Consider the following 99,182-nt stretch of genomic DNA (forward strand, 5'->3'; position numbering starts at 1 on the left):
TGACGCCAGCTCTAGCCGCATCCTGCTCTATGCGCATGACACTCAGGTAACTGTAATTGCTGCCAAACTCAAACCAGAAATCAATGACAGGCATGGTGGTGATAGGCGTATCCATCATGATCTCCTTTCTAAAAAACCACCAGGCAGCGCAACTCTATGCTTTCTCTTGGCGGAGCATCAGTTGGTGCATGTGGATGATCAAATGCTGCATGTGGTGTAAAGCGCGAGACACCGCTGAACTGGCTGTCATATTGTTTAAAAATCAGCGCTTCATTTGGCTGCATTTCAGAAAAGTAAGACCAGCGATGTCTGGGCGAAAATCTGGACAGATAAATTTCACCGGTGCGGTTAGGATACTTGACATCGCAAGCCAGCAAATGCGATTGCCGGACAGTACGCGCATCACAAACCGCCAGCGGCGTATCCAGCACGGTATGATGGGTAGGACGCCAGATATTGATGATGCAATAGCGCCGTATCTGTGCCATTATTTCCAAATCCCTGACGACTAGCGCCAGGCGTTTCTGTCCTGATTGCTCGGTATAGTCATTATGTATGCGGCCATTAGCCGCCGCCAAACCATTCTCTGCACGTTTGCCGAAGGATAAAGAGCTTGTCCTGGGTTCACGTCGCCTGACCAGGTGATCAAAGACATAAGCCTGACTGCCACCCGTGACAGCCAGTGCCAGTTCACGCGCTTCCTGATAATAGTCAGACCTGACTTCTTCATGATCCAGGAAATTCTTGACAGACGTAGGCGCATCCCATAACTCAAAACCCTCACGCTCAAGCTGAGGTTCCTGTTCTGCCTGACGGGCATCATGTATCGCAACTTCACGCACATCGTAAGTGGCGTTCTCCCAGGGGATGCCAGCAGGAGGTTCAAAGGTATAACTCACGGGTCTCCGTTCGCCAGGCAGAACATAGCTCATGGGAGCCAGCACATAGCTGCTGCCTTGCATTGAAATTGGCACTGAAAAATCGCGTTGACTCTCAGTAAGGACATCCATATAGCCTCCGGCCCAAATGCGACGAAACCGGGCTTCCGGTTGGTAAGTTTAGGGTGTTCGTCTATGGCTATTTAAACGGATGCGAGGCTAGTATTCAAACGACATTTTTGCGCAATTCGAATGCGTGGGTAGCATGTCAAATGCAGGATTGATAAATGGATTCGCTAGGTATCAGCAATTGTTCGTGCTGATCAGCATGTGGAAACTGCTCCAATATAAACGGTGTGACATCGATGATTTCCAGTATTTCTTCTTTGCCGTAGCGAGCCAGCATTTTGCCACGCAAACCTAGTTGTAAGGCGCGTCGCGGCAAGCAGTTACCCACAGGGTCGTGATCAGGGTCCCATTGCAAACGGACTTCAGAGGTTTCTATCGCCTGCTTCCATGCTTCTTGTGTGGCAAATCCTGAGGCAATAAAGGATGACGGTATAGCCTGCGTTAAAATTTCATCAAAAAAACTACGCTTGATGCGTATTGCCAGCACACGCTCCTGCCCAGATTTCTGCGCCCAACCTGAGCGGAACATCATCCATAAAAAATTTGGTTTGATCCAGCTCATGCGCGTATAACTGAATGCGCCACCAAAGTATTGGTGCGCGACTGCAAAATCGGCGATGGCATCAGAATATGCCTGATAGACGATAATGGTCTCTTCATCAAATTGCGCCATGATGTGCTTGCCATCATCTGGCCATTGTTCTGTCTGTTTTTTATAAGCTTCAAACTTCATTTTCTATTGATCTTTACATAATACATGACAGTACCCTCGTGTTGGTTCTTATAGGAGAATCAGCACGCGATGTGTTGTCATCATTTAGGAAAACCTCAATAATTCATTTGTTCCACGAGTAATTTATGCCTGACTTCCATTAAGGCAAAACCCAGCAGATTCAATCCCTGCCAAAGATGGGGGCTATTACTATCCGGGTGATCTTGTGCCAGACCTGTTCCCCAGATTTTGTCCAGCGGGCTGGCTTCGACGATGATCCTGTCTGCGGTACTGAGCAGATACTTTGCCAGTTTCGGATTTTGCGAAAATTTCGCATAATTGCCGTCGACCACAATCTGTGAGCGATGTTCTACCCATGTCGATTCATCATAATTTTTCACTTTTCTGCCCAGGCGCTTCACAATGTCAGGATCGTTGGTTGTTAGTATTTCCTTGAGCACGACCTGGTCATCAAACAGCCTGGCCTTGCCAGCCATCATATAGTGTTCAGCCGTGGGGTAAGTGATGTCATCGATCTTAAACGGCGCGACAAACCATTGGCTGAGGCAGGCTTTGTCTACTTCCAAGCTACGTTGTTTATGTCCCCAGAAATGCAGATAGGTAAACTGCTTTCCTTCATCTATCTGCTTTAATAATTCTTCCAGCGCATTCATGTTTTTCCTAGGCTATCTGCAGACCAGGCCATCACCCAGGCGTGCTGCTCTGCAGTTTGTGGCGTATCTGGCCAGTAATTTCTCTTTTCCATCTGTTGCCACAAATGCGCCAGTTCTTTCAAACCTGCCTCAGCATCCTGATGCTCTTCATTCAAATAGCAGCCTATGACAGTGCCGGTGCGGCCTATGCCGCCGAAACAATGTACATACACGGTGTGCTGCTTCGCCAATGCTTCACGCAATGCATGCAAAATATCTTGCATCAGCTTCGTCGAAGACGGAATATTGCGGTCAGGTATGGCAAAACGATGATGCTGGACTTGCACGCCGCGCTCAGCAGCCAACTTCATTAACAGCGGTGCGTAAGGATGCAATTCATCTTCTTCTGTCAGGTCAATGAAGTAATCGACGCCACAGTCAAGAAATTGCTCCAACCGGATCGCTGCAGATTGATCATCTATTGCTCCAGGATATTCACCTGCCAGTAACTGAACTGGCCTTACCCAGTAAGTATTATGATTTGGTCGTTTACTTGTCATCACTCATCCTGATCAAATATTTTGACGGCACACTATCACATAGCCATACACCATTCGGAGATACCAGAAACTGGAAACCATCTTCCTGCATTTGTTCTGCCATGACTTTCAATATGACTGGCGCACCATGCCTTGCACCTACCGTGCGCGCAGTTGTTATGGTCGTCGACAAATGCACGTGGTGCCGTGAGCCAGGACGTAGCCCTTCTTTCATGATGGATGCGATGAAACGGCTGGCAGTACCGTGATACAAAACATCCGGCGGTACCGTCACGGGCAATGCCAGATCGACCTTGACTGAATGCCCCTGGTTTGCTCGGATACGCAATCCATCTTCGCTAACGGCGAAGCGCTGTTTGTCTGAAGTACGCACGGCCTCGTGCAAGTCTTCCAGTTTGAAGCGCTTGCCATGCCTTGCAGCCTGGTTTATTAAGGCCGCTATTTCTGTCCAGCCCTGCTCATCCAGTTTGATGTCTATGGAATCAGGCTGGTGACGCAATACATAGCTGAGGAATTTGCTTAGACTTTTATCTTTATTTTTCATTATATTTTTTTACGATTTGTTTTTATTATTTTTAAATGTTGCTTCGAAAGCCTGGAAGCTTCCAGTGTTTTTTTTGTCCAGTACGGCAAATACTATTTTCTTGAATGCGCCGTGGAAAATTGATCCGGGTAACAATGCTTGCAAGAAATAGTTAGCGACATCCCTGGGCTCATTGCCGAATACTCCACAGCCCCAGGCACCAAGTACCAAGTGCTGATGTCCATGCTTAAGTGCTAGAGCCAAGACAAAATTGACCCTGTTTAACATGACACTGGCTGCTTCGCCAATTTGGTCCGGTTCATTTTTTTTCAATGCGCCGAGATTGACCGCTGGAGCCGTGATGAAGGATGCACTATAGAAATTATCGAGCAAGGCATATTCATCATCTCTGAAGACAGGCACGTCTGGCGAATAGATCATGTCATCGCTATAGAGACAGGATTGCAAAGCACGGTTCTTTTCATACATGGCAGCCATCTGCGCAATGCAAGGATGCAAGCCTGAAGATTTCGCCAGATTTTCTTCCTGTGCTTCTGAACCACCCAGGAAGCCGCCGCCTGGATTTTTCGCCGACGCAAAATTCAGACAAAGTGGGCGCGCACCATCTTCTGATGCCATGCGCCTGGCTACTGTCAGGCAGCCTTCATTGCTGACGCTGATTGCGGTGTCAAATCGTTCGTCAACTGAAAGCGCAAGCAAGATTTGCTGTAATTCTTCCGGCAAATAGTGGACAGATGCATTTTTCGCTGCCGTCAAACTGCCCTGTATGCTGACTTCATCGCCATACTGATTCATGTAGTTGCCACGTGCCAGTATTGCCAAAGTTTCCTGGGCAATATCAGCTCTTTGTTTTCTATTGATGACTGTAGTTTGCATTGTTTTTCTCTATCTTATTATTGTTAGCAAGCATAAGAATATCTCGCATAAGCGAACTATAAGCTATCTTAGTGAGGTAAAGCAACTAAGATAGTTTCATAAATTAACTAAGATCATTTCATTTGTTGTTTTCTTGCAAGGACAAGTAACAGTAATTGCTGGCAAATGTCAGACAAATAATGCTGGAAAGTAAATTGAAAGTGTAATTTATTGCAGAGACAGGTTTTACAGGCGCTGAATTTGCAAGACTTTGTAAGCATGGCTATGGAAGAACGGCGCAAGGGGATAAGGATCTTTTATGCTAAGTTACTGAAAATAAATAGTTTATTCGGAATTTTTTGAAACTTTTGCATAGTGACGCAGGATATATGACTGCTTAGTTGCAATTAATAACTAAGTATCCTAGAATAGAATCAGCTTCAAAAGAAAAGGAAATATCATGAAACGTAATTTGCAAGTCCTCATCATTGATCCGCAAAATGATTTCTGTGATTTGCCACCTGCTTATCTGGCACGAGATGTACATAATGCAGAAGCATTATCGCCAGCCCTGCCTGTGCCAGGTGCCCATGCCGATATGTTGCGCGTGGCTGAACTGATTAATAAAGGTGCAGATGGCATCACAGGCATCAGCATCACTCTGGATGCTCACCATCGTTATGATATCGCTCATCCTACATTCTGGAAGACAGTGCAGGGTGCAACAGTGACGCCCTTCACGGCTATATCCGCGGCGGCAGTGCGCGCTGGCGAATATCAGCCGCGTCGGCCTGAGGCTTTGGCACGTGTCCTGGCGTATCTGGATGCACTGGAAGCAGAAGGCCGTTATCAACTGATGATATGGCCGGTGCACTGCGAAATTGGCTCATGGGGGCAAAATGTGCATGCTGATGTGCGTGCAGCCTATAATGCCTGGGAAGAAAAACAACTGGCTGTGGTCAACAAGATCAACAAGGGCTCCAATCCCTGGACTGAGCATTATTCAGCAGTCAAGGCAGAAGTCCCAGATGCCAGCGACCCGGATACGCAACTGAACCAGCAATTGATTACAGAACTGAGCAAGGCTGACCGTGTGTATATTACTGGCGAAGCAGGCAGTCATTGCGTGAAAGCGACTACTGAGCATCTGGTGGAAAATTTCGCCGCAGCCGATTTACACAAACTGGTGCTGGTAACTGATTGTATGAGTGCAGTCACGGGCTTTGATGCACAGTTTGAAGACTTTGTACGCGATATGGCTGCCAAAGGTGTGCAGATTGCGAAGATGGCAGATGTATTGCCTGAATTGCTGGTGAATGCCTGATACTTTTCAGGTGATAATTGTCAGGTAATACTGGAAAAGAAAAATATGAAACCCGTAGTTCAAAGTTTGCTGGAAACTGATTTATACAAATTCACCATGTGGCAGGCATTGCTGCATAGTCACCCAAATACCCAGACTGAATATGCTTTCGTTTGCCGCAATTCCACCGCCTATCCACTGGCAGAATTAAAGGCTGATGTCGAACGTGAAATTGATCACTTGTGTGCACTGAATTTTACTGAAGATGAACTCGACTATCTGCGCTCATTACGTTTCATTAAAAGCGATTTCATAGATTTTTTAACGGTTTTTCATTTTCAGCGCAAATTCATCAAGATCAGTACGGATGGCGATCACCTGCAGATCGTGGCCACTGGCCCGCAAGTGCATGTCATGGGTTTTGAAATCTTTGTGCTGCATATCGTCAATGAATTATATTTCCGTCGCTTGCAAACTCAAGACACGCTGCCTGAAGGCAGGCGCAGGCTGGCGGATAAGATAGAGCAAATCCGTGAATTTGGAAAAGAAGCACCAAGAACTCACCCTTTTGAATTCTTTGATTTTGGTTTACGTAGGCGTTTTTCTGGAAACTGGCATGATGAAGTCGTCGCTACCCTGGCACGTGAAGTGCCGCAGTTTTTCAAGGGTACATCGAATGTCTACCTGGCCAGGAAATACAAGCTGGTGCCTATCGGCACCATGGCCCATGAATACCTGCAGTCTTATCAATCCTTTGGTGTGCGCCTGCGTGATTTCCAGAAAGCGGCACTGGAAGACTGGGTACAGGAATATCGTGGTGACCTCGGTACTGCCCTGACAGATGTGGTTGGCATGGATGCCTTCTTGTCTGACTTTGACCTGTACTTCGCCAAATTGTTTGATGGCTTGCGGCATGATTCTGGTGACCCGGTAGTCTGGGGTGAGAAAGCCCTGGCGCACTATGCCAAGTTGCGTATAGACGCCCATACCAAACGCCTGGTGTTTTCAGATGGGCTGGACCTGGCAACTGCATTCAGCCTGTATCGCCATTTTGCTGACCGCACCATGACGGGCTTTGGTATAGGCACCAATCTGACGAATGACACTGGTATCAAGGCCTTGAATATCGTCATGAAACTCAAATCCTGCAATGGCCAGCCAGTTGCCAAATTGTCTGATTCTGCAGGCAAGACCTTGTGTACGGATGAAACCTTCCTCGCTTATATGCGCCAGGTTTTTAATCATCCCCTCATGTAAATCAAGCTCAATTCAGGAGTTTCATCATGTTGAAACTGGCAGTCGCACAATTAAATTATATGGTGGGTGATTTCGCTGGCAATACTGACGCCATCATCAGCCACATGCAAAAAGCCGCAGCGGGAAAGGCGGATGTGGCAGTGTTTTCTGAACTCTGTATCTGCGGTTATTACCCTGGTGATTTGCTGGAGGACAGTGCTTTCCTGGCCAAGGCAGAGCAGGCGCTGGCCAATATTATGCAGGCTTCAACGGATCATCCTAATCTCGTCTGCGTGATAGGCACAGTACGTCTAAACAAAGGACAAGGCAAGGCCTTGCATAATGCCTTGCTGGCGATACGCAATGGCGAAATTGTTGCAGAATACTATAAGCAATTGCTGCCCACTTATGGCATCTTCGATGAGCGCCGTCATTTTGAACCCGGCAAGGAAATTGCCAGCACACTGGATGTAGCCGGACACAAGCTTGGCTTCATGGTCTGTGAAGATGGCTGGAATGATGAAGAACATGATTATCAGGTCAATCCTTTCAATGCCCTGACTGCTGCGAAGGTAGACCTGATCATCAGCATCAATGCCAGCCCGTCAGATATAGGCAAGCGCCAGCAAAGACATGCCATGTTTGCCAAGGCTGTAGCCCACCATCAACTGCCCTTGCTGTATGTGAATCAGGTAGGCGGACAAGATCAACTGGTGTTCGACGGTGCTTCATTTGCAGTCACACCTGATCGTGGTGTGACTTTTGAAGCAGCACGTTTTGAAGAAGATTTTCAATTGCTGGGATTTGCAGAAAAGCAGTTCTCTGCTATTGATGGTGCAGCATTAGTCAAGCCGGATAGCACAGGTTTATCCGTGCCAGAATTTACCCGTCGTCAGATCGTGCTTGGCCTGCAAGACTATGCGCGCCGTTGCGGTTTCAAACAGGTGGTGGTTGGTTCTTCAGGCGGTATTGATTCGGCATTGACGATTGCTTTGGCAGTACAGGCACTTGGCGCCGAGAACGTTATCGCCATCACCATGCCATCCTCCTATTCAAGCACAGGTTCAGTATCTGACTCGGTCAAATTATGTGACAACCTGCAAGTCAAACTGCATACACATCCAATACTGAATTTGGTAGAGCAGTATGCAAAAGGCTTTGAAGAAGCATTTTCCTCTCCCTTGCGCGGTCTGACACAGGAGAATTTGCAGGCACGCATACGTGGCACTATCTTGATGGAATACTCTAATGCCTTTGGCGCACTTTTACTGACGACTGGTAACAAGAGTGAAATATCTGTCGGTTACTGTACTCTGTATGGCGACACAAATGGGGGCCTGGGTTTGATTGGCGACTTGTACAAGACAGAAGTCTATGCCTTGTCTCGACATGTCAACAGCGCAGCCGGACGTGAAATTATCCCGCGAGATGTGCTGACCAAACCACCATCAGCCGAGCTTGCACCAGACCAGCTTGATACCGATAGCCTGCCACCTTATGATGAGCTCGATGAAATGCTGAAATGGCATATAGAAGGCAGGCGCTTGCCTGCACACGAGTTTGCCAGGGCGCAGGCTTTTGTAGAACAATTGCAAAAGACCGAGGCTGGTCAGAAAAGCATGGCCCGTATCATGGGCATGGTGGCGCGCAATGAATATAAACGCCGCCAGGCCCCGCCCATCATCCGCGTGCGCGCCCGTGCATTTGGTAGTGGACGTCAGATGCCGATTGCGGCAAAGTATTGAAATCCAGAAGATCAAGTCCAACCTTTACCATTATTTAGAAGTCATCCATGCAAATCGACGTTGCAGTATTAATAGGACGCTTTCAACCTTTTCATAACGGCCATGCCACGCTCCTGCAACTGGCACTGGAAACTGCGGAAGAAGTAGTCGTGATATTGGGTTCATCTTTCCACGCGCGCAGTACCAAGAACCCCTTCAGCTGGCAAGAACGGGCAGACATGATCAATGCCACCCTGTCACCCGCAGATCGGGACAGGGTATCGTACATCGCCGTGCGTGATTACTACGATGATGCACGCTGGTCGGCCGCCATACGCGGCAAGGTTGAGAGACATTTTCCCTATGCAAAGCGAATCGCCCTGATAGGCCATTTTAAGGATGCCTCCAGTTATTACCTGAACCGTTTCCCACAATGGCAGTTGGTCGCGGCTGAACAATTATTGGCGATAGATGCCACTGTCATACGCCGGGTCTTGTTTGAAGCCGAAGACATGCGCGTCTCACTCGATGTGATCGCCCATTATCTGCCACTGAGCATACGGCAATACCTGAAGGCCTGGAGCATCTTGCCGCATTACGCCGTGCTGGTGAAAGAGCATGCGGAGTTGCTGGCCTACCATGAATCCTGGAAGCCAGCTCCCTATGCGCCCATGTTTGTGACCCTGGATGCTGTCGTCAAGGCAGCAGGACATGTCTTGCTGGTACAGCGCGGTGGCTTCCCAGGCAAAGGTTTGTGGGCATTGCCCGGAGGTTTCCTGGATCAGAATGAAAGACTGTTCCAGGGCGCTATACGTGAATTGTTTGAAGAAACCAATCTGGCCGTGCTGGCATCTACCCTTGAGCATTCACTGGTAGACGTAAAGGTGTTTGATCACCCAGGCCGCAGCTTGCGTGGCCGCACCATTACCCATGCCCACTTCTTTGATTTGCAGACCGAGCACTTGCCCGATATTCGTGCAGCAGATGATGCGGCACAGGCGGCCTGGGTCAGTATAGAAAAGCTGGAAGGCATGGAGGAAGTGTTCTTTGATGACCATTTCCACATCCTCGATCAATTTCTCAATCTGACTGCCAGCGAGAACTGAGACAACTGTTGACAGCCTGCGATGGGATTCATTGCGGGCTGATTTGGTCATCACTGCTTTATCTTTACGATGTTCTGTCGTATCAGTTTAGCGTTGCTGGGATCAAAATATGCTTCGACCAGATCACCGTCACGGTTGCTGCCATAAATTTCGTAGCAACTTTCATAGGATATTTTCACTTTTTCAAACTGGTATCCACGATGCCTGGCCAGTAAAGCCATTTCTTCCTGGCTTAGCCATTCTGACTTTTTCAGTGTCGTGCATCCCTTGTCATTTGCCAAAATTTTGGGAATAGTGACCACTTGTTTTGAATTACTGCCTACAGATTTTTGTACTTGTGGAATCGATGTTTCTGCTTTGTTTTGTGCATGCAAACTGATGGAGCAGGCACATGTTGCGAGAAAAAGAAATTGACGTGCGTAATTCATCGCGCTCTCCAGGTTGTTGATGCGGAAGTAAGATTCAGTTTGGAGCAGGTATGCTCAATGTTACTTTTAGTCCCCCCAATTTTTCTGAACGTTCAGCTTGCAAGTCCATGTGGTGAGCCTTAGCAATTCTTTTTGCAATTGACCAGCCCAAGCCGCTGCCACTTTCTGCATTGCTTTGAATACGAAAAAAACGTTCACCCAACCTGGCGATATCTTGGTCTGACAGTCCATTTCCACTATCTTCAATCGTCAAGATATATAAGCTATTGATGTAGCTCAAGTGAATCAATATTTGTGCTGCCTCTGGACTGTAGCGGACGGCATTGTCGATCAAGTTCCGAATAAGTACGCTCATCAAGATTTCATTGCCATTAATGGAACAATGGCAGTCCATATCCAGTTCCATTTTCTGATTCCTGCTAATGGCTTTGGGGGCAATATCTGCTAATTGCTTGCGTATCGTGGCTGACATGTCGAAGAGTAAGAATTCGGCCTCAGCGTTGTTTTCCAGGCGGGATAAAGTCAGTAATTGCTCAATCAATCTGGATGTCCTGTCACAGGCTTCCAAAGTGTTTTTCAATGCGCGCTGGCGTTTGATTTCATCATGTTCTGCCATTGCTACCTGCGCTTGGGTACGCAGGGCTGCAAGTGGGGTGCGCAGTTCGTGGGCTGCGTCTGCAGTGAATCTTCTTTCTGATTCCATCAGGCCTGCGATACGCTCCAGCAAGCCATTTAGTGCTTGAATAACAGTTTGAGTTTCTTTACTTGTTCCATCCATCTCAATTGGGTTAACTGCTGCAGGCTGGCGCTGTTCAAGCACTCGGCCTAATCTGGTGATGGGGCTCATACCTTGCCGCACGGCAAACCATAGTGCCAGTCCAAGTATTGGAAGCGCAATGATGAAAGGTAAAATCATGCTACGTAAAACGGCATACAGGATGGCAGTGCGCGCCTGAACCTCTTCTGCTACATAAACCTGTACGTCTGATTCAACGCCGATCGTTGAAAAAACGCGCCACTCGCGGTTCTTTATTTGAATGCTTGTAAATCCCGCTTTTAATTCCTTGCCATCGTCCAGAATCGGCGTGTCCGGTGCATTTGCCGAGCGCAAGCCAAGCCGCCCCCCATGAAAAACCTGATACATGACTTTAGGTGCATACTTGTGCAAAGTGCGTGGTTCCCTGGACTCTCCTTTTTCTATAATCTCGTGTACTTGATGTGTTGTGAGCAAGCTCGCAGCTTGTGCCAAATGTCCATCAAGCACTTCGTCCAGCTCATGCCTGGCATCGAACCAGGTCATGGCGGTCGCCAGCAACCAGATGGATGCGACCGCTGTCAACGTCAGCACGAGTAGTCGATTTTGCAGGGAAGGGCGTGTATTCATGATGTCCTACCCTCCTTTGGGAGCATGTAACCAACGCCACGCACGGTCAATATTGATGTCGCCCCCAGTTTCTTTCGCAGGTTGTGAATATGGACCTCAATGGCATTGCTATCCACCTCTTGCCCCCAACTATACAAATGCTGCTCGATTTGCTCACGTGAAAGAACGCGGTCGGGATTTAGCATGAAGGTCTGTAAGAGGTCGAATTCTCGCGTCGACACTTCCACAATGCTGCCTGCTTGCTTTACCGAGCGAGCTCCAGGATCGAGCAAAATATCTTGTGCTTCCAGGTTTTCATTTGGTTGCCCATGGGCACGCCGGATCAGCGCACGTAACCTTGCTGCAAGTTCATTCAGATCAACCGGTTTAATGACATAATCATCGGCACCTTGATCCAACCCCCGAATTCTGTCGGCAACGGCGTCCCGTGCAGTCAATATCAATACCGGGCAACTTACTTCCGCTTTGCGTATGCTGGCAAGTACGTCCAGCCCATTCTTGCGCGGCATTCCAAGATCAAGTACTGCAGCGGCATACACCAGACTACGTAATTCATATTCCGCTGCTTCACCGTCTCTGACCCAATCGACCTGAAAACCGAGTTGGCGCAAGCCTGCCTGCAAGCCATCGCCAAGCAGTGGGTCATCTTCTGCCAATAATATGCGCATACCAGTTCTCTATGGTCATAAGAATTCTGCCGGATTTAATCACCATCATGATCTTTATCCTTGTCTGTTCGTTCTTTGCTTGACTGCGTCATTTCAAGGTTTTGCGCAGAAGTCGCGGTACTCCACTGATAAATCCAGAAACCGAGTACGGTCAATAACAATATTGCTGCGACTGAACGCCAGGTAGTGGGTATGGCTTGCTTTTGCTCACCCTGCTTGCGTCCGCCGATCATGCTGCGAACCAGATTTTCCCGATGTAAATAACTTGCGAGTAGAACACCAGCGATATGTATCCCAACCACTACCAGCATCATGCTGGCAGCTATTTCATGCGCCTCTTCCAGCCACTCACCACCTAATTCATTGTAGTGGGCATAGCCTGACATTGTGACGATCAAGCCCAGGCACAGCATCGCGATAATCGCCATGGCCCCTGCGGGGTTGTGTCCCGTGAAATGAGCAGGATGCCCCGAAATCATGCTACGCAAATAACGAATGACAGCTGCAGGAGAGCGTATAAATTCAGAGAAGCGGGCATACCTGCTACCGATGAAGCCCCACACCAGACGAAAGCAGATCAAGAATAACATGGTGTACCCCATGCTGATGTGGAGCAAGCGCAAGGAATCTACTTCGGCTGTCACATATGCAACGGTAAAGCATATCGCCATCAGCCAGTGAGACAGTCGCACAGGTGCATCCCATATCTGGATCTTTTTTGTGGAACTCTCAGTGCGCTCAGTATCGCTCTGCGATGTGGATAAATCACTCATGTCAACCTCCTCGACGAAACCAGGGAATTTTCAAACTTGTAAGTCATGCATTTACCAGCGAGCCACGAAGAAACTGTATCGCTGGTCTGCGTGAGGCCGAATTGCCAGACCTACATCCAGGAAACCATGATGGGCTTCAATTCTTAAGATGGTCTTAAGCCACTACTGTCCGTAGAGTGAGAGATAAGAAAGGGAATATTTGTTGCCGGCTTGGCGGAGGCTTGCTGGAGATGAGGGGGAGTTCGATAGTGCAGGTAAGGTTAAACCAGTTGCGCTGCACTATCGCGTCTATACATTAAACTTATTTGTACTGTGGACCGGTCAGCAAGAAGCCACCGCCCTGATAGATGGTCGTGATGTCGTCTTTTTCAGGATATTCACTGCTGTCAGGGAATAGATGAGTAAAGGCAGTAGAGCTATCTTTCGCTTGAAAACCCAGATGGGCAGCTTTTTTATTGTCCCACCATTTTCCCGGATTGTCAGATACACCAAAACTGATGGTGTGGCCAACACGCTGGGCAAAGACTGCGCAGCGCAACAATTCGAATAAATCGTCATAACTGAAATAGGTCACCATCATGCGGCGCGTCGTCGGCACCGGGAAGGAGGAGCCTATGCGTATGCATACGGTTTCTATGCCAAAGCGGTCATAGTAGTAACGTGACAGTGACTCACCAAAGCATTTGCTGATACCGTACATGCCGTCAGGTCGGGCAGGCATGTCGGCATCAATATAATCGGTAGTGCGGTAATAACCAACTGCATGGTTCGAGCTGGCAAAGATGACGCGCTTTACATTGTGCTTGTGCACGGCTTCATAGATATTGTATGTGCCCTGGATGTTTGCATGCATGATGGCTTCGAAATTGGCTTCGGTCGAAATGCCGCCAAAATGCAGTACAACATCCACACCTTCCATCATTGCCAGCACAGCAGCTTTATCAGCCAGATCACATTGCACGATTTCTTCACCTTCGCCTGCAGTTCCAAGATCGGTGATGTCGCTGAGGCGAACGATGTTGGCCCATGCCTTGATACGTTCGCGCAAGACTTTGCCCAGGCCACCGGCGGCGCCGGTCAGCAAGATGCGATTAAATGGCTTTTCAGTGATAGTGGTATTCATGGGGCGCTTTCTCTTTAAATGAATTCTTGATCTGCATTTTTCTGGTTTAAGCTATCAGGTAATCGGTGCCGGGTTAAATAAGACCAGGGCATTGTGCAGTTTCCAGTGCTCGGCCCAGGTTTCCTTGCCACTGGCAACATCCAGCAGCATCTGGAATAATTCCCATCCTACATCGGCTATCGTGGCTTCGCCGCTGGCGATCTTGCCAGCATTGATATCCATCAGATCATGCCAGCGTCTTGCCAGGTCATTTCTGGTGGCGACCTTGATGACAGGAACTGCGGCCAGGCCATATGGCGTGCCTCGCCCGGTAGTAAATACATGCAGGTTCATGCCCGCTGCCATTTGCAAAGTGCCGCAGACAAAATCGCTGGCGGGTGTGGCAGCATAGATCAAGCCTTTTTGCGTGAGTTTGTCGCCGGGTGGCAAGACACCAGAAATAGTGGAACTGCCTGATTTGACGATGGAACCCATGGCCTTCTCAACGATATTCGATAGTCCACCTTTTTTATTGCCGGGTGTAGTATTTGCGCTACGGTCAACTCCGCCACGTTTCAGATAATCGTCATACCATGCCATTTCCCTGATCATGGCCGCTGCCACTTCAGCATTGGCGGCACGTGAGGTCAACTGGTCTATACCGTCGCGCACTTCAGTCACTTCAGAAAACATCACCGTAGCACCAGCACGCACCAATAGATCTGTGGCAAAGCCAACTGCAGGATTGGCAGTCACGCCCGAGAATGCATCACTACCGCCGCACTGCACACCCACCACCAGTTCTGATGCGGGACAGGGCACGCGGCGGCGTTTATTCAACTCTGTTAATTGCTTCTCCGCAGTATGCATGATGGATGCAATCATGGAATTGAAGCCCACATGTGCCTGATCCTGCAAGCACACCAGCGCTGGTTCTCCACTACCCTCATCCCCATTTTTTATCGGGATACTGCCTTTGGGGAATAGACGTGAAGGTTGTAGTTTTTCACAACCCAGACTGACCACCATGGCTTGCCCGCCAAAATTTGGGTTCAGGCTGATATTGCGCACTGTTCGTATGGGGATGTTGGCATTTGGCGCATCGATAGCAACCCCACAACCATAAGTATGCTCAAGCCCAACCACATTATCGACATGTGGAAACCTGGGCAAGAGTTCTTCCTTGATGCGTTGCACCGCATGTTCGACCACGCCAGATACGCATTGTACGGTTGTTGTGATCGCCAGAATATTGCGCGTGCCTACACTGCCATCGGCATTCTTGTAGCCCATGAACGTATACCCTTCTAGCGGGGTGGTGTCGGACGCTGACACAGTGGCGATCGGCAAGTCCAGCAACTCGCGGGCGGCGGGCATGCTTATCAGAGATTCTTCCACCCAGCTCCCTTGTGGGATGGAACGCACTGCATAGCCTATCGTGACGTTGTAGCGGGTAATCGCTGCGCCTTCGGCGAGATCTTGCAATGCCAGCTTGTGCCCTTGCGGGACGTGCTCCAGCAACGTCAGGCCGCAGGGAAAGCGAGTCGCCGCAGGCAGGCCGCCATCATTGGCAACTATCGCCACATTGTCATTGGCATGCATGCGTATATAGAGCGGCAAGCTGGTGCTGGATATTGTCATTTTATTTTTTCCCTTCTCCGCTAGATGTGGCTGTCAGTGCAAAAAACAGACAAATCAGCCAATTATTTTTGTCGAAAAATCTGATTTTCGTGAAATTGGTCTTACCAAAATACAACTGGCATGAACATTTATGAGCATGTCAAGGGGAGATGGATTTCGGGCTGGCGCACGGCAGTGTTACCACGAAAAAACCAATATTCCCTATGAAAATCATTTATTTTTACCTTCAGATTTTTCTTCTTTTACCGGTGGGGAGCGCATAGTCCGCTATAATCCCTCAGGTATCATTTGTGGCGAGTATGCCACCAAAAAAAATATCTGGCTAGTCCACATTGCATATTTGGTCTGACCACATTAGAATGGCCTGACCGAATTGCTTTTATTAAGCTTTTCTTAAAGTTGCAAATCATGATGAAAAAAAATATTGCGCAGAACGAAGCTTTGCCTCATGAGCCCAGGCTGTACCGGGTAGTGGCTGACAGGATTCAGGCGCTGATTGCTGAAGAGAATATTGCTGCTGGAGAGCGTTTGCCATCTGAGCGCGATCTGGCAACCAAGCTCAGTGTCAGCCGCGCGTCCTTGCGTGAAGCACTGATTGCGCTGGAATTGGGCGGTGTGATTGAAGTGCGCGGTGGCTCTGGTGTCTATGTTAGTGGCTTGCCGGAAGGCCCGGCAGATGTGCCAGAAGCAGGGCCGGGACCGTTTGAAGTATTGTCTGCGCGACGCTTGATTGAATCTGAGGTGGCGGCGATTGCAGCCAGGGTAGCAACCGATTCTGCCATTGATGAAATTTTGAAGGCCGTGCTGGAAATGGAAAAGCATCATGCCAATTATTCCAGCAATGAAAACGCCGATCGGAATTTTCATCTATCCATTGCCAGAGCCACGGGCAATAGTGCACTGGTAGGTACGGTGGAATACTTGTGGAACCAGCGGGGCCGCCTGTGGCATAAATTGAAGGAGCATTTTCAGACTGAAGAATTACGCCAGCAAACATTGACGGATCACCGCAACATACTGGAAGCAATTGCTTCCCATGATCCAGCTGCAGCGAGAAAGGCCATGCGGGCACATCTTGAAAGAGTGACCAGGACTTTCTCACGCGGATAGGCGAATAAGCGGATAAATGGATTAGTCAGAAAGCAAAGAGTACATTTGCGACTATATCCCTGGGGCGTGACAGCAAGCCCCTTAATCGAATTTCTATCTTGACCGGCTGTGACCCCGGTGGGGCTTCTTGCGCTCATCTTCGTCGCAGTGGCACAGAGTACGCGAGGTGCTCCAACTAGTGACTTATGCACAACAGCATAGGCACGAGAATTCCATGAAAAACAGGAGGAGACTGAATAATGAAAGACGATAAAAAATTCCAAAGGCCAGTATTTGTATTGTCATCCATCGCGCTGGCAGTACTGGCGGTAGTGAATCATGCGCAAGCGCAAGAAGTACAAAGGGTGGAAGTCACTGGTTCATCCATCAAGCGCCTGGCGACTGAAGCATCTTTGCCAGTGACCATGGTCAGCGGTGAAGAACTGGAAAAACGTGGCATGACCACACTGGCAGATCTGATGATGGCCTTGCCTGAATCAGCCTCGCTGGCACCTTCGAATGCTGGATCAGGCACCAATATCAATCTGCGCGGCCTGGGTGTGAATCGTACGCTGGTGTTATTGAATGGCCGTCGCCTTGCCAACGAAGCGATTGCTGATGGTTATGCCAATCTGGATGTAATACCCATGAGTGCCATCGCCAGGGTAGAAATCCTGCGCGATGGTGCATCTTCGATATATGGTTCTGATGCTATCGGTGGTGTGGTCAACTTCATCACCAAGCGCACCGTGGTTGGTAACTCTGTTTCAGCCCAGTTCGTCAAACCGCAAAAGACAGGTGGTGGTGATGAACAAAGGGTTACTGCTACCGTAGGTGTCGGTGATCTGGAAAAAGATGGCTGGAATCTTTACGGTACGATTGATGCCCATCGCCGTAGCCGCTTGCTGGCATCCGACCGTGCCGAATTAAGCACAACCGAAATGCTGACCAGCATAGGTCGTGCGCCTACTCTGGGCAGCGGTGGCTATGCCATGCCTGCCAACTTTACGACGGCCACCAACAAAACGGCTGCAAATCCTTACTATGCCAGCAACTGCCAGGCTCCTTACAGCATACAGGGTGCAAAAAATACCTGCATACTGAATGCAGCATATTACGGCACTGCCCTGTATGGGAATGAGCAAGTGACTTTCTACGCAAAGGCAACAAAGAAATTCAATGACGAGCATATCCTTAGCATTGATTACATGCGTGGACAAGAGCATATACTGGGCACAAAAAATCCGACCACCAGCCTGGCAGCAAATGGTGTAAGTGCCTTGCTGCCGTCGACCAGTAAATGGTACCCCGGCGGTACAGGTGGCGTGCCAGCCGTGGCAGGCTTGAAAGGTGAGCCCCTAACCGTGACCTGGAGTGTTGCTGATCTGGCCGAGGCCGTCACCAAGGATGTGCAAATCAATCAACGCATTGCCATCAATGATGAAGGCCGTATCGGTAACTGGGATTACAAGGCTGGTTTTGTTTATGGACATAGCCAGCGCGACAATTACTATGAGGCAGGCTATGTCGATGGTCCTGCGTTGTTGAAGGGTATCGCTAACGGTACCTTGAATCCTTTTGGCTTGCAGGATGCAGCAGGCAAGGCTTACCTGGCCAGCATAGGCGTCGATGGTGCGCAAAATCGCCATTCTGTCAGTACCTTCACAGGTATTGATTTTACTGCCTCCACAGAACTCACCAAGCTGGCAGGCGGGCCACTGACGCTGGCACTGGGTGCAGACTTGCACAGGGATACTACAGAGGATACCAAGACAGCGATCACATCGATTGTGACTTATGCTGCATCAGGCCCTTCACGTGGCCAGGGTGCGCGAAATGTCGCAGCACTCTATGCTGAAATGGAAATTCCTGTGACCAAGGAATTAAATTTTAACGTGGCCGTACGTGACGATCATTTCAGTGATTTTGGCAATACCATCAACCCCAAGGCCAGCTTTCGCTATCAACCGATGAAGGCCTTGATGTTCCGTGGCTCAGCCAATACCGGTTTCCGCGCACCGACTTTGTTCGATCGCTACGGTTACCGTGTCCCAGGCGCAAATACCACAACGTCATCGAAATGGGATGACCCAGTGCAATGCCCTGGCGGTACGCCCGGCATAGCAGGTACGGGTAAGGCTTTGCCAGGCCTGGTGGCTTCGGCGGTATGTAATGTTTCCCTGCCACGTCAGACAGGTAGTAACCCTGATCTGGTGCCAGAAACTTCACGCGGCTTCACACTGGGGGCAGTGGTAGAGCCTCTGCAAAACCTGACTTTGTCTGCAGATTACTGGCATATAGAAATGAAGGACATGCTGGCAAACTTGCCTGAGCAAGTCTACTTCCTGAATCCGACCAAATACGCAGACCTGTTCGTGCGCAATGCTGATGGCTCTCTGGCTTACATCAAAAATATCACGATGAATCTGGGTGGGCAAAAAGCTTCTGGTATTGATGTGACAGTTGCTTACGATATTCCCCGCACTTCCATAGGTAATTTCAAGTTTCAGTTGAATGGCACATACCTGACGCAATTTGATAATCAATTGGAAAAAGACAGTGCCTACGTGTCCAATGTAGGTCGTTTCGGTGTGGCCAGCAATGGCACTACCAGCAGCTTGCCCATCATTACCTTCCGCTGGAAACACACGCTGACCATGTCCTGGACCAAGGGTGACTGGAGTTCGCAACTGACACAAAACTACAATACTGGCTACCACGATCAAAATCTGATTGCCGCCCAATATTTCAGGGATATCGAGCCGTACCAGGTATGGAATTTGACCGCAAGCTATCGCGGCTTTAAAAACCTGACCTTGTCCGCCGGTATCACCAATCTGTTGGATGCCAAACCACCGATTACCAATCACAGTGGCTACACCTATGGCTATCTGAGCAGTGCTGCCAGCCCCATAGGCCGCGCATTCAATGCACGTTTGTCTTACAACTTCTGAAGAAAAGTCCCCCATGCGTACATGGGGGACGTGGAGCCATGATGCAAAACAGTAATCTGAAAAACAGTTTGAATTTGAAACGCCGCAGTTTCTTGCAGGCCGCATCTGCCAGTGGTCTCTTGTTGGGCAGTGGCATCCCAGCAAGTGCTTTTGCCGCCGCAGGAAAACAAGATCCCTGGAAGCAGGCACAGGACATCATCAATCGTTTTTCCAAGCCCATTCAGTTCCGCAAGGAAGATTTTCCCATCACCAGTTTTGGTGCGGAAACCTGTCAGGTCGTGCCGACAGTTGCCTGGATTTCCTTTGTTGAAAAAGCCAATCTATCGACTCCGGCGAAAGGCTCCAAGGATTGCTACCCAGCAATTGCCGAAGCCATCGCCACATGTCATAAAGCAGGTGGTGGACGAGTCGTTATCCCGGCGGGTAACTGGTATTGCGCTGGGCCTATCGTATTGTTATCGAATGTCAATGTGCACTTGCAGGCTGGCGCGCATGTTTACTTCAGCAATAATCCGGCTGACTATGCAAAATACGGCAAATTCAATTGCGGCAAGAATGGCAATTTATCCATGACGCGCTGGGAAGGCAATGACTGCCTGAACTTCTCGTCTATGGTTTATGCTTTTGGACAAAACAATATCGCTCTTACTGGCGATGACTGGACTGCCATACTCGATGGTCAGGCTGGTGTCGATTTCCCGGATAGTCCTTATTGCTGGTGGTCCTGGAAGGGTAGGGAAAAGCCAAATACCAGCGGCGATATCGCAGCGGGCAACAGCGGAAACTATGTCAAGCATGTCAAAGGTGAGACTGAAGTTTCTCTGAATCCGCTGAATCCCACTTCATTGCAGGAAGCCGCACCGCATCTGAGTGCACAAGAAGCCAGTTTCATCCAGGGTGAAGGAGACAAATGGCGTCGCGATTCCAATTATCTGCGTGCGCTGGCAGAAGCCAGAGTACCTGCAGAAAAACGTGTGTTCGGAATGGGGCACTTCTTGCGCCCGCATATGGTGCAATTCATCAGTTGCACGAATGTGCTGTTCCAGGGCTATCAAGTTACCAATACTCCATTCTGGCAACATAACCCTGTCAATTGCCGCAATGTGCATGTGAAGAATATCTATGCCAATAGCATAGGTCCGAACAGCGATGGTTTTGATCCTGAATCCTGTGATCACGTTTTGATAGAAGATTCAACCTTTGATACTGGCGACGATTGCATCGCAGTTGATTCTGGCAAGGGGCCGGACATACAGTATGGTCCTTCACAGAATATCGTGATCCAGAATTGCAAGATGCATAGTGGTCATGGTGCCATGACTTTTGGCAGCATAATGTCTGGTGGTATACAGAATGTATTTGCGCAAAACCTGGTATTTGAAAACAGCCATTGGAAAACTGATCCGCTGAATATCGCAATCAGGTTGAAGTCCAATATGAGCCGAGGCGGTTTCCTGCGCAATTTGCATATACGCAATATTACGGTGCCGAATGGCATACGTACCACACCAGCGTTCTATTCCAGCTTACCTGGTTCTGCCATTCCTACCAAGTCAGTGGCGACCTCAGCTGGCGGCATTATCACCATCGATTGTGGTTACGACCCAATCAATGACAACGTGCGTACACGTCCGCCGGTGGTTTCCGATATTCATATCTCGAACGTCAAAGTGGCGAATGTCGATACCAAAGATGGCAAGTTCTCTTGCTATCAGGCGATAGTCATTCTGGGGCCAGTGGCCAGCGACTATAACGGCCCGGCAAAACCGGCACCGCATATTGTTCCCGTCACGAATGTCACTATCACTGATTGTGATCTCGGTACACCAGCCAATGCTGCCAATCCGCTGTATCTATACAACGTCAAGGGCTTGACCTTGAAGAATGTCAGGATAGGTAACACCGTGCATAACAAGACATTGTCTGCCTAGACTTGAGACGAACTTCGGGGTCTGCTTGCAGACCCCGTTTTTATCGAAAAGATCAAGAGTATCCTATGAAATTATTTCTTCGCTCTGTCGCCTTGATGGTGATCAGTGCCATGCTGGTCTGCGCTTGCAGCCAGCCAAAACAAGTTGAGTCTGATGTTGGCAAACCTGTCCGCATCATCCTTGTGGGGGACTCCACGATGGCCACAAGAAGTGGCTATGGTGATGCCTTGTGCCAGCGTTTCAAACCTGACGTGACTTGTCTGAATCTTGCCAAAGGCGGGCGTAGCTCCGGCAGTTATCGCGCAGAAGGTTCGTGGGAAGTAGTACAGAAACTCATAGCAAGCAATGCGCAATTCAGCCAGACCTTGGTCCTGATACAGTTCGGCCACAATGACCAGCCCGGCAAGCCCGGACGCTCGACTGACCTGGCGACAGAGTTCCCTGTCAATATGGCTGGTTATGTTGAGGAATTGCAGGCAGCCGGGGCACATGCCGTATTGCTGACTCCTTTGACCAGGCGCAGTTTCAAAGGCGCGCAATTACAAAATGATTTGCGTCCCTGGGCAGAAGCCAGCATCAAGGTGGCGACGAGCAAGCATGTGACTTTGATCGATTTAAATGCGATCAGTTATAAGGCTGTGCAAGCCATGGGCGAAGCTGAGGCTGATACCCTGGCAATGGCACCTCCGCCTGCTGTACTGCCGGTAGCAACTACAGACTTGTCCAAGATAGAAAAAGCAGGGGCTGCGAAGTCGGCTTTTGACCGTACCCACCTTGGTGGTAAGGGGGCAGCCTATTTTTCTTCTATGGTATTGAAAGAATTGCTGATAGTCGCCCCAGTTTTGCAATCGCATGTGAATGCAGAGACTAGATGATGAGTCAGCAAAAGATAATCTCCGCAACTTGGCTCACTCCAACAATCACGGCTTTGCTGCTTGCCAGCTCTGCATATGCTCAGGATAGCCGTCTCGTGAAGGAGCCGCAGACGCCAGCCGTCTGCAGTGTGCTGGCGGCACAACTGGAGAGTGGCAAGCAGGATACAACAAACCCGGCAAGCCGCGCACCAGATACCCAGCTTCTGCAAACGGCAATAGATGCCTGCCGCCCGGGACAGGCAGTACGCTTACGCAGCCGTAATGACAAGGTCGCATTCGTATCCGGCGCTTTGCAATTGCGCAGCGGCGTTTCGCTTTTGATCGATGCTGGTGTTACGCTGTATGCATCTACTCACTCACTGGACTATGACCGTGGTGCTGGCACTTGTGGCACGAATGATGACAAGGGCAAAGGCTGTAAGCCTTTCATCACGATTGATCGCGCTAAAGGCAGTGGCATCTATGGTGAAGGAGTCATTGATGGCCAGGGCGGTGAGCGCATCAGTGGCAAGGAAGAAAGCTGGTGGCAAATTGCCCGCCGGGCGCAAAAAGAGAACAATCGCCAGAACGTACCCAGGCTGATAGAAGTCACGCAGTCGTATAACATTACTTTGCATAATATTACGCTGCGCAATTCGCCGAATTTCCATGTCACTCTCAACCAGGTTGATGGCTTTACGGCCTGGGGTGTGCACATCGATACCCCAGCTAACGCCAGGAATACTGATGGCATAGACCCGATTTCTTCTCGCAATATCACGATCTCCAATAGCTATATTCGTACCGGTGATGATAATGTCGCTATCAAGGCAGGTAACAACGGGCCAACAGAAAATATCACCATACGGAATAGCCATTTCTACTCTGGTCATGGCATGTCCATAGGCAGTGAAACCAATGGTGGAGTAAACAATATCCTGATAGAAAATCTCAGTATGGATGGCACGACTTCAGGCTTGCGCATCAAGAGTGATATCTCACGTGGCGGGCTTGTGCAAAACATTAGCTATCGCAATGTCTGCATACGCAATGTCAAGGCACCTATTGATTTTGATACGCATTATGGAAAAATTGCGGCTGGCGATCTGATACCTCAGTACCGCAATATCAAGCTTGAGCATGTGCAATCACTGACGCCAGGCAAGATCATATTGCGTGGCTACGATGCTGCTCGTCCCATAGAGTTTGCATTGCAAGACGTCAGTGTGGCAGATAAAAGCAGTAGCCAGTTTGAATATGTACGATTGGCCGGTAGTGAGAAAGTCGTCTTTGACAGTATTCCGGCCAATCCTCAGCAATGTGAGCAGGCCTTTGCAGCCTATCCGGAATTGCTGCACCTTAGTAAGCGTCCGCAACTCGATGCACAGACAGCCAAGTACTTTGCCTATGCCGAAGTATTGAAGTATGCTGGCTTGCCCGGCAATGAGCGTATATCACCCTGGGATCCCAAATCTGAACCCATCGCTGCTGACCCGCAATTGACACCTGACTATATCGTCGATGCTAATGCTGTACCAGACGGTGTCAGGACATTCAGACAAGTACAGGCCGCTGTCAATCAGGCTGTTACCGATATGGATAAAGGCAAGACTGGCAGGCAGCGCATCCATATTTTCATCAAGCCCGGCACTTATCGTGAGCTGGTATATGTACCTGATACAGCCATCCCCATTACCCTGTATGGCAACGATGCAGCCACTACCCGCATTACTGCCAATCTGGATGCTGCGACCACTGGCAGCAACTACACTGCGCAGTTTTCTGCGCAGTTTTCTGGTATGCATCACAGGATCAATGCCATGCACGAGGGTTTGAAGGATAAGCCTACGCTAGGTACTTTTGGCACCGCAGTATTATGGGTCAAAAGCCCCGGTTTTCAGGCAAAGAATCTGACTATAGAAAATTCCTATAATAAGGATAAGGGTAATGCGCTGGCAGATTGCCAGCCCGGTAATTGTCCCGATGAAAATGGTATCTATGCGCGCAGCAAAATGGTGCATCATCAGGCTTTGGCAGTCATGCTGGATGGCGCTGATAAATCGCATTTCGACAGTGTGCGCATGCTGGGTTTCCAGGATACCTTGTATATGAAGTCGGGCAAGGATGGCCAGACCGCGAGGCAATTTTTCCAGCGCTCTTACATTGAAGGCGATGTGGATTTTATTTTTGGTGATGCTACTGCTTATTTTTTCGAAACCGAAATCAAGACTCTCGGTGACCGCAACTCTGCTTATGTCGGTGCTCCCAATACCAATGTGAAATCACGCTATGGTTTTGTGTTCGATCATTGCCGCTTTACCCATGATGGCAGCAGCAATGCCTTGGCGGGAAAATTCAGTTTGGCCCGACAATGGTTTTCGAACGAACGCTGTACACCATACGCACCTGTGCCTGTCCCTGGCTATGACTGCCAGATAGGCGAAGTGGATCAATTCAATTCGCCAACAGGCACGATCAGAAAGCAGACACTGGAGTCGGTAGGCAAGATGGTAGTCATGAACTCCGTGATTGGCGCTCATATCAATAAAAAACAGCCTTGGTCAGACTGGAACAAGAAAGGTACTTTGCCTTACCGCCCGGCTCAATTTTCCAGCGATGATTACTGGGCAAATCTGCTTGCTGCAAAAATCGACCCCGTAAAACAAATGGGCTACGTCGGACCAATTTCTCCGGTACGCGTATTTCTTGCTGAATTCAATAATACAGACGAGTGAGCTGGTAGCAGGATTAAAAGTGCGATCGAAAAAAACACAAGAGAGATAATATGAAACAGGAAAAACGAATTCAATCAAGCCAACCTGCACGTCGCAGTTTTATGAAAAAAGTGTCGCTAACGGGATTGTCCGTCACGACTGGCAGTGCGTTGCCAGTGAGCCAGGCACTTGCTGCGATCACGATAGACGATCCCTGGAAAAAAGCGCAGGATATCGTGGACCGCCTTTCCAGCCCTTTGAAATTTCGCAAGGCGGACTACCGCATCACGGATTTTGGCGCAGTCACTTGTGAATTGAAAAGTGTCAAAGCCTGGATATCGTATGAAGAGCAGGCTGCTGTGCAAACGCCGGTAGCAAATTCCATAGATATTTATCCAGCCATAACTCAAGCGATCAAGACTTGCCATGAAGCAGGTGGTGGCCGTGTGCTGGTTCCTGCCGGGAACTGGTATTGTGCCGGGCCTATCGTTTTATTATCGAACGTGAATGTGCATTTGCTCAAAGGCGCACACGTCTATTTCAGTAATGACCCGGAAGACTATGCAAAATATGGCAGCTTTGATTGCGGGCCAAACGGCAAGTTGGTGATTTCGCGCTGGCAAAGCAATGACTGCCTGAACTTTTCACCCATGGTGTATGCCTATGGTCAGGATAATATTGCCCTGACCGGTGACGACTGGACCAGCATACTCGACGGCCAGGGTGGTGTTCCGTTTGATGAAAATGGTGATTGCTGGTGGACCTGGAAGGGCAAGCAAAAAACCATCAATTCAGTAGGCCAAAATACCAGCCCCAATTACAAGCATGGCAAGCGTTCGGAAAATACACCGAATGACTTGAATGCCATCAGCCTGGAAAAAATCGCACCTCAAGTCGATGAAAAGCACAGGCTGCGCATACAAGGTGACAATGATAAGTGGCGAGCCGATGCGAATTACCTGCCATCGCTTTCTGAGGCTGGTGTTCCTTTGGGTAAGCGCATCTTCGGCTTGGGACATAATCTGCGCCCACCGATGATACAGTTCATCAGTTGTACGAATGTGCTGATGCAAGGCTACCAGGTCAACCACACGCCGTTCTGGCAGCATCATCCTGTACATTGCCGCAATGTCGTGATACGCAATGTGCTGGCAAAAAGCCATGGCCCCAACAGCGATGGCTTTGATCCTGAAGCTTGTGACCATGTGCTGGTGGAATCATGCACCTTTGATTCTGGCGATGACTGTATCGCCATCAAGGCGGGCAAGAATCTCGATACGCATTTTGGTCCTTCGCAAAATATTGTTATCCAGAATTGCACCATGCAAAGTGGCCATGGTGCGGTGACACTGGGGAGTGAAATGGCGGGCGGTATACAGAATGTCTATGCGCAGAATCTCTTGTTTGAAAATATACACTGGGCCACTGATCCATTGAATACGGCGATACGTCTGAAGACGAATATGAATCGGGGTGGTTACCTGAAAAATTTCTATGTACGTAATATCTCGATACCGAATGGGGTACAGACCAGTCCGTCTTTTTATACATCACTCCCTGGCTCACCCATCCAGTCAAAGACGGTGGCCACCGCTGCCGGTGCCGTGATCACTTTTGATTGTGATTACGCACCTGTCAGTGACAATGTCAGGACCAGACCACCAGTGGTGACGAATGTGCATATCTCGAATGTCAAAGTGGGTAATGTCACGACCAAAAATGGCAAGTTCTCGTGCTTCCAGGCCATCGTCATTCTAGGACCAGTAGCGTCTGACTATAATGGGGACGATAAGAACCCAATGATCTTCCCGGTTACTAATGTCAGTATCAGTGATTGCCAGTTTGGGACGCCAGTGAATTCAGCCAGCCCTATGTATTTGTATAACGTACAGGGTCTGGAATTGAAGAATGTACAGATAGGTGACAAACTGCATAGTTCTGTATTGTCAGCATAAGTTCAAAATTAGTGAAAAAAAAGCGCATAAGAGAAAATCTCTTATGCGCCCAAGTACCACTGCGCTTTCTACAAAATTAATTTGCAAATCTTGTTTCTGCTACGCCTTCCACTCCTGGTCGGACGAGTACCAGGCTACCTGCCCACTGATCATGTTCTGCCTTGCCAGCTCCTATGGAGCTAACGAGCAGGGTGCTCATATCCGGGCCGCCAAAGGTACACATGGCGGGTTTGTTCATGGGCAGTGCAATAGTTCTGTCGAGTTTGCCGGCTGGTGTAAAGCGTAACAGACAGGCGCCATCATTACCGCATATCCAGTAGCAGCCATCGACGTCCATGGCAGCACCATCAGGACGTCCAGCCATGGGTTTCATGTCAACGAAGACGCGCCTGTGATGCGGCATGCCTTCCGCCACGTCATAGTCAAACGCCCAGATAGTCTGGCTGGCAGGGTGAGAGTCTGATAAATACATGGTCTTGCCATCGGGCGACCATGCCAGGCCATTCTGGGTCAATAGGTTGTTGATCACAGGTGCAGACAAGCCCAGATCCGGGGTATAGCGATAAAGATTGCCAATCGCTTTGGCTGCAGCCATGTCCATAAACATGGTGCCGCTCCAGAAACGCCCTTGGCGGTCGCAACGACCGTCATTAAAGCGCATGCCAGTTCCCGATTCTGCCAGTTCGGCGGGTGTAGCCAAGCGGCTTTGCAATGCACGTGGACCTTCGCCCAGATGCAGGTTGAAAATGCCACTTTCCATTCCTGCGATAAAATCACCATCCTGTTTCAGGGCAATGCATGCCACCATTTCTGTCGTTAGCCAGGATGTCAAGTGACCATTCCTGGCGTTCAGTTTCCATATGGTTTTTGCCGGTATATCGACCCAATACCAGGCAGACTGTTCAGCATGCCATAAGGGACTTTCACCCACGATGCAATTCACAGCCGGTATTGATTCTATGTGAGAAAATTGAGTCATGTTGCGATTAAATAAGCTTTAATAAATTTACAGATCAGTAATTTCTTTATGGGTGGGTACCAGGGTTTTCATCATGCCCCAGGCCAGTAAATAAGCCACTGCACAGAAAGTAAACATGATGGTATATCCAGTCTGGATCTGACCAAGCTGACCGTAGTAATCAAACAACCAGCCACCTACTTTGGACACCAGGACTCCACCCAGTCCACCGGCCATGCCGCCTATGCCCACGATGGATGCGACCGATTTTTTCGGGAACATATCCGAAACAGTTGTGAACAGATTCGCTGACCAGGCCTGGTGAGCAGAAGTGCCTACACCGATCAGCAATACTGGTACCCAAAAACCGAGGTAGCCAAATGGCTGCGCCAGCAAAACGACAAGCGGAAACAGAGCAATGACCAGCATGGCCTTCATGCGGCCATTGTAAGCACTGTCTCCTTTACGCATGAAGTAGCTTGGGAACCAGCCACCGCCGATGCTGCCTATCATGGTCATGCTGTACAAGATAGCCAGTGGCAGTACGATGTCGGTCTTTTGCATCTTATATTGCGCTTCCAGATATTTTGGCAACCAGAACAGGAAAAACCACCATACTCCATCGGTCATGAATTTTCCAGCGACAAAGGCCCATGTTTGCTTGTAAGACAGCAGTTTAAACCAGGATATTTTTTGTGCAGGCTGAGTACTATTTTCTTCAATGACTTGGGTGTCGCCGCTATTGATATAAGCGAGCTCTGCAGCAGACAGGTATTTTTGCTTTTCTGGCTTTTCATAAAATAACTGCCAGAATATCATCCATAAAAAGCCTATTGCGCCGATGATGATGAACGCTGCCTGCCAGCCCCATAACTCAGCGATCAGCGGTACTGTCAACGGTGCCAGAATTGCACCTATATTGGCCCCGGAATTGAATATGCCGGTAGCTAAAGAGCGTTCATGTTTAGGGAAATATTCAGCAGTCGCCTTGATCGCTGCGGGGAAATTACCTGCCTCACCGAAAGCCAGCACAGCCCTGGATATCATGAAACCCGCCACGGATACGGGGATGACGGCCAGGCCGAGAGCGGTGAACAATGATGCCAGTCCTTCTCCCCAAAGTATGGAGTAGGCATGCATGATGGCACCGAAAGACCAGACGGCAATCGCCAGAAAATAGGCTTGCTTGGTGCCTATCTTGTCGATAAGACGACCTGCAAACAGCATGGAGATCGCATACACGAATTGAAAGGCTGCGGTGATATTGGCGTAGTCGGTATTGGTCCAGCCAAATTCTTTGGACAGATCGGGAGCCAGCAGGCTTAGTACCTGTCTGTCGAGGTAGTTAACGGTGGTTGCGAAAAATAGCAGTGCACAAATCGTCCACCGGTATTTTCCTATAGATTGTTGGCTCATACGAGCGTCTCCATTTTTGTAATTTGTTTGGTCATGCGACACATCTATGTGTGTTTTTTGCATGAGTTTGGCTTGTATCACAAGCGGGTCATTCAGATGCTTACGATGCCAGCGTCAATTTGCCATCCATCATACGTGCGACTTGCAGTGGATTGTTATCTTGCAGCGCTGCTGGCAACAATTCTGCCGGAAAACCTTGGTAACAAACTGGCCGCAAGAAGCGCTCTATGGCTGCTGCGCCAACTGAAGTGCTGCGGCTATCTGAGGTCGCCGGGAATGGGCCGCCATGTACCATGGCATGGGCCACTTCCACTCCGGTCGGAAAGCCATTGAATAAGATGCGCCCGGCTTTCTTTTCCAGCACTGGCAACAACTTCCTGGCATGTGCATGATCATCGGTTGTGGCATGCACGGTTGCTGTTAACTGACCTTCCAGCGACGAAGCAACTGCGACGACTTCTTCAAAATCCTTGCACAAAATAGCGATCGAAGAGGGACCAAAAATTTCTTCCTGCAATGCTGGCGTGCTCAGGAAAGTAGCGCCAGAACAAACCGACAATACCGCCTGTGCCGCACATGCTGATTCTGCTTGCTGGCCTTTGGCGACCAGTTGCAACTGACTGATGTCGGCCAGGTGAGCCGTGCCTTTGACATAGGCTTGATGTATGCCCGGTGTCAGCATGGTCGCCGCATGTTTATCCTCAAGCGCCCTGGCTGCATCAGATAAAAACTGTCGCGCTGCTTCACTTTCTATGGCAATGACCAAGCCTGGATTGGTGCAGAACTGGCCAGCACCCAGAGTCAATGAATCGACAAAATTTTTCGCCAGTGTCGTAGTCTGTGATGTCAAAGCCTGATTCAATAAAAATACCGGATTGATGCTGCTCATCTCTGCATAGACCGGGATAGGCTCTTTCCTCTGGCCAGAGGCTGTTACCAGGGCCAAGCCACCGGAACGAGAACCTGTGAAACCCACAGCCTTGATTGCTGCGTGGGCAACCAGTTGCTGACCTACTTTGCTGCCTGCACCTACCAGCATGGAGAATACACCTTCATGCAATGCGCAATCTGCCACTGCTCTTTGTATGACCCGGCCTACCAGTTCAGAAGTGCCAAGATGGGCATTATGCGCCTTGACGATGACAGGACAGCCCGCAGCCAGTGCAGAGGCAGTATCACCACCAGCGACCGAAAACGCCAGGGGGAAATTGCTGGCGCCGAATACAGCAACCGGTCCCAAGGCGATTTTTTGCAAACGAAGGTCAGGGCGCGGTGGTGCACGTTCAGGCAATGCGCTATCTATGGTCGCATCCAGCCAGTGACCATCGCGCACTACATTGGCAAACAGGCGTAATTGATTGACGGTGCGGCCACGTTCGCCTTCGAGGCGGGCGACGGGCAAGCCGGTTTCCTGCGCCGCGCGTTCTATCAGAACAGGTCCCAAGTCCATGATGCCGGTGGCGATGGTTTCCAGAAAGCGTGCTCTTTGCTCCAGACCGGTGGTGCGATAACTATCGAAAGCTTGTTCTGCCAGCAGGCAAGCCTGCTCAACTTCATCTGTGGTGGCGAAGCCAAAAACAGGTTCGATTTCTTGATTGGTGGATGGGTCTATGGCTTTGGCATTGCCCGCCAGACCAAATACGACTTTTTTACCGATCAGCATTTGCCCGGTGATTTGCATACAGTACTCCTTCTACTTCTGAATTTATTGTGGGCCTTGTGCCAGGATTAGTTTTTGCAGCATGGCATCTTCTTCCTCCGTCAGGTCAGTCAGTGGTGCTCGCACTGGGCCTGCGCTATGGCCAACCAGGCGCGCGCCCGCTTTGACGATGCTGACGGCATAACCAGCTTTGCGGTTGCGGATTTCCAGATAAGGCAGGAAGAACTGATCGAGCAGGCGATTTGTTGTAGCATGGTCATCAGCAGCAATGGCATGGTAAAAATCCATCGCCAGTTTGGGCATGAAATTGAACACGGCAGAAGAATACACTGGTGTGCCCAAAGCCTTGTAGGCAGCGGCGTACACTTCAGCGGTAGGCAAGCCACCCAGATAACTGAAGCGATCTCCCATACGGCGCCAAATCGATACCATCAATTCGATATCGCCTATGCCGTCCTTGAATCCGATGAGGTTGGGGCAGCGTGCGGCCAGTTTTTCCAGTGAGTCAGCGGTAAGTCGACAATTGCCTCGGTTATACACAACCACACCAAATTTTACCGAAGCGCAGACTTCTTCGACATGACGGATCAGGCCATCCTGGCTGGCTTCAGTCAGGTAATGTGGCAATAACAAGATACCATGTGCGCCCAGACGTTCTGCTTCCTGTGCATAGGCTATCGCCTGACGAGTAGGGCCACCGGCACCAGCCAGGATAGGTACTTTGCCACGGCAAGTGTCTACCGCAGTCTTGATGATGTCGGAATATTCATTGCCTGTCAGCGAGAAAAATTCACCCGTGCCACCCGCCGCAAACAGGGCACTTGCACCGTAGGGCGCTAGCCACTCAAGGCGCTCAGCATACGTCCTGGCATTGAAGTCACCAGCCGCATCAAAGTCAGTCAAGGGAAAGGACAGCAAGCCAGAGGACAGGATTTGTTTCAGTTCTTGAGGATGCATGGTGGCTCCGGAAATGGCAACCTGGACAAGTTCATGGCCAGGTTTGATGGTTTTAAAAAGTGAGTGTTTGCGTCAACGCTAAATCAAGTCATACGTCATCGTACAACTTAAAATAAGAGATCGCAAGAAAACTTTCCCAAAATGTGAAAATGCTGTGCTTTGGCAGGGGGGGGCGATCCAGGTATGACCCAGGCTTGGCCCTGTTCACTTCGGTTCGGGCTGGAGTATGTATGGAATCAGTCTGTCCTCTCTCATGGAACGGGTCTGATCTCAGCCCGGGACAGTTTTGCGGCAGGTGTGGCTAGTTTGAGACGGGCTAGAAACAAGCTAGAAACAAGCTTGAGGGAACTGCTTGAACCATGCCAGGATCATTCTGGTGTTGCCTCTATACGTTGTTGCGCCTGGCGCAATCTTTCGCGGCTGTTGCTAAGGTGGGTACGCATGGCGGCCCGGGCTGCTTCCTGGTCTTTGCGCAGGATGGCGAGGTAGATATCTTCATGCTCACGGTTGACTCTCTCCAGGTAATTGGTATTGCTGCTGCCATCCAGGGCCAGCATGGCAGACTTCAATCTGGCGCGCGGGATGATGGTCGTACCTAGATTGCTAAGAATATCCACAAAATAACGGTTGCCGGTAGACTGCGCGATCAGGAGATGGAAGCGCACGTCGGCATTCACCGAGGCATTTTCTTCCGTTTTGTTGCTGAGGATATCCTCCAGTGCCTTGCCCAGCGCTGCCGCCTGCTCTTCGGTTCGGCGCGAAGCTGCCAGCCAGGCAGCTTCGGTTTCCAGGCTGATCCTGAGTTCCAGTATATCGAGTACATCCCTGACGGTGACGATGGCTTCGCGCAACATGCCAGTTGGGGTCTGGCTCGGTTCGAGTATGAAAGTACCTATGCCATGGCGGGTTTGAACAAGCCCGGCAGCTTGCAGATGCGAGATAGCCTCCCGCACCACGGTGCGGCTGACATCATACAAGGCCATGATGGCCGATTCGGTAGGGAGCTTGTCACCTGGCTTCAGCGCACCACTCTTGACATTATTACTAATATTTTCAACGACCTCTTGGGACAGGCTTTTATGCCGTCTTTTGGTGGGGGGGGTGTTGGCGTAGTCTGGAATGTCCATGTTGTGGCTGTTTGCATGAGGGATTGGGGGAATTTTAACTCAAAACAAGTTAAATAGATGTATGACAACCTATGACATATTCTGGAAATTTATAAAAATTACCCGCCCTAACTTTATTGCGCAATCACATCGGCCACCAGTTCGCTTTTCAGGATCAGGCTGGATTGCCTGCCGTTCCCTAGCAAGAAGACACCACGGCCATTTGAGTAAATGATGCTGCCATCAGTACGCATGTCATAGGCGACTACATTGGTGGCCAGGACAGTTTCAAGGCCCTGACGGTTGCGGCTTACCAATTGCCATGAGGCTGGCACCAGCGACGGCACACCATTGACCATGTTCTCTTTTCGCAAGGCTTTTTCTGCATCGATACGTTTGCCTTTCAATATGATTTCCTTGAGGTCGGCATTCAAGGTCGGCCCAGACGCACTGGTCAAAGGCTTGCGGCTATACATCATGGAGAAAAAATTCAGGTAGTGAAACAGCGCACGCAATAAACGAAATGGGAAGAGCAGGACATCCAGCAGGGCATTACTGGTTTCATACTTGGGTGCTTCATACGGGCGACGTATGAAATGCAGGTTGCCTTGTTGGCATACCCTTGGATGCAGGTAATCATAAGCCGGGTCATCCAGTACAGGCGAAACCGAGCCAGTCTTCATATCCAGCATTTGTATGCTGGCATTCCCAAAGGCCAGGGCGACACCGCTTTGATTGCGGGCGATACCTGTGGATTGATACAGCACCTGTTTCTCTGCATCGGGTATCCAGCAGGGGCTGGTATCGAGAGTATCTCCACCGGTCAGTTCACGGTAATCATCACCTTCACGATTAAGCATGACGAGGTTGGCGATGCCGGTTTTGTTCATGGACGATGCCAGCAATTTGCCGCTAGCCTGATCGAGGTTCATGTCTGTCAATGCTAGGTTTTGTCTGTGCAGTATGCGCCTCTCTACACCCGTTTCCAGCTCATAAGAAAACAGTCCACCCATGCCTGCATCCTGCAAAAAATACAGTATCCTTCCCTGCTCATCAAATTGCATGGCGGTCGCATTGATATGCGCGCCATCGCCATCAAACTGACGCATCGCACCGGAAGCTGAGACGCCAAAACTGGTATTTTGTTTCCAGGCATTTCGCTCCCTATGCTTCTCCATTTTATCCAGCATCTCTTGCACATAAGGGCTGTGCAACTGTTTGACTTCACCATGGGCAGCGCGATAAAACAATTTGCCTTCTGAAATAAAAGCCACGGCCATGCCTGGCGCTTCATTATCCAGCCTGCTTTGCTGGGCGGGGTCATGCGGCGCATTTGGTAGGGCAGGGGCGGATGGCCCGGACTTGTCCTTTTGCATGGCCTGGTTCACCACATAGGCCAGACCCAGTAAGACGATGATGAGAATGAGTATATGCACAGCCGGTATCTCCTGAATTTTCAAGCTTCGCAGGTCGAAGCAAATCTATAGCAATGCGCCATTATGCATTGAAGCCTGCTGGCGCATGCTAATTGTGCTGTTTCAGGATGTAAATCAGAACGTAAAAACAGCAGGTCATACTGTCGCCAGGTTTGCAGAGTGGAATCAAGGTGTCTTGCTTCGCGGGCTATTTTTCGCCTGGGCCCGTCATTGGCCACTTGGCCATACCCGATTCCAAGCTTAGCGTCAGCATATGGCTACAGTTTGAAATAGACGCTCTAGGAAAGTTGCTGCAGAATTGGAGGCATACAAAAAATACGAAGACATTATGCCAGCCAATTTCCTGCCGCCTGCCCCCGCGCAAATACTGAGCCCTGACGGACAGGTAAGATTTGGCAAATATACCGGTGCGCCCGATGTCATAGACTGGTCGAGCTTGGCATTGCCCTACAGGCGCGGCAAACTGTGGCAAGCCTTGCATCACAAGCACTGGCATTATGTGGCACTGGCTACGGATGAAATATTTTGCGGCATTGCCATTGTCGATGTAGGCTGGACCAATACTGCCTTTGCCTATGTATTTGACAGGCAGGAAGGCAAGCTCATCGCCAGCTATTCCCAGGATGGTTTGTCGGGGCTGACAGCAAAACTGAATCAGCATCCGGCCGTCGGGGCAGCCTCCCGATTCCACTTCCTTGGCAATAAAATTCGCTTTCAGCATTTGCCTGCCAGCGAACAAATGCAAGATCAATTTCAACTGCAACTCCAATGCGGCTCTTTTAGCATTGATACCTTGCTTGATGCCAGCCAGGCTGCACCCTCCTTATTGGCGATAGGTGAAGTGCGGGGCGGTACAGTACATGCCACTGTCAAGTCAGCAGGTATGCCGTTGGCAGGGGCGGTGAGGGTGGGTAGCCGCAGCTTCAAGCTGCAGGCAGGCACAGGCAGCTATGACCATAGCAATGGTTTTCTGGCGCGAGAAACCGGCTGGCGCTGGGCTTCGGCGCATGCGCTGGATGTGGGCTTCAATTTACAGGCAGGCTATTTTGGCAGCAATGAAAACTCCCTGTGGCTGGATGGCAAGTTGATCGGCCTGGGGGCCGCACAGTTTGACTTTGATGCCAGCCAGGCCATGGCTGACTGGCACATCTACACCGATGATGGCTTGCTGGATTTATACTTCCGACCCGAAGGTTTTCGCGCAGAAAACAAAAATCTGATTATTGCCAGCAGCCGCTATCTGCAACCCATAGGCGTATTTAGCGGCTGGGTCAGGGCCAGTTTGGATAGCCCCAGGCGGCAGATAGAAAAAATGGTCGGCGTGACCGAAGACCATTTTTCCAAATGGTAGGTAAAATTCTTATCGTCGGTGGCACACCAAGCGGTCGGCCTTGCCAGCATTGACCACCAGTTTGTTACCAGTAAATTCTTCAACGATGCCAGAAGCTTTACTGCCCATACTGAGTGATAGGGTTTTGCCGTCGAAAAGGTAATTGCCAGAAAACTTCTTGCCATTCATGGTACCGCTCATCCGGGAATCTCTCTCAAACATCACATCCATGCTGTAGCCAGTCAGGACGCCATAGCAATTCCAGGTCCCCAGAATTTTTGTGAGCGCTTGCTGGGCTGTTGAGGTTTGTGCATTGGCATACTGGTTGTTGTCCTTATTACCCTCTCTGTTTCCTTCTATGCTGTTCATGGTCAATGCGCGCAGACTTTCATTGCTAGCACGGCGTGAAGACATGGTGTTGATCCAGTCTGCAGGAACGGCAAAGTTCAGGTTTTGCGCCTGCCTGTGTTGGAGGTTGAAAGTGTTGATGCCTACCAGTTTGCCAGCAGCATCAAACAAGCCACCACCGCTGGAACCAGGTGAAATAGGCGCGGTGGTTTGTATGACCTTGCCTGTAGGCAGGGGGCGCAAAGCGGAAACGATACCATCACTGATCGTCAGGTCCAGGCCTAGTGGAGCACCAATGGCAAACACTTTTTGGCCTATGCGCAGGCCGTCTGTGCTGCCCAGGGCCACTGCAGGCGCATTGGCACCGGGGACGCTGAGGCGACATAGATCATATTCTTCATCCGCCATGATGACCGTGGCTGCCAGTAATTGCTTGCCTATCCTGGCTTTATATTGCACGCCACTGCGCGTTACATGGCAATTCGTGATCAGGACTTCGGGCGCGATCATGACACCACTGCCCATAGACACCGGTGCGCCGGTTGGAGAAAACACCGTGATCAGGGCGATACTGGGAGAACGCAGCGCATAAATTTCTTCAGCAGTTTTACTGCCCTCTACATTATTGTTATTGGTGGCAGCGGGCTCTGCTATCTGGCTTGGTGGTGCTGGCACGACGGCGCGCAATGGCGGCTTTACTGGCGATGCAGGCGTGACTTTGCTATACACTGGCAATTCTTTTTGCCTGTCGCGTTCTTCCTTTTGATTGATAGACCACCACGTTGCTGCCGCTGCCAGCACTACCATTAAGGCAATCAGGCTGAACCAGTTTTTGGGTTTGGCAGGTGCTGTTGGTTGCTGTTCCCTGGCTATGCTGGCTTGAGCCCGCAAGCTTTCCTGTCTGGCCAGGCGTGCATCATAGCTGGCACGTTTTTGTGGAGTGGTAAGTAATTCGTAAGCTTCGCGCAAGATGACTTTTTTATTGGGGTCGTGCTGCGCCGTGCTTTCCAGTTCGGACATGGCATGCTGGTACGCTGCTCGTATCTGTTCCGGAGTTGCGTCCGCTGGGACCGAGAGTATGTCGTAAAGAGTTTGTTTCATTGCATGTCCAGAATGAAGGGCTTGCTTTTTTCCTTTGCGGGAACAAGTTTTTTCTGGAGATTGTAACTGAAGAGATGGCAGCTATACGAATTAGCCGCCATAAGTGATCTTTAGCGCAAGCGACCTATATAAGTCTGGTCCACCATGGCGTTGTGATCCAGCACAGGCATGCCTGCCAGGGGATTTGTTTCTATCCTGCTACTTACCAGCATACCGGATGCTGAACTGGATTTTTTGGAGATCAATCTGTTCAGCAAAGGATCTGCTGGCGGTGGAATGACGAACAAGCCAGCTTCACCAAAATAGATGTCTTCCAGCTTAAGACATATGTCGCGTAAGGCTTCGTTAGGCAATTCCATGGCCAGATCCAGTATGGCACGACAATAGCCAGGATTGATACGCATGTACTCAATATCAGTCACGCGGCCATTTTGGCGTCGCAAAATCACATGCAAACGCGCCATGAGTGAAAAAGCAAGATTATCTGACATCGCGTTTTGGACTAAGCTGCTGGTACTCATAAGATATGCTCCCCGTGAAGTTCAAGATCAAGTCCTTCTCTTTCTTCTTCCTTGTTGACACGCAAACCGATGGAAACCTTGAGTAGCCATAAAATGATGGCAGTCACAGCACCGGAATAAATGACTGTGACGATGACACCAAAGGCCTGGGTAGCCAGGCTGCCATCGACACCGCCTATGCTCTTCAATGCGAAGACTCCGGTCAGTAACGCGCCGACTATGCCTCCTATGGCATGCACACCAAATACATCGAGTGAATCATCATAGCCACCCATGGATTTGAGTGAAGTCGAACCCCAGTAGCAAGCCACGCCAGCCACAGCACCAATGACTAAGGCACCCGTCAGATCGACAAAGCCGGAGGCCGGCGTAATGGCAACCAGTCCGGCGACAGCACCGGAGACTATGCCAAGTACCGAGGGTTTGCCACGGCGCAGCCATTCCACGAACATCCAGGCCAGTGCAGACATCGCCGTTGCCACCTGTGTCACCAGCATCGCCAGCCCTGCACGGCCATCTGCCGCGCCTGCTGAGCCAGCATTGAAACCAAACCAGCCTACCCATAACAATGAGGCACCAATGGCTGTCAGCAAAAGATTGTGCGGTGGCATGGGTTCCTTGCCAAAGCCCAGGCGTGGCCCAACGATCAATGCGGCCACCAGGCCGGATACCCCGGCATTGATATGCACCACAGTCCCACCGGCAAAGTCGAGCACACCACGCGCTGCCAGCCAGCCCGCCGGTTCCCATACCCAGTGCGCAACCGGTACATACACCAGCAGGGACCACAAAGTGATGAACAGCAGCAGTGCAGAAAACTTCATGCGTTCGGCAAATGCACCGGTAATCAGTGCGGGGGTGATGATGGCGAACGTCATCTGGAACATCAGGAATACGCTTTCCGGTATCGTCGGCGCCAGTTGATGCACGCTGAGTTGCCCGGCTTCTTTCAAAAAGCTCACGCCATGCAGCATGAACCTGTCCATGCTACCCAGAAAAGGCGAGCCCGCTGTGAACACGAGGCTGTAACCCAGTACCACCCACAAGACTGTGACGATGCAGGTAGTTGCCAGGCTATGCGCCATCGTGCCCAGGGCATTTTTCTTGCGCACCATGCCAGTGTAGAACAGGGCCAGGCCGGGTATGGTCATCAGTAATACCAGTGCAGTCGATGTCATCATCCAGGCGGTATCACCAGCACTAATCTTGTCTGCCGCGATCATCCCGGACTTGTTCATTGCAGAAGGCGCGGCCTCAGGTATAGCCGACGTGCTGGCTGGGGCTGAAGTGGCAGTTGCACCAGCTAAGACTGGCGACTCTGTCTGCGCACTGCAAGTGCTACTGAACATGGAAAAAATGAAGGTCAGGGACAGCAAGAAGCTGGAAAGCACGCGTATTTTCATCAAGCTAGCCTTTTCAAAAACATCGTCAATGACACACAAGCATGTTTGCGATGCAGCATTTTTCATGCCAAGGTTCAACCAGGCATTCAAGGCTAACTAATGACTATTTCAGGGAGCTAACTTAGAACTGGTGCGTGGGATGGACAATACTTGCACCAAATGTAAGCAATTATTGTTGGATGGCATGGTTTCGCTTACAAGCATAAAAAACGCCGCTTAACTTGAAGGCTAAAGCGGCGTCATGCTTTCAGCTTGCCAGATTACGCTGGCAAAGCAATCTGATGATCAACACTGAATTGATAATCGCGGAATACATGTTCCGCACTCAGCAATTCATAATTACCATCCGGCAATTTGCGGGTCGTGTCTTTCAGGCGATACGTCATTTGTCCACAAGTCCAGCAATTGAAGTTGCGCATATGGGTGCACAGGCAGGTCTTGTCCATGACAGAGACTTTCTTGGCATCGGGATGCGCTGCCACTTCACGGTTATAGGATGTGATGTAGGCGCAATTGCCATTGCCGTCCAGCAGATAGCCATAGGATTCGCAGCCAGGCCGTATGCCATCGCCTATCGCGGGTGTGTTCTTCAGCATGCGCATGGGGTAGCCGGTAGGCGAGATATTATTGACTTCGATATCGCTTTCGCTGGCCTTGAAGTACTCCTGTTTCACGCTGGCTGGCAAGCCGCATTCATTGGTGACGGTGAAGCGGGTTGCTACCTGCACCCCAGCTGCGCCGTTTTCCATGAAAGACACGGCATCGCTGCCTGTGAATATACCACCAGCGGCAATCAGCGGGATATCCAGGTTTTCTGCCTTCAGGTACTGAATGATTTCAGTAATGATGGACTGCAAGTCATATTCAGCCCAGTCCATGCCAAAGCCCAGATGGCCACCAGCCAGTGGGCCTTCGACGATGACGTAATCAGGCAGACGGTTCAGGCGGGAATTCTTGCGCAGGAATAATTGTAATGCGCGTACTGAAGAAACGATGATGCCAAGCTTGGCATCGCGGAAGCGCGGGTGGTCCGCGATCAGGCCAAAAGAACCCAGATGCAGACCGGCACTCATGGTGATGCCATCAATACCAGCATCGAGTGAAGATTCCAGGCGCACCTTCAAGGTTTCGCGTGGACCGTTCATGGTCAGCTTTTCCATGCAGTTGACAAAGATCATGCCGGAACCCTGCTTGGCTTCCATGGTTTTGCCTACATGCAGTCGGGTAGCTTCGGCCAGTTGATCCAGGTTGAACTTGATGTCAGTCTTGTCGGAGTTGTTAATATTGTACTTGTAGAATTTGGTTTTTTCCTTGACAAAGCTGGTGTCGAAACGACGATCAGAGACATCCTGTACCATGGCATCAGAAATATGACCTATACCACCGAGACGTGCAGCAACCAGAGCCAGTTCAGCAGTGGAAATATCGACGCCCATGCCACCGATCATGATAGGAACCAGCTCATCTTTGCCCAGTTTCAGGCGGAAATCATCTACACGTTTCATTGTTATCCTTGACACATTTTGCTCAAAAGTAAATCACGCGACGCTATATTTAGTACTCACTCAATACGCTTAGTACTCTTACTCTACAGATACATATTGCCTACTTCTTGTTTATTCCGGGCTGCAAGCCAGCAGACGAACGAGATTGTAAGCCAGGGCTAGCTGCTATAGCTAAGATTATATTCTGTAAGGGCGGCAAATACCCAGGCGCAGGCTCTATCTCTTGCTATTTAACCAACGCAATTTAGCCCAGCCAGCTTGTTGGCTTGCATTCAGGAAAGTCCAGGCTACCAGACGACTCTCTTTATTGCCCTGGCTCATGATAATGATTTTTTCATCATAGACCTTGACCTGCTTCAATGCCGCACGGATTGCAGGCAAATTGGCGGACTTTGATACCAGAGTGGAAAACCATAAGACTTTTGTAGGTATGGTTGCGCTTTCCCTGATCATTTTATCAATAAATGCCAGTTCACCGCCTTCACACCAAAGCTCGGCGTCCCGGCCGCTGAAGTTCAGCACTGGCTTAGTTAGCCCTGGTTTGCCGGATTTGTTCAGGTTTTCCCATTTACGCGCACTGCCCGCCCTTGCTTCTTCGGCTGAACCATGAAATGGCGGATTGCATAGACTGACATCAAACCATTCATCATCTGCAATTACGCCCTTGAACAAAGTTTGGGCACTAGCTTGAAGGCGCAGTTGTATCTGCTTGCCCAAGCCGGGATTGCGGTCGAGTATGGTTTGGGCATTGGCCAGCGAGGCGTCATTGATATCACTGGCACAGAATGACCAGCCATATTCGCTGGCACCCAGCAAGGGGTAGATGCAACTGGCACCCGTACCTATGTCCAAAGCAAGTAACTGTTTGCCTTTTGGTATACGTCCCTGATTGCTGCCTGCCAGTAGGTCAGCCAGATAATGCAAATAGTCAGCTCGTCCAGGTACTGGTGGGCAAAGATTTTCTGCTGGGATATCCCATTCCAGCACGCCATAGCTGCTTTGCAGCAAAGCCTTGTTGAGCAGCTTGACTGCGATCGGTTCCGCAAAATCAATGGTCGCTTCGCCAGCCGGATTCTCCATCAGGAATTTCTGCAGCGCTGGTTCTGCCTTGATCAGTGCAGGAAAGTCATAGCGACCTTGATGACGATTGCGTGGATGGAGCAATTGTCCGGCAGCTTGATTTCTTTTTTCCTTCTTGTTTTTGTTGCTCATGAAAGCTTATCCAATATGTCGCAGTACGCTAAATTCTAATGGCCAGATGCCGGGGCATATTGTCCCACGACTTGTGGTCTGGCAGATGGCCCAGGAAGCTGCGGATTTGACCTGAGGCAATAGATTTCAGCCATACTTAAGTAGGGGCTTAATTGCGCATGCTAAGGATGTAAAATTCGGTAAGTGTTTTATTCATCCTGAAACGCCATTGCTAAAATCTGGCGACTCAAAACTTGCAGCCCGCAGCAGTTCTTGATGGTCAGTGCATGCTAAGGTCCTGGAAAAGAATGCTCATGCAGGCCATTGATGCACAGCTCCACTCTCTGGACACTGGACATATCAAGCATGACCTCCTGGTGCTGCGCTGCCTTAGATCGCCTTGAACATCTTATTGAAAGGTATAACACATGAAGAATATCGCCATTGCCAGTAGCATTGCTGCTGTCACTATCTTGTCGGCCTGTACAACTGCACCTGTAAAACAGTCTGTCCCTGCTGCTCCAGTCATGCAGACTGTGGGTGTGCCAGCTAATCTGAAAGCACCTGCAGGTGAAGTTCTAGCCTTCCAGATGGCAGCGACAGGCGTTCAAATTTATGATTGCAGGGCTAATAAAGATGCCGCCAAAAAATTTGAATGGGTATTCCGTGCACCGGAAGCAGAACTGTATGCCAGCCATGACAGCAGTAATGTCAAACTGGGCAAACACTATGCAGGCCCAAGCTGGGAAGCGAATGATGGCAGCAAGGTCGTCGCCGAAGTCGTCGCCAAAGCCGATAGCCCCGACACCAGTGCCATCCCGTGGTTATTGCTGAAAGCCAAATCCACTACTGGCTCAGGTACTTTTTCCAAAGTTACCAGCATACAGCGTGTGGTAACGGTAGGTGGTAAGGCGCCTCTGAGTGGTTGCTCAGATTTCCAGTTGGGAGCAGAAACACGCACGCCTTATAAAGCAACGTATTATTTCTTTACGGCAAATTAAATACCGCTTCTTGGGGATATGAGTTCATAATAGGTTTCCCTCTATGAACTCATATTGCAATGATACTGGACGGTTTTGATCTCGCCATCTTGCGCTATCTGCAACAGAATAGCCGCCATTCAGCCGAGCTGATAGGTGCAGACATCGGTTTGTCCGCCACCGCCGTTCAACGACGCATACGCAAATTGCGGGACGAAGGCGTAATCAGGGCAGAGGTAGCGATCGTCTCACCTCATGCCGTAGGCTACCCCCTGACTGTCATGGTTGAGGTTGCGTTCAAAAAAGGTCTTGGTGATGTCATCGACAGTTTTAAGCAAGACATGCAAGCCCTGATTGAAGTCCAGCAATGCTTCTATCTTGCAGGTGAGTTTGACTTCATGCTCATCGTGCAAACCACAGACATGGCTGCCTACGAACGTTTTACCCGTGCCGTGCTTTTTATTAATGAGAATATCCTCAAATTCCGTACCACGGTCGTGATGGATACCGTCAAGCAAAGTTATTGCCTGCCGATCTAAGCGAGCGCAAGTTTTACGGAAAAGTCATCGGCCGACGTTTTTTTTCAGCGTATTGGAGAATTATCGTGTCTGGATTTAAGCTATCCGAAGTGCTGCAGGCCATGCTGTTCGCTTGCGCACTGGCAGGCATATTGACCGGAGTCCTGATACAGGAGATGGGGTTTGGATTGCTGATTTTCCTAATCGGCTTCGCGCACGCACTAGTGCTGGGTTTGCCAGCTTTTGTGTTGTTAAGCAGGGCAAAAAAAATCAATGTCTGGACGACGGTAGCTTGTGGTTTCCTGATAGGTTTGATACCCGTTAGCGTGCTTAACTGGGATATAAAACTCCTGTATCTGATGTTTGCTGGAGTCGGCAGTGTAATTGCCGGGCTGTTCTGGGTATGTTTGACATGGCTGATCGCCAGACACGATTCCCTGGCCAGCATTGACGCCAGGCCAGCCAGGAAAGCATAGACTGCGTGCATTTGCTCCTTACAGATCAAAAGGATCACGGCAAAGTGCTTGCAAATGCAACTTGCTGTTATGAAAGATTTTGTGATGGTCACGGCATACCGTAATGCACAAGTATTCTTCTTCCAGAGCCTGTATCGCCAGCACATAAACGGCAGACCTCGCTTGCGGATGAGCCTGGAGTCTGGCTGTAGCGACAGCCTCATAAAACCGCACATAAGCTGCACGCGCGTTGAGCTGTGGTGCCTGTTTCTCGTAGACACCAAAAAATTGATCTGCATCATCATAGTCTTGTATCCAGCCACGGGCGACGATGTCAAATTCACCGCTGTCAACAAATTCATAGACTTGCGCCGCATTTTTTGTGCGTATCAATTCACATTGGATGCCGCAAGCCTGCAGCACTTCAATGCAGCCATCCAGGGCAGTAGTCAATGGCCCGCGTCCTGCCGCATAAATGATGCGGACTGCGACGTCAGAAAAATGCCCTGACCACCGCTGCTGGAATTCCGCCAGGCTGACATCGCTTGCTTGACGTGACGGCATGGTCAATATGTCGGCGGGAATAAAATCGGTATGGTAAAGCGCACCCAGTTTTTCACTGGCCCGTTTTTGAACCAGTGCGTGAAAATCCCTGCGCATATCCAGGTTGTTGAATATCCCTGCGGCATTTAATATCAGCATGCCCGACCAGCGATCACGCAGTGGTGTGGAAAGCATTCCTGGCATGGCATCCAACTTTAATTGATGTTTGCGCTCCAGTAGCACTGCACTCGTCGTTCCAGTTTGCAAGGACTGCAACACCCCGTCAAATTTATCATGTAGTTGCATGCAGATACTACCTGGTAACTGGCGTTGACCCGCATAAGCAGGATTGCGCACCAATTGTATTTCTGTATGGCTGGCAGACAATACTGTCATCGGGCCTGAGCCTAAGATGCTACCCTCACCAGCCAGCAGGCATATCCCCATGGCGGGATGAGCAAGGATTTCCAGCAAGGCACAATATGGCCGCTGCAATTGCATGAACAAGCGATTCTCTTCATCATCAGCATACAGGCCAGCCGGTATGTCGCCTTCAGTACACGCGGCTGCGCCAACGATCAGTTCACGCAATAGGTCTGCAAAGATGGAGGCAGAGGAAGGCCAGACATGCCGTGCCAGGCTACGCGCCACATGGCTGGCCAGGACAGGCTGGCCGTTCTGGAAACTGGCTGGTGAAATGGCAAACGCCCATTTTTGATAGTCGGCAGAATGTGTCCAACTGCTGGCCAGATCGCCAACTGGTGTATCGGCAGAACGATTAATGCGTAACAAAGTCTGGTACAGCAACGAACTGAGCGGGTGACACACTGCATCCGTCTTGAGCGGGTCAATATGAAAGAGCTTGTTAAGGGTGGCAATGTGCAGAGTCATGGGCGAACAGGATGGCAGTCAAAACACTATTTTCCTCTTTTGCTCATGCCGGCAAACGGCGTAATTCATCCTGAAAAGCCGCCGCGCAGCAATTTTGCACATCAATTTGGCATTTCGAAGCGATACCCTACGCCATACACAGAATGCAGGCACTCATTGTCAGGCAGTTTGCTTTGTATTTTTTTGCGGATGTTCTTGATGTGCGTATCGACCGTCCTGTCATTGATATCTCGCTGGTCTTCATGGGCAAAATCAAGTAATTGCTGGCGTGAAAAAACCCGTTCGGGATGACTGATGAACTCCGCCAGCAAACGATATTCTACCGGTGTCAAATTCAAAGGCTGCCCATCCACCAGTATGCGCAACTGTTGCCTGTCTATGGCAAAGCACGACTGCGCCACAGCGGGCTGCTGATCGTGACCAGCCATGCTGCGGCGCAAATGCACCTTGACACGCGCCACCACTTCACGTGGACTGAAAGGTTTGCAGACATAATCGTCGGCCCCGGTTTCCAGACCCAGCAATCTATCAACTTCTTCCACCCTGGCGGTTAGCATGATGATGGGGAGCTGGCTGAACTTGCGCACTTCCCGGCAAATGCTAATACCATCAAGTTCAGGCAACATCAGATCCAGCAAGATCAGATCGGGCCGTGCGGACTTGACTTGCTCCAGCGCCAGCCTGCCATTGACTTCATGGCTGACCAGATAATCAGCCGACAGTAAATAGTCCCTGAGCAGGGCGGCAATTTTCAGATCATCTTCAACGATAAATATGTGAGCCTTGGTTTTCATGGCAATAATTTATGCTGTTTTGATGCAGGGTAATTGTATGCGTATTTTCACGCCACCCAATTGCGAAGGGGCAGCGCTGATTTGTCCACCATGGGCTTCCACGATGACCTTGCAAATGGACAGACCAAGCCCACTGCCGCCATTGGCGCGACTGCGTGCATAATCGGCACGATACAGACGATCAAACAGCAAGGCGTGTTTGCCGTCAGCCACGCCTGGGGCACTATCTTCCAGGCTCAATTCCATTAATTCGCCATTCCTTACCAGGCTACATACAATCACGCCACCACGGTCAGTATAGCGTATGCAGTTTTCCAGCAGATTGCCCAGTACCTGGGTAAGGCGGCCACCATCGGCCGTGGTCCAGGCAGGCGTGTCGCCGATCTGGCTTTCCAGGCGCAAGCCAGCCTGTTCTATACGTAAGGCAAAGCGTTGCAGCAAGTCTGCCAGCAAGAGACGCAAGTCCATGTCCACAAATTGATAGTGCAGGTCACCACTATCGGCCAGCGTCAACTGGCGGATATCGTCGACCAGCTTATTCAGATGACGCACTTCTGCATGTAGGGACTCCATTGCCGCTGGTGTGATATGGCGCACACCATCCATCAGTGCTTCTATCTCCCCCTGAATGACAGTTAGCGGAGTGCGCAATTCATGAGAGATGTCGGCCAGCATCCGGCTTCTTTGCGCCTCATTTCTTTCCAGGTTCTGCGCCATGCTGTTGATGTCGCGTGCCAGGTCGCCGAGTTCGTCCTGGCTGATCATTTCGGCCCTGGCATCCAGCTGGCCCTTGGAAATCTTTGCTGTGACCTTATGCAAGGATTTTAAAGGACGTAATAAATGCCTCGCTAGCCACAGTGAGAACGCCAGCGATATCACGATCAATGCCAGCGCCAGCCATAAGGTATGACGTATTTGCACACTGACAAAATCGACCGCACTGGCATTCGAAATTTGCCGCAAGGGGGCCAGTCTGAGCATCCCTATTTTTTCATTATCCAGCATGATAGGCACGGTGCTGCCACCTGGCGCATCGCCTGGACCGATCAGCGGCTGGCCATGCTTGTCTATCAGTGACAATCTTTGTCCAAAGTTCATTGGATCCATCGGCGGCCTTTGTTCAGGCGGAGCGTCCCGGGGTGGCCTGTCCTGGGATCGAGGGGGAGGTGGCGGACGTTCTGCATGATGATCTTCAGCTCCTCCTTCACGTTCCGGGTCGCGCCTGCGCGGCGGAGGGGGTGGCCGGGCATTTTCATTCTCGGGACGTGGCTTGCTGCGTATCTGATCCAGCAAATCCCGCATGGGCCGGCGGTTGGCCTGGAAACGATCAAAATTGCCATTTTGACGATAGTCCTCTGCCAGCAAATTGCTGAGCCTGACCAGGTCTTGCTTTTCCAGGTCGCTGAGATAAGCAATAAAGCCACTTTTCAGGTTTTGGCTGGTCACCCAGGCCAGTGTGCCTATGCTGATGATCACAATTGCCGTAATGGCCAGAGCGAGCTTGCGGGCGATCGTCAGACGCATACTTGATTGCTCCAGTGTAAATAGTGAATAACGATGCCATTCAATTATGGAGGAATCATGAAGTAAACACGATGATCTGTGAATAAATATTTCCCTGCAATTTTTTCCTCAAGATGGGGAAAAAATCTGGATCTTCATTTTTTCTTCACATTCAGGAGACATCCTGCATTCAGTCTCAGATCCTGGATATGGGTATGTCCGGTTCTTGAGTAGGAAAAATGACACTCTTAGGGAGACTCAACATGAATTTATCTGCACAATTACAGTGGCTGCCCAGCAAACGCAGGGCGCAAATTTCCATTGCCATATTCACTTTGTTGAATCTGGCTGCCTGCGGAGGCAATAGTACGACAGGATCGACTGACAATGCTGCCGAGCAAGCTGTACCGCCAGACACAATGTTAACGGCACTGAACGCGCCCGGTTCGGCTCCCGGTTCGGCTGCGCCACCAGCGGACCAAGCCACATTGATACCTTTTGCCAATGAAGAGGGTGCCGCTTTGACGGTGTCAACCACGGGTAGTATAGACAAGAACAATGCTTTTTTTAAAGCTTTTGGCAATGGCCGCAGTTGCGCTACCTGTCATCAGGAAAGCCAGGGTTGGAGTATCAGTCCGGACTCTTTGCAGGTGAGATTTGCACAAAGCAATGGCGACGATCCGGTTTTCAGGCTGGTGGACGGGGCAAACTCACCCAATGCCCTAGTGGCTAGCATAGATCAAAAGCGCCTGGCCTATAGCATGCTGCTGACCAAGGGGTTAATCCGGGTCGGTTTGGCTGTGCCTGCCGATGCTGAATTTACTCTGGTCAAGGCGGATGACCCTTATGGCTATGCCAGCGCAAAAGAACTGTCCTTGTTTCGCAGACCGATGCCGACTACCAATCTGAAATTTCTGAGCACAGTAATGTGGGATGGTCGTGAAACTTTTGCTGACGCCAGGTCTAATCTCTGCATACGCAATAGCCGGCCTTTGCAGTGTTTTTCCAGCACCGATTTCGACTTGCTGCATCAGTCGAACAGCGCCGTTACTGGACATGCACAAGCAGCACAAGGTTTGACGGCTGCAGAACAGCGAAGCATAGTCGATTTTGAAAAGACGCTATTCACTGCTCAAGTCAGCAGCCTGGTTGCCGGTAATCTGACCGATGCTGGAGCAAGAGGTGGCCCTGCAGAACTCGCAAAGAACAATTTTTATTTCGGTATCAATGATCTCGATGTCGGTGATTATGTCACGGGTGCGCCATTTGATCGCAACGTCATGAACATGTTTACGAACTGGCGTGGACTTGACAGGCCAACACCACCAAATCCACCTGTGCAAGGACGTCCGCAGCAGCCACCACAGCCGCCAACAGCGATCAATATTGTCAGGGCATCCATCGCCAGGGGCGAGCAGATTTTCAATAACAAGCCTTTCAATATCAGAGGAGTAGCTGGCTTCAATGATGAGTTGCGTTTGCCTTTGCAGCGCGCAACTTGCGCCAGTTGCCATAGCGTAGGCAATGTGGGCTCGCATTCAGTGCCCCGCCTGTTCAATACCGGCGTATCAGATGCCAGTTTGCGCACCCCTGACATGCCCTTGTACACACTCAGGAATAAACTGACTGGTGAAACTGTAGAAACGACTGATCCAGGCAGTGCCATGGCGACAGGTAAATGGAAGGATATAGGCCGCTTCAAAGTGCCTAGTTTGCGTGCCATAGAATCCCGTTCACCGTATTTTCATAATGGCGGCATGGTCGAAATAAGCGACGTCGTCAGGTTCTATGACAGGCGTTTCAATATGGGTTTGACGCCGCAGGAAATTATTGATTTGACTGAGTTTTTGAAGGTGCTGTAAAGCGCAGTAGAAGAGTAGAAAAAGAGCAGGCTGATGGCCTGCTCTCTTTCTATCCGGCGTAAAAACAACGGCCGCACACATGCTGATAGCGTTCATTTCCGCCAATATCAATTTGCTCGCCAGATTTCATGCGCCGACCATTTTCATCGACACGAATATTCATCGTTGCCTTCTTGCCACAGGCGCAGATGTTTTTCAGTTCTTCGATATCATCGGCCAGTGCCAGTAGATAAGTAGAGCCAGTAAATGGCTCACCCAGGAAGTCGCTGCGCAAGCCGTAGCAAATCACCGGCACGCCGTGTACTTGCGCCAACTGATGCAATTGCCTTACCTGATCAGCCGACAGGAACTGCGCCTCATCCACCAGCACGCAACTTACTTTCGGCGCTTCTGCCAGAAAATCAAAATGGGTATCAAAAACTTCGGCCTGCCTTTGCGGCCCCAGACGGGAAGTGACTTTGCCTGCGCCATATCGGTTATCGATGGCAGCGGTGTAGAGACGGACTTTTTGTCCCTGCTCTTCGTAATTGTGTGCCACTTGCAAAAGTGCCGTGGATTTTCCTGCGTTCATTGCTGAATATCTGAAGTAAAGCTTGGCCATACCTGTTTCCTGTTGGTTCTTGCCGACTGTTGCACATGTTGCTGGTGAGAACAGTCGCCTATTTTTTTCGCTTAGTTGTCAATTTATTGTCGATTTTATTGAAGTGAAAAAATTTGATATTGGGGTCTTGAAACTATGTAAGCCAGCGCCATTTTCTACTCAGCAGATGCTCGAAGCTGAGGTCTGCTGAAGAAAGTAAGCAGTAGTAGTTTTAAGAAAAGTTTCCAAACATTTAATTTATATCGCTTCAATTTATAAGGATATTATCATGCGTAATTTTGACTTCGCTCCTCTGTATCGTTCCGCTATCGGTTTTGACCGTCTCGCACAGTTGTTTGATGATGCACAACGTACTGAAGCTGCACCCAGCTATCCCCCCTATAATATCGAGCTGATTGCAGAAGATAAATATGCAATCACCATGGCAGTTGCAGGCTTTGACCGCAGCGAAATCGACATAGAAACCGAACGTGACACCTTGAAAATTGTTGGTCGCCGCCAGAAAGCAGAAGGCACGCGCAATTTCCTGCACCGTGGCATTGCCTCACGTGATTTTGAACATCGTTTCCGCCTGGCCGATCACGTCAAAGTCGTCAGTGCGCGTCTTGACAATGGCTTGCTGAATATCGAACTGGTGCGTGAAATTCCAGAAGCGCACAAACCGCGCCGCATCCTGATTGATGGCGATAATCTGCAACTGGTTGAGTCGCAAAATCAATTACAACGCCAGGTCGCTTAAGTGAAAACTTAGACAATGAAGAGTGCCCATGAAAATTCATGGGTCCGATCACCATAAATAGAAAAAAGCATGGGCAAGCCCATGCTTTTTTATCTTCTGCAGCTCAAAAATTTCAAAGGAAAAGCTATTTTTTGAGTAGAATGGGGCTGAAAGTCTGCAAATGGCTCACATCTCATATGAACGAAAAAACATATTTTTGTGACTCGCTGATGAATTTTATATTTTATAGAGCTGCCTATGAGAAAGACCCTGAAGTCTGGCATTTTCTCGCTGGGACTGCTGCTATGTCTCAACTGTGCCTTTCATATCTCCGCTCATGCAGAAGATGACGGCAGAGACTTGAATCTGACTACCCTCACAGGCGACTGGAATGGCCAACGCCAGACCTGGCTGGATCGGGGTATCAGTCTGGATTTCACACATCGTAGCGACATCGTCCGCAACCAAGATGGTGGTATCGCCACTGGTACCAAATGGCTATCATATACCGATTCCAGGATACGTCTCGAACTGAACAAACTGATGGGATGGGACGGCTGGACTGCCTATGCTCAATTTCATAGCGAACTGGGCGGCAAACCAAATATACAAAAAGTTGGTAGCTTCATCGGTGTTGATAATATTGAAGTCAATACCAATACCGCCCAGTTTTCTGCATTGTGGCTGGAAAAGAATATTCTTGACGACAGGCTGGCAGTATTGCTTGGCATGTATGCAATTGATACTGAATTTTATGTGACTGATAGCTCGGGTGTATTTTTGCAACCAGCCATGGGCATGAATATTTCAGTTGCACAAACTGGCAAGAATGGCCCACCTATCTATCCCATGGCATCATTTGCTACACGTGTCCGTTACAAATCTGTGGACAAGAACACTTATCTTCAAGTAGCCGTACTTGATGGCGTGCCGGGTGACCCAGAAAATCCGCGTGGTACCCACGTCAAGTTTGCCAAGGGGGATGGTGTCTTGCTGATAGCAGAGGCCGGACATTTTGGTGAAAAGCCGGGCGGTGATGACAAGGCACTCAACAAGACTGCCATAGGCATATGGCGCTATAGCAGTCATTTTGATGAGATCAGCAGCCCGGATGAAAATGGCAAGCCTTTGCAACGCAAGAATTTCGGCTGGTATATCCTGACTGAACGCACGTTGCTGCCAAAAGCCGGTCATCCCGGCCAGGGGCTGCAAGGCTTCTTGCGTTTTGGTACCGCACAAAAAGATATTAACCAGTCTGACTGGTCAGTGAATCTTGGCTTGAATTATGTAGGTTTTTTCGACGGGCGTGCTGAGGATCAGCTTGCTTTGGGTATGACCTATGCCCATGCCAGTGAAAAATACCGCAAGCTCAACCATGCAGATAATTTTGAAGCTGTTGCAGAGGCCACTTATAAAATGCAGGTTCGCCCCTGGCTGGTGGTACAGCCAGCGGTGCAATGCGTTTTTAATCCCAATATGGATGCCAGTCTGAAGAAAGCCTGGGTAGTCAGTGTTAGAACGGAAATAGCATTCTGAAAATTTAAGAACCTATGATATTGGATGCGTTTACTTCACGAATATCCTTGGTGCCTGTCAAGGCCATGCTGACATCGAGTTCTTTTTGCAAAATTTCCAGCATCTTGGTGACACCCGCTTCACCCATGGCGCCCAGACCATACAAAAAGGCACGGCCTATCATGCTGCCTTTGGCACCCAGCGCAGTGGCCTTCAATATGTCTTGCCCAGTGCGTATTCCACCATCAAACCAGACTTCAGTCTGATGACCTACCGCATCGACAATTGCCGGCAGAGCCTGTATTGAGGACATAGCACCATCAAGCTGGCGGCCACCATGATTGCTGACGACAATGGCATCGGCACCTGCTGCTACCGCCAGCCTGGCATCTTCAACATCCAGTATGCCTTTCAATATCAGCTTGCCACCCCATTCTTTTTTGATCCAGGCCACGTCGTCCCAGCTCAAGGTAGGGTCGAACTGGCTGGCAGTCCATTGGCTCAGTGTGACTATGCCGTCTCCGCCTTTGACATGACCAACCAGATTGCCAAAGGTCTTGCGGCCAGTTAAGGCACGCAAGGCCCAGCCTGGCTTGGTGGCCAGGTCGATGACATTCGCTAGTGTAAGCTTGGGTGGCACGGACATGCCATTTTTCAAGTCTTTATGACGCTGCCCCAGAATCTGCAAATCCAGGGTGAGCACAAGGGCTGAGCATTTGGCATTTCTTGCCCTTTGTATGAGTTCCTTGACAAAACCGCGGTCACGCATGACATACAACTGGAACCAGAAAGGCTTGGTAGTCACGCTGGCCACATCTTCTATAGAGCAGATGCTCATGGTCGACAGCGTGAAGGGGATGCCAAATTTTTCTGCCGCAATCGCCCCCAGCATTTCACCATTGGCCCACTGCATGCCGGTCAAGCCGGTCGGTGCTATTGCCACCGGCATGGCAACTTCCTGGCCTATCATTGTCGTGCGGGTCGTGCGGTGTTCTACATTGATGGCAACCCGCTGCCTGAGCTTGATGGCTGCCAAGTCACTGGTATTGGCCTTGTAAGTCGATTCTGTGTAAGAGCCGCTGTCAGCATAATCATAAAATGCTTTAGGGACACGTTTTTGTGCCAGCAGGCGTAAGTCTTCTACACAGGTGATGACGGGCATGAGGGACTCCAGCTAATTAAGTAGTAAGACTAGTGTATGAGATAAGCGTCAAGGCATGGCAGAAAAGCTTTCAGACTTTGCATGAAGGAATTTCAGCAATGCCAGGCTTTATTCAAGAAACCGCGCAGAGATCAGCCCGCGCAGCCACTGATTGCCGGCATCCTGATTGTAGCGTCTGTGCCAGAACATATTGGTTTGCAGGGCTGGTAAGCGTAACGGCGATTTGACATAGCACAGGCCAAAAGGGGCGGCAGCACGCTCGGCCAGTTTTTGCGGCACGGTCACCAGCAAATCATTGCAACTGACGATGTACGGCACAGCAACAAAATGCGGCACGCGTAAATGAGCGGAGGCAATGACCCCCGCTTTTTCCAGGCTTTGGTTGACCTTGGCATAAGGACTTTCTTTTGAGTCAACAATTAAATGGCGCGCGGCCTGAAAATCCTTCATCTCCAGCTTGTCGGCCGCCAGCGGGTGGCTTTGCCGGAACATGCAGACATAGTTTTGCTTGAACAGGCGGCGCTGGTACCAGGCATCTGATAAATGATCAAATGCCCCTATGGCAAGATCTACCCGGCCCGACTCCATTTCTGTTTTTAAATCAATATCACTGGCGCGCACTGTCGATAACTGTACCTGAGGTGCCTGGCTATGCAGATATTCCGCCAATATAGGCATGAAATACACTTCACCGACATCGGTCATGGCAATCGTGAAATGGCGCTTGCTGCTGGCGGGGTCAAAATTTTCCTGGCGGTTCAGGGCCTGGGTGATATGGGTCAAGGCCAGCGCCACAGGTTCTGCCAGTCGTTCTGCCAGCGCCGTGGGTTGCATGCCTGTTGCCGTACGCACAAATAATTCATCATCAAAGCTGCGTCGCAGCCTGGCCAGGGCATTGCTGACTGCGGGCTGCGACAAGCCAAGCTTGCGGGCGACAGAAGATATCTGGCGGTCTTGATAGACTTCCTGGAATACCACCAGCAAGTTCAGGTCTATGTCTTTAGGTTCCAGCATGGCGCTCCACTATTATTGATTTCGTGAATGTAGTACATTTTTGTATTTATATCGTAAAACAGGAGACTTTGCATTAAAGTGCACCTGTACAAAACTCACATTGCAGGAAACGCCATGAGCAAGCACGACGCAAGAGAAGTCCAACTTCAGTACCAGACCGGTTTTGCCAATGAATTCGCCAGCGAGGCATTGCCAGATGCCTTGCCCAGGAGCCAGAATTCTCCACAGAAATGCGCCTACGGCTTGTATGCCGAACAAATTTCCGGCACTGCCTTTACGGCCCCGCGCCATGCCAATCGCCGTTCCTGGTTTTATCGCATACGTCCAGCTGCCATGCACCAGCCGTTTAAGCAAGTCAGCAATGGCCGTATGACGAATGATTTTGCTGCAACGCCCAGCACGCCAAATCAGTTGCGCTGGGATCCCATGCCCATGCCCGCTGAGGCCACCGACTTTATCGATGGCTGGCTGACGATGGCAGGCAATGGTTCAGCCGATGGCCAGACTGGTTGCGCCATCCATATCTACACGGCCAACCGTGACATGACGACGCGGTTTTACTACAACGCCGATGCTGAATTGCTCATCATCCCCCAGCAAGGCCGCTTGCATATTCGTACTGAAATGGGTTTGCTCGATATAGAGCCGCAAGAAATCGCTGTGATACCGCGTGGCGTGCGCTTCCAGGTGCAATTACCAGATGGTGAGGCATGTGGTTATGTTTGTGAAAACTTTGGTTCCATGCTGAAACTTCCTGACTTGGGCGTCATAGGTTCCAACGGCCTGGCCAATCCGCGTGATTTTCAAATTCCGGTTGCCTGGTATGAAGACAAGGAAGGTGAATTTGAATTGCTGGCCAAGTTCAGTGGTAATCTGTGGTCGGCAAAAATAGGTCATTCACCACTGGATGTGGTCGCCTGGCACGGCAATTTTGCGCCTTACAAATATGATTTGCGCCACTTCAATACCATAGGCTCTATCAGTTACGATCATCCAGACCCATCGATCTTCCTGGTCTTGCAGGCAGTCAGTGATACGCCAGGCGTGGACACCATAGACTTTGTGATCTTCCCGCCACGCTGGCTGGCGGCAGAAAATACTTTCCGCCCACCCTGGTTCCACCGCAATATCGCCAGTGAATTCATGGGCCTCATCCACGGTCAGTATGATGCCAAGTCGACCGGCTTCCGTCCTGGTGGTTGCAGTTTGCATAATTGCATGAGCGGCCATGGACCGGATGCGCCGACGTTTGACAAGGCATCCTCGGCAGATACCAGCAAACCACATAAAGTCGATGATACGATGGCCTTTATGATAGAAACGCGTAATATCATCAAACCTACCCGCGCAGCCATGGAAGCCGCGCAATTGCAGGCTGACTATTACCAGTGCTGGCAAGGTATCAAGAAGAATTTTAATCCGGAGCAAAAATAAATGACGGTACAACCTAACGAAACCCATGATGTCAGCTTGCGTAGCTGGGTCGCCTCGGCTAATCAGACTGGCACCGATTTCCCTCTGCAAAACCTGCCATATGGCGTGTTCCGTCGCCAGGGCAGCAACCAGGCATTTCGAATCGGTGTTGCCATCGGAGACCAGGTGCTGGATCTGGCAGCCGCCCATGCAGCCCACGCCTTTGCTGGTTACACAGAATTGCAGGGTGGGCATTTCACCAATGCCGTCAATGCCAGTAACCTGAATGCCCTGATGGGCTTGGGTGCGCCGGTCTGGTCCGCATTACGGCTGGCTTTGTCACGCGTTCTGCGCGAAGGAGCAAGTCAGCAAGGTGCGTTGCAAGCCTGCCTGCTGGCGCAAGGCGCAGCTGAATTTGCCTTGCCTGCGCAGATTGGTGATTACACCGATTTTTATACCTCCGTCCATCATGCGACGGCTGTCGGTAAATTGTTCCGCCCGGATAATCCTCTGCTGCCGAATTACAAGTGGGTGCCTATTGGCTACCATGGCCGTGCATCGTCCATAGGCGTATCAGGGCAGCAATTCCGCCGCCCGGTGGGCCAGACCAAGCCACCTACTTCTGATACTCCGGTGTTTGGCCCTGCCAAGCGCATGGATTATGAAATGGAAATCGGCATCTTCGTCGGCCCCGGCAATGCCCTGGGCGATGTCATCAACATGGACAAGGCAGAATCCCATATTTTTGGCCTATGCCTGTTGAATGACTGGTCAGCCCGTGATGTGCAGGCCTGGGAATATCAGCCCTTGGGCCCATTCCTGGCAAAGAATTTTGCTTCTACTATTTCTCCCTGGGTAGTGACGCTGGAAGCCCTGGCACCATATCGTCATGCCTGGACGCGCGACGCAGAAGACCCGCAACCCATGGCTTATCTGGATACACCAGATTTGCGTGAAAGCGGTGCCTTCGATATACAACTCGAAGTCTTGTTGCAGACAGAAAAAATGCGCTCTGACGGTGCACCGGCAGAGCGCTTGTCTCTGTCTAATTTCCGCCATTCATACTGGACGATAGCGCAACTGGTCACCCATCATACGGTCAACGGTTGTAATCTCAATCCTGGTGATTTACTGGGGTCGGGTACGCAATCTGGGCCATTGGCAGAAGAGGCAGGTTCTTTATTGGAACTCACTGAAGGTGGCAAGAAGGCGCTGACCTTTAGCAATGGCGAGCAACGCATATTTATGGAAGATGGAGATGCCATCATCATGCGCGGCTGGGCGCAGAAAGAGGGTTGTGCGCGGATAGGCTTTGGTGAGGTGGTGGGGACTTTGTTGCCAGCCAGGACTTGATAGTCGTTTTTTAATCAGCGCTCGGTGATTGAGACTGGCCGTCGATAGAAAAACCGTGTTCTTATTAACGTCGTTCCAGCGTACTTGTGGCTGGAACACAGTGGCGTTTGTTGCATCTCCGTACTCTGATTAATGCGATTACTCTCTGTGGATACAAGCCGGGTCTCGGCCCGGCAGCCGAGATACTTTCTTTTGCTTCGCCAAAATAAAGTATCCAAAGAAAAGGCGACCGAGGCGTCGCTGCCCCTAACGGGGTTCCCTTTGCTGCAAGTCAAAAAATGGGAAATCCCCGAAACTCGCTTCGCTCAAACACGGGTATTTCTTCATCCATTTTCCGCCTCGCATCAAAGGCATCGACACATCGGAATTCGACGTCAAAATCAACTGCAAAGCAACTGCAACGTCATCGCGACCGATATTTATATTTCTCAAGGACTCAGTTATACATCCCTTCAGTAAAGGCCGCGATGCCATTCTTCCCTTTAAATCTGCACCCAGTTACCTTTAAAGATAATCGGCCCAGACGGTTTCTCAGGATTGCCCGATCCACCTTTGGGTTCCAGCGTCACCGCCAGCAAAGGGACGCTGTCTGCGGTCATGTCTTTAGGCATGGGCAGAGTGATGATGCCCTTGTCGGCCACCAGGCCCAGGGATTTGACTTTACCGTCTTTACCCACTGCCCACAGTTCCAGGCTCTTGTCAGCAGCGATGTTTTGCGCCGTCACCATGCGTATCTGTAACTGGCCGCGTTTGGTGTCGCCGGTAATTACAGCGATAGCCTGTGCTTTTTCATCTGACAGAGTGGCGACATAGTTGGTTTGTGGCGTCGCCTGCTGATCCGCCTGTTTGCTGAGCAAGACGGAGACCAGTACCACAGCGGCAGTGGTTGAGAACATGCCCAGGCCGCGCCAGAAAGCCAGGTCTTCGCGCAATTTACCCCAGTTGCGCCAGTAGGCCCATGGGTCTTTGGTGGTGCTCAGGTTCAGGCGTTTTTCCAGTGCTGGCCAGACTGTTGCCGGTGCTGTGACGGCAGGTGCAAATTCAGCCATGGGTATCAGATGCGCTTCCCATTGGCCTACCACCTGGCGCAAGGCTGCATCCTGTTTCAGCCAGGCTTCAAATCGGCGGCGTGCGCCACCGCGCAGGGTGCCCAGTACATATTCAGAGGCCAGTTTTTCTTGCAAAGCCGGGTTGTTTTTGAGTTGTAGTAAATTCATTATGCCTCCAGACGTGTGAGGCAGGTGCGCAGCTTGTCGAGTCCGCGTCTGATCCAGGTTTTCACTGTCCCTATCGGCAATTTCATGTGTTCTGCTACTTCGCTATGCGACAGATCATGGAAAAATGCCATCGCCATCGCCTGCCTGTGCAAACCTTCCAGACGTGACAGGCAGGATGCCAGTGCTTTGGCATCCTGTGTCAATTCCAGCGTCTGCGCTGGTGTCGGTTCAGTGCTTTCCATGGCTTGCATGATTCCCATATCAAAATTATCAGCATCGATTTCTACATCGTGATCAACACGGCGCAAGAGATCGAAAGCGCGATTGCGTACTATCGTTGTCATCCAGGTCATGGGTGCTGCCAATCCAGTCTGATAACTGCCCGCGTTATTCCAGATGTTGACAAAACTCTCTTGTAAAACCTCTTCTGCCAACTCACGCTTAACTAATATACGCAGCGCGAAGCCAAACAGTTTCGCTGAAGTGGCGTCATACAGTAATTTAAATGCCTGCGCGTCTTTGCGGGCGACGGCGGCTAGCCAGTTTTGTAGCTGGCTGGTATCCAGGGCGGCAGTGGGCAATTGCTTATCCAATCTTGGCTGTCGTTATAGTGTAGACATGGGTAGAGGTGCGCTGATTTTAGTCTATTTTTACTTCACACACAGACCACGTATCAGGATTTCTTGCTTTCTGTATGCATAAACAGGGAGGGGTGTTGCTCGGCATATTCACGCAAGAGATTCCAGACCACACGCACTCTTTGCAGGCGGTACAAGTCACTGGGTGCAGCCAGCCAGTAAGAACGCTCGGTAAAGAAACTGTCTTGCAAAACCGGTACCAGAGTACCGCTAGCCGGGATGGCATATGGCGGTGCCATGATCAGGCCCATGCCAGCCGCAGCGGCTTCACATTGCGCCATCATGCCTGTGCAGCACAAGCGCCTTTTTGGCGTAAAGCCCAGCTTGTCGAGAAAGTTGAGTTCATTACTGGCCAGGCGATCTTGTACATAATCGACAAACTCATGCTCGGCCAGGTCGGCCTCACTCAGGATGGGTGGATGGCGTGCCAAATAATCTGGTGATGCATATAAATTCAAACGAAAGGTAGCCAGACGAGTAAAAACATAGCGTCCGGTATTGGGTGGGTCCAGCATGACACCCAGGTCTGCCTCGCGCGTAGCCAGGTTGGCGAAACGCGGTTGTACCAATAAATCCACACTCAGCTCAGGATGGTCTTTCAGCAGATGTACCAATAAGGGGGCGATGACCAGAGTGCCAAACATTTCAGGCACGCCCAGACGTACTACGCCATGGGCGGAGACACTGGCTGCACCCAATTGATCGGTGGCAGTCAGGGCCGCGCTTTCCATGGCTTCGGCGTGGGGTAGCAGGGCGTGACCCATCTCGGTCAGCTCATATCCTTCACGGCTGCGGTCAAACAGGGTGGAGCCCAGTTGGGTCTCCAGCCGATCTATTCGACGTGCCACTGTCGTATGTTCCACCCCCAGGCGGCGTGATGCGCCGGACAGCGTGCCAGCACGGGCAAGCTCCAGGAAGTAACGCAGGTCAGTCCATTCAGGCATGCTATTCATGGGGCTAATTGTGCGGCAAAGCACATACAGCAGCAAGGTTTAATCCATTTCTTCTTTGCAATAATGAAAGAATTGGGGATTTTGCACAACAAGTGGGCAGTTTTAATAGCACTGTCTTCACTCTGATGTGCATTTATGCACAAAGGGTGGGCGTGCATACGCTTTCTAGGATTTTTCTTTCCGTGCACACTGGCTGCCATGCGACATACAACATGTAAGAACGTGTTTGCGATCTTACTGCGCGAGCGTGATCGGGGCTCATGCGCTGCTCAAAATGCTCATGTACTTAAGTACATACCGCTTTTTGCGCTGCGTTTTTGTTACCCCCGACCCCGCTGACGCTCGCTCGCTACAGATCGTAAACGCGTTCTAAAAGGCGCACATAAAAATACAGGAGACAGAAATGAACCAGAGCAAGAGAAAGCAGAAATTCTTACGTCGGTCCGCTGCAGCATTGTTGGTCGCATCAGGAACCGTTGCAGGTAGCGGTATCAGCCAGGCACAAACAGTAACAGCTCCAGCAAGCACTGAAGCCAGCAATGCCGAACCGAGCACGGTACTGGTAACTGCCCGTCGTCGTGAAGAATCCCTGCAGGATGTGCCGGTCTCCGTCACTGCTTACTCTGCCGAACAACTCTCCAAAACAGCGGTTCCTGACATTATCGGCCTGGTACAAAGCTTGCCTAACACCACCATGAAAGCTTCGAGGGCCACCAACTCTACTTTGACGGCCTTCATCCGTGGTGTCGGCCAACAAGACCCACTGGCCGGTTTTGAAGCAGGTGTAGGTATTTATCTGGATGATGTCTACATCGCCCGTCCGCAAGGCGCGGTGTCTGACATCTATGACGTAGAACGCATAGAAGTATTGCGCGGTCCTCAGGGGACTTTGTATGGCCGCAATACCATAGGCGGTGCCGTCAAATATGTGACGCGCAAACTGAGGCCGGAAACCGATGTGCGCCTGAAAGCAACGGTAGGTACCTATGGTCAGACCGATGCAGTGCTGACAGCCAGTTTGCCGGTATCTGAAACCCTGCGGGTTGGTGCATCACTGGCAAAATTCAAGCGTAATGGTTATGGCAAGAACTTGCTCACGGGTGCCGATAACTATGACAAGGATGTCACCGCTGCCCGCCTGAGCGCAGAGTTTACACCGTCCTCAAATTTATTCATTCGTGTATCGGCGGATACCAGCCAGGATGATTCCAGCCCCAAGAATGGCCATCGCCTGACCGTCAGCAATGCCAGCAAGGCACCGATACTCGACAATGTATTTGATACCCGCGCCAATCTGACGACAGCACTGGGCCATTTGCAGCAAGTAAAACAAAGCGGTGGTTCTGCCCTGATTGAATGGCAGATCAATAATGAGCTGACCTTCAAATCCATCACCGCCAGCCGCCGCGATACATCTTATGCGCCTATCGATTTTGATTCTCTGCCTGTAGTTGATCTGGAAGCACCAGCCGTCTACAAAAACCGCCAGTTCAGCCAGGAATTACAACTCAGCTATAGCGGCAAGACCATACAGGGCGTGGCCGGTGTGTATTACATTGACGCCAATGCCTATAATAAATTCGATACTCTCCTGAATGGTGCCTTGCCCTTGTCTGTGTTTACCATGGGTGACGTTGACACCAAGGCCTGGGCCGTGTTTGCTGATGGCAGCATGAGCTTGTCGGACACTATCAGCGTTTCTGCCGGTGGCCGTTATACCTCGGACACGCGCCAGGCCGCAGTTTTGCGTCAACTATATCTGGGTACCAAGAGTTCACCAGAAATGGGTAACCCAAGTGCAATACTGTTCCGTACTGACACCAATCTGACCAAGAGCGATCTTGATCGTACCGATACCAAGTTCACCCCGCGCCTGTCATTGAACTGGAAAGCCAATGCCGATAACAATGTGTACGCTTCCTGGTCGCAAGGCTTCAAGGGTGGTGGTTTTGATCCGCGCATGAATGTGGTTGGCACCAAGATCAGCCTGGAAAAGGCAAAAATGGGTTACGAGCCGGAGGAAATCGAAACCGTGGAACTGGGTTTGAAGTCGCAATTCGACAAGGGTCGCATCATGACCAATGCTGCACTGTTCTTCAGTAATTACAAAAACGTGCAGATACCTGGCTCGGTCGCGGTGGATACCAATGGTGACGGCAAGGATGATAATTTCGCCGGCGTCACCACAAATGCCGGCAAGGCGCGCATCAAGGGTTTTGAACTGGAAGCGACGGCACGTATAACCGATGCCTTCCGCCTGTCTGGCATGTTCAGCTATATCGATGCGAAGTACACGCAATTTATCGTCGCTGGTGTGGATGTCGCTAGTCAAAAAGTATTCCAGAATACACCCAAGCAATCGGCCAACCTGACTGGTAGCTATGACTGGCCGTTGAACCTGGTTGGCAGGAACGGTACGCTGTCGCTGATCTCCAGCTATTCCTATCGCGCTGCGACCAACCAGTTTGAAACACCAAATGCACTGCTGGATCAGGAAGCTTATTCGCTGTGGGATGCCAGCCTGGTCTGGACTAGCACAGACAAGCGCCTGCGTGCTGGCTTGCATGGCAAGAACCTCAGCAATACCAAGTACAAGGTCGCAGGTTATCTGTTCCCAACGCTGGGCCTCGAAGGCAGCACCACAGCCTTCTATGGCAATCCAAGAACAGTCTCAGCCACGGTGGAATACCGTTTCTAGTCTGTGACACCGAGAGGATATTGCGTGACTACTTTCACTGACATCAGCTTTACCAGTAGCGATGGCCTGCAATTGTATGCGCGGGATTATGCATCGCGTGGTGGGCCGGCCAAATGTCCAGTCATCTGCATTCATGGCCTGACCCGCAACTCTGGCGATTTTGAAGAGCTGGCACCGTGGATAGCAGAACAGGGCAGGCGTGTGATTGCGGTAGATGTCAGGGGACGCGGGCGTTCCCAGCACGATGCCGACCCTGATCATTACAATTCAGTCGTGTACGCGAATGATGTCATCAAGCTCGCCCGCGACCTGGGTATCGGCCGAGCAGTGTTCATAGGTACTTCTATGGGTGGCCTCATCACCATGACGGTGGCGGCGCGCAAATTGAATTTGATCACTGCTGCCATTCTCAATGATGTAGGCCCCGCCTTGTCGGCAAAGGGCTTGGGACGCATAGCCGGGTTTGCTGGCAAGACTGTTGAAGTGAATGACTGGGACGAGGCGACGCACTACATACGACAGGTCAACCTGTCTGCTTTTCCTGGTAATAGCATGGAAGAATGGGGCAAGTGGGCCAGGCGGGCTTTCGCCGAGAATGTCGATGGAAAGCTGGCACTGCAATATGACTCTAATATTGCCAGGCCCTTGCAAACCGGGCAGTTAAAAAGCAAATCCTGGGTCGCCAATTTTGCTTTCCGCCGTTTGGCCAGAAACCGCCCTACACTCTTGATACGCGGTGACCTGTCTGACCTGGTGGAGCATGAACAACTCGCCTATATGAAAGACCTGGCACCCGACCTGCAATATGCCGAAGTGAGTGGCGTGGGCCATGCCCCCATGCTGATGGAAGCGCAGGCACAAAAAGCCATCAGGGAATTTTTAGCCTCAGTGGATTAGACGAATTGCAGTATGCTTATGTGCATTGTCAACAATGCGTAAAAAATATCGCTGACAAAATGCATGTTTACCACAACGTAAAACTAGCAGGAGACAAAATGCAACACAAAAACAGCTTTAAACTCATCTGTCTGAGTCTGGCCCTGAGCAGCGTATTCGCCTCAGCCAGCAGCCTTGCACAGGATTTGAAAATTGCCCTGATTGCAGGCAAGACTGGTGCCCTGGAAGCTTATGCCAAGGAAACTGAAACCGGCTTCATGATGGGACTGGAATACCTGACCGGTGGCAAGATGGAAATCAATGGCCGCAAGATCAAGGTCCTTGTCAAGGATGACCAAAGCAAACCTGACCTGGGCCGCACCGCGCTGGCTGAAGCCTTTGGTGACGACAAGGTCGACATCGCAGTTGGCACCAGTTCCTCTGGTTCGGCGATTGCCATGCTGCCAGTGGCCGAAGAATACAAAAAAATACTGATCGTCGAGCCTGCTGTGGCTGATGCAATCACCGGCGAAAAATGGAATCGCTACATCTTCCGCACCAGCCGCAATTCCATGCAGGACGGGCTGGCTGCTGCCAGCACGATCAAGTCTGGCGGCAGTATCGCCTTCCTGGCGCAGGATTATGCCTTTGGCCGCGATGGCGTGAAAGCAGCCAAGGATGCTCTGGGTGCAGTTGGTGCCAAAGCCAAGATAGTCCACGAAGAGTATGCTGCCCAAAATACCACCGATTTCACCGCGGCAGCCCAGCGTATTTTCGATGTGTTGAAAGACAAGCCAGAACCGCGCGTCTTGCAAATCATCTGGGCCGGCCCCAATCCCATGAACAAGCTGGCCGATATGAAGCCAGAGCGCTTTGGTATAACCCTGGCACCCGGTGGCAATATCCTGCCTGTCATGAAAAACTGGAAAACCTATGTAGGTACCCAGGGTACGATTTATTATTACTACGACTTCCCAAAAAACAAGATGAATGACTGGCTGGTCGCTGAACACACCAAACGTTTCAAGTCGCCACCAGATTTCTTTACTGCCGGTGGTTTTGCCGCAGCCAGCGCAGTGTACACAGCCATCAGCAAAGCCAAATCTACCGACACTGAAAAACTCATCACTGCGATGGAAGGCATGGAATTTGATACGCCAAAAGGCAAGATGAATTTCCGCAAGGAAGACCATCAGGCCTTGCAATCCATGTACCATTTCAAAATCAAGAAAGACCAGAAAAATGAATGGGACTTACTGGAACTGGTCAGGGAAATACCTGCCAGCGAATTGCCAGTCCCAGTCAAGAACAAGCGTTGATGACGGCAGGTGGAAAAATGAGTGTCTCACCCTCGCTATCGACGCGTAATCTCAGTATACGGTTTGGCGGCCATGTGGCCGTCAATCAGGTGACTGCAGACTTTTATCCCGGTACTTTGACTGTCATCGTAGGCCCGAATGGCGCTGGTAAAACCACTTACTTCAACCTGATGTCTGGGCAATTGGCCGCCAGCGCAGGCAGTGTACATTTGTTTGGTGTGGACATCACAAGCAAGGGTGCAGCTGAACGCACGCGCAGGGGTATAGGCAGGGCGTTTCAACTGACCAATCTCTTCCCTAATTTGTCTGTCATCGAAAATGTGCGGCTGGCTGTGCAAAGCAAGGCAGGCCAGGGTTTGAACATTTTTTCCTTATGGTCTTCCCATGCCAGTCTGTTGAAGCGGGCAGAACATTACCTGCACAAAGTTGCACTGGCAGACCGCAAGTCGGACAAAGTCTCAGCACTGTCACACGGTGACAAGCGCAAACTCGAAGTTGCCATCTTGCTGGCGCTGGAGCCAGAAGTCATGATGTTTGATGAGCCCACGGCAGGCATGAGTGTCGATGAAGTGCCAGTGGTGCTGGACCTGATCCACCAGGTCAAGGCCGAACGCAAGAAAACCATCTTGCTGGTTGAGCATAAGATGGACGTAGTGCGTTCACTTGCTGACCGCATCATCGTCTTGCATAACGGTGCGCTGGTGGCAGATGGTGAACCTGTCAGCGTCATGGCGTCTGCCATCGTGCAGGAAGCTTATCTGGGCGTTGCCCCTGAAACCACGGGAGAGCAACATGTCTGAAGCCATACTGACACTGGCCGGTGTGCATACCCATATCGGCGAATACCATATCCTGCAAGGCGTGGACATGCAGGTGCCACGTGGCGGTCTTTCGGTTTTGCTGGGTCGTAATGGCGCAGGCAAGACCACGACCCTGCGTACCATCATGGGCTTGTGGAAAGCCAGCCAGGGCAAGATACATTTTGATGGCCGCGATATCACCGCCATGGCAACGCCAGACATCGCACAGCTAGGCATTGCCTATGTGCCAGAAAGCATGGCGATATTCTCTGACCTGACAGTCAAAGAAAACCTGCTGCTGGCAGCACGTAATGGCCCGCTCGATAGCAGCCGAGTCGAATGGATATGCGGCTTCTTTCCTGCATTGAAAAAGTTTTGGAATTACCCGGCAGGCAATCTGTCCGGCGGTCAAAAACAAATGGTTGCGATCGCCCGCGCCATCGTTGAGCCGCGCAAACTGATACTGGTGGATGAACCGACCAAGGGTCTGGCACCTGCCATCATCCTTAGCTTGATGGCTGCCTTCAATGAGCTGAAGGCTAGCGACACCACCATTTTGCTGGTGGAACAGAATTTCAATTTCGTACGCAAGCTGGGGGACACGGTAGCCGTCATGGATGATGGCCGTGTCGTACATACCGGCAGCATGCAGGCACTGGCTGAAGACAATGACTTGCAACAGCATTTGCTGGGTTTGTCACTGGCTGCGCATCAATAAAGCAAGAGGAAGAATAATGACAGATACTGTTCTTGATAATACTGCCAAGCCAGAAGTTGCCAGCCTGCCGACAGCGCCACGCGATATCTGGCCGTTGATCCTGGTGCCAGCCCTGGCACTGCTGATGCTGCCACTGGTGGGAAGCTTCCCCACCTGGATCACCCTGACCGTCGCAGGCCTGGCCATGGGCATGATGATCTTTATCATGGCCAGCGGCCTGACCCTGATCTTTGGCTTGATGGATGTATTGAATTTTGGCCACGGCGCTTTTGTTTCCGTCGGTGCCTTCGTCGCTACCCTGGTTTTGTTGCCCATGCATGGCTGGATGGAAGCGGATTCGCTATTGATGAACCTGACTGCACTGGGCCTGGCTATCCTGCTGGCGATGCTGGCAACCGGCTTGCTGGGCTGGGCGTTCGAACGCATCATCATCATGCCTGTCTACGGGCAGCATCTGAAACAAATCCTCATCACCATGGGCGGCATGATCGTTGCCGAACAGATGATCAATGTCATCTGGGGTGCAGAGCAAATCCCGCTACCGCTGCCGACCAGCTTGCGCGGTTCCATCCTGCTGGGTGATGCTGCCATAGAGAAATACCGCCTGATCGCAGTCGTGGTTGGCTTGCTGGTATTCGTTGCCATGTTCCTGGTGCTGAACCGCAGCAAGCTGGGTTTGCTGATACGGGCTGGTGTAGAAAATGGCGAAATGGTGGAAGCACTTGGCTACCGCATACGCCGCCTGTTCGTGCTGGTGTTTGCTGCCGGTTCGGCATTGGCTGGCCTGGGTGGTGTCATGTGGGGGCTGTACAAGGAAAGCCTGACCGCAGCCATGGGCGGTGACATCATGGTCATGGTGTTCATCGTCATCATCATCGGTGGTCTGGGTTCTGTCGGCGGTTGTTTTATCGGTGCCCTGCTGATGGCACTGGTTGCCAATTACGCCGGTTTCCTGGCACCCAAGCTGGCACTGGTGTCCAACATCTTGCTGATGATCGCCGTGCTGCTCTGGCGTCCGACTGGCTTGTACACCGTGGTAAGGCGTTAAGACATGAATGCAATGAAACAAATCCTGTCGGATGATTTTCCACGTAACCGCTGGCTGGCGCTGATCCTTGTGGCGATATTTTTGGGCCTGGCCTGTGCGCCCTTTATCACCAGCGGAGCCCGGCCTTTGAACACTGCTGCCACCATCTGCGTGTATATCGTGCTGGTTGCTTCGTATGACCTGTTGCTGGGCTATACCGGCATCGTCTCCTTTGCTCACACCATGTTTTTTGGCATAGGTGCATACGGTATAGGTCTGGCGCTGGCCGGCGGCACGCCAACCTGGGGACTGGCCGCTATGGGTTTGCTGGCGGCATTGCTGGTGACACTGGTGCTGGCCCTGATCGTTGGTCTTTTTGCCTTGCGTGTGCGCGCAATTTTCTATGCCATGATCACGCTGGCGGTAGCGTCTTCCTTTGCTGTGCTGGCATCGCAATTGTCGGATTTTACCGGCGGCGAGGATGGCAAGACTTTTAGTGTTCCGGCTCTCTTGTCGCCTGCTTATCGCCTGTTTGAGGCAGAGATATTTGGCCGTGTGGTGGATGGCAAGGTGATTACCTATTACATAGTATTTATTGGTAGTGCCCTGTTATTCCTGTTCTTGTTGCGGGTCGTCAATTCGCCTTTTGGCCGGGTCTTGCAGGCAATACGCGAAAATGATTTCCGTGCCGAGGCACTTGGTTATCGCACCGTGTATTACCGCATCTTGGCGAATTGCATTGCGGCCCTGGTTGCAGCCATGGCGGGGGCGTTGATGGCTTTGTGGCTGCGCTATGTCGGGCCCAAGACCATGCTGAGTTTTGAAGTCATGACAGATATTTTGTTGATCGTGGTGATAGGTGGCATGGGGACGATGTATGGGGCGGTAGTTGGTGCGACCCTGTTCATACTGGCGCAGAATTATTTGAAGAGTCTGATGGGCGTGGCCTCGTCGTCTTTGGCTGACGTGCCGCTGCTGGCGAGTGCTTTGCATCCGGACAGATGGATGTTGTGGCTGGGGGTATTGTTTGTGGTGTCTATTTATTTTTTTCCAGCGGGTATAGTTGGGAAATTGAGGGGGGCAACTAAGGCTGGTTGATTTGGTTATGAAATAACCGTGTCCTTTATTTAAGTCTCTCCAGCGTAGGCTGGAGGTTACCGAGCTGGCGCCCCAGTGGTGCTCGTTGCATACTTGAGTTTTTAATAAAGAGATTGCCCTTCGTGGATACAAGCCGGGTCTCGGCCCGGCGGCCGAAATTCTTTCTTTGCGTCGCCAAAGAAAGAATTCAAAGAAAGGCGACCCAGGCGTAGCCGCCCCTGCGGGGTGCCCGTTTGTGCAGTACAAAAAATGGGAAATGCCCGAAACTCGCTCCCCTTGCAGGGCGCGCAATCGCTTGCAAGCGATTGCCGTTGCGCTGGCGAGGTGCATGCACCTCGAAACCCCAGCTACACCTCAAACATGGGCATTTTTTATCCATTTTCTGTACTGCACAAACGGCGTCTACACATGGGAACTGCGAAAAGTCAAAAGCAACGTCAAACCCAACAGCAACGTCAAACCCAACAGCAACGTCAAACCCAAAAGCAACACCAACGATTCACGTGATTTTGTCCCTTAGCTTTTTGCAAGCGGCAGGCCATCCGCGTACTCCCCCTACAAAGCCTGGCCTGTCGTTCCTGCAAATCAGCGGCTATCCTGTAATGAACCAAACTCCCTGTCCAGTAAGGAATAGCATTTAAGATCAACATAGCGGCCATGCTTGTATTCGCATTCACGCAGTACACCTTCTAGCCTGAACCCTAGTTTTTCTATCAAGCGCCAGCTGGCGATATTCTCTGGCTCTACCATGGCTTGCAAGCGGTGCAGGCCGAGGTGTTTAAAGCAGTGATTAATGATGACGTTCATGCATTCCGGTATAACAGCCTTGCCCCAGTGGACGGGCGAAAGCCAGAAACCGGTTTCGGCGCAATGGTGTTCCTGTTCCCATTCGTGCAGGCCGCAAGTGCCTATTAATTGTTCAGGTTCCTCTTTATTACAAATACCCCACCACAGGCCTGTGCCGTCCAGCCAGACCTGTTCATACCAGTCCATCTGCTCCTGGCTTGATGCCAGGGTGTCATAGCTGATGCCATAATATTCAGTGACGCGCGGGTCGGACAATCCGCGAAAAACGGCGGGCATATCGGTAGCGACGATGCGGCGCAGTTGATAGTTTGGTGTCTGTAGTACGGGGAAGGGTTTGGTTTCAGACATATAAGCTTTGCAAAAACAGGTAACAATTAGACATTCTAATGCCTGTAGAGGCATGGAGTCGCGCTGTTCTGTAACTCCTTAACAGCGCAAAATCTGGGATAATCCGTCTGCTCGTTATCAGCGAGTGAATTGATTAACAATATTGAAGAAATAATGAGCCCAGAGCAACGCAAAGAAGCTTCCGAACTGGAATTGCATAAACGTGGTATCCGCATCAATGTGCAATTGCATGTGATTGAGTCCGATGAAGAAGTGGAACTGCGCACGCCTGAAGAATTGATGCAGCGCATGCTGGCCTTGTGGATGGTGACTTCAGTAGCGGCTGGCGGTGATGTGGCACGCTATCGTTCGTATCTAGAAACGCACGGTTTGGCTGCTTGTTTGTCAGTGCAGGAACAGGCATTTCTGTTTTCGGATGAAATCACTGAAGAATTGCGTACGCAATTTGTACAAAGACAGGAATCCCTGTATTTCCTGGCCTGGGCAGCGGGTTTGACAGACAAGCTGGCTGTTCCTACGCAAGCCGCAAACGTCAAGCAAGTCCTTAAATTGTTCCCGCATGCGATGGAAGCACCTGATCGTTTGCAGGCAGCCCTGAAGCCGCGCCGCAAAGGGCAGGTGCTGGACTGGTCGGACTTATTGTACCGCCTGCACTGGGCTGTTCGTCACGCACATATTACTGGCCGTGATGCGCCGGGTAATTTGAATGCAGATGCAGTGCGCGAATGGCATCAGGCCGTGAACTGGCTTTGCCAGTATGAAGAAGAAAATGACTGGGACAAGGTCAGTACAGAGACTTGATCACATTACAAGCAGGGATCTTCAAAATGCCTTCAAGGTTCGTCGTTCAGACTTACAGGCATTGATCTGATCCTGGATTTTCAAGCAGCGCGGACCTGAAAATTCTTCTTGCAAGGCATCCAGAAATACACGAGTACGTGCCGGCATCAGACGGCGGCCAGGGAATACTGCCCAGACGTTCACATCCGGCAGTTTCCAGTCTTCCAGTATAGGTACCAGGGCACCACTGCGTACATGGTGATCGGCAAAGTGGTCAGACAGCATGATGATGCCCTTGCCGCGCACTGCCAGTCGTGTCAGCAGCTCAGGTGAATTGGCGCTGGCGCGACCTGGTGGGATACCTTCCCAAAAGGCACCATCTTTCTCCATGCGCCATATTGTAAGCTCGCCATTACGTGCAGTCAGGCGCAAGCAGTCATGTTCCATCAGGGCTTCTGGTTCTGCTGGCGTGCCATGTGACTTCAGATAGCTGGGTGCGGCATACATGCCTATGCTAAACCGTACCAGGCCCCGAGCCGCCAGCGAGGCATCATCAGGCAAATCGCCCACACGGATTGCGACATCAAAATTTTCTCCTATTAGGTCCACCCGCCTTGGTGACAGGTCCAGTTCAATGTTGACGGATGGATATTTGCTCATGAAGTCGGACAATAGCTCACTCATTTCATGCGTGGCGAAATCGGCTGGCATCGACACTTTCAATTTGCCGGTCGGCTCTGCCTGCCTGTGCTGAGTGAGCGCCAGCGTGGCATCTACTTCTTCCTGCACGTGTTGAGCATGGAGCAAGACACTCTGTCCCAGGTCAGTCACGGTCAGTTTGCGGGTGGTGCGCAAGATCAGACGTTCGCCTAGCTGGGCTTCAAGGGCGGATATGCGACGGGATAAGGTTGATTTGGGTACCCCCAGTTTTTCTGCAGCCTTACTGAAACTGCCTTCTTCGACCACACGGGCAAATAGCAAAAGGTCATTGGCTTCCAGAGTCATGATTGCGCTTCCATTCTATTTTCCTATATTTGGAACAATGATATCCATTTTAACGTCTTCCGGATTGTTTTTGGAACGATTAAAGTGCGTCCATCAACTCTTTATCTGAAAGGAACACAAAATGAACATCCTGCAAATCAACTCCAGCGCCCGTGCTCAAGCTTCTCATTCCACCCAACTGGCGAATAGCCTGGTTGAGGCTTTACTGGAAACATCTTCTGGTGCGACCGTGAATGTACGTGACCTGGGTAGCAATCCTCCCCCCATGCTTGATGAAACAGCATTGCAAGCCCTGTTCACACCGGCAGAGCAGCGCACCGCAGAACAGCAAGCCCGCGTCGCCCTCGATGATGCCCTGATCGCAGAAATCCAGGCCGCAGACGTAGTCGTGTTGGGCGCGCCCATGTATAACTTTGGTATCTCTGCCCAATTGAAAAACTGGATAGATGCGATTTCCCGCGCCCAGGTGACTTTCCGTTACACCGCCAATGGCCCTGAAGGTTTATTGACTGGCAAGAAAGTCTATGTGGTACTGACACGTGGTGGTCTGTACCGTAATACGCCAAATGACACACAGATGCCTTACCTTAAAACCTTCTTCGGTTTCCTGGGTATGACCGATGTGGAGTTTGTCTACGCAGAGGGTCTGGCTATGGGCCCGGATGCCGAGAAAGCGGCGCTGGCGTCGGCTCACCAACAAATTAATGATTTTCTGCCTGCTTAATTAATCAACAGGAAAAATTAACTGGAACACAGACACAGACAAGGACGAAGAATCATGGAAACGACAGATGTAGTTGTAAGCAATGCAGCAGTTCAACAAGCGGAAAGCGTAACAACTTCACGCGTTGTGGAACAACTGGTCGCCGGGCAACCTACTTCAGATGGTGCTGGTGTCAAGCTGACACGGGTATTGACACAGCCACTGCAATACCGGCTGGACCCCTTCCTCATGCTGGATGCTTTCGGTAGTGATGAGGCAGGTGACTACATCGCCGGTTTCCCCAGTCATCCGCACCGTGGTTTTGAAACCATCACCTATATGCTAGCGGGTCGCATGCGCCATCGCGACAGTGCCGGTAATGAAGGCTTGTTGCAAAACGGCGGCGTGCAATGGATGACGGCTGGTCGTGGCGTGATTCATTCAGAAATGCCGGAACAGGAAGAAGGCCGCATGGCAGGCTTCCAGCTCTGGCTGAATCTGCCAGCGAAAGACAAGATGACAGCGCCCTGGTACCGCGATATCCAGAGCGATACCATCCCTGAATTGCTGACAGCCGCCGGTGTCAAGGTACGCATCATCGCCGGTAGTAGCCATGGCGTGGCAGGTGCCGTACAGCGTGAAGTGACCCAGCCGTTGTATCTGGATATACATATGCCAGCCGGCAGCAGTTTTAGTCATACCCTGCCTGCCGGTTTCAATGCCTTTATATATGTCTATGAGGGTGACATTCAGATAGGCGAGCGAGAGGTGCCTGTACAGCGCATGGCGATACTGAAAAAATCGCCGGATGCGGATGGCGTTGTGATTGATGCCAAAGTCGATAGCCGCCTTTTGCTGATTGCGGGTCAGCCTTTGGGTGAAACCATCGTTCAGTATGGGCCGTTTGTGATGAATAGTCAGGCGGAGATATTTAAGGCGATCAGTGATTTTCGCGAAGGCAAACTGGTGAGCGCTGATTGAGCTACTGCGCGGCGCGATTTTGAGCCTGGGATGCTCGTCGTACTAAAGTACGACTGCGCGTCTTAACTCAAACTAGCGCCGCTCGCTACGCTCACTCAGCACTCACGGGGCTATAGATATTTAGAGAACGAAAAATCAATTGTAGGTTGGGCTACGCCTTATCAGCCCAACACTCGGCCTCGAAGCAACGTATACGTTTATTAAACGCCCAGTGTTGGGCTGGTAAATCGTAGCCTAGCGAGGCCCGGCCCAACCTACGACATTACCAAAAAAAACTATTTAAGGAAAACGAAATGAAACAAACAGAAACTCTAGGACCCGTCTTCGGTTCCTTCATCGCCCGCGTTTTGATCGCCCTGATCTTCGTGGCATCCGGCGCCAGCAAGATATCTGGCTTTGAACAGACCGTAGGTTATATCACCAGCAAGGGCCTGCCTTTGCCAGCCTTGGGAGCGATAGCAGCTATCGTAGTGGAGCTAGGCGGCGGCCTCATGGTCATTATAGGTTGGCGTGCACGCTGGGCTGCAGCGGCAATGATCTTGTTCACGTTGGCAGCGGCTTTCATCTTCCATAATTTCTGGGGCGTGCCAGCAGATGTGGCGCAAAACCAGATGATACATTTCATGAAGAATATCTCCATGGCAGGTGGCCTGCTGTATGTCTTGATACATGGCAGCGGTGGCTGGAGTCTGGATGGCCGTAAAGCCTGATCAGGAATATCTTGCTCAATTTCAATAGTTGAAACAGCGGATTTGTCTGACGGCAAATTCGCTGTTTTCTTTCAGGGCTTACGAAAAATTGTCCCAGCAAGGCTAATGCTTCAGGAAACCTCCCTTGCAAGGGAGGTTCGTTTCGTTGGCAGACAACATGTTGTCTGAAACCCCAACTACACCGCGGCGACGAAGACAGTACTTTAGTACCGAATTTTACTAACTACTGGGGCTGCAACGCAGCTGGGGTATTTTTTCGTAAGCCCTGTCGTCGTTTCATCATGCTGTAATCAAACCTTCATACGCCTGACATATTTTTGTCCAATACTCCCGTGGATTAGCTCAATTGTCCAGGCGGGGTAAATGCGATGAAGATAGAAATCAACGGGATTTCCAAAACCTTTAAAGGTGGCTATCAGGCATTGGATAATATTGCGCTGACTTTCAAGCCCGGTGAAATGGTCGCGCTCATCGGTGCATCCGGTTCTGGCAAGTCGACTTTGTTGCGTCATATCTCTGGGTTGATTACGGCCAATGTCGAAAAGAATGATATCCGCCTCGGTGAACAGATTGTGCAGGCCAATGGGGTAGTCGGCAAGCAGATACGTCACCTGCGCTCGCAAATTGGTTTTGTCTTCCAGCAATTCAATCTGGTCGGGCGCCTGCCTGTGCTGACCAATGTTCTTACAGGTGGCATCGCACGCATCCCTTTGTGGCGCAGTTGTTTCCGCCTCTTTACCAAAGAAGAAAAAGCTTTGGGCCTGGCTGCGCTGGCACGTGTGGGTATTGCTGAACATGCTTATAAACGTGCATCAGCCTTGTCTGGCGGTCAACAACAACGGGCGGCAATTGCCCGCACCATCGTGCAGCAAGCCAAGGTCATCCTGGCAGACGAACCTATAGCCTCGCTGGACCCTGAATCCGCACGTCGCGTCATGCAGACCCTGTCTGATCTGAATCGCCAGGATGGCACGACCGTCGTGGTCTCTTTGCACCAGGTCGATGTAGCCCTGCGTTTTTGCCCACGCACGGTGGCGCTCTCGCGCGGTCGAGTCGTCTATGACGGCCCGTCCAGCGAACTGACAGTGACCATGTTGCGCGAGCTGTATGGCGCAGAGGCAGAAGAGCTGCTTAATCCCGCACCAGCAAATGCAGCCAGTATAGCCAATACAGCGCCTGTCATTGATACCCTCACTTTACCCACTCTGGCGGCTGCCGCCTGAGTTTCTTTACCCTTCAGGAGTATTTCCATGTTTCGTCAATTCGTGCGCAGTTTTACCCTGGGCCTGGTGATGGCAGCGTCCGCTACTGCTGTTATGGCAGAAGATGCAGTCAAGACCTTGAACTTCGGCATCATCTCTACCGAGTCTTCGCAAAACCTGAAACAAGACTGGCAGCCAGTGCTGGATGACATGAGCAAAAAGCTGGGCATCAAGATCAATGCCTTCTTCGCTCCAGACTATGCTGGTGTGATTGAAGGCATGCGTTTCAATAAAGTGCAGTTCGCCTGGGTAGGCAATAAGTCGGCGATCGAAGCTGTCGATCGTGCCAATTCTGAAGTGTTTGCACAAACCGTGAACGCCGATGGTACTCTGGGTTATTACAGCATGATCAGCGTGCATAAAGACAGCCCGTATCAAACTGTGGAAGATGTCTTAAAAAATGCCAAGAACCTTAATTTTGGCATAGGCGATCCTAATTCCACTTCTGGCTTCCTGGTGCCAAGCTATTATGTGTTCGCGCAAAACAATGTGAATCCCAAGACAGCTTTCAAAACTGTGCGCGGCGCCAATCATGAAACCAATATCCTGGCCGTGGCCAATAAGCAGGTAGATGCAGCAGTCCATAGTTCTGACGTACTTGACCGTATCAAGGCACGCCAGGCAGAAACAGCCAGCCAATTGCGTCAAATCTGGAAATCACCTCTGATCGCCGCTGACCCTTTGGTATGGCGTAAAGACTTGCCAGCAGATCTCAAAAACAAGATCAAGGATTTCTTTATCAGCTATGGCAAAAATGGACCAGATGCAGCACGTGAAAAAGCACAGTTGAACAAGCTGACTTTGGGTGGTTTCCAGGATTCCAGTAATGCCCAATTGAAGCCAATACGCCAGCTTGAATTGTTCAAGGAAAAAGTCAAGATAGAAGCAGACGTAGCACTGAATGCGGATGAAAAGAAAGTCAAGCTTGACGACATCAATCGTAAACTGAACGACATCGCCAAGTCTTGATAGCATGAACAGTACACCAACAGCCCACCCGCAAGTCGTCATGAGTTTGCCGGAAGCACCCAAGCGTGATACCGGCAAGTTACTGGTCTGGGGCATAGTCCTCGCCATCCTTGCCATGTCCTGGCAGGGCGCCGATATGCGCCCGCTGGAATTGCTGCGCGACAGCGGCAATATGCTGACTTATGCCGCCAGTTTTTTTTCCGCCAGATTTTCATGAATGGCGCATCTACTTGCAAGAGCTGTTGGTGACTTTGCAGATTGCGGCCTGGGGTACGGCTCTGGCCGTAGTGTGTGCCATCCCCCTGGGTTTACTGAGTTCCTCAAATATCGCGCCAGCCTGGGTTTGCCAGCCCGTGCGTCGTTTGATGGATGCAGCGCGTGCCATCAATGAAATGGTGTTTGCCATGCTGTTTGTGGTGGCTGTTGGCCTCGGCCCTTTTGCTGGTGTACTGGCCCTGTTCGTGCACACGACAGGCATCTTGTCCAAGCTGTTTTCTGAAGCAGTCGAAGCCATCGATCCGCAACCGGTAGAAGGCATACGTGCCACTGGTGCCCATGCGCTGGAAGAAATTGTCTATGGTGTTTTGCCGCAAGTCATGCCGCTGTGGGTATCCTTCGCCCTGTACCGCTTTGAATCGAATGTGCGGTCTGCGACCGTAGTCGGCATGGTCGGTGCTGGTGGCATAGGCGTGATTTTATGGGAAGTCATACGTGCTTTCCAGTATGCGCAAACTTGCGCAGTTTTATTGATGATCGTGCTGACTGTCAGCGTGATCGATGTTATTTCTTCTCGTCTCAGAAAAGTCTTTATCTGATATGCCTGATATGCAAACACAGAACCGTCAATTTGTCCGGGGCATCACCCTCCCGCAAGTCATAGACTGGTTGCAAAACCGCGCCGGCGGTTTGTACGGTGGCGAAGCCATCACCCAACTGGAGCATGCCCTGCAATGTGCCAGCCTGGCTATGCAGGAGGGTGCAAGCGATGCCCTGGTGATCGCGGCCTTGCTGCATGACCTGGCGCATATGGCAGATGATGAAACCGATGAGACTTTTCCGCATGGCGAGTTGGCGGCCTTATTGCTGGCTGAATTGTTTGATAAGGATGTCACTGAACCCATACGCATGCATGTTGACGCCAAGCGTTACTTGTGTGCAGCAGATCCTCTGTACTGGTCTGGTCTTTCGCATGCATCACAGCGCAGTCTGATCTGGCAGGGCGGCCCGTTCTCAGTGACGCAAGCGACTGAATTCATAGATCAGGATTATGCAGAAGACGCTGTGAGCTTACGTCAATGGGATGACATGGCTAAAGTAGTCGGAGCAAGGACGGTAGACTTGCAAGTGTTCATCGCCATGATGGAAAAGCTGAGTCTGGAATTTGCCCAGGCAGAAACAGTATAAGACAATACTAAGGCAGTGTCTGCTGATTGCCTTGTAGTATTCCTTGCACTATTCTTTAGTAAATATTTTTAGCAGCTTCTGTCCCGCCACATGTATCGGCCCGCTATTGTCTATGCAGATAATATCATGGTCATCTGGTACAGAAAATTTCAAACCCCGGTCAAGGCGGTTCAACAAGGCTGCACCAGATTCACGCTGGCGCTTTTCCATACGCTGCCTGATTTGCTCAGGATCAGCCATGATCCAGATGATACGTGCATCCGGGAATAAATGACGTAGTTGTGGCAGGTATTCACGCGAGCCATTGACGATGACATCCTGGCCGCATTTGAGCTTGGCTTCGACATCCCTGCGTATGCCATAGCATAGGCCATTGGCTTGCCACTGCATGCAAAAATGACCAGCGGCAGCGGCTTGCCAATAAGCTTCCTGATTCATGGCTTCATGCGCTTCACTATCGTGGGCGGGGCGAGTGATCGCTCTTTGCGCAAATTCCAGTGCTGCATTGGCGGGCAGGTTTTCTTTTACCCAGTGCAGCAGGGTATCCTTGCCAGCGCCTGAGGGACCGACAACAAAGTAAAGTTGGCCTGCTGCAGGCAGGGATTTTTGTTGCACTTTGGCCTGGAAAGGGAAACGCATCCAGAAACTCAAAGCCGCACCAGGGCGTTCTTCACGGAAGATAGTCAGTGCATCAATGTCCAGCGGTGTGTTGTCGAGCAAGCGTGAAAATTGCTGTTCCGCTGCCTTGCGCAGGGCATATTGTGCATCTGCATCTACATCCAGCAAATCGTCGCTCAGCGTCAGATGAAAACGGTATTCTTCTTCGGTATAGGGATAACCCCATTGCTGCAAGAGAGCTTCCTGTCTGGCACTCAGCCCCACATGGCGGCGCTTGGCCAGATAAGCTGCATCAGGTGCGCGGCGTAACAAGTCAAAATAACTGACGCAACGCATGGCCAGGGCATTGATTTCTGCTTCCTGGCCATGCGGACGCAATGCCAGGAAGTTGCCCATCATGCGTACCTGCATTTCCCTGATGCTGATGACAGGCTGGACCTGGGCAAAGGCACTGGCCATCTGTATCAGGTCAGCTTCCTGGAAACCTTCGAGCAAATTGAACGGTGCTTTCAACGTCGCATGAAAACCATAGCGCCTGGCTTCACTGGTGAGTTGGCTGAGCAGAATATCCGGTACACCCGGAATATGGGTTTGCTGTACTTTTCCAGCATGCATGGGGTCTCGGCCCAGCCAGTTGGCACCAGCTTGCCACCACGGGCTATCCGGCGCAGGGGAAAAGTAGAGAGCGTAGCGCATCAGGCTGCCAGCTCCAGGGGCTGCTGATATTGCAGGCGTTGCGGATCGGCGCAGAATACCAGCTTGCCCGCAGCGATGGTGGCAATCAGGCGCGGGCTGCCATCCGCCTGTTTCTCTATCATGATGACGTCGGCGCGTTGCCCTGCTGCTATCTGCCCCCGGTCATGCAAGCCAAGTACGCGCGCTGGGTTCAGCGACACCAGTTGCCAGGCTTGTGCCAGACTGCAGACATCTTCTTGCTCCAGACGGAATGGCGCGTGCAGCAAGGCAGGATAGTAATAATCCGATGCCAGCGTGTCGCACAGACCACGACGCACAGCATCGCTGGCGGACAAGCCGCCGCAATGGCTGCCACCGAGCAAGACATTCGGCGCACCCATGACGACATGGTTGCCCAGTGCCCTGGCGGCTTGCAAAGCTTCTTCCGTCTTGGGAAATTCACTGACGCTCACGCCCAGTTCTTGGAAGCGCTCCCGGTCCATGCGGGTTTCATCATCATGCGATGCCATGGCAATGCCGCGCTGGCGGCAAGCCGCAGCCAACTGGCTGATCGCCTGGGCCACTTTGGGTGAACGCGACTGCGCCTTGTGCAGACGCTCCAGGAATCCGGCAACATCGCAACGCGCACGCTCGGCATAGGCCACCAGTTTTTCTGGTGACGCACTTTTCTTAAGGATGGACGGCAGGTGCTCATTGAAGGCAAAGAAGGCAATCAGACCAGACTCTATCCAGTTCAATGCATCATGCAAGCCATCCAGATGGTGGTTTTCAAAACGCAGATGTATCAGGTGATCGGCATGCACACGGGATTTTTGCGCTGCCACTTGCTCTATCGTGGCAAGGGCTGCTTCACGTCCGCGCAAGCCACCTTCCCACGAAAATGTCAGGCCATGGCAGGCGGTGGTAATACCATTGCTGATGAGCTGCATGTCAGTATCGGCAAAGGCGATATCGTAAGCAAAACTGGTTGCAGGACGCGGCTGTAATTGACGTTCAAAAGCATCGCCATGGATGTCGACCAAGCCTGGTAATACCAGTAAGCCCGTGGCATCAAAAAACTGTTGCTTGCCATTGTGCGTGAAGTTATTGCCGCCGATGCTGGCAATATTCAGACCATGCAGATGTACGCAGTCTTCAGACCAGTCAGCATGACCGTTCTGGTCTTGATGCAGATGCCTGCCACCCTGTATTGTGATATGCGTTTCCATCTTGATCCCCTTGCTCGCGATAGCAAATCATAAGCCCGAAATGTGACTGCAAATTGACATGAAGATTTGCAGATATATGTCATCAAGACTTCATGTAAGCCTGCTGTAATGTGGGGCTATGAATGCTGATCAAACCCTTAACTCTACCCAGCAAGAGCGCGCCCGCTGGATGTCCATACTGGCGAAAGCACCCGCTGCTGAACTCGCTGCCAGCGTGCAGCAATTTGGCGAACTGCCCTCGTATCTATGGTTAAGAAAACCTGAGACCGGTCTCGCCATGGTGCGGGCCAGAACGGGGGGCAGTGGCAGCCAGTTCAACCTCGGTGAAATGTCAGTGACGCGCTGCGCCTTGCGTCTGGCAACGGGAGAAACTGGTGTGGCCTATGTGGCTGGCCGTGACCAGCGTCATGCAGAATGGGCAGCGATTTTTGATGCGTTGATGCAAGGCGAACACGGGCCTGCCGTCGAAACAAATATCATCAAGCCACTGGAAGCATTGTTGCAACAGAAGCGTGAACAATTGCAGGCTGAAGCACAAGCCACCAGGGTGGAATTCATGACCATGGTCAGAGGAGAGGATGCATGACATATTCACCGGATACTAAAGCTTCATCCATGCAGCAACTTTTGCCAGCATGGGAAGACACGGTGCATGATGCGCAGACAGTTTTCCGTAGCTTGTTGAAAGCCCTCTCCGAGCCGGGCACTATCCAGCGTCTCAGAGTAAACCTGCAAGCACCTGCACCTTTGCATATGGCGACAGCCGCTGCCTGCCTGGCCCTGATGGACTATGAAACTACGGCCTGGCTGGCAGATGAACTTGATAACGATGCAGTGCGCACTTATCTGCGTTTTCATTGCGGCCTGCCGCTGGTACATGAAAAATCCTCAGCGAATTTTGCAGTATTGGGCAGCTCACTGCAGCAATTGGATCTGCAGGCCTTTGCCCAGGGCAGCATCACCTATCCAGACAAGTCCGCGACCTTGCTTATGCAAGTCGATGACTTGGCGAATGGCCCTGAGTACCAACTCACAGGTCCAGGCATCAATAACAAGCGCAGTATATATGTCAGCGGCCTGCCGGCTGACTTTGTCAGCAAGTGGCAAGTCAATCATTCCGCCTTCCCGCAAGGTGTGGATGTGATTTTTTGCAGCGGTGACGCGGTACTGGGCTTGCCGCGTACGAGCAAGATCAAAGCGGTGCAGTCTGCGGAGTTGCCATGTACGTAGCCGTTAAAGGTGGTGAAAAAGCCATCGCCCAGTCGTATGAAGCGCTGGCGAAAATGCGTCGTGGAGATACTGCTGTGCCAGAACTCAGCATAGCCCAGATACGTGAGCAAATGTCACTGGCTGTGGCCCGCGTCATGGGTGAGGCTTCGCTGTATGATCAAGATCTCGCTGCACTCGCCATCAAGCAAGCCAGTGGTGATTTGATAGAAGCCATCTTCCTGCTGCGCGCCTACCGTACGACCTTGCCGCGCCTGATGGCAACTATGCCAGTGGATACCGCCAATATGCTGATACAAAGACGCATTTCTGCGACCTTCAAGGACGTACCGGGTGGCCAGGTGTTGGGCGCAACTTATGACTATACCCAGCGTCTGCTGGATTTTTCACTGGCTGCTGAAGCCATTAGCAGTGCTACTGAGCCGCTTACCCAGGAAAATGCAACAGCAGAAGCCTGTCCCCGCGTGCTCGACTTTTTGAATGCAGAAGGCTTGATAGAGCCTGAACTGATACCTGAAGGTGACCCCGAACCTTTTGACCTGACGCGTGAACCTCTGCAGTTCCCTGCCAGCCGCGCCCTGCGCCTGCAAAGCCTGGCACGCGGTGATGAAGGCTTCCTGCTTGCGCTCGCCTATTCCACCCAGCGCGGTTACGCCCGTAACCATCCCTTTGCAGGTGAGATACGTTATGGCAAGGTCAGTGTGCAAGTTGTTCCTGAAGAGCTGGGTTTTGCCATAGACATCGGTGAGATAGATATCACTGAATGCCAGATGGTGAACCAATTTGTCGGCTCGCAAAACGAAGCGCCGAAATTTACTCGTGGTTATGGCCTGGGCTTTGGTCATTGCGAACGCAAGACCATGGCCATGGGCGTAGTAGATCGCGCCCTGCGCGCCAGCGAATTGAAAGAAGAAATTACGGCACCAGCACAAATGGAAGAATTCGTGCTTTACCATGCCGACAATGTTGAAGCATCCGGCTTTTTACAGCATCTCAAGTTGCCGCATTATGTGGATTTCCAGGCAGAACTCAGTCTCTTGCGTGGCATACGTGCAGCTATCGATGCCAAGGCTGCTGAAACTGGTAAGTCTGAAGCTGGTGATGATAAAACTGAGGATCAGTCCGGCAAGAAGGCTGCATGATTATGGAGATGGAAAGCATGGAAGCTCAGGAGTATCAAGAGACCACTGAACAAGCGGCCCCTGCAAGGGCTGCGCCTGAAGCTGGTTATAATTTTGCATATCTTGATGAGCAAACCAAGCGCATGATCAGGCGCGCCATCTTGAAGGCGGTTGCCATACCTGGTTACCAGGTACCTTTCGGTGGCCGTGAAATGCCCTTGCCATATGGTTGGGGGACAGGTGGCATACAAGTTACTGCTGCCATCATAGGCCAGGATGATGTCCTGAAAGTCATCGATCAGGGTTCTGACGACACCACCAATGCGGTCAATATACGCCGCTTCTTCCGTCGCACCACGGGTGTGGCGACGACAGAAAAAACCACCGCTGCAACCATCATACAAACCCGCCACCGCATCCCGGAAACCCCTTTGGCAGAAGGCCAGATCATGGTGTATCAGGTACCCATTCCCGAGCCCCTGCGCTGGCTGGAACCCAGCGAAACCGAGACCCGCAAACACCATGCGATGGCGGACTATGGCCTGATGAGTGTCAAGCTGTATGAGGATATCGCCAGGCTGGGCAAGATAGAAACTGCCTATGATTATCCGGTCATCGTCAATGAGCGCTACCTGATGCGGCCTTCACCGATACCCAAGTTTGATAATCCCAAGATGGATAAGAATCCAGCCTTGCAATTATTTGGTGCCGGTCGTGAAAAACGCATCTATGCCGTGCCGCCTTATACGCCAGTGAAGAGCCTGGACTTTGAAGATTATCCTTTCGAGATAGAACACTGGGATCACCGTTGCGCCATGTGCGATGCGAATGACAGCTTCCTTGACGAAGTCATCGTCGATGATCAGGGGTCTCGCATGTATGTTTGCAGCGATACAGATTATTGTCGCTCCCGCAGGGAAGAACAGGCATGAGCAGTATCAATATGAATAACACTCCGCCGTTGCTACAGGCACGCAATGTCAGCAAATTTTATGGTGGCAAGACTGCTTGTGAGCAAGTCAACCTGAGTCTGTATCCCGGAGAAGTCCTGGGTATAGTCGGTGAATCTGGCTCTGGCAAATCCACGCTGTTGAATTGCCTGGCAGGACAGTTGCAGCCAGAGCAGGGAGAAGTCTTGTTCAATACCCGTGATGAAGGCATAGTGGATTTGTTCACCATCAGCGAAGCGCGCCGCCGCTTGCTGGCGCGTACAGACTGGGGATTCGTTCATCAAAGTGCCAGGGATGGTTTGCGGGTAGAAGTCTCTGCCGGTGCCAATGTCGGTGAACGCCTGATGGCAGTTGGAGCCCGCCATTATGGTCAGATACGTGCAGAAGCGCAGGACTGGTTACACAGGGTGGAAATTGATGCAAATCGCATTGATGACTTGCCACGTGATTTCTCAGGCGGCATGCAACAGCGCTTGCAAATCGCCCGTAACCTTGTGACCAAGCCGCGTCTGATTTTCATGGATGAACCTACTGCCAGTCTCGACGTTTCTGTACAGGCGCGTTTGCTGGACTTATTACGCCAACTGGTATCGCAATTGCAGGTGGCTGCTGTCATCGTCACCCATGACCTGGCGGTGGCACGTTTGCTGGCTCATCGCCTCATGGTCATGCGCCATGGGCAAGTTGTGGAAGAGGGTTTGACCGATCAGGTGCTCGATGATCCGCAACATCCGTACACCCAGTTGCTGGTGTCGTCCGTATTGCAGGCTTGAGGAGCATATGTTGAAACGTATCGTCGTTGAAGGTCTGTCCAAAGACTTTACTCTGCATCTGCAAGGCGGGCAGGAAATGTCTATCCTCTCTAAAATAGATATGCAGGTGGATGCAGGTGAATGCGTGGTCATCCACGCACCATCAGGTGCAGGCAAGAGCACCCTGCTGCGCTGCCTGTATGCCAATTACCGCGCCAGCAGTGGCAGTGTGAATATCTGGCATGAAGGCAATTGGGTCGATGTGCAGTCTGCACCTGCACAACAAGTGCTGGCTGTCAGGCATAGTACCTTGGGCTTTGTGACCCAGTTCCTGCGTGTGATACCACGCATCAGCACACTCGATCTGGTGGCAGAGCCCTTGCTCATGCGCGGTGTGGAAAAGCAGGCAGCGTATGAGCAGGCAGAAGAATTATTGTCGCGCCTGCGCATACCCAAGCGCCTGTGGCAAATCCCGCCTGCAACTTTTTCTGGCGGTGAGCAACAACGCGTGAATATCGCCCGCACCATGATTTGCGATTACCCCATACTCTTGCTTGATGAACCAACCGCTTCGCTGGATGAAGCCAATCGCGCCACTGTCATCGATATGATCAATGGTGCGCGCGAACGCGGTGCTGCTGTCGTCGGTATCTTCCATGATGAAGCTGTGCGCCAGGCGCTGGCAACCAGAATTTTTTCCATCCCCGCAGCGGTTTCCTTGGTGGCAGCATGATGAACAGAATAGAAAACGCTAAGATCGTCCTGGCTGATAAAGTCATTAGCGGTTCGATGCTGGTAGAGCAGGGCAGGATAGCTGATTTGACTGAGGCAGCGCGCGCTTCCAGTACCACTGGAACAGACGACTGGCAAGGCGACTATCTGTTGCCAGGCATGGTAGAGCTACATACCGACAATCTGGAAAAACACCTGATGCCACGCCCCAAAGTGGTCTGGCCTACGCTGCCTGCGATACTTGCGCATGATGCCCAGATCGCTGCGTCCGGCATTACGACCGTGCTCGATGCAATTTCAGTTGGCGATATCGATTCAGACAGCCTGCGCAATGACACTCTCGAATCGTGCACCAAAGGTTTGCGCATGGCCGCAGACTCAGGCATCTTGCGGGCAGATCACTTCCTGCACATGCGCCTGGAACTTGCAGAAGAAGGCTTGCTGGACATGTTCGCCCCTTATCTGCATGACGAACGCTTGAAGCTGGTTTCCCTGATGGACCATACGCCCGGCCAAAGACAATGGACAGACCTGACCCATTACCGTGTCTATGTATCCGGCAAGCGCGGCTGGAGTGAAGAAAAAGTCGATTCCATGCTGGAGCGTTTATTGCTCAGGCAAGTCGCTTATGCAGCATCCAACCGCCGCGCCATCGTCGCCAGTTGCCGCGCTCTGGACGTGCCTGTACCCCTGGCTACCCATGATGATACTACCGTGGAGCATGTGGTCGAAGGTGTCGATGATGGTGTGACGATATCTGAATTTCCCACCACCGTGGCCGCCGCTAGGGCTGCCCGTGAACAAGGCCTGGGCATCATCATGGGCGCACCGAATATGGTACGTGGTGGTTCACATTCCGGCAATGTATCGGCAGCAGAACTGGCCAGGCTGGATTTGCTCGATGTACTGTCTTCAGACTATGTACCAGCCAGCCTCCTGCATGCGGCTTTCCTGCTGCAAAATGAAGGTTTTGCCTTGCCCAAGGCGGTGGCGACCGTGACACGTAATCCGGCGCGCATGATAGGCCTGCATGACAGGGGGGAGATTGCCGTGGGATTGCGGGCTGACTACATGCGTATACGTGTGGTGAGCGGCATACCTGTAGTCATGGGAGTGTGGAAAGCGGGTAACAGGATTGCTTGAATCGCTTAAAACCTAAGACCTCTCACCACAGAGGCACAGAGACACAGAGGAAATTCAGAGAAAAACTGAAATGATTCTGTGTCTCAAGTTTTATGGCGATTAATTTCAAGTATTAAATCAATCCTGATCCAGATGCAGCGAAATCACACCAGTAGCAGGTGTGGCACAAGGCTCGTCATCAAATGCGATGTCACCATTCGGATTCGCCTCGCCATCAATTTTCAAATCAGTGAAGTTGAACAAATTCTTGTCCATCAGATGTGAAGGGGCGACGGTGGATAACGATGCAAAAATATTGTCCACACGGCCAGGGAATTTCTTGTCCCATTCACGCATCAGGCCCTTGATTTGCTTGCGCTGCAAATTTTCTTGCGAACCGCATAAATCGCAGGGGATGATGGGGAAGTTCTTTACTTCGGCATAGCGTTCAGTATCAGCTTCCTTGACATAGGCCAGTGGACGGATGACGATGTGCTTACCATCGTCGGATTGCAGCTTTGCTGGCATGCCTTTGAGTTTTCCACCAAAGAACATATTCAGGAAAAATGTTTCCAGGATGTCGTCACGGTGATGGCCGAGCGCGATCTTGGTTGCGCCCAGTTCATCGGCCACGCGGTACAAGATGCCACGACGCAGGCGTGAGCACAACGAGCAAGTTGTCTTGCCTTCCGGTATCAGGCGCTTGACGATGCTGTAAGTATCCTGGTTTTCTATATGGTACGGGATGCCCAGTTTTTCCAGATAGGCAGGCAGGATATGGTCTGGAAAGTTAGGTTGTTTCTGGTCCAGATTGACGGCGACGATATCGAAATTGATGGGCGCGCGTTCACGCAGGGTCATCAAGATATCCAGCAGGGCATAGCTATCTTTGCCGCCAGAAAGGCAAACCATGACCTTGTCGCCTTCTTCTATCATATTGAAATCACCTATCGCCTGGCCAACCAGGCGGCATAAGCGCTTGTGCAGTTTATTGTTTTCGTAGGTGATTTTTTCCTGTGACTTGACCGTGGCTTTTACTTCAACCGGGGCGTCCATCAATGTATCGTTCAGAGCTTGCATGGTAGTGTTTAAATGTCGGTTTTGATCTTGAATACTTCTACGCCTACGCCTTCGCAATCCGGGTAAACATCAGGTTTCATGGTGGAGATGCGTACAGCGCGCACCTTAGGATGTGCCAGCATGATTTTGGCGACATCATCACACAGGGTTTCTTGCAGATGCACGTGACCCTTGGATATACGCTCTGCTATCGTGCCGCGCATGAAATCATAATCGACGACTTCTTCGAGTTGATCATCCTTGGGCGTAGAAAGCGCCAGCGGGATATACAGGTCCACATTGAAGAGCACGCGTTGCTCGCCCTTTTTCTCGAACTCATGCACGCCTATGTTGATGGAGATTTCGTAATTACGCAAGAACAGGCGGCGGCAGTCTGAGAGTTGGGGGTGGTGCAGAATGGATAACATGATAGTCCTGGGATTAAGGTTAAATAGCTTGGTTTGCAGTTGCCAAAAACATGACATCGCGCTGCAAGGGAATAAGGTGTTGGCCACCATCGACGAGGATGGTGGTGCCGGTCATGGCCGGGCTGTCAGCCAGAAAACAGACGGTGCGGGCAATATCCTCAGGCGTGCTGGAGCGGCCCAGGGGCGTGACCTGATGTGCCTGCTGGAAATCTGCCGTGCTTTGATGGCCGGATTCCATGGTGATGCCGGGAGCTACGCCAACTACGCGCACTTTAGGCGCCAGTGCCTGCGCCAGCGTTGTCGTGGCACATTGCAGCGCGGCTTTGGACAGTGTGTAAGACAAAAAATCGGGATTCAGGTTGTACAGCTTTTGATCAAGCAAGTTAATGAGGCAGGTTTGCTCGCCATCCGCTGTTGCTGCATGCAGGGCCTGCGCCAATATGATGGGCGCAGCCAGGTTTGCATGCATATGCCTGTCCAGGCTGGCATGGCTGAAGCTGTGCACATCATCTTCGGCGAACAGAGAGGCATTGTTGACGATGCAATCTATCTTGCCCATGGCGGCTATTGCGGCGGGTAACAATGCATGCGTTGCCGTTTCATTAGCCAGGTTTGTCTGCAAGGCATGCGCGCGGCGGCCCATCGCCTGGATTTCTGTCACCAGTGTCTGTGCTTCTGCGGCCGAATTGCCATAATGGACAAGAATATCCCAACCCTGCCGCGCCATATGCAGGGCGATATGCCGACCTATGCGTTTGGCGGCACCAGTGATCAGTGCGGTGCGGGGCGTGTACTTATTGTTGTTCATGTCACTCATGGAAATTCTTAACAAGGATTACTGCGTTTTCAATACAATGCGGCTATGCATAAATTATCTCTACCTGTGCCTGGCGATGATGCGCTGGCCGCCTCATCTGCTTTGCAACAACTGATTATCGACGACATCCACCAACATCAGGGCTGGATACCGTTTTCGCGCTACATGGAACTGGCACTGTATGCGCCTGACCTTGGTTATTACAGCGGTGGTGCCACAAAATTAGGCAAAGACGGTGATTTTACAACCGCACCAGAAATGTCGCCGTTATTTGGTGCCACCCTGGCCAGGCTGGCAAATCAGTTATTCAGTCAAACTGCGGCCGAAGTCATGGAATTCGGTGCAGGCACGGGCAAGCTTGCCCTGGATTTTTTGTCGGAATGTCAATTATCTGGAATCGCGATAGAACGCTATTTTATCGTGGAATTGTCCGGCGAACTGCGTGCACGTCAGGAAGAATTGCTGAAAGACTTTTCACAAGTGCAATGGTTGCAAAAAATGCCAGATTCTTTTTCAGGTATCGTGCTGGGAAATGAAGTGCTGGATGCCATGCCAGTCGACCTCGTCATCAAGACGGCGGACGGCTGGCATGAGGTCGGTGTGGCAGTGGTGGATGAGGAAAGCACGCCAAGGCTGCTTTTCCGCGAACAGTCAAAGGCATGCACTCCTGATAAGATCGCGCAAATTCCCGGCGCAGATGAATTGCCAGTAGGTTATTTGACCGAAGTCCATCCTATCGCTGGCGGCTTTATGCAAAGCCTGGCAGCCATGTTGCTCGCCAGTGGCAAGCCAGCAATTGCGATACTGATTGATTACGGTTTTCCGGCATCCGAGTATTATCACCCGCAACGATTGCAAGGAAGCCTGATGTGCCACTATCGCCATCATGCGCATCCTGATCCTTTTTATCTGCCTGGCTTGCAGGACATCACCGCTCATGTTGATTTTACGGCCATGACCAGGGCAGGGCTGGCAGCTGGGCTGGAGCTATTGAACTACACCAGTCAGGCAGGTTTCCTGACTGCTGCAGGCATCGCCGATGTGCTGGCGCGCACTTCGGCAGAACAAGTCATGGACTATCTGCCTAAGGCAAATGCTCTGCAAAAACTGGTTTCGCCCGCCGAAATGGGTGAATTGTTCAAGGTGCTGGTCATGGGCCATGGCATGGAATTGCCTGAAAATTTATTGCGTCTGGACCGCAGTCACCGCTTATGATGGCAGACAACTTGATGTAAGTTATAGAAATTGCCCAATGGCAATTGAACAGGAGCAAATTTTGTTACGCTGGGTACTAACCATCTTTATCGCCGTCGTGGTGTTTTCCAGCTTGCTGCCCTGGCTGGAAAAGCTGGGCATAGGTCGTTTGCCAGGCGATGTGCGTTTCAAACTGTTTGGTCGCAATTTCTCTTTTCCCTTTGCTTCAACCATACTGATCTCTCTATTTGTCTTGTTGTTAGCAAGGATATTCAAGTAAATGCGTTAAATATGTTAAAGCCTTGCAACATTGTTGCTGCATAGGGGTAAAGTTTCCATATCAATGCGCCGTCACTTTAATATAATGAAATGGTCATTTAAGCCAACTCAGGCTTGATGCGGTTTGCCGGCCCTGGACGACGGGTTGGTGCGCACTACAGCGAGATCAACAATAAATTACGCTAAAGGTTGAAATGAGCGAACTCAGCGATATCAGGGCATTGCTCATTGAACCGCATTCAGGTATGCGGGTCAGTTTGCACAATATGCTGAATCTATGCGGTATTACCAAGATCGAGCATGGTCTGTCGGCCGGTACTGCAGTGCGCGCCATACAAGCCAAGGTATATGATCTGATCTTGTGTGAATATGATCTCGGCATAGGCCAGGACGGCCAGCAACTGCTGGAAGACATGCGTCACCACAAACTGGCACCCTTGTCCACTATCTTTATTATGGTGACTGCTGAGCGTTCGTACGCGAAGGTCGTTAGTGCGGCCGAACTGGCACCATCAGATTATTTGTTAAAACCCTTCACTGCCGACATGCTGCTGGAGCGTGTTATCCGCGCCCTGGAAAAACGCAAAGCCTTTGTCGATGTCTATAATTTGATGGAGCAAGGTTCTATCCCTGAAGCCATCATGGCTTGCCACCATGGTGAACGTGATTACCCCAAATATGCGATCGACTTCATGCGCTTGCGCGCTGAACTGCACGTAATACAAGGCGAAGCTGTTGAGGCGGAAGAATTATATAAATATTTATTTGAATTAAAGGCGGTGGCCTGGGCGCGCTTGGGCCTGGCCAAGACGCTCTTCATGCAGGGTAAATACCAGGAGGCAGAAGAAATACTGAAGAGCCTGGTAGCCGAAAACAACAAATACATGGATGCCTATGACTGGTTGGCCAAGACCCATGAAATGGTGGGTGAGTTGCCAGAGGCAAAAGAGGTACTTGATGTCGCTGTCAGTGTCTCGCCTCATGCCGTGCGGCGTTTACGCAAACTGGGCAAGATCGCGCTGGAGACGGGAGATATCGAGACTGCTGAGAACGTCTTGAAAAAAGTGGTCAGCAAGGCCAAATTTTCTGAATTCCGCGATCCAGAAGACCATCTGAACCTGGTTGATGCCCTGGTCAAGAAAGGTGATACCGAACAGGCCAAATCAGTCGTGCGCGATCTGGAAAAGAATATGTCCAGTTTGAAGAAAACGGCGGCAGTGCGCGCCATTTCTGCCGCTATGATACACGCCAAGACCGGTGACGCCAGATTGGGGGAAGAATTGGGAAATGCCGTGGCAGCCTCCCGGGAAGACATAGGCTTGTCTACCGATGCCAAGCTGGGCCTGGCAAAAAGCTGTCTTGAAAATGATCAGGAAGATAATGCTTCCGAGATTATTCTGGATGTCATGAAAAACGCCAGCAACCAGCAAGTCATGAACAAGGCCATGGGCGTGTTTGAGAGTGCTGGTAAAGGCCACCTTGGCAAGGAGTTGGCACAGCGCAGCCAGAAAGAAGTCATGGATCTGGTTGCCATGGGTGTGCAAAAAGCCAAGCAAGGTGATTTCCGTGGCTCGGTAGAGCTGATGGCCGCTGCGGCACGCAAATCACCTGACAATCCGCAAGTGGTGTTGAATGCGGCGCTGGCTGCCTTGAAATGTCTGGAGAACATGGGCTGGGATCATGCCACTGGTGAGTTGGCGCGCGGTTTGATTGAGTCTGCCCGTCGCCTTGACCCCATGAATCCACGCCTCAAAGCAATACGTGGCTTGTATGATGAATTGCAGAAAAAGTACGGCATCAATGCCGCCCGTGTTGCCAAGTAAATACTAGAGAGCCAGATTTCAGAATGGTTTTGTTTAGAGAATAGGTAGTTGCATAGACCATGGCCATTCAACCTTCTGTTCATTTAGGCGAACACGCACCGGTGACAGCGCGTGATCTTTTGCTCAAAAAAATCAATGAAGAGAGCAATTTGCCTACTTTGGGCGTGTCGATTACCAAAGTCGTCGAAATTACTTCATCAAGCGAAGATCCGGTCGCCAAGCTGGCGCATTTTGTGTTGGCTGACGTCGCCCTGACACAAAAAATACTCAGGTTATCGAATACCATTCATTACCGCACCAGTGCGGGCGCACCTGTTACGACCATATCCAGAGCGATATTTTTGCTAGGCTTTAACAGTATCAAGACCAGTGCCATGGCCATGTTGCTGGTTGATTGTTTCAAGGATAAAAGCCATGCCAATAGTGTCAGGCGCGAACTGGTGCAGGCGTTGTGCGCGAGCATAGTTGGACGTGAAATGGCGCAACGCGGGCGTTTCCAGGATGGGGAGGAGGCTGCCGTGGCGGCCTTGTTCAAGAATGTGGGCAAGATCCTGGTGGCATCTTTTGATCACCCTTTGTACACGCGCATACAAGCGATGCTGCAGACTGGGCAAACCACAGCTCAGGATGCCAGCTCCATGCTCCTGGGTTGCAGCTATGAACGCTTTGGTGAAATGGCTTTGCAGGAATGGAAGATACCCGACACCATCATACAATCACTGATCCCTTTGCCTGGTGGTGAATTGAAGAAGGTGAATACCCGTGCTGAGTGGTTGAGGCAAGTAGCAAGTTTCAGCGATGCGCTGGCTTCCATGATCATGAGTGCAGGCACGGGTACTGGTAGTCTCAGTGAAAAAGCCAAACCGCTATTGCTTAAATATGGCAAGGCACTGGATTTTGACCAGGCCATACTCGATGAAATGCTGGTCAAGGTCGAGACAGAGACCAAGCAACTCGCCAAAAGCATGGACATTGCCATGGGCGATATCCATATCGGTGAAGGCGATGCCAATACCACCAATGGTGTACCGAATGAACTCTTGCTCAAGAATTATGAAGCCGGTGAAATTCAGAACGATGAGCGCCATGCCAGTGGCAAGCCCAAGCATGCGCGTGATCTTTTACTGGCCGGTGTACAGGATGTGACGCAGATGCTGGCATCCGACAGTTTCAAACTGAATGACCTGATCTTGCTGGTGCTGGAAACGCTGTATAGCAGCATGGGATTTCGCTTTGCCACGGTTTGCCTGCGTGATCTGCAAACTGTGCGCTATGTAGCGCGGCTGGCGATAGGTGAAAATTATCAGGAAAGACAAAGAGGCTTTGCCTTCAGCGGCAAGCAAGACCAGCATTTATTTCATCTGGCGATGAGCAATAATGTTGATCTGATGATATCCGACGCCTCTGTCCCCAAGATACAAAACCTGCTACCGGACTGGCACAAGCAATTATTGCCGGATGCACGCAGCTTCATCATCCTGCCGCTGGTCATACAAAAAAAGTCGCTGGGTCTGTTTTATGCTGACCGTGCAGCGAATGCGGAAGAAGGTGTGCCGCCAGATGAAACGGCACTCATCAAAACTCTGAAGAGCCAATTACTGGCCGCCATGATGCGTGGTTAGCCGTATGCGTAGTGTCAGCTAAGTGCTTGTACTGACTGCGTGTATAAGGCATTGGCGTTACAATGCACTGACACTATTAATCATTTCAGCGGGACGAATCTCATGCACTTCACTACCTGGCTTACTTTCTTCTTTGCGGCATGCGTTATCGCGGTATCTCCTGGCTCTGGTGCAGTGTTATCGATGTCGCATGGCTTGAACTATGGTGTCAAAAAAGCCAGTGGTACTATCATGGGACTGCAAGCAGGCTTGTTGTTGATACTGGCAATTGCCGGTGCTGGTGTCGGTTCCATCCTGATGGCTTCAGAGTTCGCGTTCAGCGTTGTCAAAACTATAGGTGCGCTCTATCTGATTTATCTGGGTATCAGTCAATGGCGTGCAAAAAATGATGTGCCAGTTGCCGGCAATGCAGTTGGTGACCGCGTGGCTAACACCCAGGTGCCAGCCCTGTCCAGGCGTTTTTTGACGGGCTTCCTGACGAATGCAACCAACCCTAAAGGCATTATCTTCATGGTCGCTGTATTGCCGCAATTCATCTCGCATGATGCACCGCTCTTGCCCCAGCTATTGATACTGGGTGTGACCATGTGTGCGATTGACCTGGTAGTCATGCATGGCTATGCCTTTGCCGCCTCCATCATGCAGCGTTACTTCCGCGACCCCAAATGGCTGAAAAGCCAGAACCGCTTCTTTGGCGGGATACTGATTGCGATAGGTGCGGCCCTGTTCTTTGTCAAGCGCAGCCCTTCCAATTAAAAAAACCGCCGTTGAATGAAATTACGGCGGCTTTTTTTATCCATTGTTTTTTCAAGCCAAAGGGATTTGCTGTTTCTTGGCAAGGGCGTCGATGTCTTGCCAGATCGTCATTTGATTCAGCAGACGTGTTGCCGGATCCAGCATGGGATTCAGGTTGAAGAAGCGTTCCAGGGAGGTTTCATCAAAGCTGCTATGCTGGGAAAAATTGATACGTCCATACTGCTTGCGGAATGCATGCAATAAATCGGCTGGCGTATCCTTGTGCCAGGATTGCATGAGGCCACCCACCATCAATGCGGTATCGGTGGTCTGTTCCAGCGAACGTGGGCTGCGAGAACTGGCAACATCGCGATAGTCTAGCAGGCGCGGGAAGTATAACTTCTTGATCCATGCTGCGGGTATGCCGCCTTCACGCATGAGTGCGCCGCTACGCCACAGCTTCCAGCTTTTTTCGGCTTCGTTATCGGATACAAAGTGCGTGTCGGCCTTCAGTACGCAATCTTCACCCAGTTCTATTTCCAGTATCACGGGCAAGCCAGCCCCTAAGGCGATGTTTTCCAGTTCCGGCATTTGTGGCTTTTCACCCAACTGGCTTTGCAGGGCATTGACAAATTGTCCCAGCACTTGCTGGTGTTCCTGGTGCAGGCTGCTGGTGGCCTTGCAGAATGCCGCACAGGCGGCAAAATAGGCCATCAGTTCTCCCACCATGATGCCGCTTGCAGGCAGGCTCTCTTCTTCCTGAAATCCCTGGCGTGGCATGTCTGCCGCCAGGCCATGACGCAGGATGGGATACAACTGGGTGGAAATGCAACCAAATTTGACGTGGCTGCCAGCGGCGAGCTTAAATTCTGACATGGCGGCTCAGGCTTTCTTGAATAGAGTGAGGACGTGTTCCGGCGGACGTCCTATTGCCGCTTTATTTTGGTAAGTGACTATTGGCCTTTGCAATAAATGCGGGTGAGAGACGATGGCTGACAAGACTTCTGGGATATCGGCCTTAGCCAGGTGCAGGCTGGCATATTCAACTTCATTATTGCGCAGCATGACCTGTATATCATCTGTGCCTAGTGCTTCCCACAGCTTGTGCAATTCATTAACATGCAAAGGTGTTTTTTGATAATCAATCACTTGCAGGGCCAGTTGAGCGTTGCCCGCATGCGCCTGCACCAGTGCCAGGGTTTCGCGCGATTTCGAGCAGTGTGGATTGTGGTAAATCGTAATCATCTATCTATCATCATTCTATGGTGCTGCCGTGTCAACACGGCATATTTAAATCAGGGTTCAAAATTTGAGTTCCATGCCTAGTAAAACCAGCACTCCCAGTACCGCAAAAACTGCTGCAGCACACCAGCGTACGTACTTGAAAGGAAAATTCGGTGCAGCAATCTTGCCCAGAAATACTGCTGGCACATCGGCAATCAACATACCTAGCGTAGTTCCGGCAATTACCATTGTCAGGTCAGAATATTTTGCTGCCAGTGCCACCGTCGCCAACTGGGTTTTATCGCCAATTTCAGCGATGAAAAAGGTCACGCAAGTCAGCATGAAAACGCCGTAGCGGCTTTCATTGATACCGCCATCATCCATTTCATCCGGTTTCAGCGTCCAGGCAGCAATTGCTAAAAAAGACAGGCCCAGCAGATAGCGCATGACCGTACCGTCTACATGCGTGGCGACCAGTTGGCCCAACAAACCAGCCAGGGTATGGTTGGCCAGTGTGGCGACCAGGATACCCAACACGATAGGGCCAGGCTTTTTATAACGGGCAGCCAATAGTAGTGCAAGCAATTGAGTTTTATCACCAATTTCACCAACGGTGACAGCGAGGACAGAGACGAGGAAAGCTTCCATGAGAAAAGGCGGGATGGGGAAATTTGTCCGATGACAGCTACATCCCGCCCCATCCCTGGTCAGCGGAAACATAACTATCAAAGGTCTTGCCCAATACAGTCAGCGCACATTATTAATGTACTTGCTAAGCTCTGTATCAAACGCACCATGACCAGTTGGCCAAGTATGTTGATGCGTCTTCCCCGAAAAACCGGAGCAGGCTACTCCCCAATGAAAGAGAAGCGCCATTATAACGCATAGCCACCCTGAGATCAGCTTTGATTGATTTGACGATGTTTTACTGGCCCGAAAGATACCTGCTTGCTACACTGAAATGCACAGGAATATCATTTAGCCAATTTGAGGCAAACTGATGACGGCAACTTTATCCAGCTATTTCATGAATTTTTGGTCAGTGGCTGAATTGCATGCGAATGCAATCATCTTTCTGAATCTGGCCGGCGCCATGTTGCTGGGCTTTGTGGTTGGCTACGAACGCTCTTATCATGGCCGCGCTGCTGGCATGCGCACCTATGGCCTGGTGTGCATGGCCTCTGCTGCCCTGGTGGTGATTTCAGGTTACCCTGATTTCTGGTTTGGTTCGCGCGCACTCAATCCTGTCAGTCTCGATCCTTCGCGCACCATACAGGGCATAGTCACCGGCATAGGTTTCCTTGGCGCAGGTGTCATCATGCGTGAAGGTTTTACCATTAGCGGTTTGACGACAGCCGCCTCATTGTGGGCTTCTTCCGCGATAGGTGTGATGGTCGGTGTCGGCTTTTATGCGGCAGCCATTTTACTGGCATTTTTATCGGCAGCATGCATGATCTGGGTATCCAGGCTGGAGTCCTGGTTGCCATCGCGGCCCGCAGTAGCGATCACCATGCAATTCAAGCAAGGATACATACCCAGAGAAGATGCCCTGCGTAAAATGGCTTTGGAGCGCGGCTATGAAATTGCTACTGGCACCTTGAACATCAGTTGCCGCGACGGACGCGCTGAATGGCGTTTTGTTGCCGTGGGACTGAGTCGCAAGCTGGCAACACGCATCAGTGAATTGTCACTGGAACTGGGTGCGTTTGAAGGGATGGAGTTTTACCAGATTGCACATGCGAGAAACTGAATCCTGAGCAAGCAGCCCATAGATCAGGGCAGTTTAACCCCCTGTTTTTCTGATGTGCTGACAGGCACTCCCAGCATGCCCTGCATGAAAATCTGCGTCACCAGGATGGCAAAGTCTGCATAAGAAATTTTGTCGGCCTCCTGATGCGGTTTTAGCCAGGTAAAAGTCCAGTTAATCATGCCAAATAGCAGCATGGTGATGGCACTGCGGTTATGTGCCGTGGTGCGCTCAGGGAAGCTGCGCTGTATTGCTGCGGCAAACAAGTCGACGATTTTTCTCTGTGCATCGAGGATCAGCTTGCGTTGCGGCGATTCCAGGAACTTGACATCATTCAGCAAGGCGATATGTCGGGTTTGGGAGTGTTCATACTCAGCCAGGAAAGCGGCGATCAGGGCAGGCAAATTCTGATGACTCTCTGCCAGAGCGATCAAGACTCTGGTATAACGGTCCAGCAAATCGAACAAGATCGCCTCTTTGCTGGGGTAGTAGTGGTACAGTCTGGCCTTGGAAGTGCCACAGGTTTGCGCTAGCAAACTCATGGAAGTGCCAGGATAGCTATGATTGGCAAAAGCCGTGGCTGCCTTTTCCAGGATATCGTCGCGTTGTAATTGATGATTGGATGCGAGGGTGCGGGCCATGGTGAGAATTTTCGATATGTTGCCAGCATCATAGCTTGATCTGAAGGGTGATGACACTTATGACGAAAATTACAACAATGCCTCAAATGGCTGCGTGAATTCATTTCCACAAAAATGAAAAACAAAATGGTATGTATTAAAAATATCATTTTATTAATTTCAAATAAAATCAAATACTTAGCCTGATTTTTGAGGCTTTCCTTTTCCACATTGAGAAGGAGTTTGCAAATAGGTGTTGACAGATGGGGGAAGTATCTCCATAATCCGGGGTTCCCTGCGGAGAGGTGGCCGAGTGGTTAAAGGCGACAGACTGTAAATCTGTTCTCTTACGAGTACGCTGGTTCGAATCCAGCCCTCTCCACCACAGGTAAAGAATTGAATTAAGAAATTAGCGGCTGAAGTGGTGGCCTTTGCGGGTGTAGCTCAATGGTAGAGCTGAAGCCTTCCAAGCTTATGACGAGGGTTCGATTCCCTTCACCCGCTCCAGTTTTACTTGCGCGGGGTTTTGCGCAGCAAGCTGCCCTTGTAGCTCAGTGGTAGAGCACTCCCTTGGTAAGGGAGAGGCCACGTGTTCAATCCACGTCAAGGGCACCATTTAGTCTGGTGTTTTCAAGTCTGATTTGTCGGGCGCGTGCCTGAGCATTCTCATCAAAATCGTTAGGAGTCCAAAATGGCAAAAGGTAAGTTCGAGCGCACCAAGCCGCACGTAAACGTTGGCACAATTGGTCACGTTGATCACGGCAAAACCACACTGACAGCAGCGATTGCAACAGTACTGTCGAAGAAATTCGGCGGCGAAGCTAAAGCATACGACCAGATCGATGCAGCACCAGAAGAAAAAGCGCGCGGTATTACTATTAATACAGCCCACGTAGAGTACGAAACAGCTGGTCGTCACTACGCCCACGTTGACTGCCCAGGCCATGCTGATTATGTTAAAAACATGATTACTGGTGCTGCTCAGATGGACGGCGCTATTCTGGTTTGCTCCGCAGCAGACGGCCCAATGCCACAAACTCGCGAACACATCCTGTTGGCACGTCAAGTTGGCGTTCCATACATCATCGTATTCCTGAACAAGTGCGACATGGTTGACGATGCAGAATTGCTGGAACTGGTTGAAATGGAAGTTCGTGAATTGCTCTCCAAATACGAATTCCCAGGCGACGACCTGCCGATCATTCAAGGTTCCGCTAAACTGGCCCTCGAAGGCGACAAAGGTCCTCTGGGCGAAGAAGCCATCATGAAGCTGGCTGACGCTTTGGATTCCTACATCCCAACACCAGAACGTGCTGTTGATGGCGCCTTCCTGTTGCCAGTGGAAGACGTATTCTCCATCTCCGGTCGCGGTACAGTCGTTACTGGCCGTATCGAACGCGGTATCGTCAAAGTTGGCGAAGAGATCGAAATCGTTGGTATCAAAGACA

92 protein-coding genes, 3 tRNA genes, 1 pseudogene and 1 riboswitch (1 of these 97 running past the window's edge) are annotated in these 99,182 nt (G+C 51.0%); of the genes and pseudogenes, 52 read left to right on the top strand and 44 right to left on the bottom strand.

All coding sequences use genetic code 11. The features are described from left to right. From H8L47_RS12745 to H8L47_RS12775, 7 genes are all read right to left on the bottom strand, one after another. A protein-coding gene (locus tag H8L47_RS12745; RefSeq protein ID WP_186953970.1) for a 2-hydroxychromene-2-carboxylate isomerase crosses the window boundary here: on the bottom strand, window positions 1-118 show its 5' end (the start). It extends 518 nt beyond the left edge of the window; the window shows 118 of its 636 coding nt (coding positions 1-118); the start codon lies at window positions 116-118; its stop codon lies off the left edge, out of view. A gap of 10 nt (window positions 119-128) precedes the next feature. After that, window positions 129-1,010, bottom strand: a complete 882-nt coding sequence (locus H8L47_RS12750; RefSeq protein WP_230413713.1) for a CmcJ/NvfI family oxidoreductase — start codon at window positions 1,008-1,010, stop codon at window positions 129-131. A gap of 136 nt (window positions 1,011-1,146) precedes the next feature. After that, a complete protein-coding gene (locus H8L47_RS12755; RefSeq protein WP_186953971.1) occupies window positions 1,147-1,740 on the bottom strand; it encodes a DUF4291 domain-containing protein in 594 nt (197 codons plus the stop codon). 95 nt (window positions 1,741-1,835) lie between these two features. Next, complete coding sequence (locus H8L47_RS12760) at window positions 1,836-2,393, bottom strand: NADAR family protein (RefSeq protein ID WP_186953972.1); 558 nt, start codon at window positions 2,391-2,393, stop codon at window positions 1,836-1,838. Next, a complete protein-coding gene (locus H8L47_RS12765) occupies window positions 2,390-2,932 on the bottom strand; it encodes a protein-tyrosine phosphatase family protein (RefSeq protein WP_186953973.1) in 543 nt (180 codons plus the stop codon). The genes H8L47_RS12760 and H8L47_RS12765 overlap by 4 nt, the downstream gene beginning before the upstream one ends. Further along, the gene (locus tag H8L47_RS12770) at window positions 2,922-3,476 is read right to left on the bottom strand and encodes an RNA 2'-phosphotransferase (protein WP_186953974.1); all 555 of its coding nucleotides are present in this window, start codon (window positions 3,474-3,476) and stop codon (window positions 2,922-2,924) included. The genes H8L47_RS12765 and H8L47_RS12770 overlap by 11 nt, the downstream gene beginning before the upstream one ends. A 9-nt stretch (window positions 3,477-3,485) precedes the next feature. Continuing rightward, window positions 3,486-4,352 carry a TIGR02452 family protein gene (locus H8L47_RS12775; RefSeq protein WP_222616516.1) on the bottom strand — a complete coding sequence of 289 codons (867 nt, stop codon included), beginning with the start codon at window positions 4,350-4,352 and terminating at the stop codon, window positions 3,486-3,488. Between the two features lie 439 nt (window positions 4,353-4,791). Between H8L47_RS12775 and H8L47_RS12780 the strand changes: the two genes are divergently transcribed. From H8L47_RS12780 to H8L47_RS12795, 4 genes are read left to right on the top strand one after another with little or no spacing between them, the layout of a single operon-like run. Further along, window positions 4,792-5,655 (top strand): cysteine hydrolase family protein, encoded by an 864-nt coding sequence (locus tag H8L47_RS12780; protein WP_186953975.1) that lies wholly within the window; start codon window positions 4,792-4,794, stop codon window positions 5,653-5,655. Window positions 5,656-5,700: 45 nt separating this feature from the next. Beyond that, entirely contained in the window at window positions 5,701-6,891 is a 1,191-nt protein-coding gene (gene pncB / locus H8L47_RS12785; RefSeq protein ID WP_186953976.1) for a nicotinate phosphoribosyltransferase, read from the top strand. A gap of 26 nt (window positions 6,892-6,917) precedes the next feature. Next, the gene (locus tag H8L47_RS12790) at window positions 6,918-8,615 is read left to right on the top strand and encodes an NAD+ synthase (protein WP_186953977.1); all 1,698 of its coding nucleotides are present in this window, start codon (window positions 6,918-6,920) and stop codon (window positions 8,613-8,615) included. A 47-nt stretch (window positions 8,616-8,662) separates the two neighbouring features. Then, window positions 8,663-9,700: a bifunctional nicotinamide-nucleotide adenylyltransferase/Nudix hydroxylase gene (locus H8L47_RS12795; RefSeq protein ID WP_186953978.1), complete on the top strand. Its 1,038-nt coding sequence runs from the start codon at window positions 8,663-8,665 to the stop codon at window positions 9,698-9,700. 50 nt (window positions 9,701-9,750) lie between these two features. Here the strand turns inward: H8L47_RS12795 and H8L47_RS12800 are convergent, their stop codons facing one another. The 6 genes from H8L47_RS12800 to garD form a co-directional block, all read right to left on the bottom strand. Beyond that, window positions 9,751-10,128: a PepSY domain-containing protein gene (locus H8L47_RS12800; RefSeq protein WP_186953979.1), complete on the bottom strand. Its 378-nt coding sequence runs from the start codon at window positions 10,126-10,128 to the stop codon at window positions 9,751-9,753. A 34-nt stretch (window positions 10,129-10,162) separates the two neighbouring features. After that, entirely contained in the window at window positions 10,163-11,512 is a 1,350-nt protein-coding gene (locus tag H8L47_RS12805; protein WP_186953980.1) for an ATP-binding protein, read from the bottom strand. Continuing rightward, entirely contained in the window at window positions 11,509-12,180 is a 672-nt protein-coding gene (locus H8L47_RS12810) for a response regulator transcription factor (RefSeq protein WP_186953981.1), read from the bottom strand. Before H8L47_RS12810 ends, H8L47_RS12805 begins: the two co-directional genes overlap by 4 nt. 35 nt (window positions 12,181-12,215) lie before the next feature. Continuing rightward, window positions 12,216-12,953: a cytochrome b/b6 domain-containing protein gene (locus H8L47_RS12815; protein ID WP_186953982.1), complete on the bottom strand. Its 738-nt coding sequence runs from the start codon at window positions 12,951-12,953 to the stop codon at window positions 12,216-12,218. Window positions 12,954-13,254: 301 nt separating this feature from the next. After that, window positions 13,255-14,076: an NAD-dependent epimerase/dehydratase family protein gene (locus tag H8L47_RS12820; protein ID WP_186953983.1), complete on the bottom strand. Its 822-nt coding sequence runs from the start codon at window positions 14,074-14,076 to the stop codon at window positions 13,255-13,257. A gap of 54 nt (window positions 14,077-14,130) precedes the next feature. Continuing rightward, window positions 14,131-15,696 (bottom strand): galactarate dehydratase, encoded by a 1,566-nt coding sequence (garD, locus tag H8L47_RS12825; protein ID WP_186953984.1) that lies wholly within the window; start codon window positions 15,694-15,696, stop codon window positions 14,131-14,133. Between the two features lie 408 nt (window positions 15,697-16,104). On the opposite strand from garD, the gene H8L47_RS12830 reads away from it, so the two are divergent. The 6 genes from H8L47_RS12830 (at window position 16,105) to H8L47_RS12855 (ending at window position 27,193) form a co-directional block, all read left to right on the top strand. Next, window positions 16,105-16,806, top strand: coding sequence for a FadR/GntR family transcriptional regulator (locus H8L47_RS12830; RefSeq protein ID WP_230413715.1), 702 nt, complete (start codon window positions 16,105-16,107; stop codon window positions 16,804-16,806). A gap of 239 nt (window positions 16,807-17,045) precedes the next feature. Next, a complete protein-coding gene (locus tag H8L47_RS12835) occupies window positions 17,046-19,739 on the top strand; it encodes a TonB-dependent receptor plug domain-containing protein (protein ID WP_186953985.1) in 2,694 nt (897 codons plus the stop codon). 41 nt (window positions 19,740-19,780) lie between these two features. Further along, window positions 19,781-21,670 carry a glycoside hydrolase family 28 protein gene (locus tag H8L47_RS12840; RefSeq protein WP_186953986.1) on the top strand — a complete coding sequence of 630 codons (1,890 nt, stop codon included), beginning with the start codon at window positions 19,781-19,783 and terminating at the stop codon, window positions 21,668-21,670. 65 nt (window positions 21,671-21,735) lie between these two features. Then, window positions 21,736-22,545: a rhamnogalacturonan acetylesterase gene (locus H8L47_RS12845; protein ID WP_230413716.1), complete on the top strand. Its 810-nt coding sequence runs from the start codon at window positions 21,736-21,738 to the stop codon at window positions 22,543-22,545. 95 nt (window positions 22,546-22,640) lie between these two features. After that, the gene (locus tag H8L47_RS12850) at window positions 22,641-25,259 is read left to right on the top strand and encodes a pectinesterase family protein (RefSeq protein ID WP_329605448.1); all 2,619 of its coding nucleotides are present in this window, start codon (window positions 22,641-22,643) and stop codon (window positions 25,257-25,259) included. 50 nt (window positions 25,260-25,309) lie between these two features. Continuing rightward, window positions 25,310-27,193, top strand: a complete 1,884-nt coding sequence (locus H8L47_RS12855) for a glycoside hydrolase family 28 protein (RefSeq protein WP_186953988.1) — start codon at window positions 25,310-25,312, stop codon at window positions 27,191-27,193. A 76-nt stretch (window positions 27,194-27,269) separates the two neighbouring features. Here the strand turns inward: H8L47_RS12855 and H8L47_RS12860 are convergent, their stop codons facing one another. The 6 genes from H8L47_RS12860 to H8L47_RS12885 form a co-directional block, all read right to left on the bottom strand. Further along, entirely contained in the window at window positions 27,270-28,172 is a 903-nt protein-coding gene (locus tag H8L47_RS12860) for an SMP-30/gluconolactonase/LRE family protein (RefSeq protein WP_186953989.1), read from the bottom strand. A gap of 27 nt (window positions 28,173-28,199) precedes the next feature. Next, window positions 28,200-29,567 (bottom strand): MFS transporter, encoded by a 1,368-nt coding sequence (locus H8L47_RS12865; RefSeq protein ID WP_186953990.1) that lies wholly within the window; start codon window positions 29,565-29,567, stop codon window positions 28,200-28,202. 100 nt (window positions 29,568-29,667) lie between these two features. Further along, window positions 29,668-31,248 carry an aldehyde dehydrogenase (NADP(+)) gene (locus H8L47_RS12870; protein ID WP_186953991.1) on the bottom strand — a complete coding sequence of 527 codons (1,581 nt, stop codon included), beginning with the start codon at window positions 31,246-31,248 and terminating at the stop codon, window positions 29,668-29,670. Between the two features lie 24 nt (window positions 31,249-31,272). Continuing rightward, window positions 31,273-32,184: a 5-dehydro-4-deoxyglucarate dehydratase gene (gene kdgD, locus H8L47_RS12875; protein ID WP_186953992.1), complete on the bottom strand. Its 912-nt coding sequence runs from the start codon at window positions 32,182-32,184 to the stop codon at window positions 31,273-31,275. Between the two features lie 368 nt (window positions 32,185-32,552). Next, a complete protein-coding gene (locus tag H8L47_RS12880; RefSeq protein ID WP_186953993.1) occupies window positions 32,553-33,311 on the bottom strand; it encodes a FadR/GntR family transcriptional regulator in 759 nt (252 codons plus the stop codon). A 113-nt stretch (window positions 33,312-33,424) separates the two neighbouring features. Then, on the bottom strand, window positions 33,425-34,726 hold the full coding sequence (locus H8L47_RS12885; protein ID WP_186953994.1) for a TolB-like translocation protein: 1,302 nt from the start codon (window positions 34,724-34,726) through the stop codon (window positions 33,425-33,427). 328 nt (window positions 34,727-35,054) lie between these two features. Between H8L47_RS12885 and H8L47_RS12890 the strand changes: the two genes are divergently transcribed. Further along, window positions 35,055-36,077 carry a DUF2804 domain-containing protein gene (locus H8L47_RS12890; protein WP_186953995.1) on the top strand — a complete coding sequence of 341 codons (1,023 nt, stop codon included), beginning with the start codon at window positions 35,055-35,057 and terminating at the stop codon, window positions 36,075-36,077. A 9-nt stretch (window positions 36,078-36,086) separates the two neighbouring features. Here H8L47_RS12890 and H8L47_RS12895 read toward each other — a convergent pair whose 3' ends face one another. From H8L47_RS12895 to H8L47_RS12905, 3 genes are all read right to left on the bottom strand, one after another. Then, window positions 36,087-37,505, bottom strand: coding sequence for a trypsin-like peptidase domain-containing protein (locus H8L47_RS12895; protein WP_186953996.1), 1,419 nt, complete (start codon window positions 37,503-37,505; stop codon window positions 36,087-36,089). A gap of 110 nt (window positions 37,506-37,615) precedes the next feature. Continuing rightward, on the bottom strand, window positions 37,616-38,026 hold the full coding sequence (locus H8L47_RS12900) for a hypothetical protein (RefSeq protein WP_186953997.1): 411 nt from the start codon (window positions 38,024-38,026) through the stop codon (window positions 37,616-37,618). Next, entirely contained in the window at window positions 38,023-39,288 is a 1,266-nt protein-coding gene (locus H8L47_RS12905; RefSeq protein ID WP_329605449.1) for an ammonium transporter, read from the bottom strand. Before H8L47_RS12905 ends, H8L47_RS12900 begins: the two co-directional genes overlap by 4 nt. On the opposite strand from H8L47_RS12905, the gene H8L47_RS29745 reads away from it, so the two are divergent. Beyond that, complete coding sequence (locus tag H8L47_RS29745) at window positions 39,233-39,529, top strand: hypothetical protein (protein ID WP_230413718.1); 297 nt, start codon at window positions 39,233-39,235, stop codon at window positions 39,527-39,529. The two genes, H8L47_RS12905 and H8L47_RS29745, sit on opposite strands and share 56 nt — an antisense overlap. A gap of 160 nt (window positions 39,530-39,689) precedes the next feature. Here the strand turns inward: H8L47_RS29745 and H8L47_RS12910 are convergent, their stop codons facing one another. Next, complete coding sequence (locus H8L47_RS12910) at window positions 39,690-40,934, bottom strand: nitronate monooxygenase (RefSeq protein WP_186953999.1); 1,245 nt, start codon at window positions 40,932-40,934, stop codon at window positions 39,690-39,692. 216 nt (window positions 40,935-41,150) lie between these two features. Then, a complete protein-coding gene (rlmF, locus tag H8L47_RS12915) occupies window positions 41,151-42,146 on the bottom strand; it encodes a 23S rRNA (adenine(1618)-N(6))-methyltransferase RlmF (protein ID WP_186954000.1) in 996 nt (331 codons plus the stop codon). A 407-nt stretch (window positions 42,147-42,553) separates the two neighbouring features. On the opposite strand from rlmF, the gene H8L47_RS12920 reads away from it, so the two are divergent. The 3 genes from H8L47_RS12920 to H8L47_RS12930 all read left to right on the top strand — a co-directional run bounded on the left by H8L47_RS12920 (window position 42,554) and on the right by H8L47_RS12930 (window position 44,099). Further along, window positions 42,554-43,126 carry a DUF3455 domain-containing protein gene (locus tag H8L47_RS12920; RefSeq protein WP_186954001.1) on the top strand — a complete coding sequence of 191 codons (573 nt, stop codon included), beginning with the start codon at window positions 42,554-42,556 and terminating at the stop codon, window positions 43,124-43,126. 59 nt (window positions 43,127-43,185) lie between these two features. Further along, window positions 43,186-43,644, top strand: coding sequence for an Lrp/AsnC family transcriptional regulator (locus tag H8L47_RS12925; RefSeq protein ID WP_186954002.1), 459 nt, complete (start codon window positions 43,186-43,188; stop codon window positions 43,642-43,644). Between the two features lie 65 nt (window positions 43,645-43,709). Next, window positions 43,710-44,099: a hypothetical protein gene (locus tag H8L47_RS12930; RefSeq protein ID WP_186954003.1), complete on the top strand. Its 390-nt coding sequence runs from the start codon at window positions 43,710-43,712 to the stop codon at window positions 44,097-44,099. Between the two features lie 18 nt (window positions 44,100-44,117). On the opposite strand, the gene H8L47_RS12935 is transcribed toward H8L47_RS12930, so the two are convergent. From H8L47_RS12935 to H8L47_RS12945, 3 genes are all read right to left on the bottom strand, one after another. Then, the gene (locus H8L47_RS12935) at window positions 44,118-45,512 is read right to left on the bottom strand and encodes an ABC transporter substrate-binding protein (RefSeq protein ID WP_186954004.1); all 1,395 of its coding nucleotides are present in this window, start codon (window positions 45,510-45,512) and stop codon (window positions 44,118-44,120) included. A 101-nt stretch (window positions 45,513-45,613) separates the two neighbouring features. Then, window positions 45,614-46,306, bottom strand: coding sequence for a response regulator (locus H8L47_RS12940; protein WP_186954005.1), 693 nt, complete (start codon window positions 46,304-46,306; stop codon window positions 45,614-45,616). Window positions 46,307-46,315: 9 nt separating this feature from the next. Next, window positions 46,316-47,830, bottom strand: coding sequence for an ATP-binding protein (locus tag H8L47_RS12945; protein WP_186954006.1), 1,515 nt, complete (start codon window positions 47,828-47,830; stop codon window positions 46,316-46,318). Between the two features lie 242 nt (window positions 47,831-48,072). Between H8L47_RS12945 and H8L47_RS12950 the strand changes: the two genes are divergently transcribed. Further along, complete coding sequence (locus H8L47_RS12950) at window positions 48,073-49,671, top strand: cytochrome C (RefSeq protein WP_186954007.1); 1,599 nt, start codon at window positions 48,073-48,075, stop codon at window positions 49,669-49,671. Between the two features lie 49 nt (window positions 49,672-49,720). On the opposite strand, the gene H8L47_RS12955 is transcribed toward H8L47_RS12950, so the two are convergent. After that, a complete protein-coding gene (locus tag H8L47_RS12955; RefSeq protein ID WP_186954008.1) occupies window positions 49,721-50,272 on the bottom strand; it encodes a thymidine kinase in 552 nt (183 codons plus the stop codon). Window positions 50,273-50,540: 268 nt separating this feature from the next. On the opposite strand from H8L47_RS12955, the gene H8L47_RS12960 reads away from it, so the two are divergent. After that, window positions 50,541-51,011, top strand: a complete 471-nt coding sequence (locus H8L47_RS12960; RefSeq protein ID WP_186954009.1) for an Hsp20 family protein — start codon at window positions 50,541-50,543, stop codon at window positions 51,009-51,011. 237 nt (window positions 51,012-51,248) lie between these two features. After that, complete coding sequence (locus tag H8L47_RS12965) at window positions 51,249-52,526, top strand: carbohydrate porin (protein ID WP_186954010.1); 1,278 nt, start codon at window positions 51,249-51,251, stop codon at window positions 52,524-52,526. Between the two features lie 4 nt (window positions 52,527-52,530). Here H8L47_RS12965 and H8L47_RS12970 read toward each other — a convergent pair whose 3' ends face one another. Beyond that, the gene (locus H8L47_RS12970; RefSeq protein WP_186954011.1) at window positions 52,531-53,667 is read right to left on the bottom strand and encodes an alpha-hydroxy acid oxidase; all 1,137 of its coding nucleotides are present in this window, start codon (window positions 53,665-53,667) and stop codon (window positions 52,531-52,533) included. A 108-nt stretch (window positions 53,668-53,775) separates the two neighbouring features. Continuing rightward, window positions 53,776-54,681 (bottom strand): LysR family transcriptional regulator, encoded by a 906-nt coding sequence (locus H8L47_RS12975; RefSeq protein WP_186954012.1) that lies wholly within the window; start codon window positions 54,679-54,681, stop codon window positions 53,776-53,778. A 114-nt stretch (window positions 54,682-54,795) separates the two neighbouring features. On the opposite strand from H8L47_RS12975, the gene hmgA reads away from it, so the two are divergent. Beyond that, window positions 54,796-56,115, top strand: coding sequence for a homogentisate 1,2-dioxygenase (gene hmgA, locus H8L47_RS12980; protein WP_186954013.1), 1,320 nt, complete (start codon window positions 54,796-54,798; stop codon window positions 56,113-56,115). Beyond that, window positions 56,116-57,447, top strand: a complete 1,332-nt coding sequence (gene fahA / locus H8L47_RS12985) for a fumarylacetoacetase (RefSeq protein ID WP_186954014.1) — start codon at window positions 56,116-56,118, stop codon at window positions 57,445-57,447. A gap of 482 nt (window positions 57,448-57,929) precedes the next feature. Here fahA and H8L47_RS12990 read toward each other — a convergent pair whose 3' ends face one another. The 3 genes from H8L47_RS12990 to H8L47_RS13000 form a co-directional block, all read right to left on the bottom strand. Then, window positions 57,930-58,664 carry an anti-sigma factor gene (locus H8L47_RS12990; RefSeq protein ID WP_186954015.1) on the bottom strand — a complete coding sequence of 245 codons (735 nt, stop codon included), beginning with the start codon at window positions 58,662-58,664 and terminating at the stop codon, window positions 57,930-57,932. Next, on the bottom strand, window positions 58,664-59,245 hold the full coding sequence (locus H8L47_RS12995; RefSeq protein ID WP_186954016.1) for a sigma-70 family RNA polymerase sigma factor: 582 nt from the start codon (window positions 59,243-59,245) through the stop codon (window positions 58,664-58,666). The genes H8L47_RS12990 and H8L47_RS12995 overlap by 1 nt, the downstream gene beginning before the upstream one ends. Before the next feature lie 92 nt (window positions 59,246-59,337). Further along, the gene (locus tag H8L47_RS13000) at window positions 59,338-60,255 is read right to left on the bottom strand and encodes a LysR family transcriptional regulator (protein ID WP_186954017.1); all 918 of its coding nucleotides are present in this window, start codon (window positions 60,253-60,255) and stop codon (window positions 59,338-59,340) included. A 403-nt stretch (window positions 60,256-60,658) separates the two neighbouring features. On the opposite strand from H8L47_RS13000, the gene H8L47_RS13005 reads away from it, so the two are divergent. The 7 genes from H8L47_RS13005 (at window position 60,659) to H8L47_RS13035 (ending at window position 68,791) form a co-directional block, all read left to right on the top strand. Continuing rightward, entirely contained in the window at window positions 60,659-62,953 is a 2,295-nt protein-coding gene (locus H8L47_RS13005) for a TonB-dependent receptor (protein WP_186954018.1), read from the top strand. A gap of 24 nt (window positions 62,954-62,977) precedes the next feature. Then, entirely contained in the window at window positions 62,978-63,850 is an 873-nt protein-coding gene (locus H8L47_RS13010) for an alpha/beta fold hydrolase (protein WP_186954019.1), read from the top strand. Window positions 63,851-63,948: 98 nt separating this feature from the next. Next, on the top strand, window positions 63,949-65,148 hold the full coding sequence (locus H8L47_RS13015; protein WP_186954020.1) for a substrate-binding domain-containing protein: 1,200 nt from the start codon (window positions 63,949-63,951) through the stop codon (window positions 65,146-65,148). A 17-nt stretch (window positions 65,149-65,165) separates the two neighbouring features. After that, the gene (locus H8L47_RS13020; protein WP_186954021.1) at window positions 65,166-65,948 is read left to right on the top strand and encodes an ABC transporter ATP-binding protein; all 783 of its coding nucleotides are present in this window, start codon (window positions 65,166-65,168) and stop codon (window positions 65,946-65,948) included. Next, window positions 65,941-66,666: an ABC transporter ATP-binding protein gene (locus tag H8L47_RS13025; protein ID WP_186954022.1), complete on the top strand. Its 726-nt coding sequence runs from the start codon at window positions 65,941-65,943 to the stop codon at window positions 66,664-66,666. Before H8L47_RS13020 ends, H8L47_RS13025 begins: the two co-directional genes overlap by 8 nt. A gap of 16 nt (window positions 66,667-66,682) precedes the next feature. Next, window positions 66,683-67,714, top strand: coding sequence for a branched-chain amino acid ABC transporter permease (locus tag H8L47_RS13030; RefSeq protein WP_186954023.1), 1,032 nt, complete (start codon window positions 66,683-66,685; stop codon window positions 67,712-67,714). Between the two features lie 12 nt (window positions 67,715-67,726). Then, window positions 67,727-68,791: a branched-chain amino acid ABC transporter permease gene (locus H8L47_RS13035; RefSeq protein ID WP_186954071.1), complete on the top strand. Its 1,065-nt coding sequence runs from the start codon at window positions 67,727-67,729 to the stop codon at window positions 68,789-68,791. A gap of 585 nt (window positions 68,792-69,376) precedes the next feature. On the opposite strand, the gene H8L47_RS13040 is transcribed toward H8L47_RS13035, so the two are convergent. Beyond that, entirely contained in the window at window positions 69,377-69,946 is a 570-nt protein-coding gene (locus H8L47_RS13040) for a GNAT family N-acetyltransferase (RefSeq protein WP_186954024.1), read from the bottom strand. A gap of 153 nt (window positions 69,947-70,099) precedes the next feature. Between H8L47_RS13040 and H8L47_RS13045 the strand changes: the two genes are divergently transcribed. Next, entirely contained in the window at window positions 70,100-70,747 is a 648-nt protein-coding gene (locus H8L47_RS13045; protein WP_186954025.1) for a DUF4272 domain-containing protein, read from the top strand. Window positions 70,748-70,768: 21 nt separating this feature from the next. Here the strand turns inward: H8L47_RS13045 and H8L47_RS13050 are convergent, their stop codons facing one another. Then, window positions 70,769-71,731 carry a LysR family transcriptional regulator gene (locus tag H8L47_RS13050; RefSeq protein WP_186954026.1) on the bottom strand — a complete coding sequence of 321 codons (963 nt, stop codon included), beginning with the start codon at window positions 71,729-71,731 and terminating at the stop codon, window positions 70,769-70,771. Window positions 71,732-71,852: 121 nt separating this feature from the next. On the opposite strand from H8L47_RS13050, the gene H8L47_RS13055 reads away from it, so the two are divergent. The 7 genes and pseudogenes from H8L47_RS13055 (at window position 71,853) to H8L47_RS13085 (ending at window position 77,760) form a co-directional block, all read left to right on the top strand. Then, window positions 71,853-72,455 carry an FMN-dependent NADH-azoreductase gene (locus H8L47_RS13055; RefSeq protein WP_186954027.1) on the top strand — a complete coding sequence of 201 codons (603 nt, stop codon included), beginning with the start codon at window positions 71,853-71,855 and terminating at the stop codon, window positions 72,453-72,455. A gap of 54 nt (window positions 72,456-72,509) precedes the next feature. Beyond that, window positions 72,510-73,415, top strand: coding sequence for a pirin family protein (locus tag H8L47_RS13060; RefSeq protein ID WP_186954028.1), 906 nt, complete (start codon window positions 72,510-72,512; stop codon window positions 73,413-73,415). 293 nt (window positions 73,416-73,708) lie between these two features. Then, a complete protein-coding gene (locus tag H8L47_RS13065) occupies window positions 73,709-74,125 on the top strand; it encodes a DoxX family protein (protein ID WP_186954029.1) in 417 nt (138 codons plus the stop codon). 368 nt (window positions 74,126-74,493) lie between these two features. Beyond that, the gene (gene phnC, locus H8L47_RS13070; RefSeq protein ID WP_186954030.1) at window positions 74,494-75,348 is read left to right on the top strand and encodes a phosphonate ABC transporter ATP-binding protein; all 855 of its coding nucleotides are present in this window, start codon (window positions 74,494-74,496) and stop codon (window positions 75,346-75,348) included. Window positions 75,349-75,375: 27 nt separating this feature from the next. Continuing rightward, entirely contained in the window at window positions 75,376-76,356 is a 981-nt protein-coding gene (gene phnD / locus H8L47_RS13075; RefSeq protein WP_186954031.1) for a phosphonate ABC transporter substrate-binding protein, read from the top strand. Between the two features lie 40 nt (window positions 76,357-76,396). Beyond that, a pseudogene (gene phnE, locus H8L47_RS13080) lies at window positions 76,397-77,171 on the top strand (phosphonate ABC transporter, permease protein PhnE). Window positions 77,172-77,181: 10 nt separating this feature from the next. Further along, complete coding sequence (locus tag H8L47_RS13085) at window positions 77,182-77,760, top strand: HD domain-containing protein (protein ID WP_186954032.1); 579 nt, start codon at window positions 77,182-77,184, stop codon at window positions 77,758-77,760. Between the two features lie 48 nt (window positions 77,761-77,808). Here H8L47_RS13085 and phnN read toward each other — a convergent pair whose 3' ends face one another. Further along, on the bottom strand, window positions 77,809-79,074 hold the full coding sequence (phnN, locus tag H8L47_RS13090) for a phosphonate metabolism protein/1,5-bisphosphokinase (PRPP-forming) PhnN (RefSeq protein WP_186954033.1): 1,266 nt from the start codon (window positions 79,072-79,074) through the stop codon (window positions 77,809-77,811). Continuing rightward, window positions 79,074-80,282, bottom strand: coding sequence for an alpha-D-ribose 1-methylphosphonate 5-triphosphate diphosphatase (locus H8L47_RS13095; RefSeq protein WP_186954034.1), 1,209 nt, complete (start codon window positions 80,280-80,282; stop codon window positions 79,074-79,076). The genes phnN and H8L47_RS13095 overlap by 1 nt, the downstream gene beginning before the upstream one ends. A 118-nt stretch (window positions 80,283-80,400) precedes the next feature. On the opposite strand from H8L47_RS13095, the gene phnG reads away from it, so the two are divergent. The 7 genes from phnG to H8L47_RS13130 are packed head-to-tail and all read left to right on the top strand — an operon-like array spanning window position 80,401 to window position 86,207. Continuing rightward, window positions 80,401-80,868: a phosphonate C-P lyase system protein PhnG gene (phnG, locus tag H8L47_RS13100; protein WP_186954035.1), complete on the top strand. Its 468-nt coding sequence runs from the start codon at window positions 80,401-80,403 to the stop codon at window positions 80,866-80,868. Then, window positions 80,865-81,512, top strand: a complete 648-nt coding sequence (phnH, locus tag H8L47_RS13105; protein ID WP_186954036.1) for a phosphonate C-P lyase system protein PhnH — start codon at window positions 80,865-80,867, stop codon at window positions 81,510-81,512. The genes phnG and phnH overlap by 4 nt, the downstream gene beginning before the upstream one ends. Beyond that, window positions 81,503-82,651, top strand: a complete 1,149-nt coding sequence (locus H8L47_RS13110) for a carbon-phosphorus lyase complex subunit PhnI (RefSeq protein ID WP_186954037.1) — start codon at window positions 81,503-81,505, stop codon at window positions 82,649-82,651. Before phnH ends, H8L47_RS13110 begins: the two co-directional genes overlap by 10 nt. A gap of 17 nt (window positions 82,652-82,668) precedes the next feature. Further along, on the top strand, window positions 82,669-83,562 hold the full coding sequence (locus tag H8L47_RS13115) for an alpha-D-ribose 1-methylphosphonate 5-phosphate C-P-lyase PhnJ (RefSeq protein ID WP_186954038.1): 894 nt from the start codon (window positions 82,669-82,671) through the stop codon (window positions 83,560-83,562). Then, complete coding sequence (phnK, locus tag H8L47_RS13120; protein ID WP_230413719.1) at window positions 83,559-84,353, top strand: phosphonate C-P lyase system protein PhnK; 795 nt, start codon at window positions 83,559-83,561, stop codon at window positions 84,351-84,353. Before H8L47_RS13115 ends, phnK begins: the two co-directional genes overlap by 4 nt. Before the next feature lie 7 nt (window positions 84,354-84,360). Beyond that, entirely contained in the window at window positions 84,361-85,065 is a 705-nt protein-coding gene (gene phnL / locus H8L47_RS13125; RefSeq protein ID WP_186954039.1) for a phosphonate C-P lyase system protein PhnL, read from the top strand. Further along, window positions 85,062-86,207, top strand: a complete 1,146-nt coding sequence (locus H8L47_RS13130) for an alpha-D-ribose 1-methylphosphonate 5-triphosphate diphosphatase (protein ID WP_186954040.1) — start codon at window positions 85,062-85,064, stop codon at window positions 86,205-86,207. Before phnL ends, H8L47_RS13130 begins: the two co-directional genes overlap by 4 nt. Window positions 86,208-86,324: 117 nt before the next feature. Here H8L47_RS13130 and ttcA read toward each other — a convergent pair whose 3' ends face one another. Genes ttcA through H8L47_RS13145 form a run of 3 tightly spaced genes read right to left on the bottom strand, consistent with a single transcriptional unit; the run spans window position 86,325 to window position 88,490 of the window. Continuing rightward, window positions 86,325-87,242, bottom strand: a complete 918-nt coding sequence (gene ttcA, locus H8L47_RS13135) for a tRNA 2-thiocytidine(32) synthetase TtcA (protein WP_186954073.1) — start codon at window positions 87,240-87,242, stop codon at window positions 86,325-86,327. Window positions 87,243-87,274: 32 nt separating this feature from the next. Then, on the bottom strand, window positions 87,275-87,673 hold the full coding sequence (locus H8L47_RS13140; protein WP_186954041.1) for a dihydroneopterin aldolase: 399 nt from the start codon (window positions 87,671-87,673) through the stop codon (window positions 87,275-87,277). A 19-nt stretch (window positions 87,674-87,692) separates the two neighbouring features. Then, window positions 87,693-88,490 carry an SDR family oxidoreductase gene (locus H8L47_RS13145; RefSeq protein ID WP_408057693.1) on the bottom strand — a complete coding sequence of 266 codons (798 nt, stop codon included), beginning with the start codon at window positions 88,488-88,490 and terminating at the stop codon, window positions 87,693-87,695. Between the two features lie 45 nt (window positions 88,491-88,535). Here H8L47_RS13145 and H8L47_RS13150 point away from each other — a divergent pair, with 45 nt between their 5' ends. The 5 genes from H8L47_RS13150 to H8L47_RS13170 all read left to right on the top strand — a co-directional run bounded on the left by H8L47_RS13150 (window position 88,536) and on the right by H8L47_RS13170 (window position 94,164). Continuing rightward, the gene (locus H8L47_RS13150; protein ID WP_186954042.1) at window positions 88,536-89,705 is read left to right on the top strand and encodes a class I SAM-dependent methyltransferase; all 1,170 of its coding nucleotides are present in this window, start codon (window positions 88,536-88,538) and stop codon (window positions 89,703-89,705) included. Between the two features lie 61 nt (window positions 89,706-89,766). Further along, window positions 89,767-89,964 carry a DUF2905 domain-containing protein gene (locus H8L47_RS13155; protein ID WP_110254951.1) on the top strand — a complete coding sequence of 66 codons (198 nt, stop codon included), beginning with the start codon at window positions 89,767-89,769 and terminating at the stop codon, window positions 89,962-89,964. Window positions 89,965-90,157: 193 nt separating this feature from the next. Continuing rightward, window positions 90,158-91,786: a tetratricopeptide repeat-containing response regulator gene (locus H8L47_RS13160; RefSeq protein ID WP_186954043.1), complete on the top strand. Its 1,629-nt coding sequence runs from the start codon at window positions 90,158-90,160 to the stop codon at window positions 91,784-91,786. A 59-nt stretch (window positions 91,787-91,845) separates the two neighbouring features. Then, window positions 91,846-93,408 carry an HDOD domain-containing protein gene (locus H8L47_RS13165; protein ID WP_186954044.1) on the top strand — a complete coding sequence of 521 codons (1,563 nt, stop codon included), beginning with the start codon at window positions 91,846-91,848 and terminating at the stop codon, window positions 93,406-93,408. A 102-nt stretch (window positions 93,409-93,510) separates the two neighbouring features. Then, entirely contained in the window at window positions 93,511-94,164 is a 654-nt protein-coding gene (locus H8L47_RS13170; RefSeq protein ID WP_186954045.1) for a LysE family transporter, read from the top strand. Between the two features lie 51 nt (window positions 94,165-94,215). On the opposite strand, the gene H8L47_RS13175 is transcribed toward H8L47_RS13170, so the two are convergent. From H8L47_RS13175 to H8L47_RS13185, 3 genes are read right to left on the bottom strand one after another with little or no spacing between them, the layout of a single operon-like run. Next, on the bottom strand, window positions 94,216-95,019 hold the full coding sequence (locus H8L47_RS13175; RefSeq protein WP_186954046.1) for a hypothetical protein: 804 nt from the start codon (window positions 95,017-95,019) through the stop codon (window positions 94,216-94,218). Between the two features lie 6 nt (window positions 95,020-95,025). Next, window positions 95,026-95,388 (bottom strand): ArsC/Spx/MgsR family protein, encoded by a 363-nt coding sequence (locus H8L47_RS13180; protein ID WP_186954047.1) that lies wholly within the window; start codon window positions 95,386-95,388, stop codon window positions 95,026-95,028. Window positions 95,389-95,445: 57 nt separating this feature from the next. Further along, complete coding sequence (locus H8L47_RS13185) at window positions 95,446-96,015, bottom strand: TMEM165/GDT1 family protein (RefSeq protein WP_186954048.1); 570 nt, start codon at window positions 96,013-96,015, stop codon at window positions 95,446-95,448. Between the two features lie 92 nt (window positions 96,016-96,107). After that, window positions 96,108-96,236, bottom strand: a riboswitch (yybP-ykoY riboswitch). 131 nt (window positions 96,237-96,367) lie between these two features. On the opposite strand from H8L47_RS13185, the gene H8L47_RS13190 reads away from it, so the two are divergent. Further along, a complete protein-coding gene (locus tag H8L47_RS13190) occupies window positions 96,368-97,117 on the top strand; it encodes an MgtC/SapB family protein (RefSeq protein WP_186954049.1) in 750 nt (249 codons plus the stop codon). Window positions 97,118-97,140: 23 nt separating this feature from the next. Here H8L47_RS13190 and H8L47_RS13195 read toward each other — a convergent pair whose 3' ends face one another. Beyond that, complete coding sequence (locus tag H8L47_RS13195) at window positions 97,141-97,755, bottom strand: TetR/AcrR family transcriptional regulator (RefSeq protein ID WP_186954050.1); 615 nt, start codon at window positions 97,753-97,755, stop codon at window positions 97,141-97,143. A gap of 278 nt (window positions 97,756-98,033) precedes the next feature. Between H8L47_RS13195 and H8L47_RS13200 the strand changes: the two genes are divergently transcribed. The 4 genes from H8L47_RS13200 to H8L47_RS13215 all read left to right on the top strand — a co-directional run. Then, window positions 98,034-98,119, top strand: a tRNA-Tyr gene (locus H8L47_RS13200). A gap of 48 nt (window positions 98,120-98,167) precedes the next feature. Then, window positions 98,168-98,241, top strand: a tRNA-Gly gene (locus H8L47_RS13205). A 33-nt stretch (window positions 98,242-98,274) separates the two neighbouring features. After that, window positions 98,275-98,349: transfer RNA gene (locus H8L47_RS13210), tRNA-Thr, on the top strand. Window positions 98,350-98,425: 76 nt separating this feature from the next. Next, window positions 98,426-99,182: elongation factor Tu (locus H8L47_RS13215; protein WP_186954051.1), on the top strand; the 757-nt coding region annotated here is incomplete at its 3' end.

The sequence above is a fragment of the Undibacterium umbellatum genome (genome assembly GCF_014284125.1).
Lineage (GTDB): Bacteria > Pseudomonadota > Gammaproteobacteria > Burkholderiales > Burkholderiaceae_D > Undibacterium > Undibacterium umbellatum.

Coding starts and splice junctions, on each gene's coding strand:
- H8L47_RS13165 (WP_186954044.1), top strand. CDS start 91,846: ATGGCCATTCAACCTTCTGTTCATTTAGGCGAACACGCACCGGTGACA.
- H8L47_RS13025 (WP_186954022.1), top strand. CDS start 65,941: ATGTCTGAAGCCATACTGACACTGGCCGGTGTGCATACCCATATCGGC.
- H8L47_RS12880 (WP_186953993.1), bottom strand. CDS start 33,311: ATGGACATTCCAGACTACGCCAACACCCCCCCCACCAAAAGACGGCAT.
- H8L47_RS12950 (WP_186954007.1), top strand. CDS start 48,073: ATGAATTTATCTGCACAATTACAGTGGCTGCCCAGCAAACGCAGGGCG.
- H8L47_RS12770 (WP_186953974.1), bottom strand. CDS start 3,476: ATGAAAAATAAAGATAAAAGTCTAAGCAAATTCCTCAGCTATGTATTG.
- ttcA (WP_186954073.1), bottom strand. CDS start 87,242: ATGGACGCCCCGGTTGAAGTAAAAGCCACGGTCAAGTCACAGGAAAAA.
- H8L47_RS13030 (WP_186954023.1), top strand. CDS start 66,683: ATGACAGATACTGTTCTTGATAATACTGCCAAGCCAGAAGTTGCCAGC.
- H8L47_RS12965 (WP_186954010.1), top strand. CDS start 51,249: ATGAGAAAGACCCTGAAGTCTGGCATTTTCTCGCTGGGACTGCTGCTA.
- H8L47_RS12810 (WP_186953981.1), bottom strand. CDS start 12,180: ATGCGCATATTATTGGCAGAAGATGACCCACTGCTTGGCGATGGCTTG.
- H8L47_RS12890 (WP_186953995.1), top strand. CDS start 35,055: ATGCCAGCCAATTTCCTGCCGCCTGCCCCCGCGCAAATACTGAGCCCT.
- H8L47_RS13150 (WP_186954042.1), top strand. CDS start 88,536: ATGCATAAATTATCTCTACCTGTGCCTGGCGATGATGCGCTGGCCGCC.
- H8L47_RS13040 (WP_186954024.1), bottom strand. CDS start 69,946: ATGTCTGAAACCAAACCCTTCCCCGTACTACAGACACCAAACTATCAA.
- H8L47_RS12990 (WP_186954015.1), bottom strand. CDS start 58,664: ATGAATTTACTACAACTCAAAAACAACCCGGCTTTGCAAGAAAAACTG.
- fahA (WP_186954014.1), top strand. CDS start 56,116: ATGACGGTACAACCTAACGAAACCCATGATGTCAGCTTGCGTAGCTGG.
- H8L47_RS12830 (WP_230413715.1), top strand. CDS start 16,105: ATGATGAAAAAAAATATTGCGCAGAACGAAGCTTTGCCTCATGAGCCC.
- H8L47_RS12815 (WP_186953982.1), bottom strand. CDS start 12,953: ATGAGTGATTTATCCACATCGCAGAGCGATACTGAGCGCACTGAGAGT.
- H8L47_RS13000 (WP_186954017.1), bottom strand. CDS start 60,255: ATGAATAGCATGCCTGAATGGACTGACCTGCGTTACTTCCTGGAGCTT.
- H8L47_RS13175 (WP_186954046.1), bottom strand. CDS start 95,019: ATGTCAGAATTTAAGCTCGCCGCTGGCAGCCACGTCAAATTTGGTTGC.
- H8L47_RS13160 (WP_186954043.1), top strand. CDS start 90,158: ATGAGCGAACTCAGCGATATCAGGGCATTGCTCATTGAACCGCATTCA.
- H8L47_RS12805 (WP_186953980.1), bottom strand. CDS start 11,512: ATGAATACACGCCCTTCCCTGCAAAATCGACTACTCGTGCTGACGTTG.
- H8L47_RS12795 (WP_186953978.1), top strand. CDS start 8,663: ATGCAAATCGACGTTGCAGTATTAATAGGACGCTTTCAACCTTTTCAT.
- H8L47_RS13065 (WP_186954029.1), top strand. CDS start 73,709: ATGAAACAAACAGAAACTCTAGGACCCGTCTTCGGTTCCTTCATCGCC.
- H8L47_RS13170 (WP_186954045.1), top strand. CDS start 93,511: ATGCACTTCACTACCTGGCTTACTTTCTTCTTTGCGGCATGCGTTATC.
- H8L47_RS13050 (WP_186954026.1), bottom strand. CDS start 71,731: ATGACTCTGGAAGCCAATGACCTTTTGCTATTTGCCCGTGTGGTCGAA.
- H8L47_RS12800 (WP_186953979.1), bottom strand. CDS start 10,128: ATGAATTACGCACGTCAATTTCTTTTTCTCGCAACATGTGCCTGCTCC.
- H8L47_RS12870 (WP_186953991.1), bottom strand. CDS start 31,248: ATGCAAATCACCGGGCAAATGCTGATCGGTAAAAAAGTCGTATTTGGT.
- H8L47_RS13195 (WP_186954050.1), bottom strand. CDS start 97,755: ATGGCCCGCACCCTCGCATCCAATCATCAATTACAACGCGACGATATC.
- phnG (WP_186954035.1), top strand. CDS start 80,401: ATGAATGCTGATCAAACCCTTAACTCTACCCAGCAAGAGCGCGCCCGC.
- H8L47_RS13190 (WP_186954049.1), top strand. CDS start 96,368: ATGACGGCAACTTTATCCAGCTATTTCATGAATTTTTGGTCAGTGGCT.
- H8L47_RS12920 (WP_186954001.1), top strand. CDS start 42,554: ATGAAGAATATCGCCATTGCCAGTAGCATTGCTGCTGTCACTATCTTG.
- H8L47_RS12820 (WP_186953983.1), bottom strand. CDS start 14,076: ATGAATACCACTATCACTGAAAAGCCATTTAATCGCATCTTGCTGACC.
- H8L47_RS12970 (WP_186954011.1), bottom strand. CDS start 53,667: ATGCCCGTCATCACCTGTGTAGAAGACTTACGCCTGCTGGCACAAAAA.
- H8L47_RS13145 (WP_408057693.1), bottom strand. CDS start 88,490: ATGAGTGACATGAACAACAATAAGTACACGCCCCGCACCGCACTGATC.
- H8L47_RS12845 (WP_230413716.1), top strand. CDS start 21,736: ATGAAATTATTTCTTCGCTCTGTCGCCTTGATGGTGATCAGTGCCATG.
- phnK (WP_230413719.1), top strand. CDS start 83,559: ATGAGCAGTATCAATATGAATAACACTCCGCCGTTGCTACAGGCACGC.
- H8L47_RS13110 (WP_186954037.1), top strand. CDS start 81,503: ATGTACGTAGCCGTTAAAGGTGGTGAAAAAGCCATCGCCCAGTCGTAT.
- H8L47_RS12955 (WP_186954008.1), bottom strand. CDS start 50,272: ATGGCCAAGCTTTACTTCAGATATTCAGCAATGAACGCAGGAAAATCC.
- H8L47_RS12960 (WP_186954009.1), top strand. CDS start 50,541: ATGCGTAATTTTGACTTCGCTCCTCTGTATCGTTCCGCTATCGGTTTT.
- H8L47_RS12945 (WP_186954006.1), bottom strand. CDS start 47,830: ATGCGTCTGACGATCGCCCGCAAGCTCGCTCTGGCCATTACGGCAATT.
- H8L47_RS13055 (WP_186954027.1), top strand. CDS start 71,853: ATGAACATCCTGCAAATCAACTCCAGCGCCCGTGCTCAAGCTTCTCAT.
- H8L47_RS13015 (WP_186954020.1), top strand. CDS start 63,949: ATGCAACACAAAAACAGCTTTAAACTCATCTGTCTGAGTCTGGCCCTG.
- H8L47_RS12910 (WP_186953999.1), bottom strand. CDS start 40,934: ATGAAACGTGTAGATGATTTCCGCCTGAAACTGGGCAAAGATGAGCTG.
- garD (WP_186953984.1), bottom strand. CDS start 15,696: ATGACAATATCCAGCACCAGCTTGCCGCTCTATATACGCATGCATGCC.
- H8L47_RS12865 (WP_186953990.1), bottom strand. CDS start 29,567: ATGAGCCAACAATCTATAGGAAAATACCGGTGGACGATTTGTGCACTG.
- pncB (WP_186953976.1), top strand. CDS start 5,701: ATGAAACCCGTAGTTCAAAGTTTGCTGGAAACTGATTTATACAAATTC.
- phnC (WP_186954030.1), top strand. CDS start 74,494: ATGAAGATAGAAATCAACGGGATTTCCAAAACCTTTAAAGGTGGCTAT.
- H8L47_RS13140 (WP_186954041.1), bottom strand. CDS start 87,673: ATGTTATCCATTCTGCACCACCCCCAACTCTCAGACTGCCGCCGCCTG.
- phnD (WP_186954031.1), top strand. CDS start 75,376: ATGTTTCGTCAATTCGTGCGCAGTTTTACCCTGGGCCTGGTGATGGCA.
- phnH (WP_186954036.1), top strand. CDS start 80,865: ATGACATATTCACCGGATACTAAAGCTTCATCCATGCAGCAACTTTTG.
- H8L47_RS12975 (WP_186954012.1), bottom strand. CDS start 54,681: ATGCTGGAACCTAAAGACATAGACCTGAACTTGCTGGTGGTATTCCAG.
- H8L47_RS12755 (WP_186953971.1), bottom strand. CDS start 1,740: ATGAAGTTTGAAGCTTATAAAAAACAGACAGAACAATGGCCAGATGAT.
- H8L47_RS13020 (WP_186954021.1), top strand. CDS start 65,166: ATGAGTGTCTCACCCTCGCTATCGACGCGTAATCTCAGTATACGGTTT.
- H8L47_RS12790 (WP_186953977.1), top strand. CDS start 6,918: ATGTTGAAACTGGCAGTCGCACAATTAAATTATATGGTGGGTGATTTC.
- H8L47_RS12840 (WP_186953986.1), top strand. CDS start 19,781: ATGCAAAACAGTAATCTGAAAAACAGTTTGAATTTGAAACGCCGCAGT.
- H8L47_RS13185 (WP_186954048.1), bottom strand. CDS start 96,015: ATGGAAGCTTTCCTCGTCTCTGTCCTCGCTGTCACCGTTGGTGAAATT.
- H8L47_RS13005 (WP_186954018.1), top strand. CDS start 60,659: ATGAACCAGAGCAAGAGAAAGCAGAAATTCTTACGTCGGTCCGCTGCA.
- rlmF (WP_186954000.1), bottom strand. CDS start 42,146: ATGAGCAACAAAAACAAGAAGGAAAAAAGAAATCAAGCTGCCGGACAA.
- phnL (WP_186954039.1), top strand. CDS start 84,361: ATGTTGAAACGTATCGTCGTTGAAGGTCTGTCCAAAGACTTTACTCTG.
- H8L47_RS12760 (WP_186953972.1), bottom strand. CDS start 2,393: ATGAATGCGCTGGAAGAATTATTAAAGCAGATAGATGAAGGAAAGCAG.
- H8L47_RS12750 (WP_230413713.1), bottom strand. CDS start 1,010: ATGGATGTCCTTACTGAGAGTCAACGCGATTTTTCAGTGCCAATTTCA.
- H8L47_RS13045 (WP_186954025.1), top strand. CDS start 70,100: ATGAGCCCAGAGCAACGCAAAGAAGCTTCCGAACTGGAATTGCATAAA.
- phnN (WP_186954033.1), bottom strand. CDS start 79,074: ATGCGCTACGCTCTCTACTTTTCCCCTGCGCCGGATAGCCCGTGGTGG.
- kdgD (WP_186953992.1), bottom strand. CDS start 32,184: ATGCATCCTCAAGAACTGAAACAAATCCTGTCCTCTGGCTTGCTGTCC.
- H8L47_RS12935 (WP_186954004.1), bottom strand. CDS start 45,512: ATGACTCTGCACATTGCCACCCTTAACAAGCTCTTTCATATTGACCCG.
- H8L47_RS13115 (WP_186954038.1), top strand. CDS start 82,669: ATGGAAGCTCAGGAGTATCAAGAGACCACTGAACAAGCGGCCCCTGCA.
- H8L47_RS13130 (WP_186954040.1), top strand. CDS start 85,062: ATGATGAACAGAATAGAAAACGCTAAGATCGTCCTGGCTGATAAAGTC.
- H8L47_RS12855 (WP_186953988.1), top strand. CDS start 25,310: ATGAAACAGGAAAAACGAATTCAATCAAGCCAACCTGCACGTCGCAGT.
- H8L47_RS12925 (WP_186954002.1), top strand. CDS start 43,186: ATGATACTGGACGGTTTTGATCTCGCCATCTTGCGCTATCTGCAACAG.
- hmgA (WP_186954013.1), top strand. CDS start 54,796: ATGAGCAAGCACGACGCAAGAGAAGTCCAACTTCAGTACCAGACCGGT.
- H8L47_RS13095 (WP_186954034.1), bottom strand. CDS start 80,282: ATGGAAACGCATATCACAATACAGGGTGGCAGGCATCTGCATCAAGAC.
- H8L47_RS13060 (WP_186954028.1), top strand. CDS start 72,510: ATGGAAACGACAGATGTAGTTGTAAGCAATGCAGCAGTTCAACAAGCG.
- H8L47_RS12900 (WP_186953997.1), bottom strand. CDS start 38,026: ATGAGTACCAGCAGCTTAGTCCAAAACGCGATGTCAGATAATCTTGCT.
- H8L47_RS12780 (WP_186953975.1), top strand. CDS start 4,792: ATGAAACGTAATTTGCAAGTCCTCATCATTGATCCGCAAAATGATTTC.
- H8L47_RS13035 (WP_186954071.1), top strand. CDS start 67,727: ATGAAACAAATCCTGTCGGATGATTTTCCACGTAACCGCTGGCTGGCG.
- H8L47_RS12775 (WP_222616516.1), bottom strand. CDS start 4,352: ATGCAAACTACAGTCATCAATAGAAAACAAAGAGCTGATATTGCCCAG.
- H8L47_RS12765 (WP_186953973.1), bottom strand. CDS start 2,932: ATGACAAGTAAACGACCAAATCATAATACTTACTGGGTAAGGCCAGTT.
- H8L47_RS12895 (WP_186953996.1), bottom strand. CDS start 37,505: ATGAAACAAACTCTTTACGACATACTCTCGGTCCCAGCGGACGCAACT.
- H8L47_RS12860 (WP_186953989.1), bottom strand. CDS start 28,172: ATGACTCAATTTTCTCACATAGAATCAATACCGGCTGTGAATTGCATC.
- H8L47_RS12940 (WP_186954005.1), bottom strand. CDS start 46,306: ATGAAAACCAAGGCTCACATATTTATCGTTGAAGATGATCTGAAAATT.
- H8L47_RS13180 (WP_186954047.1), bottom strand. CDS start 95,388: ATGATTACGATTTACCACAATCCACACTGCTCGAAATCGCGCGAAACC.
- H8L47_RS12835 (WP_186953985.1), top strand. CDS start 17,046: ATGAAAGACGATAAAAAATTCCAAAGGCCAGTATTTGTATTGTCATCC.
- H8L47_RS13085 (WP_186954032.1), top strand. CDS start 77,182: ATGCAAACACAGAACCGTCAATTTGTCCGGGGCATCACCCTCCCGCAA.